The sequence below is a fragment of the Microbulbifer sp. ALW1 genome (assembly GCF_009903625.1).
Taxonomy (GTDB): Bacteria; Pseudomonadota; Gammaproteobacteria; order Pseudomonadales; family Cellvibrionaceae; genus Microbulbifer.
The window spans coordinates 3,647,672-3,763,014 of sequence record NZ_CP047569.1 but is presented as its reverse complement, the minus strand read 5'-3'; the positions used below and the strand labels follow the sequence as shown (position 1 = coordinate 3,763,014).

The following is a 115,343-nucleotide window of genomic DNA, read 5'->3' as shown; positions in this document are numbered from 1 at the left end:
GCAATGCATACCGTTCTTTATTGGTTGCACCCTGGGCTCCGCTGCTATGACCCTGGGGCTAGCCAATCTCGACTGGAAACAGCTGCCGTTGGTGTTGCTGGCAGTGCTGATTTTCTACACCGTTTTCAAACCGAAAAAACTGCCGGAAATCCGACTGAAGCCGCGCAATTTTTTCTGGGTGGGCATCGCTACCGGTACATTGGGTATTGTCGCCGGTGCGGTAGATCCGCTGCTGGCCGCTTTCTTTGTGCGCAAGGATATGACGCCCAAAGAGATTGTGGCGAACAAATCCGTGATGCAGGCCTGGTGCCACGCACTCAAGGTGCCTGCGTTTATTTATCTGGGATTTGCCTTTTCCGATCATCTGGGGCTGATCCTGCTACTCACCATAGCTGCGGTAATTGGTACCCGCATCGGTATTGCACTATTGAACCGGATCAACAGCGAAGTTTTTTTCAACTTAATGCGCGCGGCACTCGTGATTGCCGGGGCGCGTATTGTTTACCAGTTGTTTGTAGCATAAGAATTTAGGTATATACGATGGCCGATTATCAGATTATTAACCCCTACAACGGCGAGCAGATCGAAGCCTACGACTTCCACACCAAAGAACAAGTAGAGCAGGCGATCCAAACCCTGGTGGCCGGCCGCCAAACCCAGCTGGCCACCCCCGCATTTGAGCGCTCGAATATCCTGATGAAACTTGCCCAGCTAATGCTGGAACGCAAGGAAGACCTGGCCCGTTTGATTTGTGAAGAAACCGGCAAAACCATCAGTGACAGCCGAATCGAAATCGACCGCGCCTACAACACCGCCCTGTCCAGCGCCATGGAAGCCCGTAATATCAACGGCGAAGCCCTCGACTCCGACGCCTTCCCGCCCATGCGCGAAAAAATCGGCGTGGTACTGTGGAAGCCGCTGGGCACCGTGCTGTGCATCACGCCGTTCAACTTCCCGATCAACATCGCAGTACACAAAATCGGCCCCGCCTTTGCCGCAGGCAACACCATCCTGTTCAAACCCGGCCCGCAGAACAAACGTTCCGCGGAGCTGCTGGTAGAACTCTGCTACGCCGCCGGCATGGACAAATCCGTACTGCAAATGCTGATCCCGGATATCGAAGCCACCAGCTACGCGGTGTCCCACCGGGAAATCCAGGCGATCAACTTCACCGGTGGCACCGCCGCCGCCAACGCCATCGCGAAGAACGCCGGCTACAAAAAAATGCTGTTCGAACTCGGCGGCAACGACCCGCTCATCGTCATGCCCGACGCCGACCTCGATGCGGCGGTAAACGCCACCATCAACCAACGCTTTGCCACTGCCGGTCAACGCTGCACCGCCGCCAAACGTTTGTTTGTCCACAGCGAAGTGTTCGATGCTTTCGCCGAAAAACTCGTCACCGCCACCGCCAACCTAAACGTCGGCGACCCCGCTCTTGACGACACCTTCGTCGGCCCCCTGATCCACACCGCCGCTGCCGATGAAGTGGCAGGACGCATCGAATCTGCCGTACAGCGCGGTGCAAATGTTTTGTTTGGTCACAAGCGCGAAGGCAATATCCTCTGGCCAACCATCCTCGACAACGTCGCCGACGACGCCGAACTGGTTGCGGAAGAAACCTTTGGTCCGGTTGTTCCGCTGCGCAAGTTCGATGACGAAGCAGAACTGGTTTCCTTGATCAATAGTTCACCCTTCGGCCTGCAAGCCGGCGTATTCACCCAAAACCTCGCCTTGGCAAAACGTCTATACAACCAACTGGACGTAGGCCTTCTCGCCGTCAACGACGGCCCGGGCTTCCGCGCTGAACATTTCCCCTTCGGCGGTGTAAAAGAAAGCGGCGTAGGCAGAGAAGGCGTGAGCTACGCCATCCGAGAAATGAGCTATCAAAAGACGCTGGTGATCTAACCACTACGAAGCCAGATGGTGAAATCGAAGTCAGAAGTGTGAATCGAAGGCCGGGCGCTGGGTAGTAGCTTTCAGGAGCGTCGGCGACATGGACGTCGCCGACGCAGCGTACAGGGACGTATTCACAGCGGTCCTGAAAGCTACTACCCAGTGACCGGGCGCCACTAGAAGTGCTACGAAGTACAACGGACCTTCAAGCCGCGAAAAACCCAATACGGGGCGCAGAACCACACCTCAAATTCCCAAAGACTTGTCCTTCCGGTCAAATTACCACTATACTCGGCCCCAACTTGTCGGAGTGCCTTTGGGCTGAGATCGCTGTTGCGAGATCCGTTGAACCTGATCGGGGTAACCCCCGCGTAGGGAACAAGATCTGAATTCGCTACTTTTCGTACGCATGTTTGAATCCAGATTTAAATTTGATTTTAAATCTGCGCGTCCGAAACCCGCTCTCCCATCTGCCCCCCGGCATCCACTCACGGATACCATCCATGGAACGTCAGAAATGACGCAAGGGGTCAGCATGTCTCAAGTCGCCGAACCAAAAACCAACACTAATAAAACAAATAAGAAGAGCCGCGCCGAACAGCAGGAAAGTGCCAAAAAATTCCTCGATAACCTCACCGCCCAACAATTCCCCAACTCCCGCAAAGTCTATCTGCAAGGGGAGCACAAAGGCGTCAAGGTCGGCGTTCGCGAAATCTGCCTGGGCCAAAGCCTCGTCGGCGGCGACGAACAAAACCCCGTATTTGAGCCCAATGAACCGTTGCAGGTCTACGACACCGCCGGCCCATACTCCGACCCAGATTACAAACCCAACGTCCGTGAAGGCCTGCCGAAACTGCGCCAGCAATGGATCGAAGCCCGCGACGACACCGAAATACTCGACACCCGCCAGGCCGCCTACAGCCAGAAACGCATGGCCGACCAGGGCCTCGACCATATCCGCTTCGATAACCTGCCCGCACCGCGCAAAGCCAAGCCCGGCAAGAACGTCACCCAGATGCACTACGCGCGCCAGGGCATCATCACCCCGGAGATGGAATTTATCGCCATCCGCGAAAACATGGGTCGCGCGAAAATCGCTGAGGAGCTGACGACAACGGACTATCAGAAAGCTCGCGAAGGCATCTACATTCCGCCACAAATCACCCCGGAATTCGTCCGCCGCGAAGTCGCCGAAGGCCGTGCCATTATCCCCGCGAACATCAATCACACAGAACTGGAACCGATGATCATCGGCCGCAACTTCCTGTGTAAAGTGAACTCCAACATCGGCAACTCCGCGATCACCTCCTCTATCGAAGAAGAAGTGGAAAAACTCGTCTGGTCCATCAAATGGGGCGGCGACACCGTAATGGATCTTTCCACCGGCCAGAACATCCACGAAACCCGCGAATGGATCCTGCGTAACTCACCGGTCCCCATCGGCACCGTACCGATCTACCAGGCCCTGGAAAAAGTCGACGGCATTGCCGAAGACCTCAACTGGGACGTATTCCGCGATACCTTGATTGAACAGGCAGAGCAGGGCGTCGACTACTTCACCATCCACGCCGGCGTATTGCTGCGCTACGTACCTCTCACCGCCAAACGCGTCACCGGCATCGTCTCGCGCGGTGGCTCCATCATGGCCAAATGGTGCCTCGCCCACCACAAAGAAAACTTCCTCTACACCCACTTCGAGGATATTTGTGAAATCCTGAAAGCCTACGACGTCAGCTTCTCATTGGGCGACGGCCTGCGCCCTGGCTGTATCGCCGACGCCAACGACGAAGCCCAGTTCGGCGAACTGCACACCCTCGGCGAACTCACCGAAATTGCCTGGAAACACGACGTCCAAACCATGATCGAAGGCCCCGGCCACGTGCCCATGCACAAGATCAAACAAAACATGGACGAACAGCTGGAGCACTGCCACGGCGCCCCCTTCTATACCCTCGGCCCCCTGACCACCGACATAGCTCCAGGCTACGACCACATTACCTCCGGCATCGGCGCCGCCATGATCGGCAGCATGGGCTGCGCCATGCTCTGCTACGTAACCCCCAAAGAGCACCTCGGCCTGCCCAACAAAGAAGACGTAAAAGAAGGCCTAATGGCCTACAAAATCGCCGCCCACGCCGCCGACCTCGCCAAAGGCCACCCCCGCGCCTACAAACGCGACGACGCCCTCTCCAAAGCCCGCTTCGAATTCCGCTGGGAAGACCAATTCAACCTCGGCCTCGACCCCGAACGCGCGCGCATGTACCACGATGAAACCCTGCCAAAAGAATCCGGCAAGGTCGCCCACTTCTGCTCCATGTGTGGCCCGAAATTCTGTTCAATGAAAATTACCCAAGACGTCCGTGACTACGCGGCAAAGCAGGAAGCAGAAGCCAGCAAGGGCATGGAAGAAATGTCCATAAAATTTATGGATATGGGCTCCGAGATCTACCACAAGGGTTGATTTCGGGCGATAGAAAGCACAGAGCTAAAAGCGAAGGCAGCGATGCGGGTAAGCCTTTGCCAGACCTTCTGCGAGAGGGACCTCGCAGAAGAGCCCCCATGGATGGGTTAAGGGGGGGCGCCTAGCCCGTGTCTGGCAAAGGCTTACCCGTAGCGCTGCCGCCCCTAAGCTATCCGACTGAGTACCACGGACCCCAAAGTGGCAGAGAAAAACTTAAATATCGCAGTGGCAGGCGCTGGACTGATGGGGCGCCTTCTGTCCTGGCGTTTGTCTGAAAAAGGCCACCAGATAACCTTGTTCGACTCCGGTAGTTTGGAAAGCCCAGCGGGCGCCTGCCACACCGCCGCCGGCATGATCTCGCCACTCTCCGAACTGTTCCACTGCCCACTCCCCATCTATCAACTCGGCATGCAAAGCCTGCAATACTGGCCAGATTGGGCAAAACAGCTGGAACAGGCGACTGGCACTAAAGTCGATTATCGCGAAAAAGGCAGCATCCTCATCGCCCACCCACAAGACCGCAGCGAACTCCTGCAATTCCAACAGGAGCTCAACGCCAAACTGGGCTCGGATAACCGCGACCAACTGCAATGGCTAGACAACAACGCCCTGCGAGACCTAGAGCCTGAACTCGACCGCTTCGACCAGGGCCTGTACCTCGCCTCCGAAGCCGACATCGACAACCGCAAACTACTGCCGGCGCTGCTCAAAGCGCTCAAGCAAAGCGAAATCGAAATCCGCGAAAACACCCCGGTAGATTGCGCCCCCGAAACAATCCAGACCGAAAACGGCAACGAATACTTCGACTTGGTCATCGACACCCGCGGCCTCGGTGCAAAAAATCAGATCAATGGCCTGCGCGGCGTCCGCGGCGAAGTCATGGTCGTAGAAACCCCGGAAGTGCAATTAAACCGCCCCGTGCGCCTGCTGCATCCCAGATACCAACTCTACGCCGTACCCAGAGCCAACAATCAGACAGTCATCGGCGCCACCGAAATCGAAAGCGAAGACAGGAGCCCCATATCCCTGCGCTCCACCATGGAACTCTCCAGCGCACTCTATTCGATTCACCCCGCATTCGCCGAAGCCCGTGTCATTGAAACCCGCGTCAATTGCCGTCCCGCCACCATGGATAACTTACCGGTAGTGGAAAGTGAGCCGGGTCTTATCCGAATCAATGGCCTTTTCCGCCACGGCTACCTGCTAGCCCCCGCGCTGGTAGCCCAGGCCGAAAGCGAAATTTTCAAATTCATCCAAACGACAGAACAGGTGACCTGATGCAATTACTGGTCAACGGTGAACAACGCAATTTTGAAAGTGAAACATCATTGTCGGAATTGTTGCTACAACTGGGCTACAGCGGCGAGACATTCGCTGTTGCCTTAAACGGCAACTTCGTGCCCCGTGCCACCTACGAGCAAACATTGCTGAATGCGGGTGATAGCCTGGATATCGTCGCCCCGGTAGTCGGAGGCTGAAAGGAGAGAGCACATGGCCGATAAACTGAAACTCTACAGCAAGGTATTCGATAGCCGTTTACTGGTAGGCACCGCACTCTATCCGTCACCGGCGATCATGCGCGAATCCGTCGCCGCCTCCGGATCGGAAATCATTACCCTCTCCCTGCGCCGCCAGAGCCCAGCGCAGCAGCAGGGAAAAATGATCTGGGACTATATTCAGGATTCCGGTTGCCAGTTGTTGCCCAACACCGCCGGCTGCAAAACCCCGAAAGAAGTCATCGCCCTGGCAGAAATGAGCCGAGAAATTTTCGGTACTGACTGGCTCAAGCTGGAAGTGATCGGCGATGACTACAACTTGCAACCGGATCCTTTCGGGCTGATCGAGGCCGCGCGGGAGCTGATCAATCGGGGCTTCAAGGTATTACCCTATTGCACCGACGATCTGGTGGTATGCCGCAAATTACTGGATGTAGGTTGCCAAGTACTGATGCCCTGGGGTTCTCCCATCGGCACTGGTCGCGGCCTGATGAACAAATACAATTTGCAGACGCTACGTGAGCGGCTGCCGGATACGCCGCTGATTATCGATGCGGGTATCGGCGCGCCGTCCCAGGCGTGTGAAGCCATGGAAATGGGCTTCGATGCGGTACTGCTCAACACCGCCATCGCCAAAGCCCAGAACCCGGTACTGATGGCGGAGTCCTTCAAGCTTGCTGTACAGTCTGGCCGCGCCGCACGCAATGCGGGGCTGATGCTCAAGCGCCAGACCGCCAGCCCCAGTACTCCGACACTGGATATGCCGTTCTGGCAGCAGACTCTCAGCGCCGAACATATCGAGAAAAATGGCGAGGGGGAGAAAGTCGAGGGGGAAAAAGGCGAGGGGGAAAAAGGCGAGGGCGAGAAGGTATGAACGATACAGAACACCAGCGCCCAATTGTCTGGACCATCGCCGGCAGTGATTCCGGTGGCGGTGCGGGTATTCAGGCGGACCTGCTCACCATGCACGATCTCGGCGTCCACGGGTGCAGTGCCATCACTGCGAATACCGCCCAGAACACCCTTGGTGTGCCAGCGATCAATGCGGTATCCGATGAGGTGCTGCAATCGCAGCTGGACGCGCTGCTCGCCGATCTCAAACCCGCCGCCATCAAGATCGGCCTGCTGGCAAATGCCGGACAGGTTCGTCTGGTGGCCGAGTTCCTGCGCGCGTTGAAACCCCGTGGTGAGACAATCCCGGTGATCTACGACCCGGTCGCCGTCGCCACCAGCGGCGCACAGTTGACCGAAGACAGCACTGGCGCTGCCGTACTGAGCGAGCTGCTGCCCCTGTGCGACCTGATCACACCCAACAGTATTGAGTTGGAATGGCTGGCCGGAACTGGTGCTGACAGCGCAGAAGCCATTCTCAAGGCCGCACACAAGGTGCGAGGCAATCGACACGTGGCTCTGCTGGTGACCGGTGGCCACTTTGAACTTGAACCGGGTACTACGGCAGACCTGTTGTGCTCCGGATCCGGTGAGGGCACCAGCAACGACTGGCTGATCGGCAAAAAGATCGACACCCGCAATGCCCACGGCACCGGCTGCACCCTGTCTTCCGCAATCGCGGCGTTATTGGCGCTGGGCTACCCACTGAAAGACGCCTGTGTGGTGGCCAATGCCTATGTGCGCCGCGGACTGCGGTTGGGCAACAGCGAACACATTGGTGCGGGTGCGGGCCCTGTGGGGCACTGTGGCTGGCCCACAGAGTTGCAGGACTTTCCGGAGGTGCTGGTTGCCGGCAGCGAGCGTGCAAAGTCCTTCGGAACGTATAGTGAAACGGCGGCAGCGAATTTTGCCGCCGAATTCGCGCAGCCAGACTCCAACAAGCTCGGGGTCTACCCGGTGGTGGAAACCGTGGAGTGGATCGAGAAGCTGGCGGAGGAGGGGGTGCGTACCCTGCAACTGCGCATCAAGCACCCGGGCAACGACCTGAAAGCGCAGATTGAGCAGGCCGTTGCTATCGGCCGCCGTTACGACCTGCGCCTATTTATCAACGACCACTGGCAGCTCGCCATCGAGTGCGGTGCCTACGGGGTACACCTCGGGCAGGAAGACTTGCAAACCGCCGACCTGAAGGCGATCCAGCAGGCGGGACTCGAGCTCGGTATCAGTACACATGGCTTTTTTGAACTGCTGTACGCCCACCAATATCGTCCCAGCTACCTGGCCATCGGCGCCATCTACGCCACCAATACCAAGGATATGAGCGGCCAGTTACAGGGGCCGCAGAAGCTTGCCCGAATGGCGGCACTGTTGCCGGATTATCCGCTGGTCGCCATTGGTGGCATCAATCTTGAGCGGGCGCCGGCGGTGGCCGCCAGCGGGGTGGGCAGTATTGCGGTAGTTACTGCCATTACCCGGGCCCCCGACTATCGCGAGGCTGTGGCACAATTGCGAGCAGTGATTGAATAGCCGAAAACGTACCGAGAGAAGCCGAGCCGTGTTGAGTCGTAAACAGCTACAGCGTTACAGCCGCCAGATCATGTTGCCGCAGATTGGAGAGGCGGGGCAGGAGAAGCTGGGTGCTGCGCGGGTACTGATTGTCGGCCTTGGTGGTTTGGGTAGCCCGGCGGCACTGTATCTGGCCGCTGCCGGCATTGGCGAGCTGCATCTGGTAGACGGTGACACGGTGGAAATCTCTAACCTGCAGCGTCAGGTGCTCTACAGGACCAATCACCGGGATAAGGACAAAGCTCAGGTGGCGGCACAGCAGCTGACCGCTGCCAATCCGGAGATCCGCATTCTCGCCCACTGCCGGATGGCCGACGAAGGTTGGCTCACGGATTTGCTATCCAAGCAGTCATTCGACCTGGTACTGGACTGCACCGACAATCTCAATATCCGTCACACGATCAATCGCGTCTGTCGTACCCAAAAGGTACCAGTAGTAATGGCTTCGGTACGCGGTTTCTCCGGACAGCTGGTGAGCTTTGATTTTCGAGCAGAAGATAGCCCCTGTTACGCCTGCCTGTTCCCACCGGCAGCCGAGCAGAGCGATTTGCCAGAGGCGGAGAACTGTTCCACCGTAGGTGTGATTGGTCCCGCGCTGGGCATGATGGGCAGCGCCCAGGCGCTTGAAGCGATCAAGCTGATCGCGGGCTTGCCGGTGAGCAGTCTGAACAAACTACAGCTGTTCGAGGCTGGAAGCCTCGAGTGGCGAGCCCTGGCCCTGGCTAGTAACAGCACTTGTCCCGTATGCGGATAACCAGTACAACGGGACTTAACGAATAAACAAGTAAATAAAAAGAGGGCGTATCTTGTCTGCACACACTTTTTCCCACGCGGTCGCCGCGTTTGCATTTAGCGCACTGCTTTTCGGCTGCAGCGAAAAATCTTCCGAAGTGACGGCGCCCGAAGCGCCTGCGCAGGATGTCGCCGTTCAGGAAATGACGGATCAGAAAGTGGAGACGCAACCAGTCACTGAAGTGGATGCTGTGCATATTTCACCGAAACTACTGGAGACCTACCAGCAAACCTGTGGCGGTTGTCACGAGAAAGGTCTGGTGGGGGCGCCGGCTACGGGTGATGTCGGAGCCTGGAAGCCGCGCCTGGCCAAAGGCATGGATACTATGGTCAAGCACGCCCGCGACGGCTTCAATGCGATGCCACCGGCCGGGCTCTGCTTCCATTGCTCCGATGAGGACTACGTGGCGCTGATCACCTATATGTCCACCGCCAAGTAGCCTTGTAGGACGCGGCCTGAAGCGCACATCTGCTGCGCCTTACCTCTAGGAAAGGGGGCCACCCTGTCCGTCGAGGCAAGACACAACAGCTGTACGCTTCAGGCCACGCCAAGAGTTCAACATTCTTTCTGCACTTACTTGGGAATGACTGAGCAAGTCCGTTATCAGCGGGCTGCAATCTCTACCGCGTTCAGTAACTGCGCATACTGGCCGGTGATGACGTTCATATTCCGCAACATGATGTCGGTAGTTCCGGTCACTACGTGAATTTGCCGGGCTTCCGACATTTGCATTTCCCCATCAAAACCGCGGCTAGCGTAGCTCAGGTGTCCTTGCGTTTTCAGCAGGTTGCGGGTGATCTCCGGCGTATTAAGGGGGCTTTCCATAAGAAAGCCCAGCATCTGCTCGAACTCAGCCAGGTCTTCGTACAAAAGCCGGGTGCCATCGTTTCCGGCCACGCCCCAGAATTGCGCCACATAATTTTTGGCGATACGTTGTGACAACATACGCTGACGACCGGAGACGTTTACCAGTTCCGCGCTGCTGTGCTTGGCAAGTGCCTGCAGGCGCATGACGTAAGTGTGGGCAGCGGGAAGCAGGCTATTGCTGAGTTTGAACAGCTCTGCCGCAGTAAATTTATTCACCGGCTGGCGCGCAATCGCAGAAAATGCCTGCCACTCTTCCTGTACCAGAGACAAGGTACTGCGGACTGGCGCTGCCGCTTCGAACGCTGCCAGTTGCTTCAGGTTGCGTTCAAACTCATTCATCGACCGCTCGAATACTTGCTGGTGCTTTTCGGTACCGGGTTGGATTCCCCGCAAAATATAGGACTGGGTAATCCTCTGGGACAGCATTCTCTGGCGTCCGGCGATGTTGATGGCATCTCCCATACTGAAATCTTGCACTTCGCTATTCGCGAGGGCATCACCCCAGATCAGCAGGAAAATCAGGCAGAAGGCGTATCTCATTTTCACGTCCCTGAATTGAGTGGGTTGGGAAAAGGTGGAGGTTTGTTGGTAATTGCTTACCCGTGAGAAAAGACAGGACAAAGAAAAAACCCCGGCCTTGCGGCCGGGTAAGACTCAACGAGTGTGGTTGGGTTACTTTGATCTCGGGTTACTTGGGTCTCAGGTTACTTTGATCTGTGACGGAAAAATTCAGAATTGTGCTTGCGCTGTCAGCCACAGTTTGTCGGTATCAGCGCTAAAGTCGTCGGCTGTATAAGCACTGTATTTCATGCTGAGGTTTACCCCGGCCAATTTTCCGGCCACCAGAAAGCCCGCCTCACTGCCAAGCTTGTCCATACCGGATACACCACTGTCGTCGGAGCTCAGCTGGTGGTAGTTGAGCGCGAGTTTTACGCCAGACAGGCTGGTGCCCACCGAAAGGTAGACATCCTCGATTCCGCCAGAGATGTTGCCGGTACCGCCACCCAGGAACTTGTCAGACCAGCCTTGAAATTTATGCAGAGTTGCCAGTGGGGTGATGAACTGTCCATCGGCGCCGTCTGCACCGAGTAATTCGTAGCCCGCAGCTAGAGTAATGCCCCCTACCTTGTAGCTACCTTCAGCCAGCAGGTAGTCCGCGTCATAGCTCGCTGGATTGTTCGCCGCAGCGGATTGCATCGCATATTCCAGGGTGTAACCGAGGTTGGCCTGGCTGCCTGCGAAGCGCACACCGTAGGTGTCGGTAGAGAAGGCGGCGGCATCTTCGTTGTCGATCAGGTAGGCGTAACCGCTGAGAGTGCCCACGGAAAGGCCCGCGTATTTGCCGTTGAGCAGATAGGTATCATTGGTGTGATCGCCAACCGGACTGTCCTCACCAAAAATGCGATTGACGTTACTGACGCGGGCCAGGAACAGGGTGGTATCGGCGAGGCTGGTATTGGTAACGCTGAAGGCATCGTAGGTCTGTTCGTTCTGGCGGAAGCCGACACCGCCGACGAAACGCTGGTTGTCCAGCAGGATACGCTGGCGTCCGTATTTGAAGGTGGTGGCACCGCTGGCATAAGCGAGGTAGGCCTGGTTGACTTCGGTACCTTCCGGGTCACCGACGCCGCCCTCAAATTCGGTGATGTGGGTAACATCGTCCATTTCGATCAGGGTGCTGAAGCCTTCGTAGGCCGCAGAGGTGAAGGTCAGACGGGTCTGCAGGCTGGTGAGATCCACGTCGCTGCCATCTACGTCGACAAATTCAGAGCGGGCACGGAAGCCGAGCGTTACATCGCCCTGTGACAACGCATCGGCAATACTGGTGACTTCCGGCGCTTGCTGCTCGGCCATTTCCTGTGCGAAGGCCGGTGCCACCGCCATGGCTCCAACGGCGAGGGACAGCAGATTTTTGCGAACTGAAGACTGGAAAAATTGTTTTTGGCTTTTCATAGGGTTTTCCTGTTAAGGAGATTAAAAACAAGTTAATAATTTTCCCCTTTTGCCCGAAATACGCGATTTCTGGTAAAAGGAGGGCCTGCCGACACGGAAACTGGTGTCGGGAGGTACAACTAAAGAAGTACAACTAAAATCGAAAAGTAATACGCTAAACGGTCAGGCCGCGTCTTCCACCGCTTCTTTCTGTACGTGGTGTTCCTTGGATTTTGGGACTGCCGTTTTAGATTTCGCGGATTTTTTCAATGGCACGTCGGGTTTGCTGTGGCGTTCATGCAGGAACTTCAGAACCTTGGCTCGATACTGGTTGTAAAGTGGATCATCCGCAAGCTCGAGGCGGTGGCGAGGGCGCTCCAGGTCGACATCCAGAATTTCGCCGATAGTGGCTGCAGGGCCATTGGTCATCATCACGATGCGATCTGACAGCAGTACGGCTTCATCCACGTCGTGGGTGATCATAATGACGGTGTTGTTCAGCTCCGCCTGAATCTCCATCAGGGAGTCCTGCATATGAGCGCGGGTCAGTGCGTCCAGTGCACCGAAGGGTTCGTCCATCAGTAGTACTTTGGGTTGCATGGCGAGTGCCCGGGCGATACCCACACGCTGTTTCATGCCACCGGAAATTTCGTCCGGGCGTTTATGCATGGCATGGCTCATGTGTACCAGGTCGAGATTGTGCTCGATCCACTCGCGCATTTCCGCTTTGGATTTACTGCGGCCAAAAACCTGTTTGACCGCCAGCTCCACATTTTCATAAGCACTCAGCCAGGGCAGCAGGGAGTGATTCTGGAATACTACCGCACGTTCCGGGCCCGGTTCGGTGACTTCCTTGCCGCTCAGGATAACGCCGCCGCGGGTGGCCTGGTAGAGACCGGCAACTACATTCAGCACGGTGGATTTACCACAGCCGGAGTGGCCGATCAGGGAGACAAATTCGCCCTGGGTAATTTTCAGGTCCACGTCCCGCAGGGCGGTAAACGGACCCTTTGGGGTAGGGAATTCCATATCGATATGGCTGATGTCGAGAAGTACGCTCATTGGTTCTTTCTCCGTATCTTGTTCCGTTTCTTTGCTTATTTCGTTGTTTGTTTCTTGCCGTGTGCTTTATTGGTGTACCGATTTATCCCAGGAAACCAGTTTCTGCAGGGCGAGCATGCCGCGATCGAGCAGGAAGCCGATAAGGCCGATCACCAGTACGGCGGCCATAATGCGGGCCAGAGAGTTGGAACTGCCATTCTGGAACTCATCCCACACGAATTTTCCGAGTCCGGGGTTTTGCGCCAACATCTCTGCGGCAATCAGGACCATCCAGGCCACACCCAGAGACAGGCGCATGCCGGTAAAAATCATCGGTACGGAAGCCGGCAATACGATTTTCTGAACATGGCGCAGGGCCGGCAGGCGCAGTACCTTGCTCACGTTCACCAGGTCTTTGTCGATACCGGCAACACCGACTGCGGTGTTAATCACCATGGGCCACAGGCAACACAGGGTGACGGTGATCAGCGAGTTCAGGAACGACTTGGCAACCATCGGGTCTGGCGAGGTGTAGAGCGCGGAGACCACCATGGTGACCAGGGGCAACCAGGCCAGCGGTGACACCGGCTTGAATACCTGAATGATCGGGTTGATCGCATTGTTTAGGGTTTTACTGAGGCCGATAGCGATACCCAGGGGAATGGCAATGGCTACCGCCAGCAGGAAGCCACTCATCACGGTCACCAGGCTGGTCACGATCTGGTCGAGGAAGGTTTCTTTGCCGGTGTAAGCGCGGATCTTCGGCTCGTAGCTGGGGTCTTTTGCCAGGCGCTCCGCATTGCGCTTTTCCTGGCGCTGGTAAAACGCCTGTTCTTTCTCCCGCGACCGCTGATGCTCAGCGTACAGGGAGTTGAACTGCTCCATCACTGCGGCAGGGCCAGGGAATTTACCGAGGGATGTATCGATATTCTGTGCGGTAATGGACCACAACAGCAGGAAAGCGAGGATGCCGGCCAGTGGCAGGGCGACCAGTCGAATAGCGCCACTGACAAGGGTTCCGTTGAAGACGTCGCTCAGTTGCGGCAGTTTGAAGCGCGGTAATTTTTCGGCATTCACAGTGGTGGTATTCATTCCTGTTACCTCTGCACACGGGTTGAGTATGTTCGACGAGCGTATTGTTTTTTTGTGGAGGCGCTGACCGCGATTCCTGGTCAGCGCCTTGCTCGTATGGGATTAAGGGTTTTGATTTACAGTTTCTGTCCGGACTTCAGGCCAATGGAAAATTTCTCGATGTAAGCATTGGGTTCCTGGCCGTTATAAACGATACCGTCGATGAAATGGGTTTGCGGGCTGCGGAAGCCGTCTTCAGTGGCGAAGTCCGGGAACTGTTCAGCCGAGGCCAATTTTTCGTCAATCAGGGATTTGGCGGCTGCGGCATAGATATCCGGGCGATAAACCTTGGCTGCCAGTTCCTTGTACCACTCATCCGGCTTGTCTTCGGAGATCTGGCCCCAGCGACGCATCTGGGTGAGGTACCAGATGGCATCGGAGTAGTAGGGGTAGGTGGCGTTGTAGCGGAAGAAGACGTTGAAGTCGGGTACATCACGCTTGTCGCCTTTTTCATACTCGAAGGTTCCGGTCATGCTGTTGGCAATCACGTCGTAGTCGGCACCCACGTAGTTTGACTGGGACAGGATTTTCACCGCTTCCGGGCGGTTCGCGTTGTTGTTCTCATCCAGCCACATGGCGGCGCGGATCAGGGCGCGGGTGATACGCACGGTGGTGTTAGGGTACTTCTCTGAGAATTCCTTGGTGATGCCGAACACTTTTTCCGGGTTGTCTTTCCAGATTTCGTAGTCAGTCACTACCGGAACGCCGATATCTTTAAATACCGCCTGCTGGTTCCAGGGTTCACCCACGCAATAGCCGTAGATGGTGCCGGCTTCCAGGGTCGCCGGCATCTGCGGCGGTGGGGTTACCGAGAGGAGGGCATCCGCGTCGATCTGGCCGGAAGTATCGCCCTTGTGCGGGGCGTAGTAACCGGGGTGTATGCCGCCAGCGGCAAGCCAGTAGCGCAACTCGTAGTTGTGCGTGGATACCGGGAATACCATACCCATATTGAACGGCTTGCCATCGGCCTTGTATTTTTCCACCACCGGTTTCAGAGCATCGGCCTTGATGGGATGGACGGGCTTACCATCCGCCTGTTTCGGAATGTTGGGTTTCATCTGTTCCCAGATGGCATTGGAAACCGTGATGCCGTTTCCGTTGAGGTCCATGGAGAAGGGGGTAATGATGTCCGCTTTGGTGCCGAACCCCATGGTCGCTGCAATTGGCTGGCCGGCCAGCATGTGTGCACCGTCGAGGCGACCGTCGATAACGCCGTCCAGCAGCACTTTCCAGTTCGCCTGTGCCTCGATGGTGACGTACAGACCTTCGTCTTCAAAAAAGCCTTTTTCATAGGCGATGGCGATGGGGGCCATATCTGTAAGCTTGATAAAACCAAACGTCAGTTCTTCTTTTTCCGGGTAACCGAGTTCTTCTGCGGTTGCTGGTGCCATACCGGTAAGAAAACCGATTGAAATGGTGAGTGATGCGGCAATTGCTTTTATCGGGCCTTTATTGAAAAGCGTGCGTGTGAAGAGGTTTTTCCTGGTCATGACGTTAGTTCTCCAAGTTTTCAGATGTGTATAAAAAATTCGGGCGAAAAAAAAGGCGCTCACCGGTCGCTTGCCATTCGGGGCAAGATCGGTGAGCGCCTCTGCTCAAGGGCAAACGCCTGGGCGTTGCCTAACTGTTTTTATCTGGGCTTTGCAAAATGGAGCGGCCCAGTTGGTCAACGGAAATGAGGTGCCGGTGTCAGCGGGTCACTTCTGGGGCGGAATTTACTACGTGTTTTCTTTCCGCGTTTAGCAGCTGCATTGCAGAGTCTGTGCCAACTTTTTCTAGTTCGACTGAAGATAAGCGGTTGATGGAGGGTTGGTAACGGGGGTTGTTGGTTCGCCGGAGTGGCCCTGAGTTGCCTGTAAGTCTTTGTAACATATGTGAATTTCTTCACGGCCCAGGAAGCTCTCATCGAGATTGGTGGCGCTCGCTGGAGGGAGATACGTTATTTTTTTGCGTGTTGAATAGTGTGCCAGTTGTGTTCGACAAGAGAAGTGTGTTGCTGATAACCGCTGGCTTTTTCAGTGCAGGAGTCTCATGAAACGGAAAAATTGGTGCGGGTGTGAACACTCGTGGGGGACATTCATGGTGCATTGATAGTGCAGTGATAGTGCAGTGATAGTGCAGTGATGGGGCTGAAATAGTGCACGGCCAAAATGTGCGGAACAAAAAAAGGCCGGACGCAAGCGCCCGGCCTTAACCGAAAATCGGTTACGAAAGTTGATCAGAAGCTGTAGTTCAGCGATGCGCCGACCAGCCAGGCTTCGAGGTTGGTGGTGCCACCGTCGAAGTAGGTACCCAAGGCCACGTCGTTGGTCAGTGGCAGTGCCTGGAATTCCTGGATCACCTCATCGTCGCCCCACAGGTAGGCCAGGCCAGCATCCACACTCAATTGATTGTTGAATTTGAAGGTACCGCCAAAAGTAACCCACTGGCGATCCGCGTCAGGAATGGAAAGGGTGCGCCAGGTTACCGGCAATCCAGCGCCACCGCCCAATCCAAAGGATGCCGTTTCTTCGACCGCATCTTGGTAGAGGCCGTTACGAGCTGCGCCATTGTCAAACGCATAGCCCACACGCCAGGTCACCTCATCACAGGGGTAGTACTCCAGGCCCAGGCTGTAGCGCCAGCCGCTCTTGAAGTTCTCTTCCTTGATGTCCAGCGGGTTGTAGCCGGGGAAGGGCTCGCCGTTAACACGCTGATCCGGGAAGAAGGCCTCCAGGCGCTCAAAGTCATCCCAGTCCGTCCACATGGCGCCCAGTGCTATGCCCCAGTTGTCATTGAAGCGGTGGTAGAAACCAATTTCTGCCGTGTCGGGCAGGTCAAGGGTCAAATTGGCGGGCTCGTTGTCGAAGGGCAACCCGGTATTCACGGAGGTCAGGAGGTCGGAATTCACGTCGGCCTCAATTTCGGGGTCCAGCTCCGACTGGTAGGAAATACCAATACGGGTTCGACCATCAACACTGCGCCACAGCGCACCGATGCTCCAGCCATAGTCCCAGTCGTCGCCATCCGCGTCGAGAATACGCGCGTTGGAGACCGAGGTGCCCAGCAACTGTTCCGCCAGTGGATCCAGTACAAAGTTGTTCGGCACTTTGCTCTTGAGGGTGGCGTCGGCGTAGAGAATGTTGGCCGACACACCCACGCTGAACTGGTTGTTCCAGTCAAAGGCAACGGACGGCGCGATATTGACACTGAGCAATTCGGTTTTGTCGGCGATGTGGGTGACCGGCCAGGAGGATCTGAAATCGGTTTCCAGACCGTAGTCGGTATTCATCGCCAGGCCGAAGGACCAGCAGTCGTCAAAGGGAACCGCCAGGTAGGCGTTGGGTACCCAAGCGCTGCTCGCGTAGTCATTCGCTTCTGCGAAAACGGACGCCGCCAGCTGAGGGCCTGCTGGCGTAAGCAGGTAGTAGTCAGTGAAACCTGCGGCATCGATTTCCGGGTTTACGTAGGTGACACCACCTGAAAGCGAGATGCTGCTGAACAAGGCGGAGCCAGCGGGGTTACGCGCCAGAATTGCGGCGTTGTCACCGATTGTATTTTCAGCGGCAAAGGCTCGGCCGAGGCCGGAGCTGCTGGATTCCTGAAGGGCGAAGCCCGCAGCCAGCGCGCCACTGGAAAAAGTGCCGCCAGCTGCGGTGCAGATTGCTGCGGCCAGTGCGGCCTTGCGCAGAGTTTTGATAGTCATGAGGTCCCACTCTATTGCTGAAATGATGCCTGCGGGTCAAAACTGCGCCCGCTTTAGGCCGAGAATCTTTTCCAGAAACATTTGCTTCTGGCAAACAAATTCCTAGTAGAAGGAGTCTAGCAGTGCGAATTTCACGCACGGGGAGAAAGCGACGACTTTATAAAGACGCACAGCGGAAAAATCTACGGTTTGACGTAAATTTTTTGGAGAATGTGATTAATTTTTTAAAGTTATTTTTTTACGCTGACGGCATTTCCGTTAATGGATAATTTGGTCAGGGTGATTTGGTAGCTTTTGCCATTATCTTCCTGCTGCATCAGCTTTATTAGAGCGTAGTTCCATTCGGGGGCAAACCAGATGTTGGTGACGCGCTCGGCATCCTGGCCACGGACCCGCTGTACCTTGACGGTATCGATCAAGCCCATTGGCGTTTGCAATGTTTCCTTGCCGGTAATTTCGAATTCGTATTCCCGGATTTTTTTGCCGTCGGCAACCTGGTATTTCAATGGCGTTTTGCCGTTAGCGACATCGATGGCCAACTGCAGTTGATAGCTTATTTTGTCCTGAATATTGGCTGGCGCATTTTCGATGCTATGGGCCTTGTCATACACGTTCACCACACGGCGGGCACCGTCTTCAAAGCTGAGTGCGGTGTGGCGGTCTTTTCCCAGTCCGGATTTTTGATAGTCGTAATGCTGTGGGATCAGGCGCAGGTCTTGTTGCGCAAACCGTGAATACTCTTCGATCTTGGCAAACATGGAGTGTGCGGAAAAATCCAGGCGCCAACTCGAGGGAGATCCGCTCAGGGTGCGTTCAGCGGTGACGCCAAAACCACTGAATTTGGCTTCGTAGGTGGCGGAGAAAGGTGTGAGAACGACGGGCGCTTGAGACGAAGCGGTTTGCTCAGCCTGGGCCAAAGCAGACACGCCGAGGGCAATCGCAATAAAGAAAGAGGAGAAGTGTTTGCTGAGAAAAGCGTATTGAGACAAGGTCTCACCTCCGGCCTGAAATTCTAGTTCCATGATTCAGGCCGAAAGTGTAGACGGCCTGTCAGTCGAGGCGTTTACCACCGCGGGGTAGTAGTTCGCCATCCAGTTCCGCGCGGTCGCCGACCATCTGCAGTCGCCCTTCGGCAAACCAGCGGGCAACCAGCGGATACATTTTATGTTCCTGCACCTGAACACGCTGTGCAAGCGTCTCGGCGGTATCGCCGGATTCTACCGGCACGGCGGCCTGTAGAATGGGGGGGCCCCCATCCAGCTCTTCGGTTACAAAATGTACAGTGGCGCCGTGTTCGCTGTCGCCGGCGTCCAGTGCACGCTGGTGGGTGTGCAATCCCTGGTACTTGGGCAACAGCGACGGGTGAATGTTCAACATCCGGCCGCTGTAATGGCGTACGAAGTCCGGGGTGAGGATACGCATAAAGCCGGCGAGGATCACCAGATCCGGCTGATAGGCGTCGATCACCTTGATCATCGCCTGGTCGAAACTGTCGCGGTCACTGAAGTCTTTGTGGCTCAAAACTTCGGTGGCGACGCCGGCATTCTGTGCCCGAACCAGACCGTAAGCGTCGGCTTTGTTGCTGACGACCGCGGCTACGGTGTAACCGCAGTCGTCGCCGGCATCCAGGAAGGCTTGCAGGTTGCTGCCGCTGCCAGAGATGAGGACAACGGCGCGGCAACCCTTAGCAGCAGAATTGCCAGAGGAGTCGCCGGATTGGGGGTTGTTCGAAGAATTCGTCATGGACGGCTTACAGTCCCGCCAGTTCTACGGCTTCGCCACCGTTGGCGGCTTCGATGCTGCCCACGATGAAGGCGTCTTCGCCCATGTCCTTGAGCGCAGCGACGGCCTTGTCGGCATCCGCCGCGGGCACACAGATCACCATGCCCACACCGCAGTTGAAGGTGCGGTACATTTCGCGGCCCTCGATGTTGCCGGCTTCCTGGAGCCAGCGGAATACCGGGGGCAGTTCCCAGCTCTTGGTGTCGATCACGGCGCGGGCATTGTCCGGCAGTACCCGCGGCAGGTTTTCCAGCAGGCCGCCGCCGGTAATGTGGCTCATGGCGTTGACCTGTACGGTCTTCATCAGGGCCAGCAGGTTCTTCACATAGATGCGGGTCGGGGCCATCAGCGCGTCGGCCAGGGTTTTGCCTTCCATGTCTTTCTGCAGGTCGGCACCGCTGATTTCCAGTACCTTGCGGATCAGCGAGTAGCCGTTGGAGTGGGGGCCAGAGGAAGCCAGGCCAATCAGCTTGTCGCCGGTCTGTACCTTGCTGCCATCGATGATCTCGGATTTTTCGACCACGCCAACGCAGAAGCCGGCCAGGTCGTAATCGTCGCCTTCATACATGCCGGGCATTTCTGCGGTCTCACCGCCCACCAGCGCAGCACCCGCCAGCTCACAGCCCTTGCCGATTCCGCTCACCACGTCCGCGGCGATGTCCACATTGAGCTTGCCGGTCGCGTAGTAGTCGAGGAAGAACAGCGGCTCGGCGCCAGCGACAATCAGGTCGTTCACGCACATGGCAACCAGGTCGATACCGATGGAATCGTGGATGCCCAGGTCCATGGCCAGGCGCAACTTGGTGCCGACGCCGTCGGTACCACTGACCAATACCGGCTCTTTATAACCGCTGGGCAGCTGGCACAGGGCTCCAAAACCGCCCAATCCGCCCATGACTTCCGGGCGCTGGGTGCGCTTGGCGACATGTTTGATACGCTCAACCAGGGCATTACCTGCATCGATATCGACGCCGGCATCTTTATAACTGAGGGAGGGGCTGGCGGAAGGAGTGTTAGGCTTGGAGTCGCTCATGGTTCAACCTGTTAAGGGCCTGTTTGGCAATTTGGAAGGGCGCGTATTCTAGTGGAAAAATGCCCGATTGTGCGAACTGAAGGCTGGGAGAAACAGCCGACACTGATACAATAGCCGCTAATTGACGTCCGGGGGCCCAACTCCGGCGCTTGAGCGCACCGCGGAATGCTGCCAGAGACCCGCGCAACCCGGTGCAAAAACATAAAGAGGTAAGGGGCAAAGAGCTAATGCCATTGACGATGAATTCCCGCGTGGTGCTCTGTTTCTCGCTGCTACTGGCAGCACTGATGCTGGCGATACCGGCTTCGGCCCGGGTAATGCCGGACCTGTACGAAGTGCGAGAGGCGGTACCGAGCCGCGGCGCCACCGATCGTACAGCGGCGACCAGCCGTGGCCTGGAGCGCGTTTTTATACGGGTGACCGGCGATCAGCAGATCGCCAGCAATCCCAAGCTGGCCCCGGTTTTGGGGCAGGCCAATAAATATGTACAGGGTTACCGCTACGACAGCGACAACAACCAGCTGTACGTGCACCTGACCTATGACCCCAAGGCGGTCAATGATCTGGTGCACCAGCTGCAGTTGCCGCTGTGGCCCAACAACCGCCCCGGCACCCTGGTGTGGATGGCGGTGGACACCCTGCAGGGGGGCCGTGACACCCTGCGCCAGGAAGATTACCCGGAGCTGTTCGGTCTGATGGACGGCCTGGCGCTGGAGCGCGGCTTGCCTCTTGACTTTCCGGTCATGGACTTGAACGACCAGCGCAACATGCCGCTCGGCAGTCTCTGGGCGCAGGACGAAGGGGCGGCCGAACGCGCTGGTGTGCGCTATCGTCCGGACGCCACCTTGATGGGGCGCCTGTTGCAGACCTCTGGCCAGCGCTGGCAGGCCAATTGGCTGTTGATTCACGGCGGTCGCAGTTACGCGTTTGATGCCAGTGGCGAATCCCTAGAGGAAGTGGCTCTGCGCGGGGTCAATGAAGCGACCAATATGCTGGCCGAGCGCTATGCAGTGCGCACCGGCGATACTGGTGTCGCCAGTGCCGTGTTGGTGGAAATCTCCGGCATTCGCAACTTCGCGGCCTATTCGCAAGCGACCAATTATTTACAGGGGCTGGCCCAGGTGAGCAGTGCGGATGTCCTTGCGGTGAATGGCGACCGTCTAACCTTGTCGCTGACCACCAGCACCCAGCTGGAGTCCCTGCGGGATGTGCTGGCACTGAACCGCAATCTTCAACTGGCAGGTGACGATGGACCGGTGGATCTATCCGGGTACCGCGCACCACTGGGCAGTGCCCAGAACCCGTTGCGCTACAACTGGCACTGATCCGTGAGCGGTAGTAGTCATACCGGTGGCGTTCCACAGCAGCTCTCGCTGGGGGTATCCCTGCGGGACGACGCCACTTTCGCCAATTTCTTTCAGTCACCGGACGCGGTCAACCGCCAGGTGGCCGGCATGCTGCAGGCCTTTGCCAGTGGTGACAATGCCGAGCAGGCCATTTACCTGTGGGGCGAGTCTGGTAGTGGGGTGACCCATTTATTGCAGTCCGTGTGTCAGGTGGCCGAGACTGCCGGGCGCAGTTTTCAGTATCTGCCATTGGCGGATCTGATTGAGGCGGACCCCCAGGTCATTCTCGAGGGGCTCGAATTTCTGGATCTGGTGTGCATCGATGACCTGCACCTGATCGAAGGGCGCGCAAATTGGCAGACCGCCTTGTTCCACCTGTACAACCGTCTGCGGGACAGTGGTCGTCAGCTGTTACTGGGTTCTCGCAAGTCTCCCCGGGGACTGGAACTGGGTCTGGCGGACCTGCAATCTCGTTTGCAGTGGGGCCTGACATTTCAGCTGCATCCCCTGAGCGATACCGACAAACTGGCGGCCTTGCGCCAGCGCAGCCGCCTGCGTGGGTTTGACTTGCCGGAAGATGTCGCTCATTACATCCTGCATAGGGCGCCGCGGGATACCCGTGCACTTTTCGCTTTGCTCGAGCAGCTGGACCGGGCCTCGTTGCAGGCCCAGCGCAAAATCACCATTCCCTTTGTCAAACAGGTTCTGAACATCTAGAACCGTTTCTCCCGATACGCGGGCCGCTGGCGGCTCGCGGATTCCGGGTGTATCCGTACGGCCTTCCTGGCATTTACTTCTACACTGTATTCGATAGCGTGAATTTAGCCGCCGGTACTCCTGAATGGTCGCCGGCTCGCTACGGAGGAGTGTTAGATGTCCCCATTGATCAAATCCTTTGCCGCCAGTGCCTTTATCGGGTGTCTGGCAATGTCTGCCAGTGCGGAGACCGTGGTCAGTATTCTCAAGCTCGACAGCAGTGGTGTTGGTTCCATGCTGGGTACGGTCACCATCCGTGAAACACCTTACGGTCTGGTGTTCGCGCCAGACCTGAAAGGACTGCCGAGGGGGCTACACGGCTTCCACTTGCACGAAAATGGCAGCTGTGAGTCGGCAATGAAGGAGGGTAAATCGGTTCCGGGGTTGGCGGCGGGCAGCCATTACGACCCCCAAAAAACGGGCAAGCACGGCACTCCCTGGGGGGATGGCCACCTGGGGGACCTGCCGGCGCTCTATGTGGACAACGATGGCAAGGCCTATGAACCCGTATTAGCGCCTCGCCTGAAGATCTCTGACCTCAAGGGCCGGGCGCTGATGGTACACGCCGGTGGTGACAACTTTTCCGACCAGCCCAAGCCCCTCGGCGGGGGCGGTGCACGCATTGCCTGTGGCGTAATTCAGTAACGGTCGGCAACGGCGGGGCCCTGTGGCTCACTGATACTCGGTTTGGCTCGAGCGTGCACTGTACTGGCGACTGCCACAGTCGCTGCTGACAGCAGTGCCGTCCATCGGCTGGTAAAGGCCGTCAAAGCAGCGTGGCAAGGGCCACCGGGGTTTGCGGATGTTCAGGCCCTGCTGCGGGCCACACGATTCGGCGGCGCCCGGAATACACCAGTCTGCGGGTACCTCTCGGGGTGCCCGGTTTTGCGTGTGCCGGAACTCTGATACCGCGTGATACACCAAACGCCGCGCCCGGTTCAGGCTACCCAGCGGTTGCCAGTCGCCCACCCCATGCCAGGGGTTCATCGACAGGTTTTCACAGAACTGCCGCTGTGTATCACCGGTGATCGTCTGCGGGGGTATATGGATACGGGCTACGGGAATGAACGGGGATTCGCTTTCTTCCCAGATCACCGTGGCGTCATCCAGTGGCATGTTTCCGGTTTCCACCCTCGGTTGCACCAGAAAATCGAAGCAGGCAGAACCGGACTCCAGTGTGCTTGCCATTTGCCGGGTGAGAAAATCGTCCGCGCTTTTATCGGCGACGCTCGTGTAGCTTGCGCCGGCGCAGGGGCGGCTGGAAAACTTCAGTGCGGTTTCGCCCAGTTGATAGGGCAGCATGGAAAAGTACTGGGCGGCAAAGGGAGTTTCGATTTTGGAAGAGATGGTCTGCTGTGCCCGCAGCATCTCTTTTAAATGCAGTCGCGGTGGCCAGAGGTTGATGAACCAGCCGGTTTTATCGAGCTTGGCCAGGTGCTGCATATTCTCGGCGTAATCGTAGATATTCCGATTAAAAAACGCCGGGGTATTGGTCATGATGAAATCCTGGGTGCCGGTGCTACGCAGTTCCGCCGCAATGGGTTGCCCCTGCGCGTCTGCGGCATCGATACCCAGCACCTTGACCGCCATGCCGCGGGCATCCGGCTCTTTGTCCGGCTGGACCAGCATGTCGCCATTGGAAAACCGGATCCAGGCTTTGTAATCCTGTCCCGGCTTGCTGAAAATTCCGTAGCGGAAGTGTTCAGGAATATCCCCGTTTATCTCGAAGGTCGCACGCACACAGCCCGTCGCTTTGGCGTGGGCATCCCGGCGGTACAGGTTGCCGTAGCGTTTGCTGTTTTCGGCATGTGCGATCCGGGATATTTCCCTGGCGGAGTGAATGGCGGATTGAATGGCTGCGCGCTCTTCAGCGGAAATTTCCATTCCCAGGTCGTCAAAAGACGCCTGCGGTTGGCCGGTGGCGTGCGCAAGGCTGGCGAAAAACCAGGGGAGTAAGCAAGCCGGGAGAAAGTAACTCCGAAGGCGCTTCAGGTTAAAGGTACGGTTAAACACGTGCGTATCTCCTTATCGCTGCCCGGAAGGCTGCGTGCCACGCTGGGCCAGCTGTCCGTGGGGATGGCGAAAGTCCTGGCAGGCCTGCTCGCCAATGGCGCTCGCCGGCGGTTTGGAATACTGCGCCCAGTTTTGCGGATCGCCATTCAGCGCCTCGGAAAAGTCCGGGTTACCCATCACCTTGAGGTATTCGATCAACGCCATGCGCTCGCTTTCCTTAAAGCGCCTGCCGATGCGCCCCGGCATCTCGACATCCGTAAACAGGTGGCCGCGGTTGCTGTTGCCGGTCTGCGTTGTATCAAACGCGAAGTTGCCCTGGCGCATATCGGTGACATAACCCAGCTTTTGCGGGTTGTATTCCCGATGGCCCACGCCAAATTTGACCGGCCGCGCTTCCAGTGGCGACAGCAGGTCGTAAATCGTCGGTACCGAACCGTTGTGCAGGAAGGGTGGGGTGGCCCAGACCCCGTGCAGTGGGCGGGCTTTGTAGGCCAGTTTGTTGACGATGCGGAAGGGCACATTGAGCCCGTCGTAATCGGCAATGCCGTTGTTGTCGCTGGAGATACCGCTGTTGTCATAGAGAACCGGTACCAGCTTGTTCATTAGCAGCTGCAGGCCATCCCCGGCGTTTACGCGCCGGTCGATATCATCGTCGGGGTTGTTCGGGTTTTTCGCGACCAGTGGGCCCGGATCAAAGGTGTGGTTGACGAAGTTCTCCGCCGCTTTAGGGTCGGTACCGATCACCTCGATATCAATCCAGGGCAGGGCCCAGAGCGTTTCTCGCCAGTCTTCCCGCAGCGGTTGGTTTTGTTCGTCGTAGGAAATCTGTCCGGACATATCCCACTGCCAGTTCACGTCCCGTTGATGATTCGGGTTGTCACCGGGGCCGCCCGCCACCTTCCAGGTGTAGGGCTTGGAAATATGTGGGCCATGGCAGTGGGCACACTGGTCGGCAAATAGGTTTTTACCTTGTTGTGCTTTGGCGATATCGATTTCACCCAGAATCTCCTGGGGCCATTTGGGTGGGCGCAGTTTGCGTAGCGTGGTTTCAATACACTGCATGCCGTCGATATTGATGGTGGATCGGCCGAACTCGCCTTCCGGCAGTAGTTCACCCTGGTCGTCCACCAGTTTGACCGGCGCCATTACCCCGAGGCTTTCACCGACGTTGCGCGCCATCGCCTGATTGGTGAATCCGGTATATTGCACCCAGTCGAAGCGCCAGATATCCCAAAGAAACGGATAACTTACCGGCGCATCGGCGACTTTATAGTTCTCTTCAATACCCAGGTTGTAGCCGAAAACGACATTGCCGATACGCCCTACCGCGTCGGTGCGGCCGCGCCCCTCGGTGGTGGGGAAGTTATCGGGGTTGCCCGGACCCTTGGCGAATTCAAAAAAGCGCTCGCTGAATGCGTTGAAGTCCTGCTTCAGTTGTTCGCGTTTGTCGCGATCTTCACCGGCCACTGCATCGGCAAAGCGCGCCCACTTGAAGGGATTGAACTTCATCTCGAATGTCGCGGCGCCCAGTGAGTGAATAAACTCACCGGGGTTACCCGTGGACATGCCGTGAATTGCCTGGCCGCCATCGACCCGCAGGGCCACACCCTTGTAGTGCAATTCGCCGGTGTGGCAGAGGGCGCAGCCGAGGTCGATGCGGGTGGAGTTGTCGTCCGGGTTCAGATGGCTGCCCATGCCCACCGGATACACACCGGATTCACCGGCGGAATTGGCTTGCTGCGGCTCCACAATAAACCCCCAGCCGCGCATATTGTCTGCGCTGGCTAGCTTTTTCTCTGAAAAGGGCAGTTCGAGGGCTTCCAGCCACTTGTAGTGCAGCCCCTGCAACTCCGTTCCCTGCGGAGTGGAGTAGAACAGCTGCCGATCCTCCTTGCTCCACCCTTGATCCAGGTAGCGAACCTCGGTGATATTTTCGCTGGTGATATTAGGAGTGAAAAACTGGTGCGCGAATGAGCAGCCGGCAAGTGTACCCCCTGTGATTACCGCGGTCGCCAGTATACGTAGGGCACTGCGCGGAAAGCTGCGGGAAATTGGAGAGATTGCCCGGCCTTCGCAAAGGGGGCGACGGTGCTTGAGGGGAAATTCCATTTAGATGACTTTTGTGTTTGTTGTTATGCCGTTGTAGTTGCGACGTCCTGTCAGCGAACTTCAGCCGTGTAGTCGCAGCCGCTATTTAGTGGTCTTCAAGAGTTAGCTATTGTAGCGTGACGCGGTGCTCAAAAAAAAGCCGGGCCAACGTAACTGGCCCGGCTTTTCACATTTACTTCAGTGTGATGTATCAATGCGGTATTGAATAACGCGTGGATCAGAGATCGAAGCCAATGCCGAAGCCACCGCCTGCTTCGTTGCCGCTGAAGGCGCCGCCGAAGCTGAAGCGACCGTTTTCACCGATCGGACGACCATATCCGATAGATACCGCACTTTCGCCATTGAGCCAGCCGGCCCCTACGGCAATACGGCCTTTGCACTCGCGCCAATCGCGCCAGTTCTTGCAGTCTGCACCGCCTGCATTAATGGCAGACTGTTGCATGGCAATACCCATGGCTCCGATACGATCGACCCGATCATTCACCACATTCAGGCGCTTATCGAATCCGTCCATGCGGCTATTCAGCTGCTGTAGGTTCTCGAAATTGAAACCAGCCAGTTCGTTGATTTTTTTGTCGGTGTAAGTGTTTGCCTGGTTTACCGCACTGCGCGTGCCACTGGCCACTTGTCGATCGGTATAAGTGTTCGCATTCGACAGTGTTTGCTGGCTGACCTGATTGGTGTACTGTCGGGCACTCCGCAGAGCTTGAGATGCGCGCTGAGCAGCATCGCGGTTAGCCTGCTGCAGTGTGTTGCTCGTTTGTTGATCTGTGTAGCTGTTCGCGTTAATCAGAGTCTGGTCTGATCTGCGAGCAGCGCGCTGCTCAACTTGATTGATCGCGCTGTTGACAGAGTTATCGGTGTAAGTGTTGGCTTTCTGCAAAGTATCTGTATCACCATCGGTAATCTTCTGCATCAGGTTGTTATTCAGGTTGCTTACCGAGTTGTCGGTATAGGTATTTGCCTGCTGCAATGTCTGCTGATTACCATCATCGATTTTCTGCATCAAGTTGGTGTTGAGGTTGCTGACTTCGGTATCGGTGTAGTTGTTGGCGTTGGTCAGCGTCTGCTGGTCGCCGTCAATGATCTGCTGAGACAGGTTCTGATTCAGGTTGTTGATCTCGGTGTCTGTGTAGTTGTTGGCGTTGGTCAGTGTCTGCTGGTCGCCGTCAATGATCTGCTGAGACAGGTTCTGATTCAGGTTGTTGATCTCGGTGTCTGTGTAGTTGTTGGCGTTGGTCAGCGTCTGCTGGTCGCCGTCAATGATCTGCTGAGACAGGTTCTGATTCAGGGTGTTGATCTCGGTGTCTGTGTAGTTGTTGGCGTTGGTCAGCGTCTGCTGGTCGCCGTCAATGATCTGCTGAGACAGGTTCTGATTCAGGGTGTTGATCTCGGTGTCTGTGTAGTTGTTGGCGTTGGTCAGCGTCTGCTGGTCGCCATCAGTGATCTGCTGTGACAGGTTCTGATTCAGGGTGTTGATCTCGGTATCTGTGTAGTTGTTGGCGTTGGTGAGCGTCTGCTGGTCGCCATCAGTGATCTGCTGTGACAGGTTCTGATTCAGAGTGTTGATCTCGGTATCTGTGTAGTTGTTGGCGTTGGTTAGTGTCTGCTGGTCGCCATCGGTGATTTGTTGGGACAGGTTCTGATTCAGGGTGTTGACCTCGGAATCGGTATATTGATTGGCTTGATTCAGGGTGTCTGTAAGACCGTTTTCCAGCTGGTTTACATTGACGCCATCAGTACCATTTTGGCCTTCGGCCACATTGGTGATTCGGCGTTCGGCACCGGCGCTGCCCACCGATACAGTGTTCGGCTCATTGGCAACGGAGGCATTACCCAAGGCTACGGAATTGGTTTCATTTGCCTGGGCATTTTGGCCCAGCGCGGTAGCGGAAGTGCCGGAAGCCGATGCGCCCTGACCCAATGCCGTCGCCCCCGGGCCAGTAGCGGTGGAAGCCTGTCCGACTGCGGTTGACGAGCCGGCCGTAGCGCTGGCACCAGAACCAAAAGCCGCAGAGTTCGGACCGCTGCTTAAGGCGCCGCCACCTACCGCGACCGCACTTATCCCAGCAGATGAGGCGCCCCGTCCGAAAGCTGCGCTGTTGGCTCCGGCACTGGAGGCTCCTTGACCCACTGCAGTGCTGCTGTTACCGCCACTGACAGTGCCCTGGCCAACGGCAAGGCTATCGTCACCCGCAGACTGAGCCTGCTGTCCAACCGCCGTACTGTTGGTCCCGGTTGCGCCGGAGCCTACGCCTAGCGCAGTAGAGGAGGCGGCAGTTGCCTGACTTTCGGCTCCGAATGCTGCAGACTCAATACCCGTTGCCGCGGATGAGCCCCCGACTGCGGTGGAGTTGGCTGTGGACGCATTTGCGCCGATTCCCATTGCAGTTGCGGCACCGCCGGTGGCGGAGGCGTTGCGACCAGCAGCGGTCGCTCCCGCACCATTAGCCGTTGCACCACTGCCAAATGCGGAAGAATTCTCTTGTAATGCTCTCGAGCTAGCGCCGACTGTGGTTGCGTTTGCAGCGCTGGCTTCGGAGAGGTACCCGATAGCCGTACCATTGGTTCCCGATACATTAGATAAGCTGCCAATCGCGGTGCCTTGCGCTGCAGTAACACCGCTTCCTGCGCCTACGGCAGTACCTTCAAAGGCACTGCTATTGACCACTGCGGTGCTGCCGAGCGCTGTGGAAAAATCCGCATTCGCAGTAGCGCCATGACCTTGCGCTGTAGAGGAGAGACCTGTTGCTGAAGAGCGTGCGCCTATGGCTGTGCTTTCGGAGCCTGACGCGTCAGATTGTGTTCCTATTGCGATGCTCTCTGAACCTGATGCTACGGAATCACTTCCGATGGATATGGCAGTTGTGCCTGAAGAGTCTGCTCTTATTCCGACCGCGACTGAAGATGCTCCTGATGCAGAAGTGCCGGCACCTAGGGCGGTTGACCCTTCATTATTCGCGGTGGCACTTTCCCCCAGGGCTGTGGATTCCGGTTGGCTTGCAGTGGCACTATTCCCCACTGCGGTGGAGGCATTACCTGCGGCTTGCGCATCCGTGCCGCAAGCGACTGAGTTTGCGCCAGCGGCGGTCGCACCATCTGCAGTTCCGGTGGTGTTGTCCTGACAGACAAATTGCGCATTGGCGCTATTCCCCAGTGTCGCAGTAGCCACAAAAACAAGTACGGCGTTGGAAACCGCTTTGGCCAATGATTTTTTGGTGAATAAATTTTTGCGAGCGGAATAGTGCGAGGCCATGTTGTCTTCCCTGACTGTTTACGATAACGACAACCACTTCAGGTTGGATGTTATTTAGTCAAGTAGCCAGGGGGAGAATCTGCAAATAATGCGATCGGGTCTCAGTCTATTCGACTGAGTTTTCGACATGGAGGCGGGTAATTTGTGGTGGGGCGTGAATCTGACGATGTGACGATTGAGAAACGATAGGCCAAAGCTAACACACATTTCGGTTTGTAGAGGAAACTATTTTTTAGCGGCAAAATAAAAAAAGGCGCCGCTGTTAATTAAAGCGGCGCCTTTCGGAAAGATCCTAGGTCAGGAAGTTAACTACTCTTTTTTCCCTCTACCCACTGACTCACCAGCTCCTCCAAGACATCCAGCGGCACCGCACCATTCGCCAGCACCACGTCGTGGAATTCACGGATATCAAACTTGTCCCCAAGTTCTTTTTTCGCATTTTCCCGCAGTTCGACAATTTTCATCATGCCGATCTTGTAGGCGGTAGCCTGGCCGGGCATGACGATATAGCGTTCAATGGCCTTGACCACATCACCCTTGGGGTTGGGGCTGTTGGTTGCCAGCCAGTCGATGGTCTCTTCGCGGGTCCACTTTTTGCTGTGCATCCCGGTGTCGACCACCAGGCGGCAGGCGCGCCAGAGTTCCATGGCCAGGCGACCGAAGTCGGAGTAGGGGTCTTTGTAGAATCCGATTTCCTTCGGCACCAGCTCGGAGTAGAGGCCCCAGCCCTCGGTGTAGGCGGTGTAGCCGCCGAACTTGCGGAAGGAGGGTACGTTTTCCAGCTCCTGCATGATGGAGAGCTGCATATGGTGGCCGGGGATGCCCTCATGGTAGGCCAGCGCCTCCATCTGATAGGTGGGCATGCTGCTCATTTTGTACAGGTTGGCGTAGTAGATGCCGGGGCGGGAGCCGTCCGGTGCCGGGCGCTGGTAGAAGGCTTTACCGGCAGATTTCTCGCGGAAGGGTTCTACCGCCTTAACGACCAGGTCCGCCTTGGGCTTGGTGATAAACAGCTCGTCCAATCGACCCTTCATGGTGTCGATCATCGCGGTTGCTTCTTTCAGGTAGCGCTGTTTACCTTCCTCGGTCTCGGGGTAGTAGAACTGCTTGTCGGTACGCATGAACTCGAAGAATTCCTGCAGGCTGCCTTCGAACTTCACCTGTTTCATGATTGCGCGCATCTCGTCATGGATACGCTTCACTTCTGACAGACCCACTTCGTGAATCTCGTCGGCCGTCATGTCGGTGGTGGTGTAGACGTTCAGGCGATGCTGGTAGTACTTGTCACCGTCGGGGAATTTCCAGGCGCCGTCGTCGGTGGTGGCCTGTTTTTCCAGCTCCGCCAGATACACATTGAGGTTTTCGTAGGCCGGTTTCACGCTTTCCAGCATTGCGGTTTTGGCTTTCTCGATCAGCGCGACTTTTTCCTCGTCACTGATATTGAGTTTGTCTACCTTGCCCTTGAAGTCCGCGTACAGGGTGCTGTCTTTGCCGTCGTCGTATGGCGCACCGGTAATCAGGTTTTTACCGTCGCTGATGACATAGGGGAAAACGAACTTGGGGATGATGATGCCGGCTTCGGCGCGGGCCTTCAGGTTTTCGATGACCTGATCAAAATGGGCTGGCAGCCCGTTGAGGCGGGAAATATAGGCCTCGGCATCGGATACATCTTCAACACGGTGCTGGTTGATCAGCAGCGAGGCAACGCCGGTGTGTGCGGCGTACATCTGGTTCACCGGGTAGGTGTGCAGGCGCCACTGGTAGCCTTCGATATCCTGCTCCAGATTGCGGATTGCCAGTTCCAGTGACAGGCGTGTTGCGTCATCCAGTTGCGCCGGGTCAATCTTTTTCAGGGCTTCCAGCTGACGCTTGTGGATTTCATGGGTTTCCTTGGCGAACTCCGGGGAGAGGTTGTCCCACTTGCCGTAATCCTCTTTCATCCCCAGGAATGTTTTGAATTCCGGGCTGCGACTGACGTGCGTCTGGAACTGCTCTTCGAACAACTGGTTCGTTTTTTCGATGACTTCGGCATTTCCTTCGGATGAGGCATCAGCGGTAGTGTCTACGCCCTGAGGGGAGGCCTGGGTGGCTTCTGCGCCCGCAGGGGACTGCTGTTCGGTATCGTTTTTGGGGGTGGCCTGTTCGCGGTCGCAACCTGCCAAGGCCAGCGCGCTTATGGCGGCCGCCAGCAGAGTCATCTTGAGCTTCATGGTGTTATCTCAATGTCAGTGAATGGTTGGTGAAAGGGAGGTTATCGGTGCAGTGTTGTAACCAGAAGTGGCAGAGGTTGCAAATTTTAACGACGGCCTGGTCATTTTATCGGCGGATTGGATTTATCGCGGGCACAAAAAAACGGGCCGCTTGGGCCCGCTTTTCGCATCACTGGACCAGGTCCGTAATCAGGCAAAATTCTGATTTACGAATTCCCAGTTCAGCAGTGCCCAGAACGCTTCCATGTACTTCGGACGCGCATTGCGGTAGTCGATGTAGTAAGCGTGTTCCCAAACGTCGCAAGTCAGCAGCGGAGTAACGCTGCTGTCGGTCAGCGGAGTTTCGGCATTGGAGGTGTTAACGATGGCTACAGTGCCGTCGGATTTTTTCACCAGCCAGGTCCAGCCAGAGCCGAAGTTGTTGACGGCGCTGTTGGTGAACTCTTCCTTGAACTTGTCGAAGGAACCAAAAGCGGCGTTGATGGCCTCGGCTACTGCACCGGTAGCAGCGCCGCCGCCGTTGGGGCTCAGGCAGTTCCAGTAAAAGGTGTGGTTCCAGATTTGAGCGGCGTTGTTGAATACGCCACCGGAGGAGGACTTGATGACGTCTTCCAGAGACTTGTCTGCATCCGGAGTGCCTTCCAGCAGGCCGTTCAGCTTGTCTACGTAGGTTTTGTGGTGCTTGCCGTAGTGGAATTCCAGGGTTTCCTGGGAGATGTGCGGCTGCAGCGCGTCCATAGCATAGGGAAGTTCGGGGAGAACGTGTGCCATGTTGTATTCCTTCCTTTGTCTGAGACCTGTACCGACCCAAGAGTGGTAGCAGGTCAGTTATTGGTGGCAGGCATTCTACACCCGCTTGATGTCATTATTAAGCCATTGGACAGGCCAAAAAGGTTTCAATTGCCGCTAAGTTCAGGGCTATCTGCGAATGATTATTGATGACGGAGCAGTCTGTGCTTTCTATTGTCCTATTCTGATAACTGGAACCGCTTACTTTTTCGTCAGTTTTTGGTATAACTGCCGCAGATTTCTACCAATGACGGTCATATGGCCGTACAGCAACGCAGGACTACAGCATGCAACGCAGAGAGCCCACACTCGATGGCAGCAGCCCATCCGCTATGGACCCTCAGATTCCTAACGGCCCGATAAGTGGTAAGCGCTACGCTGCGCCCCAGGCGCCGGTTTCTGCCCCGGAACCCACCAGTTCTGGTGGTGGTTCTTCCTTCCTGGCCATTGTCGCCCTGATGCTGGCACTTGCCGGTCTGGGCGCCGCAGGCTTCCTGTACCAGCAGTGGCAACTGACCCGGACGGTGCTGGTTGATGCAGAGGCCCGTATCGTGCAGCTGGAGAAGCGCTTTGAAATGTCTGGCGAAGAGTCGGCGGCCTCGGTCGAAGTGCTCAATGCCAAAGTGAAGGAGAACGCCTCGGAGATTCGCAAGCTGTGGGGTGTTTCCTTCGATACCAACCGCAAGAATATCGCCGCTAACAAGGCTGCCGCAGACGCTGCGAAGAAAGACGTCGCTGCACTGTCCAAAAAGGTCAGTGGCTTTGAGAGCAGCCTGAAGAAAGTGGCCGCCCTCGAGTCGGATATAGCCAAGTTGAAAGAATCCACGGCGAGCGCTTCACGGGATACCAAAGACAAGGTAGCCAGCCTGGAGCGCCAGCTGTCTTCTGTGCGTGCGGACCTGACGGCACGCGTGGGTGCCAACGAAGAAGCGGTACAGTCGATCGACAGCTACCGTCGCACCGTAAACAAGGACCTGGTGCAACTGCGCGATGCCATCCGCAGCCTGCAGTCCAGCTCCACCACCGCTTCCGCGCCCTGATCTGGTGCGCAAGTAGGGAAATATGAAGGTTAGCGGCAACTGGCTTTGTCGCTAACCATTCTCATTTTCACTTGCCCCTTGTTTTTTCAAAATTCGCGCCTCTCCTCACTTCGTCCAATCCAACACCCGCCGACATTTCGTGTAAAATCGCCGCCTTCGAGACGAGACGACAACACCGGAGCCGGCAATGACCATTATCCGCCAGGACGACCTGATCGACAGCGTGGCCGACGCGCTGCAGTTCATCTCTTATTACCATCCCCAGGATTTCATCCAGGCCCTCAACAAGGCCTATGAAAAAGAAGCCAACCCGGCGGCGAAAGACGCCATGGCCCAGATCCTGATCAACTCCCGCATGTGCGCCCAGGGCCATCGCCCCATCTGTCAGGATACCGGCATTGTGACCGTGAAACTGAAAGTGGGCATGAACGTGCAGTGGGACGCGGAAATGAGCGTGACCGACATGGTCAACGAAGGTGTTCGCCGCGCCTACAACAACCCGGATAACGTACTGCGTGCGTCCATTCTGGCGGACCCCGACGGCGCCCGTAAAAACACCGGCGACAACACCCCGGCGGTCATTCACTACGAAATCGTTCCCGGCGACAATGTCGACGTCTATGTCGCAGCCAAGGGCGGCGGTAGTGAGGCCAAAAGCAAATTTGCCATGCTCAACCCCTCCGACTCCGTCGTAGATTGGGTACTGGACATGGTGCCGAAAATGGGCGCTGGCTGGTGCCCGCCCGGCATGCTGGGTATCGGTGTTGGCGGCACTGCCGAGAAGGCCATGCTGCTGGCGAAAGAGTCCTTGCTGGACCCCATCGACATTCAGGACCTGCAGGAACGCGGCGCTTCCAACCGAGCCGAAGAACTGCGCCTGGAACTGTTCGACAAGGTCAACAAACTGGGCATCGGCGCCCAGGGCCTGGGTGGCCTCACCACCGTGCTGGACGTGAAGGTGAAAGACTTCCCGACCCACGCCGCCAACAAGGCCGTAGCGATCATCCCGAACTGTGCAGCTACCCGTCACACCCACTTCACCCTCGACGGTTCCGGCGCTGCGCGTCAGACTCCGCCGAAACTGGAAGACTGGCCGGAAATCACCCGTGAAGCGGGCGGCAATACCCGCCGCGTGAACCTGGACGAAGTCACCGCGGAAGACGTACTGAGCTGGCAGCCCGGCGATACTCTGCTGCTGAACGGCAAGATGCTTACTGGCCGCGATGCCGCGCACAAGAAAATGGTCGACATCCTGGCCAAGGGCGAGAAACTGCCAGTGGACCTGACCGGTCGCTTCATCTACTACGTGGGCCCGGTTGATCCCGTGCGTGAAGAAGTGGTTGGCCCTGCGGGCCCCACCACCGCTACCCGCATGGACAAGTTCACCCGCACCATGCTGGAAGAAACCGGCCTGCTGGGCATGATCGGTAAGGCAGAACGCGGCCCGACTGCGATCGAAGCCATCCGTGACAATAAAGCCGTCTACCTGATGGCGGTTGGCGGTGCCGCTTACCTGGTGGCGCAGGCCATCAAAGATGCCAAGGTCATCGCCTTCCCGGAACTGGGGATGGAAGCCATCTACGAATTCGACGTGGAAGACATGCCGGTGACGGTGGCGGTAGACAGCAACGGCGAATCGGTGCACAACACCGGCCCGGTGATCTGGAAGCACAAGATTGAAGAGGGCGCGGTGTAAAAAGCGCGCTTTATTCACATGAAGCCTAAAAGCCGGTTCCAGTTTTGGAACCGGCTTTTTTGTATCTGTACTTTGTTCAGCGAGTCCGATTATCGAGTTTTTAGACGTCGGGACGATGTGCGATGTATTTCAGATCAGTAGCTGAAGTATTGGAGAAAACGTATCTGAATGAAATTAAAGGAGTTTTTGTAAATTATGGTACAGCCATACCAAGGGATATATAGCTCGCCTGCCATATATTTATGGTACTCAAAGATCGTATAGTGAGGTAACCTGCTGAATTAACTAGGTTTTCCGTCAAACATAAACATTGGTGTCAACTTGGATATGTGGCAGCGTGATATATGACCTGGGCTTTTGAATAAACTGTTATGAGTCTAGACATGGAAGATAAAATCTACGTATTTCATGGAAGTGGGGCACAATTCTGTAGCGCAGTTTTTAACTGTCGTGATAAAGCCGAAGAGTGGATAGCGAAAAATACATTAAGCGGAATGCTTACGGCTTACCCATTGAATCAAGGGGTTTATGATTGGGCTTTAGCTAAAGAGTACTTTACGCCAAAGAAGGACTATCATAAAGAATCTAAATTCATTGGTAGCTTTACGTCGGCAAGCCAAGAGCATTATCACTACGAAAATGGCGAGAACTCATAACAAGTGACTATGGTTCTCCGTCAAGTGATTAAGCCATTTTTTCATCCCAATGAGTGTTGTTCTTAACCATGGTATTGAGGATTGTGAGTTGCTTGCGCATACACGCGACGATAGCGACTTTCTTTGGTTTCCCAGCGGCAACCATACGCTCGTACATTGGTTTCAGCTTTGGGTGACATTGGATCGCAGACATCATCGAAATAAATAGAACCGTTCTAACACGGTGACGCCCGCCCCGAATGAACCGCTTCCCCTGAAAGCGCCCGCTGTCGCGGTTCATCGGTGCGATACCAACAAGCGCAGCTATTTCCTTACGATTAAGTTTTCCAAGTTCAGGAAGCTCGGTCATGAGCGTGTAAGCCAGGACGTTGCCTACACCTTTCGCACTTAGCAGCAAATCTCGCTTTTCCTTCCACTCCGTTACGCTGCTGATTAACTTGTCGAGTTGCTTGTCGATTTTAAGTAGTTCGCTCTTGATCGCGGTAAGGATTTTTCGGATAGGATCGTGGACTGACTTCGGCATTCTCTTGAGACGATTCTTCTGCATAGTACTCATCTCAAGACACTGGCTACGGACGGCAAGTAAGTCACTGATTTCTCGCAGCTTTTCCGGCTTTATTACTGTTAGCGCTGGTTTCATGGCCTCGCCAAAATGGGCAATATCCATGGCATCTAGCTTGTCGGTTTTAGCGATCCGTCCTGATGACTTTGCAAAGTTCCGAATTTGTGAAGGGTTGCAGACAACGATGGGCAGCCCTCGCTTATCGGCAGCGCACACAAAATCCATTTCCAGTCGTCCAGTAGATTCAATCAATACTCTAGTGGGTTTGAGTGCCAGTATTTTATCTACAGCTTGTTTAATACCGTCTCTATCGTTATTGACGCTAAAGAATTGGCCAGTGGGTCTCACATAGATATCGAGTTGGTTGCTGCTGGTATCGATACCGACATTGATCTCTTTATATTCCATAAGATAAGCTATCTCCGCCTTGCTATTCGGGCTCGAGGCCCACATGACTATTCGAGTTATGCCTAGTGAGTGTTTGTCACGTTCATACTTGTTATCGGTCTTTATGAACCGGCCGGGCAGCGAACTGTGATAAACAAGGCCTTCGGTGGCCGCCGAAGGTGGGTCTCAATTTACCCGTTAGCGAGAAGAGCGTACAACGCCGAAATGAGACAAGAACAACCATACAAGGCCGGGCAATTTACTCCGGGCCTGCGGCCCTCCGTGGGACAGCTTACCTTGTGCACCTTTTGCGCGGGTCGCTATGCTCCCATTTTTGCGCAAAAGGTGCACAAGGTAAGCTGCCCCTGCCGGCAGCGTTAGCGCTACGAGACTATGAGTAAGATTTTTTTCAGTTTTTTGTTTTTCTCGTTTTTAGCAATTGCCGAGGATAGCATCTGCTATGGAACCACCTCCAATGGAAGACTAGAGAATGGGGTTCAACTGCCTACATCAGGAGAAAATTTTGAGGGATATAGCTTAGTTGCGAGATTAGCTGGGAGAACTTATGTTCACTCCCAAGTAAGTGAAATAATTTTAGCTGCATACAAAAGCCTTGAAGATACAAATCCTGAGAAAGTATTCAAATATGCTGAGATGGGATTTGAAGAAGGCGGGCAATTTAAGCCGCACAAAACTCACAGAAACGGTCTGTCTGCAGATTTTATGGTTCCAGTAACTGATAAATCTGGGACTTCAGTCCACTTACCGACTAGTCCAGTTAACAAATTTGGCTACGACATCGAGTTTGACAATTTCGGTGTTTACGAAGATTTCACGATAGATTATGAGGCAATGGCCGCTCATATAGTTGCGCTACACAAAGAGTCGGTAACTCGAGGTTTTAATTTGTGGCGTGTAATTTTTGATCCCAAGTTACAGCCTAAACTTCTCGAAACAACACACGGTGAATATCTGTCTAGGAATATTCAGTTTTCAAAAAAGCGTTCATGGGTCCGGCATGACGAGCATTACCACGTTGATTTCGCAATTCCGTGCAAGTGACGGCGCTAACAATGCAATGCAGCCGGCGTCTTACTTTATGCACTTTCTGCACGGTCGCTGCGCTCCCATTTTCGTGCAAAAAGCACACAAAGTAATCCGCGGCTGATTGCGGCGTTATGCAATATGAATTCAGATAGATTTGCTCCACACTTTCTGCTAGCAATTATTCTTTCCATATTTGGCTCTCTGTCATACTGTGCGTTTGAGCCAAGTAGAACGACATTCACATATATCCAGGCAAATGTATTTAATCATGTCGGTGGGCGTGGCAAGGCTTCTGCGGACCCACATTTCCAAGTTGAATTGCCAAATGGTATAAAAACTAGTGTGCGAGATTGGGGTTTCCTCCCAGAGAGCTTTAGAGGCCCGATTGTTCTTGAAGTAAGAGAGGGTAACGTGAGTGGAAGGCCAATTTATCGCATTGATGAAGATCGCACTTCGGCCATGCATAACAATCACGGGCAGTGAAGCTCCGGCCCTTCGGGCCTCCGCGGGACGGCTTACCTTATGCACGTTTTGCGCGGGTCGCTTCGCTCCCATTTTCGCGCAAAAAGTGCATAAGGTAAGCCGCCCCTGCCGTGGGCGTTATGTGAAAATCGAGAAATGGAGTTCTAAATGAAAAGAGTATTTTTGGCTGTAATTCTATTATTGATTTCTAGTCGACTCTATGCAGCTGATACAGGAAAAGATCTGAAAGCTTTCGCGCACAACTATTTTGAAAAAATGGTTGCCACACAATCTCCCGATGCCACCAAAGAAGATCTTGAAAACTATCTTAAGCTGCTAACCGATGATATAGGTCACACCCATTTACCTTGGGAAACAGATGGCACTCGTAAGCCTGGGGGTAAAGAGTCCATGCGTAAGGGTATGACCTTCTATCTGGGTGCTCATACGGAATATAGTGCTGAACTTCTTGAAGTTTTTATATTTAATGACTCGGCAATTGCCCTAAGGTACAAGGATCACGCAAAAGGTATCCATCCTCAAAGCAATCAAAAAGTCGAGTATAGTCAAACCATGATGGAAATCTTGGAAATGGATCAGGGCAAGGTCGCAGTAATCCGGAAGTACCACGAGTAAGTCCCACATAACAATCAGCGGCTGAGCGACAGCCAACGCTGGGCGTTACGTTTCGGTAGTAAATAATTATGTTGGGTATTCTAAAATACATTGGATTTTTGATCTTGGCCTTTATTGGTGTGGGGCAAACCTACATCTATCGGCGTATTCAAGGTAAATGGAAGTCCTTCCCTGTAGTGCGCGGAGAAATCATAGAATCTAAACTCGCAAATTTTACAAATACAGAAGGACAGCGAGTTTACGAGGCAAATATAAAATTTGAGTATGATTTTGAAGGCCAAAAGTACTGTTCAGATACTCCGCTTCTACGGTCTCCACAATTGTTCAAAGATCATAATTTTGAGCACGAGCTTCTTCAAAAATACAAGGTAGGTGATCGCGTTAATGTTAAGGTTTTACCTAGATCGCCAAAAGTAGCGTTCATTGAGATTGAGCCTTTCAGTAGGCTTTCTGCAATCGCTATTCCGATACTTGCAGTACTGTATCTTGCTTTTGTATTTGGGTACGGTTGGTTCATGGCTGAGGTCATGGGGCATGATTCTGACCTGGGAGACCGGGTGTTTGAGCAGATCCAAAAAACGTAACAAAGCGCTGCAGACCGACGGCTAACTTTGCGCACTTTTTGCACGGTCGCTTCGCTCCTATTGTCGCGCAAAAAGCGCCCAAAGTTAGCCGCGGCTGAGCGCGGCGTTATGTGTAAGTAAGAGCAAGAGTAGAGCATGGAAATTTTTCTATCCGTTTTCATTGTGCTGCTTCTACTTTGCGTAGCTTTATCTCCTAGCCTTGTAATTTGGCTATGTGCATATTTGTGGTTGCCGGATGCTTATAAGCTCCCACCGTATAGAATGACGGTCGCTTGTTTTATTCTGGCTTTAGTTACAGCTTTTTTAATGAACGTTGAACTCGAAGGTGGAGCTGGCTCTGGCGTAGTGGTAATTCTCGCGCTTAGTGTTATTTGGTCAGCCATTTTGGTTCCCATCGGTGCTCTAGCCAAGTATCTTAAAACACGCTATGCGTAGTGCCGCACATAACAAGTGACTATGGTTCTCCGTCAAGTGATTAAGCCATTTTTTCATCCCAATGAGTGTTGTTCTTAACCATGGTATTGAGGATTGTGAGTTGCTTGCGCATACACGCGACGATAGCGACTTTCTTTGGTTTCCCAGCGGCAACCATACGCTCGTACATTGGTTTCAGCTTTGGGTGACATTGGATCGCAGACATCATCGAAACAAATAGAACCGTTCTAACACGGTGACGCCCGCCCCGAATGAACCGCTTCCCCTGAAAGCGCCCGCTGTCGCGGTTCATCGGTGCGATACCAACAAGCGCAGCTATTTCCTTACGATTAAGTTTTCCAAGTTCAGGAAGCTCGCTCATGAGTGTGTAAGCCAGGACGTTGCCTACACCTTTCGCACTTAGCAGCAAATCTCGCTTTTCCTTCCACTCCGTTACGCTGCTGATTAACTTGTCGAGTTGCTTGTCGATTTTAAGTAGTTCGCTCTTGATCGCGGTAAGGATTTTTCGGATAGGATCGTGGACTGACTTCGGCATTCTCTTGAGGCGATTCTTCTGCATAGTACTCATCTCAAGACGCTGGCTACGGACGGCAAGTAAGTCACTGATTTCTCGCAGCTTTTCCGGCTTTATTACTGTTAGCGCTGGTTTCATGGCCTCGCCAAAATGGGCAATATCCATGGCATCTAGCTTGTCGGTTTTAGCGATCCGTCCTGATGACTTTGCAAAGTTCCGAATTTGTGAAGGGTTGCAGACAACGATGGGCAGCCCTCGCTTATCGGCAGCGCACACAAAATCCATTTCCAGTCGTCCAGTAGATTCAATCAATACTCTAGTGGGTTTGAGTGCCAGTATTTTATCTACAGCTTGTTTAATACCGTCTCTATCGTTATTGACGCTAAAGAATTGGCCAGGGGGTCTCACATAGATATCGAGTTGGTTGCTGCTGGTATCGATACCGACATTGATCTCTTTATATTCCATAAGATAAGCTATCTCCGCCTTGCTATTCGGGCTCGAGGCCCACATGACTATTCGAGTTATGCCTAGTGAGTGTTTGTCACGTTCATACTTGTTATCGGTCTTTATGAACCGGCCGGGCAGCGAACTGTGATAAACAAGGCCTTCGGTGGCCGCCGAAGGTGGGTCTCAATTTACCCGTTAGCGAGAAGAGCGTACAACGCCGAAATGAGACAAGAACAACCATACAAGGCCGGGCAATTTGCTCCGGGCCTGCGGCCCTCCGCGGGACAGCTTACCTTGTGCACATTTTGCACGGGTCGCTTCGCTCCCATTTTCGCGCAAAGTGCGCACAAGGTAAGCTGCCCCTGCCGGCGGCGTTAGGTGATCGAGTGAAACTTACAATTAAAGCATTGACACCGTTCTTATATTTTTTGGTTTTGTGTATCTCGATGGTTCTATCAATCCTTCTTATAGGTCCTGGAGCTTATATTTGGGGTGGTTACACTCTATTCGGAAATGGAGATGTTACTCTGGCTGTTAATGGCTTGATTGTAGGCTTCGTGTTGTTTGCACTTACTGGTAAGTTGTTGAAGTCTCAATGGATAGATCTAGCGGTGCCGGTTTAGGGGCACCTGTGGCGCTGTGGTGCACTGTACGGAATTAGCCTGATAACTATTGTGGGAATTTATAAATTCACTTTTCCTGTTTATAGAAACCCAGGGATAGGCGGGGCCTGGATAGTTGCTGCTTGCTTTTCATCTATAGCGGGTATAATCGCAGATAAAGTGGTTGTTCGCGGATCTCCACTTCGGAGCAGTGAACCCACCTAACAATTTGCTGCAGCTGACGTCTTACTTTATGCACATTTGGTGCGGTCGCTGCCCTCCCAATTTCGCACAAAATGTGCATAAAGTAAGCCGCCGCTGAGCAAGGCGTTAAAAACCTATGAACCACCTGAGATGTCCAGACTGTAATACCGTCATCGTAAAACCAGGAACTAAATTACGAATTGCGTTTCTGGGCGGTTCAGTTTTGTGCCGCAAATGCGGTGCTCGCCTTGTAGCTGGTGGAAGGTTCATAGGGACAATTATTGGTGCGGCTGCAGGTAGCATATTTTTATATGTAGTAATCTACGCACTCGCCTTAAAGTCATGGTTTCCGGTATGGGTTACAATATTTTTGACATGGTTTATGGCGGGTACAGCAACTTATTTCGTCCGGCTTAGGCGTACTGGCACAAAGCGGTTTCAGATTTAGCCCCCGGTTTTTAACAAAGCGAGGCAGTTCGTTCGGAACCTAACCCGCTTTTGCACACACCTCCATCTAACTGACGTGGAGGTGTCAAATGGCACGCAGAAAGCACTACAACCGCTACGACGATGATTTCAAAGCGACAGCAGTCTCTCTAACCGAAATTCCTGGTGTTCTAGCCAAGCACGTGGCTGAAGCCCTCGATATCCATGAAGTGATGCTTTATCGTTGGCGCATGGAGATGCGACGGGGGCAGATCATGGCCAAGAAGAAAAATATACAGATAGATCCTGAGGTTAAATCAGAGCTGAAACGTCTCAGGAAGCTTGAGCGGGAGCATAACCTGCTCCAGGAAGAGCATGCCCTTTTAAAAAAAGCCATCCAGTTCTCTTTGCAACAAAAAGGGAGATCTTCGAGTTCATAGATCTAAACCGCGAGAAGCACAGTATTGCAATGATGTGCCGGATCTATGACGTGACCCGTGATGGTTACAACTCTTGGCGCCGCCGTGGTGTATGTGAGCGCCGGCAAGAAGATAGTGAGCTGTTTGTACATATAAGATCGATTTTTAACCGACATGATGGCTGCTACGGTAGTCCAAAAATTACCCAAGAGCTGAAAAAGAAGGGTATAAACGTTGGTCAAAAACGTGTGGCTAGAATCATGCGAAATCACGGTCTCAAGGCCGTAAAATCAAGGATCTACACGGCTAGGCCCGGTACTTACAGGCATATTTATGGAATCCAGTGCAAGATAGAAGGCATCGAGCTGACGCGCCCGAACCAGCTATGGGTGGGTGATGTTACTTATATAAAGCTCAGAGATGGTAGCTGGCAGTATCTGTCGGTAGTCATGGATCGCTACAGTAGGAAGGTTGTCTCCTGGTCCCTGAGTGATAGGAGGGATGCGTCGCTGACACTGTCCAGCATTAATAGGGCGGTGCGAAACCGTGGACATCACCCTGAGCTAATCTTTCACTCTGACCGTGGTAGCGAGTACTTGTCGGGTCAATATCGTGAGCGACTGCGGCGGTATGGGATCAGTCAAAGCATGAATCGAGTAAAGAACATGAATGACAACGCATTCATTGAGTCGTTCTTTCACCAATTTAAAATAGAGCGTATTAAGCGCCAAGTCTTCGATTCTGAAAAACAGCTAAGATCGACGGTGACCGAATATATGCGCTACTACAACAGTCAGAGGTCGCATTCGTCTATTGGGTATGTTTCACCTCAAGAATTCGAGTGTAAAATCAATTGCTAACAACTAGGTGTGTGCAAAAGCGGGTTAAGTCCCTTCCGGCCCTGCGGGCCTCCACCGGACAGCTTACTTTGCGCACTTTATGCGCGGGTCGCTTCGCTCCCAGTTTCGCGCATAAAGTGTGCAAAGTAAGCTGCCGCTGCTCGCGGCGTTAAGTGCTCTATGGAGTCTGGTAGTTAATATTGAAGGTAGAATCAAAAATTGTTGAGGCTGTGGCTACTTTGCCTGCAATCGTTGTGGTTGCTTTATCTCTAAGTGCATTCTTGGAGGCTTCAGCGATTGTGTACTTGATCATCGTCTTTCTGGTTTTTGGAGTCATGGGAGCTGCGTACCATAAATTTGTTGTAACTCGCTATAAAAACGGTGGTGTGGCAGGAGTCCTCCTACTTGAGTGGCTACTAGGGCAAGTCGTAGTTGGCTCTCTATTATTTGCTTCGTTATGGTACTTTGGAGCTGGCACTTAACAAGCAGCGGCAGAGCGACAGCCAACGCTACGCACCTTTTGTGTTACTCGCTGGCGCTCAAACATTAACACAAAATGCGCTCCGCGCTGGCTGCGCCTGCGCTGGGCGTTAGTGTTCGAGAATAATGAAGATAATCGTAATTTTATTAACAGTATTTCTTTCTGCTTGTGTGGTTGTAACAGAAACAACTACAGAAGATGGCTTTATGATCGCCTACGGAAAGCTTCAGATCGACATACGTCAGCCAAGTCTGCCTGAGGAAGAAATTAACGTTTCATTTGAAGATAAAGATGGCAATGAGCTACCGGAGATTGCTCAAGTCCGCAGATCAAACGGCAAAGTTGTCGTAACTATTGACCAAAACTGGGGCAGAGAATACGGAAGTACAAGTGAGTGCTTATTGTATGGTGGAGATAGATTCTGCCGGAAACAATCGGATCTCTTAAAATTTGAAGAGTACATTGTCGTGCGGAGCAATGGTTCGCCTAGTAAAAAGTACCTTATTTCCGATCTGAAAAACTGCAATCTATCTGGTCTCGTTTGTGAAAACCTAGGTGCTGATGGTTGGGTGGTTACAATGGATATTGCGGTGGTACAACACTAACAATCACAGGCAGTACGTTAAGTTCCCACCATATTTTGAGTTAATTGTTAAATAAATGACAGCAAAGAAAAAAATCTCAAAAATTGACCTGGGAATTGGGGTGGCTGCAATAGCATACGCTACGTATGGTGTGAATGCGGGAGAAATAGTACTTCCTTTTAAATTTGGCTCCCCTGGCTCTGGTTACCAATCATTGTCTGAAAATGCGCGGGAATTTTGGTTGTTAATTGTATCTATCATACTGATCGGATTATGGTCTGGTTTTTGTTCTTTCAAAGAGTACTACCCAAGCTCGATACAGGACTTTATAGGTGTGGTGGTGGACGGAAAATGGTCAATGGATCGATTGTTGCATATAGCCGTATTGTTTATTTGGGGCCTTATTTTGTCATTGTATCTATCTTCGGTTCTGGTGGGCGCTTAAAAAGTAGGCATTCTCCTCAAGTCTTCGGCCCTTGGCAGGTCAGTTTACTTTATGCAACTTTCGTGCGGTCGCTTGTAGTTTTTCAGTTGTAAGGAGAAAGGGTATGCAAAATCTGAAGTTTTTCATTGGCATCTTATCTCTCGTGGCGACGATTGCCGGTTGTTCCAATTCCAGTTCTTTGGCAAGTGCACAGGCGCCGACCGAGCCTTTCCCTGAGAGAAAGAGCCCTGAGTGGTGTCAGAATAATTACTCGTCTGCATCGGTAAGCGCTCGTGAGCGACAGACGAATGCCAAGCATTGCGAAGACGCAAGTCGTAGAGCGTACATGGACGCACAGCGCGAGTTAGATGCTAAGAGCTAGTTTTCGGGAATCGCTTGCAGTCAGCGAGTCCGGATTTTGGGCGTGCTTTTATTCGCGACATCAAGCAAAAGGAATGCCGCGGATAAATAGCTCGGTACGATGGATCAGCTCTTACCCGCAATTTTCGCCAGCATTAATTCCCGAATGACCGGAACCGGCGCATTGCCGTAGCTCAAAAATTCTTCGTGAAACTGCTTGAGATTAAATTTGTCTCCGAGTTTTTCTTTGATTTCATCCCGCAGGGCCATGATGTCCATATAGCCTGCGAAATAGCTGGTCAGCTGCACCTGGCTCAGTGTAGCGCGACGCCATTTTCCTGCGGCTTCTGTTTTCTGCTGGAAGCCTTGTTTCATCAGTAAGTCCATAGCCTGTGGCTCGGTCATGCCTTTCACCTGAATGGAATAGTCCAGGATCGTGTTGACCACAGTGCGCAGGTTCCACTTGTAATACATCATCCAGAGCTCGGGGGAGAAATCGCCGTAGCCGGCCTCCAGCATCATACGTTCTGTATAAACCGCCCAGCCCTCAATCATGGCGCCGTTGCCGAGAATGTTTTTGATTAGACTGGGGGACTGGTTGGCGTAGACCAGTTGGGTGTAATGGCCGGGGATGGCTTCATGAATATTCAGAATCTGCATTAAATAGCTGTTGTATTCTCGCAGAAAGCTGTCGGCACGGTCGTCCGGTAGCTCATCCACTGGCATAACGTTGTAGTAAGTATTCGCGTTTTTGTCGTAAGGGCCGGGCGCATTGATGGAGGCAACGGCAAATCCGCGCATGTAGGGCGGGGTGGTTCGCACGACTAGTGGCTTTTCCGGATCCAGTGAAAGCAGATCTTTTTCGTTGACGAAGGCCACCAGTTCCGGGATTTGCTCTTCTACGGCGGCTTTGAAGGTTTCTTTGGTGGCGTGGTGTTCGGACAGTTTTTCCAATACCTGGGATATTTTTTCAAGAATGTCTTTGGGGCGCTTTTCATCCGGGAAGTATTTGGGCCAAAGTTTATCGGCCAGTTCATCCATTTCTAATTGCAGGCGGTCTTTTTCCCGCATGGCGCGGTCATAGAGCTCCCGGCCATTCATGCCGATCTGGATGTCATAGCGGAATTTTTCTTCATACAGCTTTTCACCGATTCGAAAATCGTGAAAGCTGTCTGCCTTTTCCATTTTCGCGTGCAGGGTTTGCAGGTAGGTGATGTAGTCGTCGATCGCAGCGCGACTGCTTTTCAGTCTCGATAGGAATAGTTCCTTTTCATTGTCGGACAAACTGCTTTCCTGCAGCGTTTTCTCCAGTTCCGGTCCGAACACCGATTGGGCGCCCTCGTTCTGCTGAATCGCCAGTATCAGCTGTGGCGAGGCAGGATTCTTCAGGGATTTAGAGGCAGCGCTGTAGTAAGCGGGGATAGACTGCATGCGATTACTGAAGCTGCGCAGGCGGTCTTCTAGTGGTGCGTATTCCGTGTTGAGTATCAGGGCGAATCCGTGGGACACGTTGTAATTGGCCGGGTCCCACTCGTGCGATTTGAATTCGTTGATTTTCCAGATGGTTTCATTCAGAAAATTGTTGATCAACGCCAGGTCGGACCGGGCATTACTATCGAGCTTCTCTGGATTGATACGTGAGAACTGGTTGAGGTAGTCCCGAGCGAAGCTGACGACCCGGCGGCGGTAATTGGTGTCCGGGGCTTCCAGTATTTCTGCGACCTGATAGTAACCGTTGCTGATCGCCCACGAGGGGAAAAGATGCCACATGCGCTCGACCATCTGATTGCTCAGGCCCTGGAACGTTTTCTGTTCAGCGGTCACTTTTCCAGCTGTGCCGGCTGGAGCCTTTGGTGCTGCTGCACTATCGGTGGTATTTGCGCCAGCCGTGGCGGGAGAGGAAGACAGGCTATTGATGCCGGCGTCTTGGGCAGGGGAGTCGCCGGGTTCCGGGTTTTTCTCGCCGCAGGCGCTCAGGGCTATCGACGCTACCAGCACGGTCAGCAGTTGCTTCATTTTCACTCTCAAATTTGTAAGGGGATATGGCCAAAAACTAGCACAGTCGACTTATAGTTATCGCTTGATCCGGCAATTATTTTGTGTGATCCACGTCGCCTTGTTTCACATCCGGGTGGCCGCTAAAGTGGCAAAACCGGAATTTGTGGCCGAGTGCCACGATTCAATCCACTGAAATCTGTATGTTAGAGGAGTCAGGTATGACAGAACTCGCAGCTCAGGCCTGTGAAGCCTGCAGGGCCGATGCACCACTGGTTTCCGATGAGGAACTGGCGGCGCTGATCCGGGAAATCCCCGACTGGACCCCGGAGGTCCGTGATGGCGTCATGCAGCTTGAGCGGGTCTTCAAGTTCCGCAATTTCAAGCAGGCGCTGGCGTTTACCAATCGCGTGGGTGAAATCGCGGAAGAAGTGGGGCATCACCCGGCGCTGCTCACTGAGTGGGGCAAGGTGACAGTCACCTGGTGGAGTCACGAGGCGGGCGGCCTGCACAAGAACGACTTCATTATGGCTGCGCGTACCGACAAGCAGGTAGACGCAGAATAAGCTGACAACTTCTGGCGTTGTACTCCCAGATTTCGTCAAAACGCACGCCGTACCCTTGCGGTTTAATGGATGCGGTGTAGCGCTTGTTCAGAAGTCGCTTGTTTGTGGGGCGCTTGCTTTTGGGAGTAAGTACCTGGCAGTCGGTGTGAGATGTTGAATGCCAAGAGGTCATTGGCGGTTCAGCTCACACGCAGAGTTTTCGACCCCCAGAGTTATCAAGCCCCCAGAGTTATCTGGTAAGTAGTCTAGAAGGATCAAAATGCTGAAGATGAAATCTGCCTGCGAACGTTGCAGCGCAAAGCTCGGCCTTTCCGATCAAGCCTTTATCTGCTCTTACGAGTGCACCTTCTGTCCAAGCTGTGTAGAAGAGCTGCGTTCTATCTGCCCGAACTGCCAGGGCAACCTGGTTCTGCGACCCATGCGTCGTACGTCACCCACAGAGGTCGCCAGAACGGGCTTTAAAGCCAAGCTGGAAACGATCCTGTAGGCCATTTTTCCGTCACTTATTTCTGCGCCCAGAGCAGAAACTCCCTGTTGCCGTCGCCACCTTTGATGGGGCTTTCGATGTAGTCCCTGATGGTCAGCCCCAGTTGCGCACAGAGCGCACAAATTTTTTCCTGAACCCCTTGGTAAAGCGCAGGGTCACGTACCAGTCCGCCCTTGCCGATACCTTCTGGTCCCACTTCAAACTGTGGCTTTACCAGGCTCAGTAAATGACCGCCACTTTTCAGCAGGGGAGGGAGCTGGGGGAGTATCAGTGCCTGGGATATAAACGAAACATCCATGACAATGGCGTCAAAGCCGTGATCGGCGAAGGGCGAAATCTGTTCTGCGGTCAGGTGGCGGGCGTTAATGCCTTCAAACAAATGCATGCGCGGGTCCAGGCGCAGGGGCTTGGCCAGCTGGTCGTGGCCCACGTCGATTCCCACAACTTGCTCCGCGCCGCGCTGCAGAAGACAGTCGCTAAATCCGCCAGTAGAGCAGCCTACATCCAGTGCGTTCCACCCCGCAGGACTCAGCCCTGTGTGATCGAGAATGCCCGCCAATTTCAGGCCGGCGCGGGAAACATACTGGTCTTCCGGTAGTGGCTCGACCTTGAGCTGGGTATCTTCACTGAGCGACTGGCTGGCCTTGGTTGCCGGCCGCCAGCTGTGGCCGTCACGCAGCAGCACCCGGCCGGCATCCACCAGTTTGCGGGCGTGGGTGCGGGAACTTGCCAGTTGTTGCTGGACTAATAACAGGTCGAGACGGGTCATGGTTGGCACTATAGTTTACGGTCGAGGGTTTGACGGTCGTGGAGGTGGGAATGCCTGCCATGCTAACCTCTGGCCTCCAAACAGGGAAGATTCCGCGACCGGCGTTGCAAATCTTCCCCCCGGGGGTCGGGAATTGGAAAATTTCATAGCCGAAGTGAATAACAGGAGTTGGGGTTAGATGGCAAAAAATGTGCTGAGCAAGTTCAGGATACGCAAGGGCAAGGTATTTGAAGCCCCGCTGGAAAACGCGTTTGGCCGTCTGGTTACGCCCTTTGAAGAATTCATACACCGCCAGAGCAGCAGTGGCCTGCTGCTGATGGCGTGCGCCGTGCTGGCGATGATCATTGCCAACTCCCCCTGGCAGGAGTGGTACAAGCACCTGCTGCACCTGCCGGTCAGTTACAACTTTGGCGACTGGTCGTTGTCGATGACCTTTCACCACTGGATCAACGATGGCCTGATGGCCATCTTCTTCCTGTTGGTGGGACTTGAGCTCAAGCGAGAGTTCTTGGTGGGGGAGCTGTCGGAGCTGAAACACGCGGTTTTACCGGTGATGGCCGCCATTGGCGGTATGGTGGTGCCGGCGTTTATTTTCTTTTTGCTGAATGGCGGCACGCCGTCAGAGCGTGGCTGGGGTATTCCCATGGCCACGGATATTGCCTTCGCCGTGGGTTGTATCGCCATCCTGGGGAATCGGGTACCGCGAGCGGTAGTGACTTTTCTGGTGGCGCTGGCGATCGTGGACGACCTCGGAGCGATTATCGTGATCGCGGTGTGGTATACCGAGAGCGTCAATACGACGGCCCTGATTGCCGCCTGCGCCTTGGTAGGTGTGCTCTGGCTGCTCAAGGTTGCTGGTGTGCGCCGGGCGGCTGGTTATATCTTTGTGGGGATCCTGCTCTGGTACGCGCTCTACGTCACTGGCGTCCATGCCACGCTGGCGGGGGTGATTACCGCCATGGCTATTCCCGCGCGGCCGAAATACGATCCCGTTGCGTTCAGTACCTTTGTGAAAGACATCATCCGCAGCTTCGACCGCTGTTTCCGCCCCGGCGACAAGATCATCGCCAACGATGCCCTGCGGGCGCGGGTGACCGCGTTGGACAATGGTATTCACCTGGTGCAGTCGCCGCTGCAGCGGATGGAGACACGGCTGCACACGCCGGTGGCATTTATCGTGGTGCCGATATTTGCTCTGGCCAATGCCGGGCTGCCCATCGACAGCTTTACCAGTACTGAGGCCGTGTTCAACCCGTTAACCCTGGGTGTGATCTGTGGTCTGGTGTTTGGCAAGCTGATCGGTATTGTGGGGGCGACCTGGATTGGCTGGAAGATGGGCTGGGGCGAACTGCCCAAGTCGGCAACCTTTCACCACATCATCGGTGTGGCTTTTCTGGGTGGTATCGGCTTCACCATGTCGATCTTTATTGCCGAGCTGGCCTTTGAAGGTGAGCTGGAGATGTTGATTCAGGCCAAGGCCGGTGTGCTCTTGGCCTCGATTATTGCCGGTATTTCAGGGTTTATGATTCTGCGGCGGGCGCCGATTGAGGAGTCGCTCCAGACGGACAAGGGCGAGGCGGAGCACTGACTCACATGGCTGGCAATTGCTTTCAACCGGGCAGTGCCAGCCAGCCGATCACCAGCAGTGAGACCCACGCGAGCAGGGCGCAGCCGAGTTGCCAGTTGCGCGGGGTCTTGCTGAGTATTCCGGAACCGTAAACGACTCCGACACAGAGCCCCAGCAGTAACAGGCTGGTCAGGCTGTGGCTCGGTGCCTGGCCGCTTTTGTACAGCAGTGGCGGCCAGAAAGTGATCAGCAGACTGACCAGTAATGCCGCAATAAATGTGGCGATTCTCAGCGCTTTCATGGATGGTGGAGCGGCGGGGTTTTCCGTGGGACTCCATTCCTCATTTTTGAAGTTATTCGGATTCAAATTCTGTCTCGCGGCGGTCCATATCTTCGGTCACCTCCAGCCACAGGGCGTTCACCACGGCAAACGAGCAGGCCAGCATAACCCCCAGTATCCACGCGAAATACCACATGTGATTCTCTCCTCGATGCGCTTGTCGCGCGATTTCTTCTAAGTAGCTGCCAGTAGCTGCGTTCAATAACTGCTGTGAGAGTTGTCTTCGATATATTCCCTGGTGACCCGCCCGAACATCTTGCGGTAGCACCAGATGTTGTAGAGCAGAATGATGGGTATAAAGATGACCGCGGCCGCAAACATCAGCCCCAGAGTGAGTTCACTGGAGGTGGCATCCCACATGGTGAGGCTCACATTGGGATCGCGGGAAGAGGGCATGACAAAGGGAAACAGGGCAATACCGGCGGTGAGGATGATGCAGGTAATACTCAGGGCGCTGGCAACAAACGCCAGCGGACTTTCACTTCGGGAGCAAAGCCAGGTGGCGGCGGCCATCAGAACACCCAGCACGGGAATCATCCAAAGCAGCGGGAACGCCTGATAGTTGGCTTGCCAGCCGCTATTTCCGTAAGCCACGGTTTTCATCAACGGATTGATTTTATCCCCCAGGGGTTTGCTGTCGACGATGTGCATACCGTCGATACCGAGCAGCAGCCAGATACCGGCCAGCAGGAACAGCACGATCACCGCGAGGGCGCAAAGCTGGGTCACTCTCTGGGCTCGGGTGTGCAACAGGCCGCGGGTTTTCATCTGCAGCCAGGTGCCGCCGTGCATCGCCAGCATAGCCACCGACAACAGACCGCAAATCAGTGCAAAGGGCGTCAGCAATGCCCAGAAGGAACCGTGATAACTGGGGCGCAGCAGGCTATCCAGTTCAAATGGCAAACCCAGCATCAAGTTGCCGAAAGCGACGCCAAAAATCAGTGGTGGTACCAGGCCGCCAATGGTCAGCCCCCAGTCCCACATGTTGCGCCAGCGCGGGTCGTCGACCTTGGAGCGGTAATCAAAGCCTACTGGGCGAAAGAAGAGCGCGCACAAAGTAATGATCAGCGCGGTATAGAGCCCTGAAAACGCGGCCGCATACACCATTGGCCAAGCGGCGAAAATGGCGCCGCCAGCGGTGACAAACCACACTTGGTTGCCTTCCCAGTGCGGGCCTACGGTATTGATCATGACACGCCGGTCCATGTCGGTTTTGCCGATCACCCGCAGTAGCATGCCCACACCCATGTCGAATCCGTCGGTGACTGCGAAGCCGATCAGCAATACCCCGATCAGTGCCCACCAGATGAGTTTCAGCGTCTCGTAATCCATGGCGAATCCCCTTGCTGCGTCAGGCCTGTAGCGGCGGCTTTTTTGCCGGTGTTTCAAAGTGGTATTTGCCGGTGCCAAGGCTCGAAGGGCCGAGCCGGGTAAAGCGCAGCATCAGGTAGATCTCCACCACGGCCAGGGCCGTGTAGAACGCAATGATTGCCGTGAGGCTGCCGATCACTTCACCACGGCTGATGGACGATGCCGACATATAGGTAGGCAACACCTCGGCGATGGACCAGGGTTGGCGCCCGTATTCCGCTACTATCCAGCCGCACTCGGCGGCAATCCAGGGCAGCGGCAGTGACCAGAGGCAGGCGTAGAGCACTGCACGGCTGCCGGCGCTGCGGTGGCGGGCGGATTGAATAAAGGCGGCGATAAACACGAACAGCATGACAAACCCGGCCCCCACCATAATGCGGAAGGTCCAGAACATCGGTGCCACTCTGGGAATCGAATGCTCGGCGGCCTGCTGGATTTGCTCGTCGGTGGCGTCGGTAATATTTTCTGTATAACGCTTTAACAGCAGGCCATAGCCGAGGTCGTACTGCAGGTCGGCAAAGGCATTTCTGGTTTCCTGGCTCGTGTCTCCGCCGCGTAATTGCTCGAGCAGGGCATAGGCCTGCATGCCGCGGCGAATCCGTTTTTCATTTTCTGGAATGATGCGGTCGAAACCGACCACTTCCTCACTGAGGGAGCGGGTGGCGATCAGGCCCAGCGCCCAGGGAATTTTGATTTCCCAGTGGTTTTTCTTTTCCTCTTGGTCCGGAAGGGCAAACAGGGTGAAAGACGCCGGCGGCGTCTGGGTTTCCCATTCGGCCTCTACCGCGGCGAGTTTGACCTTCTGTACATCCCCCACGGTATAGCCGCTTTCGTCACCCAGCACGATCACGGACAGGATGGATGCCAGCCCGAAGCTCGCCGCCACCGCAAAGGAGCGGCGGGCGAAGGGAATGTCCCGTTTTCTCAGTAGATAGTAAGAAGACACGCTGAGCACAAACATGGCGCCAGTGACATAACCCGCGGCCACTGTATGCACAAACTTCACCTGTGCCACAGGGTTGAACAGCACATCGCTGAAGCTCGCCAGTTCCATACGCATGGATTCGAAATTGAACTCCGCGCCGATGGGGTGCTGCATCCAGCCATTGGCGATCAGAATCCACAGCGCCGACAGATTGGAGCCGATGGCCACCAGCCAGGTGCAGATCAGGTGTTGCACCTTGGTTAATCGATCCCAGCCAAAAAAGAACAGGCCGATAAAGGTGGATTCCAGGAAAAAGGCCATCAGTCCTTCAATGGCCAGCGGAACCCCGAAAATATCCCCCACATAGTGGGAGTAATAACTCCAGTTGGTCCCGAACTGGAATTCCATGGTCAGCCCGGTGGTGACGCCCAGCGCAAAATTGATGCCGAACAGCTTGCCCCAGAACTTGGTCATGTCCCGGTAGATGGTTTTACCCGTCAGGACATAGCAGGACTCCATGATGGCCAGCAGGAAGGACAGCCCGAGGGTGAGGGGCACAAAGAGAAAGTGGTACAGGGCCGTGAGGGCAAACTGCAGCCGGGATAAGTCGACAACGGCTTCATCGATCACTTAACGCTCCTTGTCATGGCGATCCGTGTTTTGGCCTTGGGTATTGCTGTTGCTTGTTTTGGTCGTCGTTTCGATTACCGGTACTGTGGACTCTGCCGACTCTTCAATCGATCGGGGGAAAAAGTGCGCCGGGACGGGGGCCGCCTGCTCGGGATCCGGACTGAAGTAATGGATTTTGATCAAGGTGATCAGAGCAAGCTTGATGATCAGAACCGCGCCGAGTTCGATCACCAGGCGACGGTCGGAGAGCGTCATGGTGTACCCGCCAGATTAACCATTAATTAACCATTAAAAGAGGCGCCGCGGCGTAATAGTAGCAGTGGCGCCCAGTGGCAATGGGGACGGGCCGCGATTTGGCGCGATAGTGGCGGTCTTTGCGGCGCTTTTGCTGTGTTAATATCGGCGTTTACGCGTTTTTGGTAAGGCCGGTATTTGCGATGGTTTACCGGTTTCTGGTCGTTGAGCGCTCCGCCGATAGCGGCGGCGCTATAGGTAGCTATAGGTAGAAGGAGGGCGAGTCTTGCCTGAATGCAGTCTCAGAGCCAATTCCCCGGGGCATTGCCCGGCAGAGCCGCCGGTACTGCAGCAGTCCCCTTTTTGCTGGAGACTCGTGCTTCAGTGGAGCACCTTGCCGGTGATTGCCCTGCTGCTGGTTCTGCTCCTGCTGCCGCCTGTGGCGAGCGCCGGGAAGCGCTTTCCGGTGGATGATTCGTTCAACGTAAATTCGGCCTTTGCAAAGGCGCATAAGCAGTATCCGGCGATTGAGATTGCCCGGGTAGAGCCGGCAGCAGGCACTCAGGTACGGCGCAACCTGGTATACCGGCGGATTGAATCCGATGAGCGGGCCCTGCACCTGGATCTGTTTCTGCCTTCGGTGGGGGCGGCCTTGCAGCCGGCGGTATTGCTGGTTCACGGCGGTGGCTGGCGCTCGGGCAATCGCACCTTGCAGGAGCCCATGGCGATCTACTTGGCAAATCGGGGCTTCGTTACCGCCACGGTGGAGTACCGGCTTTCTCTGGAGGCCCAATATCCGGCTGGCATGCAGGATCTGAAGTCTGCCCTCGGCTGGCTGCGTCTCAACGCTGACAAGTACGGCATTGATCCCGCGCGCATTGCGGTGCTCGGGGCTTCGTCCGGGGCGCAGATGGCGACCCTGGTGGGGGTGACGCCGGGGATGGAGGCCTTCGCCACCGTACCGAGCCGGGGCCGTGATTCCGTACAGGCGATCGTCAACCTGGATGGCGTTGTCAGCTTCATTACGCCCATGGCGTTGAAATTCGAAAATGATCCGCGCAAAAACCCGTCCGCGGCTGGCGCCTGGTTTGGCGGGCGCTTTGAAGAGGTGCCGGATCTGTGGCGGCAGGCATCGCCGCTGGAATACGCCGGCGCGGGCTCGCCACCAACGCTGTTTATCAACAGCAGTCATCCGCGCTTTCACGCCGGTCGGGACCAGTACATCGCGCGGCTTGCTGTGCACGATATCCCCAGCGAAGTGGTGACGCACGACGACTCGCCGCACCCGTTCTGGTTGTTCCAGCCCTGGTTCAATCCCACGGCCGAGCGGGTCGCGGATTTTCTGCAGCGTCAGCTCAAATAACAGTCGCAGGCAGTGGTTTTTGCTGGCTATACTCGCGCCGAAACCGCCGGCGGTTCGGCGTGGAGAAATGCACAGCTATGCAACAGTCTGAACAGTTTATCGATTTGCTCAAACTGCTGGTGCGCAGCCCCAGTGTGGTGGGCGCCGAGCACTCTTTTTTCCGGGTATTACAGCGGGAGCTGGAGGAGCGCGGGGCGCACGTCACCTGGTACGAGGGGCTTCTGGTTGCCCAGGGGCAGCGCCCGCACAGTGCCAAATTCTCCGCGCATATCGATCGCCACGGCCTGATCTGCACCGGCCCCAATGAATTCCAGTACGCCGCCTTTGTGTCCGGGCGCCGTTCGGACCTGCTGGGCAACTCCGTATCTGAAAAGCTGATGACGAAAATCGTCGACCGCTTTCAGGGCGTGTCGGTGACCGCCTATGAGCCCTGGTCCGGTTCCTACTTTGGTTCCGGCACCATCCGCCGCGCTTATGTGTGTGGTTACCGCAACAACCTGATTTTTGAAGTGGCGGGGCTGGAACATGTGGTTGCGGGTACCCCGGTGGCCTTTACCGATCGCCTTAAAATTGCCGACGGCATCCTGAGCGCCCAACTGGATAACGTGCTGACCGCCGCGCACCTGGTGCATCTCTACGCCCTCGGCTTCCAGGGCACTGCATTTTTTACCGCTCAGGAAGAGTCCGGCAGTAGCTGGCGCTACCTGCTGGAATGGTTCCGGCGCTTTAACGGCGGTACTGAAAAACTGATCGTGGTGGATACCAGTCCCTATCCGGATCGGGACAGTGCAGACGAGCAGCAGGTGGTTCTTCGCCGGCGGGACGCCAACGCGACTTTCCACACAGAGACCACCGAGCGCCTGGCGGCCCTGTGCGAATCGCAGGGCATCAGTTACAGCTACAAAGACACTTATATCGAGGCGCAAAACCGAATGGCGGTGGCCGAGGGGCAGGAGCCGCAATCCCTCGGCAGTACCGAATTGGGGCGGATCGTTTCCGCCTCTGCCGGGTTTGTGCAGGGCACCACTTTGCAGATTCCCACCACCGGCTACCACACCATGCAGGAGTCGGCGTCCATTGCGGCCAACAGTGCCTTCAGCGATCTGCTGGTGGCTATTGCCGCGGACGGCTAGTGGCCTGATTGCTACTCAGAACTCGTCACTGATCTGGTAGCGGTTACAGCGGTTGTTGCAGTAGGGTTTGTCGGAACGCAAAACGCCAGTTTCCGGGTGCACCGTAAGCTGGCGTTTTTTATTGCCGTGGTAGGCGACCACATTCCAGTAGCCGTTGCGGAAGTAGATGTTGCTAAACGAGTGAAAGCCCAGTTTTTGCAGGCGTGTGCGAACCATACCAGCGCTGAGGGCGATTTCCGACGGGGTGCCGCCGTCCAGGTCGGGGCCGTACAGGTGAGGGGGGATTTGCCGCTGCCCCGAGGGGCTCGAAAACTGGAAGTCGTTGGCCGTAAAGGGCCCCGGTTGCTGGGCCAGTGCACTGCTCGCGGCGAGTGCGGCGACAAGTGCCAGTAGCTGGCGCTTTCTGTGATTCCCGGGTTTCTGAATGCCGGGTATCAGACTCCTGCTGGCAAACCGCATGGTATTCCCCAAATTGCCTTTATCAGGCCATTGATAGGGTGGGGTTACCCGGATTCCAAATGGGGTTAGTGCTGATAATTGCCGCTATGGGCAATGGGACAAGGTGAGCCCCTGGTACGTTGACCTGCAGGTGGCTGAATCGACGGTCACGGCTTGGCTGCTAAAATGGCGCGCTATTTATCATTATAAGTGTGAATGGCGCCACCTCATGAACGTAATTTCGATCTGCCGCCGCCTTGGAGCGGTCTTCGTCAATGTCGGTATCGGCATCAGTGTCAGCACTGTGGCACTGGCCGCTGACCCCCTCAATGTCACCGGTGACAAGTTCCGACAGTTGGAAGAGCTGCTGCCTACCCCGAATACCTACCGCGCCGCGTCCGGTGCCCCGGGCCACGCCTACTGGCAGCAGCAGGCAGACTACGACATCAAAGTCTCCCTGGACGATGACAAGCAGCGCATCACCGCGTCCGAGACCATCACTTACCAGAACAACTCCCCGGATACCCTGCGCTACCTGTGGCTGCAGCTGGACCAGAACCGCTTCAAGCCGAATTCTTCCGGCAACCTGGCGGCACCGGTAGATGTGGAGTCTATTGCCCCGGATACCATTCCTTTCGGCAGCTTCCGTCGCGAAGTGGTTTCCGCAGAATTTGATGGTGGCTACCAGATCACCAAAGTTGCGGATGCCAAGGGCCGCGACCTGCGCCACACCATCGTCGATACCGGAATGCGCATCGACCTGCCGCAACCGCTGAAGTCTGGCGACAGTGTGTCTTTCCGGGTGGACTGGGAATACAACATCATCGAGCAGAAGGCCCTGGGTGGCCGTTCCGGCTACGAGTTCTTCGAGCGCGATGGCAACTACCTGTATGAGATTGCGCAGTGGTTCCCGCGCATGGCCGCCTACAACGATGTCAGCGGCTGGCAGAACAAGCAGTTCCTCGGTCGCGGAGAGTTTGCGCTGGAGTTTGGCGACTACCGCGTGGCCATCGAGGTCCCCGCAGACCATATTGTTGCCTCCACCGGTGTACTGCAGAATCCGGGCGATGTACTGACCCGCCAGCAGCGTGCGCGCCTGGAAAAAGCGCGTACCGCGAAGAAGCCGGTGATGATCGTCACCAAAGAAGAAGCGCTGGAAAACGAAAAAGATCGCGCCAGCGGCCGCAAGACCTGGGTGTTTGAAGCGGAAAATGTGCGTGACTTCGCCTGGGCTTCCTCGCGTAAGTTCCTGTGGGATGCCCAGGGTTACAAGAAGGGCGGCACCGACACCATGGCGATGTCCTTCTACCCGGAAGAAGGCACGCCCCTGTGGGACAAGTATTCCACCGAGTCCATCATCCACACCATGGATGTGTACAACCGCTACAGCTTCGATTACCCCTATCCGACCTCCATTTCCGTAAACGGCCCTGTGGGCGGTATGGAATACCCGATGATCACCTTCAACGGTCCGCGTCCGGAGATCGATGAAGAGGATCGCGAGAAGCGCACCTATTCCCGCCGCACCAAATACGGCCTGATCTCCGTCATCATTCACGAGGTAGGCCACAACTACTACCCGATGATTGTGAACTCCGATGAGCGCCAGTGGACCTGGATGGACGAAGGCCTGAACACCTACGTACAGTTCCTGGCGGAGCAGGAGTGGGAAGAAAAATATCCTTCCCGTCGCGGCGATGCGCGCAAGATTGTGGATTACATGAAGAGCGAGAACCAGGTTCCGATCATGACCAATTCGGAATCCATTCTGCAGTTCGGCAATAACGCCTACGGCAAGCCTGCTACTGCGCTGAATATCCTGCGCGAATCTATCATGGGCCGTGAGCTGTTCGATTTCGCCTTCCGCGAATACGCCCAGCGCTGGAAGTTCAAACGCCCGATGCCGGCGGATTTCTTCCGCACCATGGAAGATGCGTCCGGCATGGATCTGGACTGGTTCTGGCGCGGCTGGTTCTACACCACTGACCACGTGGATATCAGCCTGGACGGGGTGAAGCACTACAACGTAGGCACCAAGAACCCGGAAATCGAAAATCCGTGGAAACGTGACCAGTTCGAGCGGGAGCCGGAAACGGTTACCAAGCGTAAAAACCGTGCGAATAACCTGACCCGTATCGTGGACGGCAAGCCGGAACTGTCGGATTTCTATAACGAGCACGACGAGTTCGATGTATCCAATGCTGACCGCAACAAGTACCAGGGTATGGTCGAAGGTCTCAAGGATTGGGAAAAAGACCTGCTGAAGGTGGAGAGCAACGTTTACGTGCTGGACTTCAGCAATATCGGTGGCCTGGTGATGCCGCTGATCCTGAAGCTGGACTATGAGGACGGCAGCAGCGAAACCCTGCGTATCCCGGCAGAAATCTGGACGCGCAATGCCCAGAAGACGTCCAAAATGCTGGTGCGCGGCAAAGACAAAGTATTGAAGTCCGTGGTGCTGGATCCCAACTGGGAAACGGCCGATACCGATGTGGAAAACAACTATTTCCCGCGCCGTATCATCAAGTCCCGCCTGGAGCTGTTCAAGGATGAAGAAGCCCGCAACCTGATGAAGGACTGGGAAGTCGAGCTTAAGGAAGACTGATTTCCGTCGATCGACCATTCGGGGTGGCCGTTCCGGTCACCCCATACTCTCCTTAAACTCATAATCCATCGCACAGGCCGTGTCCTTTCCGCACCTGTGTAATTTTGAGGTATCAATCATGCAATACGGAAATAGCCGCTTGTTGCACTTTGGCTTTTGGGTGTTGTCGCTGTTACTGCTGACGGCCAACGCCGAGGCCCACCGTTACCATTTCGGGATAACCGAGCTTTCGGTCAATGAGCGCACCCAATCCCTGGAAATCTCTCACCGCTTTTTCGTGGCGGATATCGAGCGCGCCCTGTCCCTCAGCGCCAGTAAGGAAATGACGGATGCCCAGAAGCAGATGGAAGCCTACGTGAATGACCGCTTCCAGCTGGGGACCGCCGACGGCGCGCGCCTGAAACCCAAGTGGGTGGGTATGGAGTCCGATGTGCACGATGTGTGGGTGTACCAGGAAATTCCCCTGGCGGAAGTGCAGGGGAAAACATTGAAACTGTCGCAATCCATGCTGATGGAAATCGAACGGGATCAGGTCAATACGGTAAACGTGACCCGCGATGGCAAAACGGAAAGCTATACGTTGAAGCCGGGTTCCAGCCAGGTTACGTTCGAGTTGTAGCAAACGTTCAGGCCGGGACTGGAGCTTTGGGTGGGGCTAGCCGCAGTTGCAGCAACGCCGGGTTTTATCGGTCTTGCCGATACCCGGGTTGAAGGTGTTGGTGGGGTCCAGCCGCTCAAAAAAATCCCGCTGGGCATCCGGCGCCTGATACAGGTGCCCCACATTGTGTTCTGCCGGGTAGCAGGCGCCACGCTGGTCCAGTAGCGCCAGCATGGCCTGTTTGACCGCCTTCGGGTCTGCGTCTTTCTTCAGGACGTAATCCTGGTGGAACACATGGCAGAGGAAGTGGCCGTAGTAGAGCCGCTGTTCCAGCTGATCGGCAATGTTCGCAGGCAGTTGCTCCTGCCAGTCCAAATCATTGCGTCGCAGGGCGATGTCCAGCGGCAGTAACTCCCCCACGGTTTTTTCGTGAATCGACTGATAGCGCATGGCGGCACCGGCAGAGACAAAGCGGTGCAGCATGGCCTTGCGCGCCTCCTCCTCATTGCAATTGAAAAAGGCGCCCAGATTTTGACTCCCGGCAAAGAAATTCTGCAGCCACTGTTGCGTACTTTCGATACCCGGATCCGCCACTTTCAGAATCAGGTGATGCTCGTATTGGTCGCGATACGCCAGCATGCGCTCTGGCAGGTGCTGGGGTAGCAAGCGGCTGAGCTTCTGCAACAGACGGTCGCTGAAAAAGCGCGGCAGGAAACGGCGCTTTTCCAGCCAGGCATCCATACGCCCCTTGATGTTGAAAAACTGCGGCATTCTTCCGGTGCCGAGTTTCTCGATGATATAGAAGCTGTCTTTGCCGTAAGTCGCCGCCAGGTCAAACATATCCCGGTGCAGGTATTCGCCGAGTACTGGTAGCTGTGGTAATTCACTGAGTAACCCGCGACGCAGGCGGGCGAAGACCGCCGGGCTGTTACTGCCGATATAAAACGTCTGGGTACGTTCGGGAACCGGAAATGTATCCAGCCGCACGGCGAACACCGCCAGCTTGCCGGCGCAGCCGCTGGCTTCAAACAATCGCCGCGGGTCGGCATTGAAGCGCGCGGGGGTGTCTGCATCAATATTGCGGATGCGTTCAATGTACTCCCCGTCCGACGCCATGCGCGGCTTCGGGTTTGTTTCAGAGTAGGGCGGCACTGTGTCGGGCGTTACTGCAGTAGAAAAAGTGCCGCGTTCGAGGTTAGTGAGTATTTCCTGCGGGGAATTTCCCAATGCAATCCCGAGATTGTTAATGAGTTGCAGTTGCCCGGATTTGTCCACCTGCGCATAGACGGCCAGTTCGGTGTAAGCCGGTCCGCGCTGGCACAGGGCGCCGCCAGAATTGTTTGCAATACCGCCAACAATGGAAGCGCCGATACAGGAAGAGCCGATTTCCGAATGGGGGGCGCGTTTAAGAGGTACGAGGCGTTTTTCCAGACCGTGCAGCGTGGCGCCGGGAAGGGCGACAATCTGCTCACCTCTGTGGTTGCCTTCGCCCAGCAGGTGGATGGCGTTCATCTGCAGTGTATTGATGATCACCAGGTCGCGGTCGTAGTCGGAACCGCTGGGGGTGGAGCCTTCGGTCAAGCCGGTGTTGGCGGCTTGCATGATGATGATTGCACCGACATCCACGCAGGCCTGCAATACCTGCCACAGGTCAAACAAATGCCGCGGAAATACCACAGCCAGTGCCGGCCCCTCACCGGAGCGGAAACCTTTGCGGTAGTGCTCGTTGCGTTGCGGGTCGGTGACGACTGCGTCGCTACCGATCAGCTGCTCCAGGGTCTGGAGCAGCGCGCGGCTTTCAGTTTTGATCTGGGTGGATTGCGTCATGCATCGTATTGTTGTCGGTCAGTCATTGTCGATTTTTGATTCAAGGATTTCCCCGCTATTCGGGTCTACCTCCAGCTCCCACTTTTTGCCTTCTTTATAGGCTTCAATCTCCCAGCGCCCCTTGTCCAGGGAGGCGTCGACGATTGGGGTAAAGCCCTGTTGCTCCAGTTTGGTCAGTAGCACCGAGAGTGCCATCGCACCGGGTGGCGGCAATTCATCTTTGGCGCTGGCCTGTCCAGCACCCACCATGGCGAAGCTGCTGAGGGTGACGGCGAGCAGTGAATTTTTGACGTTCTTCATGCTATTCACTCTTGTATTCAATGAAACAAAACGCAACTGATGTTGGCGTTAGTCGCTACTCCCCAGGCGCTGTTGCATCATAAAGCACCATTCGTCGCTGCCGCCGTCGGGGCCGTGGGCGCCGTCGCCACCGGTGAGCTTGTCAGCGGCGATAAACCATTCCTGGCTTCCCACGGAAGGCATGCCATCCGGATACTGCTCGGCGATTGCTTCTCTATAGCGGGTCATCAGCTGGCCATTCACCCACTCGAACCATTCCGCATTACAAATTAACTGACCTTCGCTGTTCGGGTTTTCACCGCTCAGGTTCTCGCTCGTCTCGGGGGATGTTGCCGGAGGGGCGGTGGACTCGTCCACGATGACTTCCTCGCGTACCTCGGTTTCGGTTTGCGGGGTTTTGTTCGTGGAGTGGTCCGGGTCATGGGTGTCGGATTGTCGGCTGCAGCCGGTCGACAGAAGAGAGGACAGGAGAGTGGACAGGACAGCGGCGATCAAAAGGGGACGAACCATAAATACTCCAGGTGATGTTTTGCTGCTGGCGCGAAATTGATTGGGCCAATGAAAATAAGCATAGGAGGAATTGCGCGACTTGCACGCTCTCTGTAGCGGGGTGGGCGGGCGCAATCGGGTAAGTGATACCAGAGCGAGGTATGGCTGTCGCGCCGGCGTCACAGGATTGCGTGCTGGGTCGCAATTGCAATTTGCTGTGGAGGGGAAGTGAATACGTCGTTTGTTTATTAGGTGATATTGTATTATAAAACTGCTCGCTGGCTCCGAGGCCGTCTGTAGGCCCGGTGTCGAGCAGGTACACAACAATAAAAAATACGCCATTTCCGGGATGATATTCATCGTGGTTCCCACCTGGCTCCCCTGTGGCCAAGCGTCGATTCCCGACGTGCAGTCTGGTCCAAATAATAAATAGCGACGAGGCTTATATGTCTTTAAAACAACTGTGGCGAGCATGCTCGCTTATGGTCGTATTCGGCCTGGGTATCAGTACCAGTGCCAACGCGATGATCGAAAACGGTACCTATTCCATTGTTTCCAAACACAGTGGCAAGCTGGTTGAAGTGGGAAATGGCGACACCGCCAATGGTGCCAACATCAACCAGTGGCCGGGCAACGGCCATGCCACCCAGCAATGGGTGATTACCCATATCAGCGGTGACGATTACTCGGTGATCAATGCCCACAGCGGCCTGGCGATGGAGGTGTACAACTTTGATACCAGCGACGGTGCCAATATCGCCCAGTGGGCCTACTGGGGCGGAAACACCCAGACCTGGACCATCATTGACCGGGGCAACGGGTATTTTTCGCTGATCAACAAGCACTCCGGCAAGGCACTGGATTTGCTCAACTGGGATACCAGTGATGGCGCCAATATTGGTCAGTGGTCCTGGTGGGGAGGCGATGCCCAGCTGTGGTCCCTGAACCTGCTCAAATCCAGCCAACCTGAGTCCATCAATTACGCCAGCCCCAGTTTCGGCAATATTGCGGTGCACGATCCATCGGTGATCCGTGCCAATAATCAGTACTACGTATTTGGCTCGCACCTGAGTGCTGCGCGCTCCAGTTATCTCACCAGTTGGGAGCGGGTGGCCGATGGGGTGTTTGCGAATAACCCGCTGTTCAATGATGTGACCTCTGAGCTTTCCGAGGCCCTGAGCTGGGCGCAGACCAGCACCCTGTGGGCACCGGATGTGATTCAGATGAACGGTGAGTACCTGATGTTCTACAACGCCTGCCGCGGCGATTCTCCCCGGTCTGCCATGGGCATTGCGGCGTCTTCCAGTATCGAGGGGCCTTACAGCGATCGCGGTATTTTCCTGAAGTCGGGTATGTGGGGCGAGGCCAGCGAGGACGGCGCCGTTTACGATGCGACGGTGCATCCCAATGTGGTGGACCCGGTGGTGTTTCGCAGTGCCGACAATCGTTTGTGGATGACCTACGGCTCTTATTCCGGCGGCATTTTTATCATGGAGCTCAATCCTGCGACTGGTTTTCCCTATGCCGGGCAGGGTTATGGCAAGCATCTGATGGGTGGTAATCACGCCCGTATTGAGGCGGCCTATACCCTGTATGCCCCGGACACCGGTTACTACTACATGTTTGTAAGCTACGGCGGCCTGGCGGCGGACGGCGGTTACAACATCCGGGTTGCCCGCGCGACCAGACCTGACGGCCCCTACTACGACGCTAGTGGTACCGATATGGCCAGCGTCAAAGGTGCCGCGGGGAGCATATTTGACGATGCCAGTATTGCGCCGCACGGGGTCAAGTTGATGGGTAATTACCTGTTTGCCAACAGTAATAACCAGCTGGGGTACGTATCCCCGGGGCACAACTCTGCCTATCGCAAGGAGGACACGGGGCAGTACTTTATCTTCTTCCACACCCGCTTCCCCAACCGTGGTGAAGAGCACGAGGTGCGGGTGCACGAGTTCTTTATCAATGATGCGGGCTGGCCGGTGGTGGCGCCGCTGCGCTATGCGGAAAAGGTCGATGGCAGCAATTCGGGCCGCACCCGGGAACAGCTTGAGGCGGTATACGCGAGCGAAATACCCGGCAGCTATCAGCTGGTCAATCACGGCAAGGACATTACCGCCAGTATCAAAGGGTCCAGCAATATCCAGTTGAACGCTGGTGGCAGCATCAGCGGTGCCCAGTCTGGCAGCTGGATTTACAACGAAGTGACCCGAGCCGTCACCCTGACCCTGAACGGCGTCAGCTATCAGGGGGTGGTGTCCAGGCAGTGGAACCAGGTGCGGTACCGCTATGAGGTCACTTTCTCTGCCCTGTCCGGGGATGGCACGGCGGTATGGGGGATCAATTCCGACTGAATTTCTGTGGGAGTTAAACGTAAAACAGGCGGCCAAGGCCGCCTGTTTTCGTAGGTAGGGTAGGTAGAGTAGCTGTACTGATCAGAGCGCCGGGGCAGCTCCGCTGGCCTCGGCCAGGGGCGCATCCGCCAGGGATTCACCATCGTCATTGGCGGCGGCGGCTGCGAGGCGCTGCTCCTCGATCCGGCTGGTCCAGGTCAGGAGCGCCTGATAGTGGCGGATATTCTGCACGTAAGTGACCGGTTCCCAGCCGCGGGCATAGCCGTGCTTCAGGTGTTTGTAGTGCTGGCGCTTGGCCAGCAGCGGCAGGTTGTCGCGCACGTCGGACCAGCGATCGGCGTTTCCACCCAGCTTCTGGGTCAGCACCCGCGCGTCTTCAAGGTGACCGTAGCCGATGTTGTAGGCGGCCAGCGCCATCCAGGTGCGGTCCGGTTCGCGGATACGCTCGGGGATTTTGTCGCGTACCTGCACAAAGTAGCGCGCGCCGCCGTCGATACTTTCGATGGGGTCCAGGCGGTTGACGCCCATCTCCCGCGCGGTAGCCCGGGTCAGCATCATCAGGCCGCGCACCCCGGTAGGGGATTTGGCGCGAGGGTTCCAGTGGGACTCCTGGTAGCTCAGGGCCGCCAGCAGCTCCCAGTCCAGTTCATACTTGTCGGCGGCCTTCTGCAGCTCTTCGCGCCAGTTTGGCAGGCGATCCCGGGTCAGCTGGGCAAAGGTCTGGGCGCCGCCCACATTCATCTTGCTCACATGGCCGAAATACAGCTCCCGCAGCTCGGCGACCAGGCCGCTGGTATTGGCGCGCAGCATGAAATTGCGCGCTGCGCGGTAGAGGCTGTCGTCGTCGCCCCGGGGAAAGGCCCAGGAGACCGGCTGGAACTGGGTCAGGTTGAAGGCGATGTGGGTATTGGGGTAGAGGCCGCGGTGCACCGCATAGGCATTGGAGTCTACGATCGCGTAGTGGTATTTGCCCTCGTGCACCATTTCCACCAGTTCCATGGCGTCCACATCGGATATCTCTTCCCAGGTCAGGTCCGGGTAGCGGTGCGAGAGTTTACGCAACTGTTCCGCGTGGGCACTGCCGGCAATCACCGCGATATTTTTATCCGCCAGATCGGCAACACTGCGCGGACGAGACTCGCCCAGGCGGTAGATGACCTGCTGGCGAATTTCAAAATAGGAGGGGGCAAAGCGTACCTGGGCGCGGCGCTCCGGGGTAACCGTCAGACCCGCGGCGGCCAAGTGGGCGCCGGATTCGGGGTTTTCGAGTTCCCGGAACAGGTGGCTCAGGTCATGGACGTCGCGGATTTCCAGCTTTACGCCCAGTTCCTTGGCAAAGGCCTTGAGCATGCCGTATTCAAAACCGGTGTAATTACCGTTGGCGTCTTCGAAGTAGGTCGTTGGGCCATTCTGCGAAAGTACCACCAGCTTACCGGATACTTTGACCTGCTCCAGCAGGCTAGGCGCCTTGCTGGCCACCAACAGAGAAGCACAACAGGCCAGCGCCGCACCTTTCAGCAGGCGGCGGCTGTATCGCAACAGTCGGCTTTTCATGATCATAAGTTGGTCCCTCGAGTCCGTTCTTTGCTTTATTGTCATTGCCCCAGCGAAGAGGAAGTTCGGCTGCAGGCGTTGTTTCCCGTGGGTTGCGGCTCCATTGCCACCCCCGGCTAAAGCTGCGCTGTCTATTATTTACGCAGGCTTGGGTCAAAAGCGCGGCAATTTTACCTTAAACCCCGTTGCTCTGACTAATTTCTTGTTACTGTCGTCTGATACTTTGTGAACGGTCGGCTTGTTTTGACCAGTTAAGTGTAGTAGATCGCGCCTGTTTTGCTTCGGGCCCAGGGCATTCTCCACCTTGTCTCTGGAGTGTCTAAGGGGTAATCCGCGACACTGAAATAGTCCCTAGAGGTGGTCAGTGGGAGCGCCTTCATCTTTACTGCACTAATGGCAGTGTTGGAGCGGCGGTGCTTCAGGTACAATGCGCGCGCTCACGATACCCTTCAGTCCCTGTGCGGTACTCTCTAGACCTTTTTCTAGACCTTGCATTGATCGGCCATAGCCCGAATGCTGCCGCCCCACAGGTGCTCAAATCCAGAGAAGAGGCCTACTCCCGCGATGCTAGTTCTGCGTGGTGCTCCTGCACTGTCGAAATTTCGCCATCAAAAACTCCTTACTCAACTTCGCGCGCTGCAGCCTGCCATTGCTGACGTGTACGCCGAATTCGTGCACTTTGCCGACAGTGAAAAACTCGGCAAAAAAGATCAGGTGCTGCTGGAGCGCCTGCTGCAGTACGGCCCCACCGAGGAGAAGCACCAGCCGGAAGGCGCGCTGCTGCTGGTAGTGCCCCGTCCGGGCACCATTTCACCCTGGTCCTCCAAGGCCACGGATATTGCGCACAACGCGGGCCTGACCCAGATCCACCGCCTGGAGCGGGGTCTTGCCTACTACATTACCGGTGTCAAATTAACCGAGGCTGAATGGGGCGAGCTGGCGGCTGCATTGCACGACCGCATGGTGGAGAGCGTTTACGGTACGCTCGAACAGGCGGAACAACTGTTCCAAGTGGAAGATGCACGCCCCATGGGCAGTGTGGACATCCTGGAAGGCGGTCGCGAGGCGCTGGAAGGCGCCAATGTCAGCCTGGGCCTGGCCCTGGCCGACGACGAAATCGATTACCTGATGACCAGCTTTGAAGAGCTGGAGCGCAACCCCACCGACGTGGAGTTGATGATGTTCGCCCAGGCGAACTCCGAGCACTGCCGTCACAAGATCTTCAATGCCAGCTGGACTATCGACGGCGAAGAGATGCCGCACTCCCTGTTCGGCATGATCAAGAACACCTACCGCCTGGGTGGCGAGGACGTGCTGTCTGCCTACGCGGATAACGCCGCGGTGGTGGTCGGTCACGAGGCTGGGCGCTTCTATCCCGATCCGGAAACCAAAGAGTACGGATTCAGCCAGGAAGCCATCCATCTATTAATGAAGGTGGAAACCCACAACCATCCGACTGCCATTGCGCCATTCTCCGGTGCTGGCACCGGTGCCGGCGGTGAAATCCGTGACGAGGGCGCTGTGGGCCGTGGCTCCAAGCCCAAAGTGGGCCTGACCGGCTTTACCGTGTCTAACCTGCAGATCCCGGGCTACCTGCAGCCCTGGGAAGTGAACTACGGCAAGCCAGAGCGCATTGTGACCGCGCTGGACATCATGATCGAAGGTCCCATCGGTGGTGCCGCCTTCAACAACGAATTTGGTCGCCCCAACATCTGTGGTTACTTCCGTACCTTCGAGGAAGACTTCAATGGCGAGCGCCGCGGCTACCACAAGCCGATCATGCTGGCCGGTGGCTACGGCAACATCCGCGAAGAGCATGTCGACAAGCCTGAATTCCAGCCCGGTGCCAAGCTGATTGTGCTGGGTGGCCCGGCGATGCTGATCGGCCTGGGTGGTGGTGCCGCTTCCAGTATGGCCAGCGGCTCCAGCTCGGAAGATCTGGACTTTGCCTCGGTACAGCGCCAGAACCCGGAAATCGAGCGCCGTTGTCAGGAGGTCATCGACCAGTGCTGGCAGCTGGGTGCCAAGAACCCGATCGCCTTCATTCACGATGTGGGCGCCGGCGGCCTGTCCAATGCCTTCCCGGAGCTGGTAAAAGACGGCGGCACCGGTGGCAACTTCGAGCTGCGCAATGTGCCTTCTGACGAGCCGGGCATGAGCCCGCTGGAAATCTGGTGTAACGAATCCCAGGAACGCTACGTTCTGGCCGTGATGCCGGGCGACCTGGAGCGCTTCCAGCAGATCTGCGAGCGCGAGCGCGCGCCTTTCGCTGTTGTGGGTGAGGCCACCAGCGAGAAACACCTGACCCTGAATGACAAGCAACTGGATGCCAAGCCGGTAGACCTGCCGATGTCCGTGCTGTTCGGCAAGCCGCCGAAAATGCACCGCGAGGCGAGCAAGGTAGAGGTAGCGACCACGGCGTTCGATACCAGCAACATCGACCTGAACGAAGCCGCCGAGCGCGTACTGCGCCTGCCCACCGTGGCCAGCAAGAACTTCCTGATTACGATCGGCGACCGTACCGTAACTGGCCAGGTGAGCCGAGATCAGATGGTTGGCCCCTGGCAGGTGCCGGTAGCAGACTGCGCCGTGACCACCGTGGCCTACGACAGCACCAAGGGCGAAGCCATGTCCATGGGTGAGCGCACCCCGGTAGCGCTGCTGGATGCCCCCGCGTCCGGTCGCTTGGCGGTGGGTGAAGCCATCACCAACATCGCCTGTACCCCGATCAAGCAGCTGTCCGACATCAAACTTTCCGCCAACTGGATGTGCGCCGCCGGCCACCCGGGCGAGGAAGAAAAACTGTACCGCACCGTGGAAGCGGTCGGTATGGAGCTGTGCCCGGACCTGAATATCACCATCCCGGTCGGCAAAGACTCCATGTCCATGCGTACCGCCTGGAACGACGGTGGTGCAGACAAGGCCGTTACCGCGCCTATGTCGCTGGTAATTTCTGCCTTCTCGCCGGTATCGGATGTGCGCAAAGTGGTGACCCCGCAACTGCGCCGCACCAAGAAAGGCGAGAGCGAGTTGATCCTGGTGGACCTTGGTGCGGGTAAAAACCGCCTCGGCGCCTCCTGCCTGGCGCAGGTATACAACGAGCTGGGCGACAAGCCCGCTGACCTGGATGACGCCAAACGCTTAAAAGCCTTCTTCGAAGTCATGCAGCAGTTGCTGGAAGAAGAAAAAGTCATTGCCTACCACGACCGCGCCGACGGCGGCCTGTTCGCCACCCTGGCGGAAATGAGCTTTGCCGGCCGTGTGGGTGTCGATGTGGAAGTCTTCGACCTGGGTGACGATCCTATTGCCGCGCTGTTTAACGAAGAGCTGGGTGCGGTACTGCAGGTACCGGCGTCGGAAGCGGAAATGCTGGTGATGCGTTTTGCGGCGGTGGGTGTTCCCGCCCACCAGATCGGTGAACTGAACGACAAAGAGCAGCTGCGCATTACCCGTAACGGCAAGCAGATCTTCAACCGCAAGCGCGCTGAGCTGCAGCAGATCTGGTCTGAGACCAGCTACCGCATCCAGTCCCTGCGCGATAACGCCGACTGTGCCAAGCAGGAGTTCGATGCCATTGCCAAGACGGCACAGCAGGACCCGGGCCTGTCGGTAAGCCTGAGCTACGACATCAACGAGGACATCGCGGCACCTTATATCAAGAAAGGTGTGCGTCCGAAGATTGCCATCCTGCGGGAGCAGGGCGTCAACAGCCAGGTGGAAATGGCACATTCCTTCCACCGCGCCGGCTTCAACGCCGTCGACGTGCACATGAGCGATATCCTCAGTGGCCGTGTCGAACTGGACCAGTTCAAGGGTCTGGTGGGTTGTGGTGGCTTCTCTTACGGTGACGTGCTGGGTGCCGGTGAAGGTTGGGCCAAAACCATCCTGTTCAACGACCGCGCTCGCGATCAGTTTGAAGGCTTCTTCAACCGCAAGGACACCTTCGGTCTCGGCGTGTGCAACGGCTGTCAGATGTTCTCCGTGATCAAGGAATTGATCCCGGGTGCCGATCACTGGCCGCGCTTTGTGCGCAACCTGTCCGAGCAGTACGAAGCGCGCTTTGCGTTAGTGGGCGTGGAAGAATCCCCGTCGGTACTGTTCAAGGGCATGGCCGGTTCCTACATGCCGGTGGCGGTGGCCCACGGTGAAGGCCGTGTGGAATTTGCAGACCAGAAAGCGCTGGAGGCCTGTGAAAAATCCGGCACTATCGCCATGCGTTTCCTGAACAACAACCAGCAGATTACCGAAACCTACCCGGCCAACCCCAACGGCTCGGTCAACGGTATTACCTCTCTGTGTTCCGAAGACGGTCGCGTCACCATCATGATGCCGCACCCGGAGCGCGTCGCCCGTGCGGTCAGCAACAGCTGGCACCCGGACGACTGGCAGGAGGATTCCGGCTGGATGCGCCTGTTCCGCAACGCGCGGGTATTTGTCGACTGATCACAGATCCATGTCGGCATAAAACAAAAAAAAACCGCTCTGATGAGCGGTTTTTTTGTATCTGCAGAAATGTTTGCCAGATTTCAGTTTGTGCGTGCGATCAATCGTCTTTATTCAATGACGAAAGGATGGTCGCAATATCGCGACGATTCAGCTTGCCGGTGGGTGGCATAAACCCGGAGTCGCTGGTCAGTTTTTGCTCCAGCAGCGTCGCGCCGTCTTTTTTCTGCAGCCAACCGTCAATCCGGTTGAGCAGTTCTCCAGGGTTCCCCTGCAGCTCCAGGTGACAACCGGTGCAATTGTTCAGCAGCAGCTGCCGTGTCGCCCCGTCGAAATGTATTCCGTCGATCTGTGCAAGCTGCTGTTGTTGGCTGACTCCCGTATAGGCTTCCCCGCGGGAGAGGCGCAATAGCGCCGCGTTTTTGTCATCGACGATCAGCAGCGAGCCGTCTTTCAGTTGCAGCAAGCCGACGGGCGCGCCTTCCGGTCGCAATCCATCGACCTTATTCCATCGGCCAATCACTTCCTGGTGCTGCGCATCGGCACTGGAGCCGCCGCGGGGGGCCATGGTGTGTTGGGTGAATACCTGCGCGGGGGCGATGGGATCGCGATTGAACGTAACCCGCTCCGTCAGTTGCGGCAGCCCGTCGGAGGAAGTCGCGTAGCTGACCAGTCTGTTACCCACCACCCGATAGCCGTGCCAGCTGACCAGTAATTGATTTTTTAACGAGGGCAGTAAATCACCGTCGTAATACAGCATATCCAGGGGGGCCACGTGGGGAGGCATCAGGCTGTAGGGCTCGACGTAGTCCGGGCGATCACAGTGCGCGCTGTCTTTACCGACGCTCAACCGCCGGTTGAAACAGTAAGGCCAGCCGTAGAAACCGCCAGGCTGGATTACATTGATTTCTTCATAGGGCTCCTCGGCGTCTTTAAAGTCTGTGCTGTTTTCTCCCTGCAGTACGGTACCGCTGGGGTGTACCACCAGGGCCATGGAATTGCGTAGGCCAGTGGCATACAGCGTGAAGTCACCGGCCCACTGGTTGCGCTCTGCCTGATAGCGATAGCGGCGAAGACCTGTGGTGTTGAGTTCGCTACAGGTTTGTTGTTCGGAACTCAGGCCGCAGTCATCGGTTTTCGAGCCCGCGTTTACCAGAAGGTCGCCGCCGGGCAGGAAGACAAAACTGGTCAGTGGGTGCAGGTGGTCGCCGGCGGTGTAGGGCAGGCCATCGATTACCGTTTCCCGCTGGATCACTTGGTCACCCTGAAGCTGGAAGCGGGTAATTTGATTGGCTTCACCCACGTAAATCAGTCCGTCAGGGCCGAGCTTGATGTCGTGGGGCAGGTTCATTCCGGTAATGAGTTTGCGCGTGTGTTTCCGCTGTCTATAACCGTCTTCTTTGTATTCAAGCAGCCAGAGGATGCCTTTACCCCCGCCCCAGCCGCCCATGTCAGTAACCAGAATTTGGTTACCTTCGGGGAGCTCCAGAGCTTTGCGGGGCTTGATAAAGGCATCTCCGGAGTCGGTGCCTGCCAGTAGCCCGAGGCAGGTGCCCGGCATGGTGCCGACGGGGAGTTGAGGCAACCCATCGCACGTCTGGCCTAGCGGTTGATAGCCGGTGGCGAATGCGGCCGTAGCCGTGAGGGGAAGTGCCAGGATGCTCAGTAAGATGGCGCCCAGGCGAATTGCCTGGCTGCTGGCGAAAAATCGGGGCGTGTTCATACGGCGGGCTACTCAATCATTCTTGTCGAACTATCAGGGGGGCAGAACTTAAACCATCTTCCGTTGGCTGTTAAGTAGCAAACTGGTATCGCATCACAGCTCGGTAGTACTATCTCGCGCAATTCGAAAAGTCATATTCAAACAGGGACGTCTGATGGAAGCAGAATATCAATACCGGAAGCGGCGGGTTCCACTGGATCGAAGCAGTGAATTTCGCTGGGGGGAAGGAAAAATCAGTGGATACCTGTCAGTAACACTCGGAGTTTTGAGCTTGCTGGCGGTGCTGGCTTACCGCTATCCGGCTTATCTCACTACGATTGAATTGCGCCAGGTTTACGATGCGGCCTTTCTTCAGCAGGTCCTCAAGTACGGCATGTACTTTTCCCTGTTTTTCGGCTTGCTGACCTTGTTCCTTAACCGTCACAAACGGCTGGGCCTCGCTGGCATCGCGCTGACGTCGCTGGGTTTTGTGTTTGGTGGCTACGATATTCCTGTGGGGCCGGTGGAACCGGTGCGTCTGTCACTGGGGATTGACTGGCTGATCCTTGCCTTTCTTGGTTCGGTTGCTGTGTTCATGACGCTGGAGAAGCTGTTCCCCAAATACCGTAACCAGGTGATTTTGCGGGACGAGTGGGGGCTGGACCTTTTTTATTTCTGTTTCAATCACCTGATGATTTCCGCCATCCTGATTTATGGCAACTACCATGCCAGTCATTTCCACTGGGCGGTGAGTGAGAGTGTGCAACAAGCGGTGCAGTCTGTGCCGGTATTGCTGCAGGTCTGTTTGATCATCATCTGCGCCGATTTTGTACTTTACTGGGAACATCGTCTGTATCACGAGGTACGCGTGCTCTGGCCGGTGCACGCGGTGCACCACTCGGTAGAGAGCATGGACTGGTTGGCCGGATCACGAGGGCATTTTATCCAGGTCTTTTCCGAGCGTGCGATGGTAATGGTACCTCTGTACCTGTTGGGCGCAGGCCAGGCGGCACTGGATATCTACGTTGCCTTTGCAGCACTGCAGGCGATTTTGATTCACAGTAACCTGCGGTTTTCCTTCGGTCCCCTGAAATACATTTTCGTCACGCCGCAATTCCACCACTGGCACCACAGCTCGGAAAAGCCCGCCATCGATACCAATTATTCCGCGCATACGGTGTTGTTTGATCGTCTTTTTAATACCTACCACATGCCTGAGCAGCACTGGCCTGCAGAGTATGGGACCACCGTGCGCCTGCCCCGCAGTTATCTCGGACAGCTGTTGTATCCGGTGCGGGCGTTGTTCAAGTCTCGCGGATCTGATGGTTGAGGCAAGTTCCTTGAATGGGGCTCAATGACGCCAGAATCGTCTACGCTCAAAGGAGTGCCGCCGCCGAGGCCGGTAATATCCTTCTTTGTATACGAGCTTTGTAGACGAGGCGAAGCATGAACAGAAAACCCACGGAAACGCATTCCAGCCAGTCACCGGATACTTCCCGACGAGGCCTGTTAAAAGCCGCGCTCGGCGCTGGCGCAGTGGGCATGGCTGCCGGTGTCGGGCTTACGGGCTTTTCCGGAGTGAGCTACGCCGCGGCGCTGAGTAAAGAGGCGCGCGATGCCATGAGCCCAGACGACGTGATTCAAATGCTGAAGCAGGGCAACGAACGCTTTCGCAATGGCAAAATGCAGCAGCACGATTATCTGGCCCAGAAGCGCGCCAGTGCCACCGGGCAATATCCGGCAGCGGCCATTCTCAGCTGTATCGACTCGCGGACGCCGGCTGAAATACTGCTGGATATGGGGCTGGGTGAATCCTTCAATACCCGGGTGGCCGGCAATATCTGTAATGACGATGTGGTTGGCAGCCTCGAGTTTGCCTGCGCGGCGGCTGGTGCCAAGGTGATTCTGGTGATGGGGCATACCGCCTGTGGCGCAGTGAAAGGCGCCATTGATGGTGTAAAAATGGGCAAGCTCACCCAGTTGCTGGATGAAATCAAACCAGCGGTAAAGGCCACCGCCTATGACGGTGACCGTAGCAGCAAGAATGACGAGTTTGTCGACCTGGTCGCGGCCAGCAATGTACGCCGGGCGATGAATGAAATCCGCGATGAGAGCGAAATCCTCTCTGCGCTGGAGAAAGAGGGCAAGCTCAAGATTGTCGGCGCCATGTATCACCTCAATGGCGGCCGCCTGGAAATGCTCGATTGACCGCCGTTAGCGGCTCATAACCCCGTCAATGACCTGGCCGGATAGCGGGTAGGGGAGAAAATCTCCTGCCAGCCGGCGCCTTTCATATTCTTTGCTACACTTACAACGATAATGGCAAAAAATTTTCTCGCATGGCGCAGATTCCGCAACTACTTGCTGAGTATATTAGCCTGCTCCCTCCCAAGCGTAGTGAGCGTATTCAGGCGTTGCACAACGATTTTGCCAGTCAGAAGAATTACATCTCCCTATACACCTGCTACACCTGCGCACGCGAACCTATCCAAGCCTATTTGAACCTGCACCCGAAAACCCGGTGCGGCACCGGCTGCCTGATTTTCCACGACAGAATTTATAAAGGAAGGAGTGAGTAATGGCTTACAACGAAGAGCTGGCGAAGAAAGTGCGCTACCTGCTGAAAGAGAGCGATGGCCTGAGTGAAAAGCAGATGTTCGGTGGCCTGGCCTTTATGCTCAACGGCAATATGGCCTGTGGTGTGGTGGGCGAAGAACTGATGGTCCGGGTGGGGCCAGACAACTACCAGGATGCACTGGGTGAGCGCTACACACGTCCAATGGATTACACCGGCAGACCCCTCAAAGGCATGGTCTATGTCGAAGAAGATGCGATTGTCGAAGACCTGAATGGTTGGGTAAATAAAGGCGTGGAATTTGCCGGTTCGTTACCGCCGAAATAGCGCCGGCCTGAAGCCGGCACTGTCATTTTATTGAGGCATCCATAGCGTATCGGTGGAGCCTCACAGTCCCTCGTTTAATTGCTGCGGGTTGTCCAGTTTCGACGGTGGCGCTATGCCGTCAATTTCAATCGTGAGATGGAAAACCCTGGGGCAGCGCTGTTTCAATTCGGTTTCCAGCTCATCAATCAGCTCTTCGGTTGCCTCCAGTGTCGCCTGCACAATTGCGCGGGTCTCCGCATATTCCAGTACGGCCCCGGTGCGCCGGTGTTCCGGCACTCGCTCCAGGAGCTGGCGCTCGTGATTGCTAATCCGCTCCCGCATATCCCGCATCAATACTTCTTCCCGCAGTTCAACTTCCGCCACGACCACGGTGTGGGTGTCGTCGACGATCACCGAACGCAGGTCGTGATAGCGCTCTACCTCGCGATGATGTTTGACGATGTCATGGAAGGCGCGCTCGGCGTCCTTATCGCGAATATTGGTGAGGTAGCGCATATTGATCTTTCCGAGAAAGATCGCGGTAAACCCGAGCATCAGGGCAATCAATACAGAGAAGCCGATATCCCACATAGGGTTGCCGGTAGACTGGGTCATGCCGATACCGGTGGCGGCAAGAATCACCCCGGTCACTGCGATGGAATCCTCCAGCAGTACGGCAATTAGTGTCGGGTCATCGGCATCGGCGAGGTAGCGGAAGGGGTTGCGCTTACCTTCCGCACGCATGCGCGAGAGAAATTCTTTCCCTGCCACCATTAACACATAACCTTCCAGCAGGAAGGCGATGACCAGCACCACCGCTGAAATCCAGATAGGCGCAATTTCCATGCCGAACACGGATATGGCTTCGGGGCGTTGGATGTGTCCCAGATTGTGCCAGGCGTGCCAGGCATGGGCGAGACCGAGGCCACAGCCGATGGAAAAAAGGCCGATGGCGCTCCACAGGTTCCACAGGTATTTCTTCTGGCCGTGCCCGAAGGCGTACTGCGTATCGGCGGGCTGGCTGCCGCGTTTGAGGCCGATCAACAGGAACACCTGGTTGAGGGTGTCCATCAGGCTGTGTACCGCTTCGTTCATCATTGCCGCGGAATGAGTGGCCATTGCGGCAATTCCTTTCAAGACGGTGATGATTGCGTTGACACAAATGGCGTATAGAACGGCTTTCTTTGAACCCTGAGCCATGGTTTCCCCTTAATGCTGGCTGAGTGGTGATCACTGATGTTCGAAAACAGTGCCCAAATTATCGTATTTCGCGGTCTCTTGGCGACAGCTGATTATAGAAGCCCTGAAACTTTATCCTATTTTCAAAAGGAGAGCCTTCGCCGCCAATTAACCGTTGGGGGAATATTCGGTGCCTATACTTCCTTCAGCCGGATTCCGGAAGGCCTTCAATAAATTTAATGTTCTTCAGAGGTAATAATGAAAACATTGTGCCAGTGTGTAGCCGCCCTCTATCTGTGCGTGGCGGCACTGGTCGTCAGTGCCGCGGAAAAGCCCAATATACTCATTATCTGGGGTGATGATATTGGTATGTGGAATGTCAGCGCCTACCACCGCGGAATGATGGGAGGCTCGACCCCTAATATCGATCGCATTGCCAAAGACGGCATGATTTTCATGGATCACTATGCCCATGCGTCCTGCACCGCAGGGCGGGCGTCGTTTATTACCGGTCGGTATCCCATGCGGATCGGTCTCAGTACCGTTGGTCTGCCTGGCGCCGAACAGGGCATCAAAGCTGAGACACCGACGATGGCGGAGCTGCTCAAGCCACACGGTTATGTCACTGGCCAATTCGGAAAAAACCACCTGGGTGACCGGGATGAGCACCTGCCAACGGCGCACGGGTTTGATGAATTCTTTGGCATTCTCTATCACCTGAATGCGGGTGAATATCCCGAGCAATACGATTACCCGAAAGACCCGGCAATACAAAAGCAGTACGGGCTGAAAATGCGTGGGGTTGTGCACGCCAAGGCACAGTCCGATGGCAAGCAGCAAATCGAGGACATGGGCGCCTGGGGTCAGGAGCGCCAGCGCAATCTCGACTGGGAAGTGCTCGAACAATCCAAGCGTTTTATTACCGAGTCGGTCAAAGCCGGAAAGCCATTTTTTGTGAGGCACAACACAACGCGCATGCACTACCGGACGAATCTGAACAAGAAGTATCAGGGAAAAAGCGGCTACGGCATCTACGCCGACGGCATGATGGAACTGGATGATATCGTCGGCGAGTTGCTGGATTTGCTGGACGAGCTTGGCGTGGCAGACAACACCCTGGTGATGTTCTCCACTGACAACGGCGCCGCGTCGAATTCCTGGCCGGATGGTGGCAATCAGCCGTTCCACGGAGAAAAAGGTGTCGGTGGCTGGGAAGGCGGCTTTCGTGTTCCCATGCTCGTGAGCTGGAAAGGGCACATCCCCGCCGGTGTTTCCGCCGGTGAATTTATGGCGATGGAAGACTGGGTTCCCACCATCCTGTCCATTGTTGGCGAGAGCAACATCAAAGAAAAGTTGCTGTCAGGCGCCAAGGTTGGCGACAAAAACTTCAAGGTGCATCTCGATGGCTACGACCAGACCGACATACTGTTGAAACAAGGAAAAACGAAGCGTAAGGAATTCTTCTACTTCACCGAAACTACCTTTCATGGTATGCGGCATGGCGACTGGAAGTTTCTGTTTATCGATCAGGAAGAGTGGTTCCGTGCCAGCCAGATACCCTTAACCACGCCCTATATTATCAACCTGAAACTCGACCCGTTTGAACGTTTCATCGATGCGCGCGGCTACGACGAGTGGGCGGAAAACCGCAGCTGGACATCGGGGCCAGCCGCTGGGGAGATTCAGAAATTTGTCAAAAGTTTCCAGGAGTTTCCGCCGGTGCAGGAGAGTATGTCGGTGCAGGTCGACGAGGTCAGTAAGCTGATCAATTCACTGGCGCATCAGCAGCGTTAGCGTGTGATCGCTGGACACCCATTTACAGCGTAATTTTCTGCCCCGTTACTGGCATCAGTTCGAGGCAAAGTTATTTAAAGATTCTTTTGCTAGGGAAGCTAAAAAATGAACAAGCACGGTTTGTCTTTATCCGTATTGGTGGCGGTCATTGCACTGTCGGCGTGTGGCGGAGATCGCGAAGACCAGGCCGCGAATGACGCTTCGGGCGGGAAAGGTGGGACCCTGGTGGACGAGGAACTGGGTACCGCGGATGGCCCCGTGTCGGACACGACAGGCAAGGCGCCTATGCCCGAAGCGGCGCCGTCGTCCCGGACTTCGCGGCCGACCAATACGTCTTACCCGACCGAGGCGTATTTTGGCGATACTCATGTACACACCGGCTGGTCTGCCGATGCGGGAATGGATGGTGCCATTCTCTCACCGGAAGATGCCTATCGGTTTGCCCTGGGCGAAGAAGTGAAATCCAATACTGGCCTCCCGACCAGGCTCAGTCGGCCTTATGACTGGTTCATGATTACCGACCATTCCGATGGTATGGGCGTAATCAATGAGCTCATAGCCGGTAATCCGGAAATGATGGCGGACCCGACGCTGAAGCGCTGGAACGAGGCTCTCAATTCCGGCGATGAAAAAAAGGCGGCGGACGCCAAGAGTGAGCTGATTGTGCTGCAATCGGAAGGCAAGTTACCGAAGGAAGTGATGGACCCCAAGTGGATGAAGTCGGCCTGGGAGAAAACCGTTGATGCCGCCGAGAAGTACAATAAGCCCGGTGAGTTCACCACATTTATCGCCTACGAATGGACGGTGAATGCGGATGGTGGCGACAACTTGCACCGCAACGTGATCTTCCGTGACGATGCCAGTAAAACCCGCAGTTTACTCCCTCTGACCACCTTCGAAACCCAGGACCCGGAAAAGCTCTGGGCCTGGATGAAAGCCTACGAAGACAAGACCGGTGGCCGGGTGCTGGCCATTCCCCACAACGGCAATATGTCCAATGGCCGTATGTTTGAGGAGAAGCGTTTCGATGGCTCGCCCATGACCAAAGAGTGGGCGGAAATGCGCGCGCGCTACGAGCCACTGTATGAAGTCACCCAGATCAAGGGGCAGAGTGAATCCCATCCCAGCCTGTCACCGGAAGACGAGTTTTCCGACTGGGATCTGTGGGACCGCGGCAATCTGATTTTAAAACCCAAACCACCGGGCTCGTTCAAATATGAATACTGGCGCCCGGCCCTCAAGGCCGGTATGCGGCTTGAAGATAAACTCGGAACCAACCCCTTCCAGTACGGTGCCAATGCCGGCACAGATACCCACACGGGTTTGTCCACACCGGACGACGACAATTTCTTTGGCAAGTTCAAAACCCTTGAGCCCAGCAACAAGACCCGTTGGGACTTCCCCCTGTTAAGTGGGCCGACCGACGTCTACATGGGCTGGGAAATGGCGGCTTCCGGCAGTATGGGGGTCTGGGCGGCTGAAAATACCCGTGAAGCCATCTGGGACGCCATGATGCGCAAGGAGACGTTTGCCACCACTGGCCCACGTATGACCCTGCGCTTTTTCGGTGGTTTCGATTTCAGCCCGGAAGATGCCGAAGCGGATATGGTCAAACGCGGTTATGAAAAAGGCGTCCCAATGGGGGGCAAACTGAAAGGCGATAAGGGTACCAAGCGAATCAAATTCCTCGTTGCCGCCATGAAAGACCCGCAAGGCGCAAACCTGGATCGTATTCAAATTATCAAAGGCTGGGTGGATGGCAGTGGAAACACCCACGAAAAAGTCTACAACGTGAAGTGGTCGGGCAATCGCAAGCTGGACAGCCAGGGTCATATCCAGCATGTGGGTACTACGGTAGACAAGAAAACCGCTAAGTACACCGATGATATCGGCGATGCGCAGTTAATCGGTTACTTCGAAGACAAAGAGTTCAATCCCGCGCATAAAGCTGTGTATTACGTGCGGGTACTACAGATTCCCACGCCCCGCTGGACCCTGTACGACAAGGTGAGAAACAAGATTGAGATGGATAAAAAGGTGCCTATGGTTCAGCAAGAGCGCGCCTTCTCCAGCCCTATTTGGTATACCCCTTGATTCACGTTGCCCGAAAAAATATTAGTTAAATGAGGTGTTACTGTGCGATACAGCATCTGCGTTCTGGCGGTGCTTTTACTAGGCGCTTGTAGCAATAAATCTGATCCCAAAAAAGTGGAAGAATCAATCGGGCTGGATGCTACGGCAGAGGTTGAAAGCGTCGAAACCGCTGAAACGAATGATACGCCGATACCGACAGACGCCACGACGACTCCGGTAAACAAGGCAGGGGGCAGCAGCGAGGTGCCCACTAATCCACTGCGTGACGCCTACTTCGGCGAGCTTCACATCCATACGGCTTATTCATTGGATGCCTATATCTTCGGCAATGCCCTGAATGACCCTTTTATGGCTTATCGCTTTGCCAAGGGGGAGACGATAAAGCTGCCCACCGGTGTGGAGAAGAAGATCATTTCGCCCCTGGACTTTGTCGCCATTACCGATCATGCGGAGGCGTTGGGTGAATACGAAATCTGCACCAACCCGGAAATGAAAGGTTACGACACGGAAACCTGTAAGGGGATGCGTGCGAACGAGATCAAATATTTCGAGGAAATATTCGCAGGTATCTCAAAGTCGCCGGCCAAGCGTCTTGCGGATCTGTGCGGCGAAGATGGCAAAACCTGCGTGGACGCGGTGACCGGCCCCTGGGGCCGCATTCAGCAGGCGGCGGCTGAAAACTACGAACCGGGCAAGTTCACATCCCTGGTCGCGTTCGAATTTTCCGCCAACGCGCCGGAGGGCGGTGGCGGCATGATGCACCGCAATGTCATTTTCCGCAGTGCCAAGGTACCGAAAACGGTGTTTTCTGCGTTTGAGGGTACCGGAGAAGAGCTGCATAAATGGCTGGAAACCAATTGCACTGGAGAATGCCAGGTGCTGACCATTCCCCACAACCCGAACTTTTACTGGGGGCGCCTCTACTGGGGAAAAAATAGTGACGGCTCCGAGTGGACTCAGGACATTGTCGAGCGTCGTGAACGCATGGATCGTCTGGTAGAGGTTATGCAGGTGAAGGGCAACTCCGAGTGCCAGACCGGGATCATGACCACGGACGAGGCCTGTAACTTTGAAATGGTGTTCCCAAAATGTGAGGGCGAAAACACTGCCGGCTGCACCAACGACTACGGATTAGTGCGCAATGGCCTGATATTTGGTCTGCGTCACCAGGCGAAGATGGGAGTAAATCCGTTCAAGCAGGGCATCATCGCCTCCACCGACAACCACAACGGTACCCCCAGTGATACCACCGAGAGTGATTTCGAGGGGCATTACGCCAATAACGACGGCGCTCCAGAAGTACGCCTGGGACTCAAGCCGAACCCTACAGCACTCGCGATGGGCCTGAAGGCCGAGGACGACCCTACCAAGCTATACAACCCGGGCGGGATTGCGGGCGTCTGGGCCGAAAGCAATACACGCGAGGGCATCTGGGACGCGCTATACCGTAAGGAAACCTTCGGTACCAGTGGTACCCGTACCAAGATCCGGATGTTCGCCGGTTACGGTTTTCCCGCTGACATGGCTACGAAAAACAATTGGGTAGAAATTGGTTACCAGAGTGGTGTGCCCCAGGGCGGCGATCTGGGTGAAGCTCCGGAAGGCAAGGCGCCGACGCTGATGTTGTGGGCGCAACGGGACCCCAACAGTGCTCCATTGGCTCGTTTGCAAATCATCAAGGGCTGGCGCACAGCGGACGACAAGCTGGAAGAAATGACCTATGACGTCGCTTGCTCTGACGGCGCAAAGCCGGATCCCAAAACGCATCAGTGCCCCGACAACGGCGCCACCGTTAATCTGGAAGACTGCTCCATCAGCTCCGACAAAGGTGACGCGCAACTGGCGGCCACCTGGACGGATCCTGACTTTGACCCGGCAGAACATGCCTTTTACTACGCCCGCGTGCTGGAAAATCCGGTGTGCCGTTGGAGTATGTACGACGCGAAAAAGGCCGGCGTTGAGCATCCCGAGGAATTACCCAAGACCATTCGCCAGCGCGCCTGGTCATCGCCGATCTGGTATACGCCGTAAGCTTGTTTGGATGGTTGTATAGCCTGGTATTGTTCAGATTCCCTGAATGAGCCAGAAAAAATCCAAGGAAGGATAACTGTGATGAAATTTTTTTCTGCCGCTTTGTCGGTACTGGCGTTGTCCCTCGCAGTAGCCGGTTGCTCTCGAGATGCCGCGCCACCGGCGTCAGATACGCAGGCGCCGAAAAGCGCGATCAGCGAGGATGCAAAACCGATTGCCGTTGTTGACGATAAATCAGCGAGCAGCTCGGTGGCGTCCGACAGCGCTTCCTGGCCGGACCGGAAAAATCTGCCCAATGACCTGTCACCGTTTGAAGGCAAGATCGGCAAGACCTACAAGGAATCCGAATCCAGCTGGCAACAGGTTCCCACCGCACCTAAGGGCGCGCCCAATGTGATCGTCATTCTTCTGGATGACGTCGGCTTTGGCCAAACGTCCACCTTCGGTGGGCTGATCCCCACACCCAATCTGGATGAGCTGGCCGCACAGGGGCTGCGCTATAACCGCTTCCATACCACGGCGATCTGCGGCCCGTCGCGCGCGGCGCTGTTGACCGGGCGCAACCATCACCAGTCGGGCAGTGGTTTCCTGATGGAGTGGGCAACGGGCTTTCCCAGCTATTCGGCCTATATTCCGAAAAGCACCGCCACTATTGCTGAAATCTTGAAAGATAACGGCTACAGCACCTGGTGGTATGGCAAGAACCACAATACCCCGGACTGGGAAGCGACGGTATCCGGCCCCTTCGATCGCTGGCCGACGGGGCTCGGCTTTGATTATTTCTATGGATTCAACGCTGGTGAAACGCACCAGTATTATCCGGTGCTGTTTGAGAACACCGTGCCGGTGGAGCCGGATAAGTCCCCGGAAGAGGGCTACCACTTCATGACCGACATGACCGACCGCGCCATCGCCCGCATGAAGTTTGCCAAGTCCGTTGCCCCGGATAAACCCTTCTTTATGTACTTCGCCCCGGGGGCCATGCACGCACCCCACCATGTCACCGCAGAGTGGCGTGAAAAGTTCAAGGGCAAGTTCGACATGGGCTGGGATAAATACCGTGAGGAGGTGTTCGAGCAGCAAAAGAAAATGGGCATTATTCCCGCCGATACCAAACTGACGGAGCGGCCGGAGTGGGTGCCCGCGTGGGATAGCCTGAGTAATGACCAGAAGAAAGCCTACAACGCGCTGTTTGAAAACTTTGCCGGTTACTTTGCCTTTACCGACCACGAAGTAGGGCGTCTTATTGATGCGGTGGATGAATTACCCGATGCCGACAACACGCTGGTGATCTACATCGTTGGTGACAATGGCGCATCCGCAGAGGGTGGGCCCGACGGCACCATGAATGAAATTAAAAACCTGAACGGCTTGCCGACGACCCTGGACGAAATCCTGGAAAATCTCGACAAGCTGGGCGGGCCGGAATCGGAACCCCATTACCCGGTCGGCTGGGCCTGGGCGGGCAATACGCCGTTCCAGTGGGTTAAGCAGGTTGCCTCACATCTGGGTGGTACCCGCAACCCGATGGTGATCCGCTGGCCCGCCAAGATCAAACACGATGACCAACCGCGGGTCGCCTTTCTGCATCTTGTAGACGTGGTACCCACCATTCTGGAAGCCGCCAATGTACCCATGCCGGATACGGTCAACGGTATCGAGCAGAAGCCGCTGGTGGGCAAGTCGTTCCTCGCCAGTTTCAGTGACCCGCAATTTAGCGGGCGTGGCGAGCAATACTTCGAGGTATTCAGCAACCGCTCCATGTATGCCGATGGCTGGAAGGCAAACGCGCAGCATACGCTGCCCTGGCGCCAGGATCTGGCCCCGGGCAATTGGGAGAAAGACGAGTGGGAACTCTATAACCTTAACGAGGATTTCTCCGAGGCCAATAACCTCGCCGCGGAGAATCCTGACAAGCTCGCCGAACTGAAGCAAAAGTTTGATCAGGCTGCACAGGACAACGAGGTGTATCCGATGGACGACCGCGGTGCGGGCCGGCTGGGTATGCCCAAGCCACCGGTGCCGGGTGCCATTCCCGATTCAAAAATCTACACCTATTACCCGGGCGCTGTCCGTATTCCCGAAGTGGCCGGCCCTTCCATGAAGAACGCTTCCTGGACCCTGACCGCGAATGTGAAATCCGAGGGTGCCAAGACCGAAGGGGTGATCCTGGCCGTAGGTGGCGTGGCCGCCGGGCTAGTGTTGTATCTGGATAGCGGCGTACCGGTATTTGATTACAACTTTTTTGAAAAGCACACCACTTTGAAAGGTGACAAAGCCGTTTCCGGTGACGCGACTATTGAGGTGGACTTCGATTACCAGGGCGAAAAGCCCGGTGGCGCGGCGAAACTGGCGCTCAAGGTCAACGGCGAGACGGTCGCCACCGGAGAAGTACCCGAGACCGTTGCCGGACGTTTTGGTATCGATACCTTCGGTATTGGCGAAGATACCGGACAGCCGGTAACCCATGAATATGAGCCGCCAAATGCGTTTACCGGTGAGATTCAAAAGGTCGTGGTGGAAATGAAGTAGCGGAATAGTTCGGAAGATTTGAAAAACACTAAGAGGTCATCATGCGTTTCCAATTTGCAGGGTTCCTGGTACTTCTGGCTTTGACCGGATGCAGCGAGGATGATTCACAGATTGCAGTAAGTCTGCCGGTCGTAGCACAGGCGGTTGCCGATCCCCAACAGGATCAGACACCGCCTCCCGTCGTCACACAATCAAATCCTGATGATATGAGTCAGCAGGCGCCGAGTCAGACAGCGCCAAACCAATCGGTGCCAACCACCACACGCACGAATTCCACCAGTGGCAAGCCCAATATTCTGCTGATCGTTTCTGACGATACCGGCTACGGTGATCTTGGCCCCTATGGTGGTGGAGAGGGGCGCGGAATGCCGACCCCAAATATTGACCGCATGGCAGCTGAAGGCATGACCTTCTTTTCGTTTTATGCGCAACCCAGCTGCACACCCGGCCGCGCAGCCATTCAGACGGGTCGTATTCCCAATCGCAGCGGGATGACGACAGTGGCATTCCAGGGGCAGGGTGGCGGTCTCCCCAAGGCGGAATGGACCTTGGCGTCTGTGTTGAAAACTGCGGGTTACAAAACGTATTTCACCGGTAAGTGGCACCTGGGAGAATCTGATTATGCCCTGCCCAATGCCCAGGGTTACGATGTGATGAAGCATGCGTTCCTGTATCACGCGAATGCCTACACCTATGCTGACCCCACCTGGTTCCCGGACATGGATCCGAAACTGAGGGCGATGTTCAAACAGGTTACCAAGGGATCTCTTTCCGGTAATGCGGGAGAAACCGCCAGGGAAGACTGGAAAGTAAATGGCCAGTACGACAATACGCCGGGTAAAGGTGTGGTTGGGTTGCCGTTCGTTGACAGCTATGTAGAGAAATCCGGTCTCGAGTTCCTGGAAGATGCGGCGAAAGACCCGGGCACGCCGTTCTTTATCAATATCAACTTCATGAAGAACCACCAGCCGAATATGCCGGCACCGGAGTTCAAGCACACATCCATGTCCAAGTCCAAGTACGCCGATGCGGTGGTGGAGCTGGATACCCGTATCGGCCATGTCATGGACAAGCTTCGGGAGCTGGGACTGGATAAAAATACCCTGGTGTTTTACACCGTGGACAACGGTGCTTGGCAGGATGTTTTCCCGGATGCGGGTTATACGCCATTTCGCGGCACCAAAGGTACGGTGCGTGAGGGCGGCAACCGCGTACCGGCGATCGCGGTCTGGCCGGGGAAAATCAAGGCCAACGTGCGAAACCATGATATTGCCGGCGGTCTCGACCTGATGGCTACCTTCGCCTCGGTCGCGGATGTACAGCTGCCGAGCCAGGACCGCGAGGGTCAGCCCATTATTTTTGACAGTGTTGATATGACGCCGTTACTGACTGGAAGCGGCAAGAGCGCGCGCACATCCTGGTTCTACTTTACCGAGGACGAGCTGTCACCCGGTGCCGCGCGCGTGGGCAATTACAAGGCGGTGTTCAATCTGCGTGGTGACGATGGAGCACATACCGGTGGCATGGCGGTAGACACTAACCTGGGCTGGAAAGGCGAATCCAAGTATGTTGCCACTGTGCCTCAGGTGTTTGATTTGTGGCAGGATCCCCAGGAGCGGTACGACCTGTTTATGAATAACTTTACCGAACGCACCTGGACCATGGTGACGATCAGTAAAGAGGTCGAAGACCTCGTCAAGACCTACGTCAAATACCCACCACGTAAACTCCAGAGTGAAACATACACCGGGCCAATCACGATCAGTGGTTACCAGCGCTTTAAGTGGGTGCGGGAGCAGCTTGAGAAGGAGGGTGTCAAGATTCCATTGCCCACCGGGAACTGACTCGGGGAATCGGTTGAATGAAAAAGCCCGCACAGTTGTGCGGGCTTTTTTTCTGCGGGATTATCCGCTAGTTACTATGCGCAGCGCCTGATCTCAGCTGCTCCTCAATCTTCTTGAGGTTAAAGGAGCCGGGTGTCTGGCTGGGTGGATACTCTTCCATGGTTTTCAGGAATTTCGCGGCCATCTGCTGCAAGGGTACCAGCACAAACGCCCGTTCCAGTAACCAGTCGTAGTAGGTGTTGGCATTGTGCTGGGCGCGCTCGAAGGGATCGCGGCGCAGGTTGAAAATCAGCGGCACTCGCAGTTCGGTGAAGGGCTCCATCCACACGCCGAATGCCTTGCCGCGGTTTTCCAGGAAGACCGCTTTCCAGGCATCGTAACGCATGGCCACAATCTGGCCGTCGTCGTTCACATAAATGAACTCGTGACGGGGAGACTCTTCCGTTTTACCGGTGAGATAGTCCAGCTGGTTGTAGCCATCGATATAGTTTTTGTAGGTGCGGCCGATCAGCTTGGTACCTTTCAACAATTGATTCTTGATATCCGGGTTACCACCGGCAGCGGCAAAGGTGGGCAGCCAGTCCTCGTGAGAGACGATGCCGTTCAGCACTTTCCCGGCAGGGAATTTACCCGGCCAGCGCACAAACGCGGGTACCCGGTAGGCGCCTTCCCAGTTGGAGTTTTTCTCGCTGCGGAAGATGGTGGTGCCGGCATCGGGCCAGGTGTTGAAGTGCGGGCCGTTGTCGGTGGAATAGAACACAATGGTGTTGTCGGCAATTTTCAACTCATCCAGCAGATCGAGCAGTTTGCCGACGTGCATATCGTGTTCGACCATGCCGTCCTGGTACTCGTTGCCGGTAGGACCAGACAGGCCTTTATGTTCTTCCTTCACGTGGGTGCGGAAATGCATACGGGTGGCATTCCACCAGACGAAAAAGGGTTTTCCGGCATTGGCCTGTTGCTTGATAAAGTCCATGGCCGCGGCCAGAGTCTCTTCATCGATGGTTTCCATGCGCTTCTTGGTCAGCGGGCCGGTATCCTCGATCTTGCCATCGGCGGTGGCCTTTACCACACCCCGTGGGCCAAACTTCTTGCGAAACTCCGGATCTTTCGGGTAGTCACGATTTTCCGGTTCTTCTTCCGCATTTAGGTGATACAGGTTACCGAAAAATACGTCGAAGCCGTGATTGGTGGGCAAATGTTCGTCGCGGTCACCAAAGTGGTTTTTGCCAAACTGGCCGGTGGCGTAGCCGAGACTTTTCATCACCGCAGCGATGGTAACGTCGGATTTTTGCCAGCCTTCTTTAGCACCTGGAAGTCCTACCTTGGTCATGCCGGTACGCACCGGCACATTGCCGCCCATAAAAGCGGCGCGCCCGGCCGTACAGGACTGCTGGCCGTAGTAGTCGGTAAAGCCGAGGCCCTCTTTGGCAATCCGATCAATATTGGGGGTTTTATATCCCATCATGCCTTTGCTGTTGGCGCTGATATTCCACACCCCGATATCATCGCCCCAGATCACCAGGATATTGGGCTTTTCCTGTGCCTGTGCCGCACCATGGAAGACCGTCAGCAGGGCGGCGGCGGTGAGCGAAATTGGCACTTTGAGTAAACGGCGTATTGAAAGTCGTTTCATAAAATCCTCCGGGATTTTCCGATGGCGACGCTGTTGCGTGGGTTTGGTGTAGGGATGAAGTTCAGGGCGGTGATTCATGGGGCTCTGGTTTATTGAGCGTTAAAGGGAAAAACCACTTTCCAGTCTTTCTGCATATCGATTACCGTCCAGCCTTTTTTACCGGCGTCATCGAGTCCTTTGTTCAGTTGTCCGATGTGGGAATCGCGATCATAGGCCCACTCCCGCTTGCCATCGGTATGGTGCAGGATGATGCCGAAACGTGGGCCGTCACCGGCAGTGGTCCACTCCAGCATTTGATAGTCTCCGTCGGAGTTGCCCGAGGCAAAAATGGGCCGCTGGCCGATGTACTGGTGAATGCCTACCGGCTTGCCCTCCTTGTCATCCACCAGATTGATTTCCGGCAGTTTGATGATGACGGGCTTGCCGTCGCGCACTTCGTATTTGGCTTTCAGACTGGAGCCGACCACCTGATCCGGTGGAATTCCATAGGCCTGTTCCGCAAACACCCGCATAAAATCCACCCCACCGCCGGAGACGATGAACGTTTTAAATCCTTTTGCACGCAGGTAGTCGAGCAGCTCCAGCATGGGCTGGTAGATCATTTCGTTGTAGGGGCGATTGGTCTTGGGGTGGCGTGCGGTTTTGAGCCAGCTGGCCACGTTCGTTTGAAACCCTTCCGCGGTCATATTGGCATGGGTGGCGGCGAGGATTTTCATCAGCCCCTCCTTGCCGCTGGCCATGACCTTTTTGGTGTCGCCTTTGAGAATGGAGGCAAACGGTTCCTCGGTTTTCCACTCCGGATGCTGGGGTGCCATTTTTTTGACTTGATCCAGGGCATAGATCAATTGGAAATAAACCGGTTGCTCAGCCCAAAGATTGCCATCGTTATCGAAGGTGGCAATGCGCTGGTTTTCCGGCACAAAGTCCGGCGATCCGGCCTTTGTGACCTTTTCCACGAACCCTAGGATCGCTTCTTTGGTCGGCCCGTCGTTCCAGGAAGGTAATGGATCCGCGGCGCGCGCCGAAGCAGTGGCTATCAGACAAATAAAGACCAGGCTCGCGGCGAGCCAGTGCGTTATCCGGACATGCATCTGCATAGATGTTCCTCTTTACTGCTCGAGGATGTGGCGTATATAACGCCGCCTTCATTTACCTTAGACGGATTTTCCCGCCTCAGCTGTAAAGAAGTGTGTAAAGACGTATGTAAAGAAGTGTGTAACGGCAGATGAAAACGCTGACGCGTTGGTTCTGTCACGGATTCAGCGGGGGGAGCGGTATGCGCTGGATGCGGGCGGCATCGGGGCGCAGTGACTCGATGGCCTGGGTCAGCTGATGCCAGGCGGCGGCACAGGAAACACTGGCCGGGGTATCACCGTATTGCATGGCACCCAGTGTCAGCAGGGCCGGCTGCAAGGACTGCGCCGCCGCTGGTGCCCGCTGGCGAAACTCGTGAGCGGCTTGTAAAACTGCAGCGTAATCCTGTGCATTGCAGGCAGTGTATAGACGCTGCCAGGCGGCTAACCCACTGGCTTCCGCACGTCGGGTGCGCTCGGTCTGGTACTCGTGAATTCTGGGCATGGCCCATCGCCACAGCAGCCACATCAACAGGGCTGCGCCAGTGAGGATGAGAAGTTTTTCCCACAGGCTGGTGCCCGCGAGTGCGCTGGGGCCGCGGGCATGGACTTTTATGGCGTCCACGCTGCTGGTTTTGATCTGGCCATCGTCCAGGTCATACCACTGCAGGGTGATGGCGGGCAGGGTGCCACGCACGCCGCTTTCCGCCACATAGGTCATGCGTTCGCTGCGGATGCCCGTAGTCTCGTCGGTGCGGGAATCGGTTTTGTCTTCGGCTTTGTGGGCATCGGCGTAGGCGGCGAGCCCCTCTGGTGCGTGGCTATCCAGCAACTGCGGGATAAACATCACCGTGGAGCCTTCAATGGTAGCGGTGACGCTACGGGAAAAGGCATCGCCTGCACGCAGCTGTTCCGGTTCACCGTCGATCTCCTGAGCGAGTGTCAGGTCCCGGGCGGCGATAAACGGGCTCAGTCCCTCCGCACCTTTTGGCGTGGTGACCGCAATGGGGGGCGGCGCCAGTTTGAGTGCACTGTGTAAATCGCCGTCGCCTTCGGGATTTTTGTAGGTCACCTTGATTTCCCCAGCGGGGAGGCGGTAGGTACCCGGTGCCAGGGGGACGATCAGGTATTCGCGGGTTACACCCGACCAGGTGTCGCCGTCGATGACCCGACTGACCGCGAGGGATGAGCGCCCCGGAAGGGTGACCGAGAGATTGGGCTGGTCGAACTCCGGAAAATCCGGTGGCTGGGTCAGCCAGGTGGGCACCAGGATAGTGACGAACAGGGAGATCGACTGACCGGGAACCGCCTTCTCTTCCGACAATTTATAGTCTATCTGCGGCGACTCTGCGGCTGTGGCCAGAGTGCTGCCAATCAGCCAGAACAGCAGCCAGATCAGCAGCCAGAACTGTAACGAGTAGGCGCATCGCTTCATGGGCGATTCTCCTCCGCATTTTGATTATTGTTACCGGTGTTGTTTTTGGTAGCGGTATCGATGTTGCTGCCGGTATTACTGTTGCCACCGGCGGCCTCGGCCGCAAAGCGCTGCTTCAGATATTCACTGGTGCCGGTGTCGAGGGTGGACATCCACTGGTCTGCACTGACCGGCTTGTCTTTTGTTGCCTTTTCCTGTTCCTGGAATTCTTGCTCCGGGGGCTCGAAGTCAGATTCCTCGCCATCGTCGGCCGCCTGTAATTCTTCTTCCTCCTCGCCGCGGGCATCTTTCATGTAAGCGATGATTTTCTTGGTCAGCGCCAGGTTCTCTTGTGCACCGGGAAATTCCGGGTCGAGTTGCAACACCTGCTCAAAAGCCGCGACGGCGCCTTCGTACTGACCGGTTTTGGCCATCGCCATGCCGCGGGTAAAGGTGGCTTCCGGGGTGTTCACCTCGGCGAGTTGATTGGCGGCATCTTCAAATTGCCCGGCCTGATAGAGCGCGTATCCCTTGCGGTACTGATCCTGAAAGCTGGCCGCGGCGCGGCGATAATTTTGCCGGAAGCTGAACCACTGACCCTGTTGATCCGGTGTCAGTAGCAGGCCGAGCAAGCTGTGGCTGTTCGGCGTATCGGGAAGGGCGTCCGCGGTAACCGCATTCTGGGCAAGGCTGTTTCCGGGGTAGCCCTGTATAAACAGGAAAAATAGAACGAGTCCGGAACCGGTGGAAACCGCCCTTTGCGATAGGGCCCAACCGCGGCGGAACCACAACAGTGCCAGTAAAGCGGCGGGCCAGGCCAACCACCAGCCGCGGTCCTCCCACTGCAGGTTTTTGTCGGAAGCCAGTGCCTGGCGGAAAGCGTTGTCGAAATAGCGGTTGAGTGCACGCAGGTCGCTCTTGTCCGGGGTCACCCGCTCCACTCTCGCATTGCGCACCTTGGCAACAGCGCCGCCGCTTTCGTTGCCCGGTGCAACCAGCAGAAAACCGAGGCCATTCTTTTCCGTGCGCTGGGACATGGTGTTGGCATCGTCCTCGCTCAGGTTGTCCAGCAGAAACAGGATGCCGCCGGGTGTTTCATCCTTGGCCAGTATCTGCTCCGCTAGTTTCAGTGCCGCGGTGGCGTTGTCTCCGGGGATCGGCATCACTTCGGGACTGAGTCCTTCGAGGTAGGGACGCAGCAGCGCCTGGTCTTCCGTCAAAGGCACCACGCGGTGGGCGCTGCCCGCGTAGGCGACGAGGGCGGTGGGCGCGCCGTCGCGGGTTTCCTGCAAGTCGAGTATTTTCTGTTTGGCGCGGGCAAGGCGTTCAGGCGGTACGTCTTTTTCCGTCATGCTGTCGCTGACTTTCAGCACCACCACCAGCGGTGTGGTTTTTGCCATCAACGGATCCGGCAGGAGTGTCCAGCTGGGGCCGGCGGTGCCCAGGGTCAGCAGTGCGAGCAGCAGGGCGATAAGGTCCACAGGTTTGAAATGGCGTTGTGTGTGCTCGCCCACGGTGAGTGCCCGTGCCAGGTGCGGGGCGATTTGAGCGCTGGTTTCGGCGTCACTGCGGCGGTCGCGGCGAAAATGCCACCACAGCAGCACGGTTGGCAGCAGCAACAGCAACCACACCGGTCGCAGGAAGTGAAATTGCGCGAAAGCGTCGAGCAGGCCACTCATGAGGCCGCCTCAGTTTGGATTGAGCTACGGAAGGCTCTGCTGCGAATTAGTTGACTGGCAAGTGCCAGCAGACCCAGTAGCAGCGCAATGCCCATGGGCCAGTAGGCCAGGGAGTGGTGGGGACGGTAGGTTTCGCTGTCGACCATTTTCGGCGCCAGCTTGTCGATCTGGGCATAGACGGCGGCCAGGGCTTTTTCGTCATTGGCGAAATAGAATTCGCCGCCGGTGCGTTTGGCAATGGCCGTTAAGGTGTCCACATCCACGCGATTTTCTTTTTCTGCACTGTCGGGATCGCCCACACCGATGGTGAGAATTTTTACCTGGCGTTGGGCGGCTATGGCGGCGGCATTTACCGGACTCATGGTGCTGGCGGTGTCGCTGCCGTCACTCAATAAAATCAGCAGGCGCTGTTCCACTTCGCTGCTTTCAAACTGGCGGATGGCGAGGCCGATGGCGTCGCCCAGCGCGGTGTGTGGGCCGGCCATACCCACATCGGTCTGCTGCAGCAGTTCCAGCAGGGTATCCAGGTCGGTGGTCAGCGGGGCCTGCACAAACGCCTTGGTGCCGAAGACGATCAGCGCGACACGTTCACCTTCACGCCTTTCCAGGAATGGTTTGAGTACACGTTTAACCCCGGCGAGGCGCTCCATTGTTTCACCGTTGCTGGCGACAAAATCCACCTGCTCCATGGAGCCGGAAATATCCACTGCGACAATCAGGTCCCGCGCCGGCTTCTGTAGTGTCACCGCATCGCCCTCGTATTCCGGCCGCGCCAGGGCGGTGACGATCAAGGCCCAGATCAATGCGCCCAACAGCCACTGCCAGCGACTGCGGTCGAGCACTACCGCGCCGGAACCGGGTTTGATGCCGATGGCCTCTACCAGTTGCTGAAAGAAGGGGACTCGCAAAGCGCGCACCTGTTCGCGGTGGGCCGGTGCGAGTTTCCAAACCAGCAGTGGCAGCGGCAGCAATAAAAACGCCCAGGGCGCGGCAAAATCGATCACGGTGCGGCCTCGACAGTTTTTCGTGGCGAGCCCAGGCGGTGCCTGCTGGGCGCTACAACCTTGTGCTGGCGAATCCAGTCCTGAACGGCCTGGCTCAGCGCAGCGGTTTGCTCTGTGGTGGTTGTCCGGTATGGACTCTGTAATAGGGCGTGGCCCAGGTCGCCGTCGAATGCATTGCCAGGGTAGTGTGCGTTAAGAAACTGAAGCCAGTCGTCACCGATAAGTGCCGCAACTTTTACACGCGGATAGGCAGCGAGCGCCGTGCGGCGGAGTATTTCTGCGATCAGTGCGGCATCACTCTCGGCCTGGTGCAGTTCGGCGAGGGCCGCGCGGCGATAGGCGTTGGCGCGGTAGCTCTGTATGCACCGCCAGATAAACCACAACAGCAGCAGTACCACTAGCGCGCAGAGTCCTTTTGCCAGTGGCGTTGCCGGCAACATGGAAATGGCGGGTGGCTCCGGCGGCGGCACCAGCTGCGCGATCATGTCCGGCAGGGTTTCTTCGTCTGCAGCAGGGTTTGTGTTTTGCGGTTGCGGATCGGGGTTCCGTATGGGGGTAGGTTTCGTTTCTTGCATTGGCATTCAACCTTCGCCCGGTTGTTTCGGGGCTTGGCCCGCGGCCTGTTTCGCCGGGTGGGGAATCAATCCCAGCAGACGCTGCAACTGCGGAAGTGTCTCTTCCCCGGTAGACAGTTGCGCGACCGGCAGGCCGTAGCGCAGGTGCCAGTCGTTGATGACTTGCCGGCGCTGGCGGTTGAATTGATCCATGGCTACCTGGGTGTCGGCGCTGCGGGTATCCAGGGTGGCCTGCAAATCGCCATCGGAAATCGCACTCACCAGAGACTTGGGTACCGCCTCGCCAGTAGGGTCAACCACCGGTACCAGAATCACATCGTTGTGCTTTGCGATACCGCTCAGCAGCCGTTCGGTGGCCGGGCCGACCACGTCGAAATCGCTGATCAGCAGTACCAGGTGATCGCGCCGGGCGATATTGGCCACTGCCTGCAAGACGCTGTCCAGTGAGGTGGAGTCGGCGGGTCGGGCATCGGCGTGCAGTTGTTGATTGGCCTGTGCAAGTTCGTTGAGAAAGCGGGTGAGGGCGCGGCGGTTGCGTTTGGGGCGCTGGGTGTAGAGCCCTTCGTCGCGTACCACGATACCGCCCACGCGATCGTCCTGGTTCAGAATGGCAAAGGCTGCGAGGGCTGCGGCCTCGGCGGCAGTGACCGATTTCATCGCGTGGCGCGTGCCGAAGAACATGGACATGCGCTGATCCACCACAATCAAGGCGGGGCGATCGCGCTCTTCACTGTAGACGCGCACGTGGGGCTCGCCGGTGCGCGCGGTTACTTTCCAGTCGATGGAGCGCACGTCGTCCGAGGGCCAGTATTCCCGCAACTCCTCAAAATTCAGTCCGCGCCCGCGCAGCCGCGAGGCGTGGCGCCCGGCAAGCACGCTGCGGGCGGGTTGACGGGGCAGTAGGTTCAGGGTTTGCGCGGGGCCTTCCAGTGCCTGCAGGTGTGCCAGGTCCACATGAATACGTGGATCTTTGACAGTTTGTGCTGCAGCGACGGTGGTGACGCCGGCCCGGCTGCGATTGCGATTTCGAATCTGGAAGTTGAACATGGACAGGCTGCCTCTTTAGGCATTAAGGCAGAGCGACGAGTTTCAGCAGTTCGTCGATCACCCGGTCGGCACTGATGCCTTCTCCCTGGGCTTCAAAACTCAGTCCCAGACGGTGGCGCAGGCAGTCGTGAATCACCGCGTGAATATCCTGCGGGTCTACATAATCGCGCCCCTCCAGCCAGGCGTTGGTACGTCCGGCTTTATCCAGCGCGATGGAGCCCCGTGGGCTGGCGCCGATTTCAATCCAGCGTGCCAATTCTTCCGACAACTTGGCCGGGTGACGACTGGCTTCAATCAGGTCGGCGATATAGCGCGCCATGGAATCGGAGACATGAATGGCGGCAATTTCACGGCGGGCGTCGAACACCGCTTGTTGTGAGATCACCTCTGTCGTTTGCTGTGGGTCCGATGAGAGGGATTCCGTATTGGCGAGATTGGCGGCCGTAATCTCTTCACTGCGCACCAGCTCGATCACTTCCACCTCATCTTCCACTGGCGGATAGGTGATCAGCACATGCATCAGAAAGCGGTCCATCTGCGCTTCTGGCAGCGGGTAGGTGCCTTCCTGCTCGATGGGATTCTGGGTGGCCATCACCATAAATAGCGGCGGCATCTTGTGGGTTTTTCCGGCTACGGTGACCTGGCGCTCTTCCATCGCCTCCAGCAGCGCCGATTGCACCTTGGCGGGTGCGCGGTTGATCTCATCGGCGAGCACGATGTTGGCGAAAATAGGACCCGGGTGAAAGCGGAACTCCGACTTCTGTTCATCGCGGTAGAGCATATCGGTGCCGGTGACATCGGCGGGCAGCAGGTCCGGGGTGAACTGAATACGACTGAAATCTGCCTCCAAGTTTTTCGCCAGCGCCTTGATGGCGCGGGTTTTTGCGAGCCCGGGCAGGCCCTCTACCAGCAGGTTACCGTTTGCCAGCAAGCCAATGATCAGGCGCCGAATCACATCCCGTTGGCCGACGATGGCGCGGCCCATGCCTTGTTCCAGTGCTGCAATCTGTTCCCGTGCGGACATGGCGCTTCCTTTTCTGCCATCGATTCAAAGTTCCTCATTAACGCTAGCAGACGGAAGGCTGAGGAAGCGGGCGCAAGAAGCTATACTCGGTGCCAATAAAACCCATAATCCGGAGACAAGATGCGCACCTCGATCATCCTTCTGCTAGTGGCATTGCTGATCAGTGCCTGTGACAAAAATGCAGAGGTAGAGGATGTCGCGCGTAAGAATCCCACTGTTGCCGCGCCTGCGACGCCTGCCACCAAAGCAGCGCGGGATACTGCGGCAGCATCGAGCCAGTCGAAACGCTCAAAAACGGGGAAATCTCCACATGCGGATGGCAGTGCCGACTATGTCGGGGCAGTGGCCTGTGCTGGCTGCCACCAGCAGGCCTTCGACGACTGGCAGAAATCCCACCACGACCTGGCGATGAAAACCCCGGATTCGGAAACCGTGGTGGGGAATTTCGATAACGCGACATTCGATTACTTCGGCACTGAGTCCAGCTTTTATCAGCGCGACGGCAAATACTTTGTACGTACAGACAATGCCGAAGGTGCGCTGCAGGAGTTCCCCATTGCCTACACCTTCGGCGTCTACCCGTTGCAGCAGTACCTGATTGAACTCCCCGGCGGGCGGCTGCAGGCGTTGAGTCTTTCCTGGGACTCCCGCACAAAAGAAGAGGGCGGCCAGCGCTGGTTCCACCTTTACCCGGACGAAGAAATCAAATCCGGCGATCCGCTCCATTGGACCGGCATCAACCAGAACTGGAATTTCCAGTGCGCAGACTGCCACTCGACTAACCTGCACAAAAACTACGATCAGGCATCACAGACCTTCGCTACCCAGTGGTCGGAGATCAATGTGGGTTGTGAATCCTGCCACGGACCGGGCAAGAAGCACTTGGAATGGGCTGCTCGTTCGGAAGAGCAGCGGGCAACGGATGCGGACCTGGGCTTTGATCTTCGCTACGACGGCCGTCGCCAGGCGCGCTGGGCCATGGATACCAAAACCGGTATTGCCCACATTGCCAATGACGTGGAAACCCAGACGGAAATCCCCGTGTGTGCCCAGTGTCACTCGCGCCGCGGCACCCAGCATCCCGGCGTGAAACCCGATGACGATTACCTGGATTTCTTCCAACCGGCATTGTTGAGCGACGGCCTTTACCACGCCGATGGCCAGATCGATGAAGAAGTATATGTGTGGGGATCCTTCCTGCAGAGCAAGATGCACGCCGCCGGAGTGACCTGCAGCAACTGCCATAACCCCCACAGCCTGGCGTTGCGCGCGCAAGGCAACGATGTCTGTGCCCAGTGCCATTTGCCGGCAAAATTCGATACCGCAGACCACCACTTCCACCCCGTTGGCAGCGAAGGGGCGCAGTGCGTGAACTGTCATATGACCGACAAGGTGTATATGCAGGTGGATGCGCGCCGCGACCACAGCTTCCGGGTACCGCGACCGGATCTTTCGGAAAGCATCGGTTCGCCCAATGCCTGTACCGGTTGTCACACCGATCAGTCCAATGCCTGGGCCGCCGGGGTGCTCGAGAAAAAATTTGGTCAGCCCGACCCGCATTATGGCGAGGCCCTGTTCGCGGGGCGCATCGGTGCGCCGGATGCGGAAAGCCAGTTGCTGAAACTGGTGATGGATGACAAACAGCCGCAAATCGTGCGCGCCACGGCCATTTCCCTTTTGCCGCGCTACCTGTCGCAGACCAGCGCGCAGGTGTTGCAGGTAATTGCCCAGGGCGATGATGCGCTGCAACATCTCGCACTGGCTCAATCCCTGGATCAGATACCACAGCAGGTGCGTCCGGCACTGGCCATTCCGTTGCTGTACGAAGACGAACGGGTCACTGCCTCCCTCGCCGCCAGCGCCATGGCGGGCGCACCACTGGTGCAGTATCCGGAAGAAGTGCGCAAGCGTTATGAGCAGGGACTGGCAGACGCCGTGGCAACGGCGGAGTTCAACAGCGATCGTCCGGAAAGCCTGGTGAACCTGGCGTCGCTACGCGGGCGGGAAGGGGATCTCAATGCGGCAGAGCGGCTGTTGAAGCAGGCGGTGGCACTTGCGCCTTACTACACCCCAGCGGTGATCAACCTCGCGGATCTTTATCGTGCAAATGGCCGCGAGGCGGATAGTGAGGGGCTGTTGCGCAATGCGATGGAAAATTCCTACGACAAGGCACCGATTCAACATACCCTGGGGCTGAACCTGGTTCGGCAGAAAAAGATGTCGGAAGCTGTGGAAATGTTGCGGGTCTCGGCCCACGCCAGCTCGGCAACACCGCGCTACGTGTATGTGTACGGCATAGCACTGAATTCTCAGGGCAGGCCTAAAGAGGCGATTAAGGAACTGGAACAGGGGTTGGAGCGATTCCCCGGCGACCGACAGATCTTGTCGGCCCTGGCGTCCATTCATCACGAACAGGGCAATGAAGCCGCGGCGCAAAAATATCAGCAGCAGCTGCAATAGCCGGCGGAATAGGTAAAACAAAAAGCGCGGCCGAAAGTGGCTGCGCTTTTTTTTAGAGGGTGGAAAGGGCGATTAGTGGTTTTCCTGAGTTTCCATCGCGGCTTCAATCGCTTTGTTGATATTCAGCGATGCGGACTTATGTCGTGGTGGAAATTTTTTAAAGGTGGCCAGGTGCTCGTTCAGGATCTGGATCGCTGGCTGGAACACCCAGCTTTTACGCATGATCTGATGGAAACCGGTGACACCGTCGTAGTGCTCCAGCGGATCTTTGCGCAGGTTGAACAGCTTGGGCATGGTGTGAAAAACCAGATCGCCGTAATAGAGGCCATCGGGCTTGGTCGCGAAGTGCATCTTCCAGGGACCCACGCGCAGTGCGGTTAGCTGTGATTCGTAGTAATAAAAGATCTTGTTACGCGCGGATTCCTTGCTCTTGCCGGTCCAGTAATCGAGGTTGTTCTCACCATCGATATACACCTTGTCCGATTTCATCAGCTTGCCACGCAGATCCGGTTCGCCGAGCGCCGCGGCAATCGTCGGGAACACATCCTCGTGAGAGGAAATGCCGTTTAGTGCGAGACCGGGCGGAATGTGTCCGGGCCAGCGCACCAGGAAAGGTACCCGCACACCGCCTTCCCAGGTCGTCATTTTCTCCCCGCGGAACCCGGTGGTGCCGGCGTCGGGCCAGGAACTTTGCTCGGGGCCGTTGTCGGTGGTGTAGATGACAATGGTGTTGTCAGCGACTCCCAGCTCATCCAGCTTATCCAGCAACTTGCCGATTTGCGCGTCGTGCTCAATCAGGCCACTACCGAAGAGGTCGTCTTCAGAGCTGATCTGGGTTGCCAGGTGACGACTTTCCGGCTTCAAGTGGGTATAGACGTGCATGCGACTGGTGTTGTGCCAGATGAAAAATGGCTTACCCGCCTTTTGTGCCTTCTCCATAAAGTTCAGGCTGCGCTCGAGGACTTCCTCGTCGAAGGTTTCCATACGCTTGCGGGTTAGCGGGCCGGTATCCGTGATTTTCCCGTCGGCATAGGACTCGATTACCCCACGCGGGCCAAATTTCTTTTTGAATTCCGCGTCTTTCGGATAATCCTCCTGCTCCGGTTCCTCGGACACGTTCAGGTGGTAGAGGTTGCCGTAAAACTCATCGAAGCCATGTTTGGTGGGCAGGTGCTGATCCAGGTCACCCAGGTGGTTTTTGCCATATTGGGCTGTCATATAACCCTGTGCCTTCAGGAACTCCGCCATGGTGGGATCTTTTTCATCGATACCCAGGGGGTTGCCCGGCTGGCCTACGGTGGCCAGGCCGGAGCGCACCGGCAACTGCCCGAGGAAGAATGCGGCGCGGCCGGCGGTACAGCTCGGCTGTGCGTAGTGATCGGTAAATAGCGCGCCTTCGTTGGCAATGCGATCGATATTGGGGGTGGGGTAGGTCATGCCGTGGGAATAAGCGCTCAATGAGATCGAGGCCACGTCATCCACCATGATGGCGAGAATGTTGGGTTTCTCTGCTGCCTGTGTCGCCGGTGCTACCAGCCCGGCCAGCAGAGCGAAACAGGCAAACTGCTTGCGTAAAATTCCCAAAATAATACTCCTGAATTTAATGCGGAACTGCAGCTGTAGGACTGCTAGTTAGCTTAGATCAGGAGGTGTTAGGGCGCGTAATACAGGTTGTCTAAAAATGCGAAATTTATGTATTTATAATTCAAATTTTAAATAAAAAGCGGAAGCTTATTTCTGGAAGTTTTTCTTTCAAGACTATCGCCGGCCCTCGGCCATGGATGGCGGTATGCCAAACCAGCGGCGGAAGCTTCGGCTGAATACGGCGAGATCCGCGTAACCGAGATTCAACGCGATACTGGTGAGTGGCATGCTGCTTTTGAACACTGCAGTTTTGGCAACTTCCTTGCGGGTTTCTTCCAGGAGTGATCGAAAACTTGTTTGTGAGGATTCGAGCGCCCGTTGCAGTTTTTTCGGATGCATTCCCAAGCAGAGTGCAACATTGGTTTTGCTGCAGTCTCCGGTAGGTAGCAAGCCGAGGATGGCGTGTTTTACCAGCGGGGTCAGGTCGCTGTTGGGGTCCGTTTTTAGCTGTTCGAATTGGCTGAAAATAATTTCATTAACCAGTCCTTCTAGTGTGCGCGGCTTCTTGGCCAGTGTTTCGCGGTCGATAAAAAAACCATCGTGTTCGGCATTGAATTCTACCGGACAGGCAAAGGCTTGCTGGTAAAAGTCTTTCCCTTTCTCTGGTGGCGGATGCCGGAACAAAACCCGGCTGGAATGCCACTGGTGGCCCGCCATATCCCGTATCAGCTGGTAAACCAGCGCGATGCTGAGCGCCATCAATTGCGGAAAGCGACCGTGCTGGGCAACCAGGATATCCAGCTTGAGCGCGGTCTCTGCCCGCTCAGTGGGATTCAGGGTGAGGATGGCCCCCTGGGCGTGCAGGTGGGTGTGTTTGCTGCCTACAGCGAGTGCGCTGGTCACGCTGTCCTGGCGGGACATGTAGGCGCCAAATAACCCCAGCACGCGCAAGCCCTGGCTCATGCCCAGGCGCAGGCCGAAGGTTTCGGTACCGGTTTCCCGTGCGGTTAGCTCCAGCAATTGTCCGAGCTTCTCATAGGGGATCAGGTTGTCGGGGTCGCGCAGTTGGCTGGTGGGCAAGCCGATGGCTCGCTGCAGTTGTACCGGGTTGGCGCCCAACTTCCTTGCCAGTTCATCATATCCATTGAGGGACCCGGCTCTGACGAATTCAGTCATGCTCGTGGCTCACATCGCTTCATTATTCATTATTAGATATATGGACCTGCGGTCTGTCGCCGCTTTTGCCAATCGTGGCACAACTCTGGTGCCGCGATGAGTGAGCTTATCGCCACTGTCCCGTTTTGCAAAGTGTTTGTCCCAAAAAATCAAACCGAATAATTCGGGCTCAATTACTCTCCTAGTCGTTCCTGTAGCACTAAGGGCATGCCGGCAGCAGATCGGTTACTCCCGGCACATATAAAAATAACGCTAAACGAGGACGCCTAGCGATGATCGAGTCACAACTCAAAACCAAGCGTACAATTCTCAGCAGTCTGATTTTCACCCTGATCAACATGCCCGCACTGGCACAAACCACTGCGGAAAGTGACCGCCAGGATAACAATGGTCGCGTTCTGGAAAACGTGACGGTAACCGCACAGAAACGCGAGCAGTCCCTGCAGGACGTGCCGCTATCGGTTTCCGCCATGTCCGGCGAGACGATTCAGGAAGCGGGCATCGAACGCTTCGAAGATTTTTCCGCATACATCCCCAACATGTCGGTTACCAAGAGCTCCATTTCCGACAAGATCAATATCCGCGGTATGCAGTCCGGTGAGCAGGCCGGCTTTGAGCAGTCCGTGGGTACGTTTGTAAACGGCATTTACCGCGGCCGTGCGGCGCAGTCCCGTTTCGCGTTTGTGGATGTGGAGCGTGTGGAAGTACTGCGCGGTCCGCAGAGTATTCTGTTTGGAAAAAACACCGTTGCCGGTGCGCTGAATATCACCAGCGCGCGCCCCACCGAAGACTTCACCGCGAAACTGAGCGCGAGTTATACCCCCGAGTTCGAACAGAGCGAACTGGAAGGCATGGTGTCTGGTGAGCTGGCCGACGGTGTCCGCGGTCGACTGGTGTTGCTGTCCCGGGAGATGGATAAAGGCTGGGTGCACAACGAGTTTTACGATACCAACGATCCGCGCAGTGACGAGCTGATGGGCCGTGCTACCCTGGAGTGGGATGTTTCCGACAGCACCGTTATTACCGCAATTGCTGAAAGTGCGGACTTCGATATGGGCGCTTTCCCGCACGCTACCAAAGTTGCTGGACCGCTGGCGGCACTGGGTGCCATCGAGGGTACCGATGTCACCAGCATGGGTAACACTAACCCGGTACTGAATTTTGGCGCCACCCAGAAAATGTCGGGTAGTCACAACGAATTCACGGTAATGAGTGAAACCGAGCTGGATACCGGCACCCTCAATATCGTTGCCGGTCACTCGGCCTACGATTACGAGCGCTACCTGGATGCGGACTATTCGCCGCTGGATGGCCTGCGTTTTGACGATACCGAGGACTTTTCCCAGAGCAGCCTGGAAGTGCGTTTCAGTGGCAGCGCCGGTGACAACTTCGAATACATGACGGGCCTCTACTGGCAGCAGCAGGACATGACTGTCGACGGTCTGTCCCTGTTCAATATCCCGGTGCTGCAGCAGGTGCTACTGGGCGGCTGTGCCGCTGGCGTGGGCGCCATGGGCGGCGACCTGGGTTCACTCTATGTCGGCGGTGATGCGGTTGCCACCGGTGCCGGTGTGATCGGGCTTGGCGGTCCGGCCGGACTGGTAAATGCCTGTGGCACCGCGGCGGCATTTGACGGCATACCAGATGGCGTGGGCCGTTATGCCCAACTGCAACAGCAGACCGATACTCTGGGTGCTTTTGCCCAGGGCACCTGGCATATCACCGACAGTTTCCGCACGACCCTCGGCCTGCGTTACACCAGTGAAGAGAAGTCTGCAGACAAGGCCACTTATGCGGTGGACTTCGCCGAACGCAATACCACCCCAACCGAACAGGCCTGGGTAACCGCGGTGTCCAGTGCGGTGGGTGAATTCACCACCCACAGCTTCAACTCGAATGACCCGGGTATGACGCGCAAGGAAAACAGCCCCACCTGGTCTGTGAACCTGCAGTACGACCTGAATGACAGTGTTATGGCGTACACCACGGTCTCCACTGGCTTCAAGGCGGGCGGTTTCAACTCCTTCTACATGCGTAGCCCGACCCGCGGCAACGGCGCCTTCTCTGAAGACGTGAGCTTTGAAGAAGAGAAGGCTACCTCCTTTGAAGTCGGTCTTAAGTCGACCCTGCTCGGTGGTGCGGCGGAGCTGAATGTTGCCGCATTCCAGACCCGCTTCGAGGACCTGCAGGCGGCAATCTTCAGCGGTAACACCACCTTCGAGGTGCAGAATGCGGCGGAAGCCACTTCCCAGGGAATCGAGGTGGATGGCCGCTGGATGGTGACTGATAACCTGACTCTGTCCGGTGCGCTGGGCCTGCTGGATTTCTCCTACGACAAATTCCCCAACCAGGCGTGTACCAGTGCGCAGTTCCTGTCGGAGCGCGAGGCGCTGTACCAGGCGGCAGGTGCCGCGGGTGATATCGCCGGCCAACTGGGCGCGGCGCTGGGTTACAACAACGCGCTGTGTGCTGCTGCGGGTACCAATGACCTGTCCGGTCGCCCGGCGGCGAATGCCCCGGACACCACAGCCTCCCTCTCGGCCAGTCACTACCTGCCGCTGGGTAACTACGAGCTGAATTCGAATTTTGCGGTCAACTACTACAGCGATACCTATCGCTCGGACGACCTGGATCCGATCAGCCTGGAGCAGGGCAAGGCGTTTGTGAATGCCGGTCTGATCTTTATGCCGGTGGATGGTAGCTGGCAGGTCGCCCTGACCGGGAAAAACCTCACCGACCGCGATTACTTCAATTACATCAACGACGTGCCGCTGTTCGCCGGAGCGCATAACTACATGCCACTGGCCGGTCGCTCCTGGAACGTCAAGTTCAGCTACACCCTGGGTGATTAATTGCATGCTGGCGACGGCGCCCCTGCGCGCCGTCGCTGCGCTTTGACATCATCAACCATAAAAATAAATTCGAGAAAACATTATGCCAACCATGGAATCCGTGGTGCTGCGCAACGGCGCCATTCAGCTGGAAACCGTCGACATTCCACAACCGGGACCGGGGCAGGTGCTGGTGAAATCCCTCGCCTGTGGAATCTGCGGCTCCGACCTGCACCTGACTCGTCACAGCGACGAAGTATTCGACCTCTACAAAAAAATGGGCTTGATGCCGGCGGAACTCGAAGTTAATCCGGACATCATGCTCGGGCATGAATTCAGTGCAGAGGTCGTGGCCTATGGGCCGGAAACCCAAGGTTCCCTGGCGGTGGGCTCCAAGGTCACCAGCGTGCCCATTCTGATGTCCCAGAACGGCGCGGGTATTGGAGTAACCCCCGGTGTGAACGGTGCATATTCCGAATATTTCCTGCTCGACGAAGCGCTGATGCTGCCACTGCCGGAAGGGGTTTCCCCGCAGGCGGCGGCAATCACCGAGCCACTCGCGGTCGGCCTGCACTCGGTCAATCGCTCGGACATTGGCGAAAACGAGGTGGCGCTTGTTGCCGGCTGCGGCCCCATCGGGCTTGCGGTCATCGCCGCACTGCGTCTGCGCGGTGTGCGACACATCGTTGCTTCCGACCCGCAGGCCTCCAGTCGCGAAATGGCGCTGGAATTCGGTGCCACTGAGGTGATCGATCCGACCAGTGAGGACGAAGTTGCGAAAGCCGCTGCACTGGCCGGTGACAACCAGGTAGTGATTTTTGAATGTGTGGGAATCCACACGCTGCTGGATGGGTTTATTCGCCGTGCACCGCCTAAGGCCCGCCTCGTAGTGACCGGTGTCCACACCGCGGAAACACCGGTGAACTTCGCCTTTGCACTGGTGAAGGAAATGGATATCCGCTTTACCTACTACTACACACCGGATGAGTTTGCCGAGTGTCTCAACCGTATCGCCAAGGGCCAGGTCAATTGGAAGGCACTGTGGACCGGCACCGTGGGTATCGATGGTGTGCCCGGTGCTTTCAAGACTCTGATGCAACCCAACTCCCACATCAAGGTCATTGTTGAACCTTGGCGTGCGGGCGAACTTGTGTATGCAGAGTAACTCGAGGTAATTCCGATGAAAAATGTATTTGTAACCGGTGCCGGCGGCTTTATTGGCCGCCACCTGGTGGCGCAGTTACTCGAGCAAGGCTGCAATGTGATCGCACTGATGTTGCCCGGCGAGCCTGTACCACAATCCTGGGGCGATCGCGTGCGCACCGTCACCGGGGATGTACGAAAGCTCGATGCGGTCAGCGAAGAAATTGGTGCGGTGGACACCATCTTTCACCTGGCGGCGGTAGTGAGCGATTGGGGCTCGCGTCAGGAGCACGTAGACATCACCGTGCGCGGTACCGAGCAGGCGATTTTACTGGCACTCAAGTGGGATGCCCGCTTTGTGGTCACTACCAGTATCGCCGCATTTGCCAGTGCCATGGGCAGTGGCAGGTTGGACGAATCCACACCTCGCGGTGTACCGTCCTCCAGCTACGAATTTGCCAAACAACAGCAGGAAGATGTGACGCTGCAAGCGGTACGCGAGCTCGGTCTGAATGCGGTGATTATCCGCCCGGCCAATGTGTATGGCGTTGGCAGTGTGTGGGTCAATCGTTTCCATGAATTCCTGTCCGAGAAAAAACCGGCACTGATGGGCAGTGGCGAGTGGGACGCGGGTCTGGTGCATGTACGCAACCTGGTCAACGCAATGACCCTTGCCGGCAGTAAAGACGGCATCGAGAGCGGGGAAATTTTTGTGATTTCCGACGGCCAGGGCGTGACCTGGAAGCAATATCTCGACGCGCTGTCGCAAACACTGTCATTGCCGCAACCAAAAAGTATTCCCAATGGCGTTGCGCGGGTGCTGGCCCCGGTTCTGGAATTTTTTGGCAATCTATTCGGGTTAAAGAAGGCTCCTCCGGTAACGCGCCTGGCCTACCGCCTGACCGGTGTGGAAAGCATTTTTGACGCGAGCAAAGCGCAAAAGCTCCTGGGGTATCAGCCAACTGTCACCCTGGACGAAGCCATGCAGGAAATTCGTCAGGCTTACTCCCAAGCATAAAACCGAAGCTCACTCAGAGCATAAAAGGAAAATATTATGGTACTTCCACTGCCTATTCATCCGCAGGACTCCCTGCTTACCCTGGACACTAGCAAGCTTCCTCTAATTCGTAATGTATTGCCGGGCGTGCATGTCTATCCCTGTTTCCTGGATGCCGAGAATGGCGTCTGGGTATTGCGTGTGTTGTTTGAGGCGGGTGTCACCTTGCCCAAGCACTTCCATACTGGTGCCGTACACCTGTATACCATGACTGGCAGCTGGCATTACGTGGAATATCCGGATCAGCCGCAAACCGCAGGCAGCTACCTGTACGAGCCGGGCGGTTCCATTCACCAGCTGCACGTTCCGGAAAGCAACACGGAAGTGACTGACACCTTCATGATGGTGACCGGTGCCAATATCAATTTTGACGAAAACGACGAGTTCATGAATGTTATGGACGCTGGTTGGATTGAAATGATGATTCGCGAAGCTGCAAAAGCTCAGGGTGTAGTGCCGCGTTATATCAAGCCGACGGTGGGTGCCGGCTACTCCGACGAGTAATCGCCTTGCTTTGAAAGTAAGCGTCCTTACGCAACTTTCCTTGCTGTTGTGTATTGCGGTCTTTCCCGGTGGAAAGGCCGCTTTTTTCACGCTTCATTTGCGCAGTCAAATGGCAAACCCGCTAAAAAAATAACGAGATAAACAGATGCGATTTATTTCTGGTGTCTGCCTACTGGTGCTTGGCCTGGCTGGCTGTGGTGAACCGGTGGCGAATAACAACAGCGAACTTTCCGGGGGCAAAGGAGAAACCGAACAGGCGATAACTGGTGAAGAATCCGCGCTGTCGGTTAGTAACCCGGGTGACGCACACGAGGCCGCTATCGCTAAACAGGTTTACTTTGGAAATTTTCACGTTCACACCAGTTATTCCTTCGATGCCCTGACCAATGGCGCCAATACCACACCGGCTGACGCCTACCGCTGGGCTAAGGGCGAAGCCATTCCCGCAGCGGCGGCTGCCGGGGTGATGCAGATCAAGCGCCCGCTGGATTTTTACGCGGTTTCCGACCACTCGGAATACCTTGGCGTATTCAAAAAAATGCAGGATCCGGATAACCCCGCGAGCAAACTGCCGATCGCCAGTGAAATTACTTCCAAGGATAAGAAGGTAGCGTTCGATGCCTACGCACGGGTGTTGGACACCATGTCCCCGGGCAAGGCCGATCCGGCACTGGCTGATCCCTCCATCATGAAGCCGATCTGGCGGGAAGTGGTGGATACTGCAGATGAATACTATGAGCCGGGAAAATTCACTACCTTTCCCGCGTTTGAATGGACCTCCACACCGGACATGCGCAACCTGCATCGGGTAGTGGTATTCGAATCTTCCAAAGGGGTACCGGAGCTGCCATTCAGTACCAATGAATCCGAAGACCCGCAGGACCTTTGGAAATACATGGACCGCGCCCGCGCCAACGGCGCCACGTTGCTGGCAATCAGCCACAACGGCAACGCCAGTGACGGCCTGATGTTCCCCACCGTAACCGCGGACGGTGAGCCGCTGTCGGCAGAATACATTGAGGCGCGCCTCGCCAATGAGCCGCTGTACGAGGTGAGCCAGATCAAGGGTTCCTCGGAAACCCATCCGCTGCTGTCGCCGAACGACGAGTTTGCCGGCTTTGAACTGTGGGACTACCTGCTGTCCGCAAGTACCGCGGCGGTGCCGGAGCACAAGAAAGGCGGCTACGCACGGCAAGCTTATCTCGATGGATTGTCGATGGCCGCAGACGGGCGTGGCAACCCCTACAAATTCGGTTTGATCGGCGATTCCGATACCCACAATGCAGCGGCCTCGGTGGAGGAAGACAACCACACCGGCAAATTCGCTTTTGAAGCAACACCCGAGAAACGCCTCGACGGCCCGCTTCCCGGTGACGACATCAACAATCGCCGTGTACGCGAGTTCAGCTCCGGTGGTCTCGCGGCCGTGTGGGCACCTGAAAATACTCGCGAGGCAATCTACGCGGCGTTGATGCGCAAGGAAACCTATGCAACCTCCGGCACCCGCATGAAACTGCGTTTCTTCGGCGGCTGGGATTTTAGCGATGACACCCTCAGCAAAGCAGACTGGTTGCAACAGGCTTACGACGCGGGCGTGCCCATGGGTGGCGATTTGCCCAGTGCAGGCGGCGGTAAAAAGCCGGTATTCCTGATCAGCGCCATGAAAGACAGTGCCGGTGCAAACCTGGATCGTATTCAGGTGGTGAAAGGCTGGGTCGAAGATGGCGAACAGCGCGAAGCGATTTTTGATGTGGCCCTGTCCGATGGCCGCGTTGCCGATTCAGACGGCAAGGTGGCACCGGTGGGTAATACTGTCGACCCGTCTACAGCTACCTACACCAACGAGATCGGAGACGCTCAGCTGTCGGTGGTATGGCGAGACGATAATTTTCAGCCTCAGCAGCACGCCTTCTACTACGTGCGCGTGCTGGAAATCCCAACGCCGCGCTGGTCCACCTATGATGCCAAGGCACTGGGGCGTAAACCCCGCGAAGACCTTCCGGTATCGATTCAGGAGCGCGCCTGGAGTTCGCCCATCTGGTACACGCCGCAAGCGCGGTAATTTATCGAATGGGTTGTTGACGGTTATCGAGTGGTTGATATGAATTTGAAAAAAGTCCCATTGCTGCGCGACCCCCTGCTGCACTTCGCTTTGATTGGCGGCTTGCTGTTCGCCATTGATGGCCTGTTTGGCGGTGACGCAGACGCGGAAGAGATCGTGATTACGCCAAGCCGGATCGAGCACCTTGCGGCAGTGTTTGAGCGAAGCTGGCAGCGCCCACCGAGCGATGAGGAGATACAGAAGCTGGTGGACAACCTCGTGCGCGAGGAAGTGCTTTACCGCGAGGCCCTGAAACTCGGCCTGGAAGCCGACGATACGGTAATTCGTCGGCGCCTGCGGCTGAAAATGGAATTCCTCGCGCGGGATCTGGTGAACGCGGTGGAGCCAGAAACAGAAGTACTGCAGCAGTTCTATCGGGACAATGGGGATCGCTACCAGCTTCCGGCGCGGCTGAGCTTCCGTCAGATTTATTTTAATGTTGATCGACGGGCTGAACCTGAGCAGGATGCGGAGATGGCCCTTGCCGCGCTGGCCGATGGAGAAAAATGGGCGACCGCTGGTGACAGTCACTTGTTGCCGCGACAGTTCACTCAGGCCTCATTGGAAGAAGTGAATAAACAACTGGGTACTGGATTCGCTGAAGCGGTGCTTGACCAGCCTCGGGGACAGTGGGTGGGGCCCGTGCATTCAGAATACGGCATGCATCTCGTATTCGTTGAGGAATACACCGCGCAGGCCAGCGCGGATTTTGCCAGTGTCCGGTCGCAGGTGCTGCGTGACTGGCAGGCACAAGCCCACGGCGATGCACTGGAGAGTCAGTATCGCCAATTGCGCCAAGGCTATCGTGTACGTATGGATGTTGATCCCGGTGTGCGGCAGCTTGCCAGCGCTGAACCCGCAGATGAGGTGGCTGCGCGATGAAAGCGAAGCTGTCGCAGCTGCTGTTTTTACTGGCGGTTCTGGCGAGTGTCGTGCTGGCCAATAACAGTTTGGCCCACGAATTACGGCCGGCCTATCTGCAGGTGACACAGCAGGCGCCGCAGGTATTCGATGTGGTGTGGCGGGTGCCCGCGCGCGGTCAGATGAAGCTGTCTCTGGATGTAAAGTTTCAGGGTGATGTTGTTGTTGGCAATCGCAGTATCGGTGGTTTGGCCAACGGTATGTATAGCGAGCGCTGGCAAATTGAGAGCCCTGCTGGATTGACTGGCGCCACGCTGGTGGTGGCCGGGCTCGAGCAGACAATGACCGATGTGTTGATGCGCGTGACGTGGCTCGATGGGCGTGAGCAGGTTATGCGACTGGTGCCGGAAAATCCCCGTTACCAGTTTTCCGCAAATGCGGGCGAAGCTGCGGACGGCTGGTTCGCGACCTATTTTGTGTTGGGAGTGGAGCACATTCTGCTGGGGATCGACCACCTGCTGTTCGTACTGGTGTTGTTATTGCTGGTGAGTGGTTGGCGCTCCCTGGCAGTCACCATTTCCGCATTTACTCTTGCTCACAGTGTGACTCTCGCGCTGTCGGTACTGGGCGTGGTGTCGGTGCCACAGGCGCCGGTGGAAGCGGTGATTGCCCTGAGTATTGTTTTTGTTGCCAGCGAGATACGGCTCAAGCAACGGGGGCGCTCGACGCTGGCGATCCGCTACCCCTGGGCAGTGGCGCTGGGATTTGGAATGCTACACGGCCTGGGTTTCGCCGGAGCACTCGCAGATATCGGTGTGCCGCAGCAGGCAATTGCCGGTTCGCTACTGGCGTTCAATCTGGGTGTGGAAGCCGGTCAGGTGCTGTTTATTGGCCTGGTGGCGGCACTAGTTTGGCTGGTACGCCAGTTGTTTGAATACGCCCGGGTACCGGCATCGAGAATGTTGGCTACCGGGGCTACTGCAACGCTGGTGCTGGTCTATGTTATTGGCGGAACCGCAAGTTGGTGGCTGTTTGATCGCACGGCAGCACTGTTTACATAACGAGCCGGGGAGACTCGCCAGTTATAGGTCGCTGGCCTTGGCTTGGCGCTGGGTTTTCCACTTACTGGGTGACATCCCTGTCCAGCGTTTGAAGTTGCGGCTGAATATCGCTACATCTGCATAACCCAGGTTGAGTGCCAGGTCGGTGATGCTGAGGTGGCTGTGTTGCAGGTTGCGTTTGGCGACCTCCATACGTGTCTGCTGTAGTAATTCGCGGAAGCTGGTGCCGTCTTGCTGCAGTTTTTTTTGTAATACCCGCGGGTGCAGGTTCAGGCTGGAGGCGACCCGCTCGATACTGCATTCTCCGCTCGGCAGCAGGTTGCCAATGATATGGCAGACCTGGGCCTGCAGATTGCCGGGGTATAACGACTGCAACAAGCGGATACGTTGCTGGAAATGTTCCCGCAGCAACTGTTCATCGTAATGGGGTTTTCGCGACAGCCAGCTGTGTGGAAAGCTGACGCCGGCAAAATTGCTGCCATAGGAAATATGGTCGCGATACGCGGCTGGTGCGCTGATTGTCGATGAATCTGCGGCAGTGGGGGCTGGTTGTGGCAGGTGCAACTTTAGATTGCCGCCGGAAGTCCCGACCATCTGCAGTACCAGATTGAACGCCTGCCCGGCACTTAGCTGCATGAGCTGGGCAAGGCCGCTGGCATTGGAAAAGTCGAACGTCAGTTGTAACTCCAGCGTATCACCGCGAGGAACCTGCTGTAGGTGCACGCCGTAGGCATGCAGGCTGATGTGGTGTTTGGAGTAGGTCAGGGCGTCCGCCAGGGTGGATTGTTGCCGAATAGAAAGGCCTATTTCACCCAGGGCCAGCACACTTTGCTCGGCAGCCAGGCTCAGGCAGAAGAGCGGCGCGGAGCAGATACGGGCGGTGGTATCCAGCAGGTCGGCGAGGCGGGTATAGGAAACATAGGTGTTGGGGTCGCGGAGCTGGGCGCTGCTGAAACCGAATTGTTGCAGCAGGGCCGTAGGATTCTGACCATACTGTGTGACCAGCTGTTCATAACCTTCGATGGCACCGCTGCGGATCAGGAACATGGGGGTATTCGACTTTTGTCTAGGTTTTGTGTTCGTAAATAGTCAAATTGCACTCGCAAAAAGTCAAGTTGGGGTTGTGCCATCTTCCCTAGACTGGGCAGATTCCCTCGCGCCTGGATTCAGGTCTGTGGAGGGCTGGGGGAAAACACAATAACAAATACCTACTCAATTACTGGAGATGCGCGATGAGTGACACAAAGACCCCGATTCTTGAGATGCTGGCGGCAATGCAAACCGGCGGCGTAGTATCCCGTGACCATGCCCGTGAAGCGATCCTGATTCAGGAAGCCGACCTGCCGTGGGTTGCCCTGCCGGACGGTTCCCTGCTGCAGGTGCTGCACGTAGACCTGAACCAGAACCTCTGGGTAATCAAAAACAAATTCAAACCCGGCTTCTGTGTTGACACGCATTATCACACGGGCCCGGTATTCGCCGTGACCACCGCTGGCGAATGGTTCTATAAAGAGTACCCGGACAAGGTGAACAAGGCGGGTTCCTACCTGTTCGAGCCAGCGCACTCCGTACACACCCTGACCGTATCTGAAGATTGCACTGAAGATGCCGAAGTCTGGTTCGCGGTCTTCGGCAGTAACGTCAACATCGACGATGACGGCAATGTCACCAGCGTGCTCGATGCCAAAATGGTCATGACCGTCTATCGCGCGCTGTGCGAAGCCGAAGGCAAAACCTGCGAAAACATGATCGTGGTTGGCGAGTAAGCCTCTCTTACATCTGAAAAGAGCCTGGAGAGGTCTTTATGAGCCAGTTGAACTCGGCCTTCGTGACTGGTGCTGGCGGCTTTATCGGCCGCCACCTGGTGCGCCAGCTATTAACGGAAAAAGTAAACGTTGTCGCCTTGATGGTGCCCGGGGAACCTGTGCCCGAAGAGTGGGCAGCCTGGGGTGACCAGCTGCGTATGGTCATTGGCGATGTGCGCACACTGACCAGCCTGGCGGAAGAAATCGGTCCGGTGGATGCGATTTTTCACCTTGCGGCGATTGTCGGAGACTGGGGTGCGCTTCAGTCCCACGTGGATATCACCGTACACGGTACCGAGCAGGCCATCGACCTGGCCCAGCGCTGGGATTCCCACTTTGTGGTAACCACCAGTGTCTGTGCCTATGCCAGTGCGCTGGCCAAGGGCAAGCTGGATGAGGAGAGCCCACTGGGCAAGCCCTGTTCCCCGTACGAATTCTGTAAGCAGGAACAGGAGCGGGTCACTCTGGATGCAGTGAAGCACAGCGGCCTCAAGGCGACGATCGTGCGTCCGGCCAATGTGTTTGGCGTCGGCAGCGGCCCCTGGGTGAACACCATGCTGGAGCTATTGCGCAGTGGCCAGCCCTGTCTGCTGGGCAAGGGTGACTGGGATGCTGGATTGGTCCACGTGGAAAACCTGGTGGCCATTTTGATCGGCGCTGCGCGCTCAGAATGTAAAAACGGTGACATTTTTATAGCCGCGGATGGATATGATGTGACCTGGCAGCAGTATTTGCAGCGCCTGGCCAATCTCGCCGGCGCGCCTGCGCCCAAATCTGTCCCCAATGGTCTTGCCCGTACCCTGGCTCCCGTGCTGGAGTTTGTCGGTCACCTGTTGCGACAGAAAGAGCGCCCCATGATTACGCGGCAGTCTTACCGCTTGATGGGCGGGCCGAACGAATTTTCCAATGAAAAAGCACGCCGTCTGCTGGGCTATACGCCCGTGGTCACCTTCGACCAGGCGATGGACGAGCTGCAAGCACACTTCAACAAGTCTGCCGCTGCGGCGACCGCTTAAAAGGTTTGAACAGTTATGAGTAATTGGAAACACGGCGCGCCCAAGGTGGCGTTTGTATCGGGTGGTGGCAGCGGTATCGGTTTGAACCTGACCCGTGCGCTGCTGGCGGACGGTGCTTCGGTGGCGATCTTCGACCTCAAGGTCGACGATGCGCTGCTGAATGAATTGCAGGGACTGTCACCGCAAAACGCACGGGTCGAGCGCTATCTGGTGGATATCACCGACCCGGAAGCGGTGGAAAAGGCAATGGATGAAGCCGCCAGCGCTTTGGGCGCTCCGGACTTTGCCATCAATTGTGCGGGGATCCTGCGCACCGCCGTATTTACGGAAATGTCCTACGCCATGTTTGATCAGAGCATGCGCGTTAATCTCTACGGCAGCCGCAA

General features: G+C 56.1%; 93 protein-coding genes, 1 pseudogene and 1 riboswitch (2 of these 95 running past the window's edge). Of the genes and pseudogenes, 52 read left to right on the top strand and 42 right to left on the bottom strand.

Going from position 1 to position 115,343, the window contains the following annotated elements; translation table 11 throughout:
* The 9 genes from GRX76_RS15570 to GRX76_RS15530 all read left to right on the top strand — a co-directional run.
* Nucleotides 1–523, top strand: partial view of a sulfite exporter TauE/SafE family protein gene (locus GRX76_RS15570; protein WP_160154148.1) — the 3' portion only. 251 nt of this gene lie to the left of the window's left edge; only the last 523 of its 774 coding nucleotides appear in the window; the start codon falls outside the window, past its left edge; the stop codon is at nt 521–523.
* A gap of 17 nt (nt 524–540) precedes the next feature.
* A complete protein-coding gene (locus GRX76_RS15565; protein WP_160154147.1) occupies nt 541–1,908 on the top strand; it encodes an aldehyde dehydrogenase family protein in 1,368 nt (455 codons plus the stop codon).
* Nucleotides 1,909–2,192: 284 nt separating this feature from the next.
* Nucleotides 2,193–2,291: riboswitch (TPP riboswitch) on the top strand.
* Between the two features lie 140 nt (nt 2,292–2,431).
* Nucleotides 2,432–4,357, top strand: coding sequence for a phosphomethylpyrimidine synthase ThiC (gene thiC, locus GRX76_RS15560; RefSeq protein ID WP_160154146.1), 1,926 nt, complete (start codon nt 2,432–2,434; stop codon nt 4,355–4,357).
* Between the two features lie 198 nt (nt 4,358–4,555).
* Nucleotides 4,556–5,635, top strand: a complete 1,080-nt coding sequence (thiO, locus tag GRX76_RS15555) for a glycine oxidase ThiO (protein ID WP_160154145.1) — start codon at nt 4,556–4,558, stop codon at nt 5,633–5,635.
* Nucleotides 5,635–5,835: a sulfur carrier protein ThiS gene (thiS, locus tag GRX76_RS15550; protein WP_160154144.1), complete on the top strand. Its 201-nt coding sequence runs from the start codon at nt 5,635–5,637 to the stop codon at nt 5,833–5,835. The genes thiO and thiS overlap by 1 nt, the downstream gene beginning before the upstream one ends.
* A gap of 13 nt (nt 5,836–5,848) precedes the next feature.
* Nucleotides 5,849–6,727 carry a thiazole synthase gene (locus tag GRX76_RS15545; RefSeq protein WP_236250405.1) on the top strand — a complete coding sequence of 293 codons (879 nt, stop codon included), beginning with the start codon at nt 5,849–5,851 and terminating at the stop codon, nt 6,725–6,727.
* Nucleotides 6,724–8,271, top strand: coding sequence for a thiamine phosphate synthase (gene thiE / locus GRX76_RS15540; protein ID WP_160154143.1), 1,548 nt, complete (start codon nt 6,724–6,726; stop codon nt 8,269–8,271). The genes GRX76_RS15545 and thiE overlap by 4 nt, the downstream gene beginning before the upstream one ends.
* Nucleotides 8,272–8,299: 28 nt before the next feature.
* Nucleotides 8,300–9,064 carry a HesA/MoeB/ThiF family protein gene (locus GRX76_RS15535; protein WP_160154142.1) on the top strand — a complete coding sequence of 255 codons (765 nt, stop codon included), beginning with the start codon at nt 8,300–8,302 and terminating at the stop codon, nt 9,062–9,064.
* A 52-nt stretch (nt 9,065–9,116) separates the two neighbouring features.
* Nucleotides 9,117–9,542 (top strand): cytochrome c5 family protein, encoded by a 426-nt coding sequence (locus tag GRX76_RS15530; protein ID WP_236250404.1) that lies wholly within the window; start codon nt 9,117–9,119, stop codon nt 9,540–9,542.
* 164 nt (nt 9,543–9,706) lie between these two features.
* Here the strand turns inward: GRX76_RS15530 and GRX76_RS15525 are convergent, their stop codons facing one another.
* The 9 genes from GRX76_RS15525 to purM form a co-directional block, all read right to left on the bottom strand.
* Nucleotides 9,707–10,510 carry a type IV pili methyl-accepting chemotaxis transducer N-terminal domain-containing protein gene (locus tag GRX76_RS15525; protein WP_160154141.1) on the bottom strand — a complete coding sequence of 268 codons (804 nt, stop codon included), beginning with the start codon at nt 10,508–10,510 and terminating at the stop codon, nt 9,707–9,709.
* 189 nt (nt 10,511–10,699) lie between these two features.
* Nucleotides 10,700–11,923, bottom strand: a complete 1,224-nt coding sequence (locus GRX76_RS15520; RefSeq protein ID WP_160154140.1) for an alginate export family protein — start codon at nt 11,921–11,923, stop codon at nt 10,700–10,702.
* Between the two features lie 162 nt (nt 11,924–12,085).
* Nucleotides 12,086–12,964: an ABC transporter ATP-binding protein gene (locus tag GRX76_RS15515; RefSeq protein ID WP_160154139.1), complete on the bottom strand. Its 879-nt coding sequence runs from the start codon at nt 12,962–12,964 to the stop codon at nt 12,086–12,088.
* A gap of 66 nt (nt 12,965–13,030) precedes the next feature.
* Nucleotides 13,031–14,035, bottom strand: a complete 1,005-nt coding sequence (locus tag GRX76_RS15510) for an ABC transporter permease (RefSeq protein ID WP_160154138.1) — start codon at nt 14,033–14,035, stop codon at nt 13,031–13,033.
* Between the two features lie 116 nt (nt 14,036–14,151).
* Nucleotides 14,152–15,465: a CmpA/NrtA family ABC transporter substrate-binding protein gene (locus GRX76_RS15505; protein WP_236250653.1), complete on the bottom strand. Its 1,314-nt coding sequence runs from the start codon at nt 15,463–15,465 to the stop codon at nt 14,152–14,154.
* A gap of 827 nt (nt 15,466–16,292) precedes the next feature.
* Nucleotides 16,293–17,759, bottom strand: a complete 1,467-nt coding sequence (locus GRX76_RS15500) for an OmpP1/FadL family transporter (protein WP_160154136.1) — start codon at nt 17,757–17,759, stop codon at nt 16,293–16,295.
* Nucleotides 17,760–17,989: 230 nt separating this feature from the next.
* Entirely contained in the window at nt 17,990–18,748 is a 759-nt protein-coding gene (locus GRX76_RS15495) for a DUF3108 domain-containing protein (RefSeq protein ID WP_236250403.1), read from the bottom strand.
* A gap of 61 nt (nt 18,749–18,809) precedes the next feature.
* Entirely contained in the window at nt 18,810–19,502 is a 693-nt protein-coding gene (gene purN / locus GRX76_RS15490; RefSeq protein ID WP_160154134.1) for a phosphoribosylglycinamide formyltransferase, read from the bottom strand.
* A 7-nt stretch (nt 19,503–19,509) separates the two neighbouring features.
* On the bottom strand, nt 19,510–20,574 hold the full coding sequence (gene purM, locus GRX76_RS15485; RefSeq protein ID WP_160154133.1) for a phosphoribosylformylglycinamidine cyclo-ligase: 1,065 nt from the start codon (nt 20,572–20,574) through the stop codon (nt 19,510–19,512).
* Between the two features lie 239 nt (nt 20,575–20,813).
* On the opposite strand from purM, the gene GRX76_RS15480 reads away from it, so the two are divergent.
* From GRX76_RS15480 to sodC, 3 genes are all read left to right on the top strand, one after another.
* A complete protein-coding gene (locus GRX76_RS15480) occupies nt 20,814–21,899 on the top strand; it encodes a DUF2066 domain-containing protein (protein WP_236250652.1) in 1,086 nt (361 codons plus the stop codon).
* A 3-nt stretch (nt 21,900–21,902) separates the two neighbouring features.
* Entirely contained in the window at nt 21,903–22,637 is a 735-nt protein-coding gene (gene hda / locus GRX76_RS15475) for a DnaA regulatory inactivator Hda (protein ID WP_160154132.1), read from the top strand.
* A 156-nt stretch (nt 22,638–22,793) separates the two neighbouring features.
* Nucleotides 22,794–23,321 carry a superoxide dismutase family protein gene (gene sodC, locus GRX76_RS15470; protein WP_160154131.1) on the top strand — a complete coding sequence of 176 codons (528 nt, stop codon included), beginning with the start codon at nt 22,794–22,796 and terminating at the stop codon, nt 23,319–23,321.
* A gap of 27 nt (nt 23,322–23,348) precedes the next feature.
* Here the strand turns inward: sodC and GRX76_RS15465 are convergent, their stop codons facing one another.
* The 6 genes and pseudogenes from GRX76_RS15465 to GRX76_RS15445 form a co-directional block, all read right to left on the bottom strand.
* Nucleotides 23,349–24,689 carry a catalase family protein gene (locus GRX76_RS15465; RefSeq protein WP_236250402.1) on the bottom strand — a complete coding sequence of 447 codons (1,341 nt, stop codon included), beginning with the start codon at nt 24,687–24,689 and terminating at the stop codon, nt 23,349–23,351.
* A gap of 12 nt (nt 24,690–24,701) precedes the next feature.
* Complete coding sequence (locus tag GRX76_RS15460; protein WP_236250401.1) at nt 24,702–26,798, bottom strand: di-heme-cytochrome C peroxidase; 2,097 nt, start codon at nt 26,796–26,798, stop codon at nt 24,702–24,704.
* 217 nt (nt 26,799–27,015) lie between these two features.
* Nucleotides 27,016–29,184, bottom strand: coding sequence for a YadA-like family protein (locus GRX76_RS15455; RefSeq protein WP_236250400.1), 2,169 nt, complete (start codon nt 29,182–29,184; stop codon nt 27,016–27,018).
* Nucleotides 29,185–29,220: 36 nt separating this feature from the next.
* Nucleotides 29,221–30,054: pseudogene (locus GRX76_RS19500) on the bottom strand (hypothetical protein); the annotation flags it as partial.
* Between the two features lie 305 nt (nt 30,055–30,359).
* Nucleotides 30,360–32,264: a DUF885 family protein gene (locus GRX76_RS15450; RefSeq protein ID WP_201276838.1), complete on the bottom strand. Its 1,905-nt coding sequence runs from the start codon at nt 32,262–32,264 to the stop codon at nt 30,360–30,362.
* Nucleotides 32,265–32,453: 189 nt separating this feature from the next.
* Nucleotides 32,454–33,035 (bottom strand): superoxide dismutase, encoded by a 582-nt coding sequence (locus GRX76_RS15445; RefSeq protein ID WP_160154129.1) that lies wholly within the window; start codon nt 33,033–33,035, stop codon nt 32,454–32,456.
* 305 nt (nt 33,036–33,340) lie between these two features.
* On the opposite strand from GRX76_RS15445, the gene GRX76_RS15440 reads away from it, so the two are divergent.
* The 3 genes from GRX76_RS15440 to GRX76_RS15430 all read left to right on the top strand — a co-directional run bounded on the left by GRX76_RS15440 (nt 33,341) and on the right by GRX76_RS15430 (nt 36,445).
* Nucleotides 33,341–34,093 carry a hypothetical protein gene (locus tag GRX76_RS15440; protein ID WP_160154128.1) on the top strand — a complete coding sequence of 251 codons (753 nt, stop codon included), beginning with the start codon at nt 33,341–33,343 and terminating at the stop codon, nt 34,091–34,093.
* 187 nt (nt 34,094–34,280) lie between these two features.
* Nucleotides 34,281–35,789: a fumarate hydratase gene (locus tag GRX76_RS15435; protein ID WP_160154127.1), complete on the top strand. Its 1,509-nt coding sequence runs from the start codon at nt 34,281–34,283 to the stop codon at nt 35,787–35,789.
* A 383-nt stretch (nt 35,790–36,172) separates the two neighbouring features.
* The gene (locus tag GRX76_RS15430; protein WP_160154126.1) at nt 36,173–36,445 is read left to right on the top strand and encodes a hypothetical protein; all 273 of its coding nucleotides are present in this window, start codon (nt 36,173–36,175) and stop codon (nt 36,443–36,445) included.
* 28 nt (nt 36,446–36,473) lie between these two features.
* Here GRX76_RS15430 and GRX76_RS15425 read toward each other — a convergent pair whose 3' ends face one another.
* Nucleotides 36,474–37,415, bottom strand: coding sequence for an IS110 family transposase (locus GRX76_RS15425; RefSeq protein WP_160154125.1), 942 nt, complete (start codon nt 37,413–37,415; stop codon nt 36,474–36,476).
* A gap of 372 nt (nt 37,416–37,787) precedes the next feature.
* Between GRX76_RS15425 and GRX76_RS15420 the strand changes: the two genes are divergently transcribed.
* From GRX76_RS15420 to GRX76_RS15405, 4 genes are all read left to right on the top strand, one after another.
* The gene (locus GRX76_RS15420; RefSeq protein ID WP_160154124.1) at nt 37,788–38,456 is read left to right on the top strand and encodes a penicillin-insensitive murein endopeptidase; all 669 of its coding nucleotides are present in this window, start codon (nt 37,788–37,790) and stop codon (nt 38,454–38,456) included.
* 615 nt (nt 38,457–39,071) lie between these two features.
* Complete coding sequence (locus tag GRX76_RS15415) at nt 39,072–39,539, top strand: nuclear transport factor 2 family protein (protein ID WP_160154123.1); 468 nt, start codon at nt 39,072–39,074, stop codon at nt 39,537–39,539.
* Between the two features lie 68 nt (nt 39,540–39,607).
* Nucleotides 39,608–40,123 (top strand): DUF3592 domain-containing protein, encoded by a 516-nt coding sequence (locus GRX76_RS15410; protein WP_160154122.1) that lies wholly within the window; start codon nt 39,608–39,610, stop codon nt 40,121–40,123.
* Between the two features lie 135 nt (nt 40,124–40,258).
* Entirely contained in the window at nt 40,259–40,558 is a 300-nt protein-coding gene (locus GRX76_RS15405; RefSeq protein WP_160154121.1) for a hypothetical protein, read from the top strand.
* A gap of 40 nt (nt 40,559–40,598) precedes the next feature.
* On the opposite strand, the gene GRX76_RS15400 is transcribed toward GRX76_RS15405, so the two are convergent.
* Nucleotides 40,599–41,540 (bottom strand): IS110 family transposase, encoded by a 942-nt coding sequence (locus GRX76_RS15400; protein ID WP_160154120.1) that lies wholly within the window; start codon nt 41,538–41,540, stop codon nt 40,599–40,601.
* A 1,324-nt stretch (nt 41,541–42,864) separates the two neighbouring features.
* Between GRX76_RS15400 and GRX76_RS15395 the strand changes: the two genes are divergently transcribed.
* From GRX76_RS15395 to GRX76_RS15375, 5 genes are all read left to right on the top strand, one after another.
* The gene (locus tag GRX76_RS15395; RefSeq protein WP_236250399.1) at nt 42,865–43,194 is read left to right on the top strand and encodes a transposase; all 330 of its coding nucleotides are present in this window, start codon (nt 42,865–42,867) and stop codon (nt 43,192–43,194) included.
* Nucleotides 43,179–44,033, top strand: coding sequence for an IS3 family transposase (locus GRX76_RS19495; RefSeq protein WP_160155002.1), 855 nt, complete (start codon nt 43,179–43,181; stop codon nt 44,031–44,033). The genes GRX76_RS15395 and GRX76_RS19495 overlap by 16 nt, the downstream gene beginning before the upstream one ends.
* Nucleotides 44,034–44,212: 179 nt before the next feature.
* A complete protein-coding gene (locus tag GRX76_RS15385) occupies nt 44,213–44,494 on the top strand; it encodes a hypothetical protein (RefSeq protein ID WP_160154119.1) in 282 nt (93 codons plus the stop codon).
* Nucleotides 44,495–44,618: 124 nt separating this feature from the next.
* The gene (locus tag GRX76_RS15380) at nt 44,619–45,098 is read left to right on the top strand and encodes a hypothetical protein (protein WP_160154118.1); all 480 of its coding nucleotides are present in this window, start codon (nt 44,619–44,621) and stop codon (nt 45,096–45,098) included.
* A 55-nt stretch (nt 45,099–45,153) separates the two neighbouring features.
* Nucleotides 45,154–45,522 (top strand): hypothetical protein, encoded by a 369-nt coding sequence (locus GRX76_RS15375; RefSeq protein WP_160154117.1) that lies wholly within the window; start codon nt 45,154–45,156, stop codon nt 45,520–45,522.
* Nucleotides 45,523–45,987: 465 nt separating this feature from the next.
* Here GRX76_RS15375 and GRX76_RS15370 read toward each other — a convergent pair whose 3' ends face one another.
* On the bottom strand, nt 45,988–47,877 hold the full coding sequence (locus GRX76_RS15370) for a DUF885 domain-containing protein (RefSeq protein ID WP_160154116.1): 1,890 nt from the start codon (nt 47,875–47,877) through the stop codon (nt 45,988–45,990).
* A 200-nt stretch (nt 47,878–48,077) separates the two neighbouring features.
* Here GRX76_RS15370 and GRX76_RS15365 point away from each other — a divergent pair, with 200 nt between their 5' ends.
* Nucleotides 48,078–48,422: a 4a-hydroxytetrahydrobiopterin dehydratase gene (locus tag GRX76_RS15365; protein WP_160154115.1), complete on the top strand. Its 345-nt coding sequence runs from the start codon at nt 48,078–48,080 to the stop codon at nt 48,420–48,422.
* Nucleotides 48,423–48,681: 259 nt separating this feature from the next.
* Nucleotides 48,682–48,909: a DUF1272 domain-containing protein gene (locus GRX76_RS15360; protein WP_160154114.1), complete on the top strand. Its 228-nt coding sequence runs from the start codon at nt 48,682–48,684 to the stop codon at nt 48,907–48,909.
* A gap of 16 nt (nt 48,910–48,925) precedes the next feature.
* On the opposite strand, the gene GRX76_RS15355 is transcribed toward GRX76_RS15360, so the two are convergent.
* Nucleotides 48,926–49,678, bottom strand: a complete 753-nt coding sequence (locus GRX76_RS15355) for a TlyA family RNA methyltransferase (RefSeq protein WP_160155001.1) — start codon at nt 49,676–49,678, stop codon at nt 48,926–48,928.
* 178 nt (nt 49,679–49,856) lie between these two features.
* On the opposite strand from GRX76_RS15355, the gene nhaA reads away from it, so the two are divergent.
* Nucleotides 49,857–51,266, top strand: a complete 1,410-nt coding sequence (gene nhaA / locus GRX76_RS15350) for a Na+/H+ antiporter NhaA (RefSeq protein ID WP_160154113.1) — start codon at nt 49,857–49,859, stop codon at nt 51,264–51,266.
* A gap of 22 nt (nt 51,267–51,288) precedes the next feature.
* On the opposite strand, the gene GRX76_RS15345 is transcribed toward nhaA, so the two are convergent.
* The 5 genes from GRX76_RS15345 to GRX76_RS15325 all read right to left on the bottom strand — a co-directional run bounded on the left by GRX76_RS15345 (nt 51,289) and on the right by GRX76_RS15325 (nt 54,766).
* On the bottom strand, nt 51,289–51,546 hold the full coding sequence (locus GRX76_RS15345; protein WP_160154112.1) for a cyd operon YbgE family protein: 258 nt from the start codon (nt 51,544–51,546) through the stop codon (nt 51,289–51,291).
* A 52-nt stretch (nt 51,547–51,598) separates the two neighbouring features.
* Entirely contained in the window at nt 51,599–51,721 is a 123-nt protein-coding gene (cydX, locus tag GRX76_RS15340; RefSeq protein WP_160154111.1) for a cytochrome bd-I oxidase subunit CydX, read from the bottom strand.
* A 62-nt stretch (nt 51,722–51,783) separates the two neighbouring features.
* The gene (gene cydB, locus GRX76_RS15335; protein ID WP_160154110.1) at nt 51,784–52,917 is read right to left on the bottom strand and encodes a cytochrome d ubiquinol oxidase subunit II; all 1,134 of its coding nucleotides are present in this window, start codon (nt 52,915–52,917) and stop codon (nt 51,784–51,786) included.
* A gap of 19 nt (nt 52,918–52,936) precedes the next feature.
* Nucleotides 52,937–54,511: a cytochrome ubiquinol oxidase subunit I gene (locus GRX76_RS15330; protein ID WP_160154109.1), complete on the bottom strand. Its 1,575-nt coding sequence runs from the start codon at nt 54,509–54,511 to the stop codon at nt 52,937–52,939.
* Nucleotides 54,512–54,766 (bottom strand): hypothetical protein, encoded by a 255-nt coding sequence (locus tag GRX76_RS15325; RefSeq protein WP_160154108.1) that lies wholly within the window; start codon nt 54,764–54,766, stop codon nt 54,512–54,514.
* Nucleotides 54,767–55,121: 355 nt separating this feature from the next.
* Here GRX76_RS15325 and GRX76_RS15320 point away from each other — a divergent pair, with 355 nt between their 5' ends.
* Nucleotides 55,122–56,108 carry an alpha/beta hydrolase gene (locus GRX76_RS15320; RefSeq protein WP_160154107.1) on the top strand — a complete coding sequence of 329 codons (987 nt, stop codon included), beginning with the start codon at nt 55,122–55,124 and terminating at the stop codon, nt 56,106–56,108.
* 77 nt (nt 56,109–56,185) lie between these two features.
* Entirely contained in the window at nt 56,186–57,241 is a 1,056-nt protein-coding gene (locus GRX76_RS15315; RefSeq protein WP_160154106.1) for a peptidase M42, read from the top strand.
* A 15-nt stretch (nt 57,242–57,256) separates the two neighbouring features.
* Here GRX76_RS15315 and GRX76_RS15310 read toward each other — a convergent pair whose 3' ends face one another.
* Entirely contained in the window at nt 57,257–57,700 is a 444-nt protein-coding gene (locus tag GRX76_RS15310; RefSeq protein WP_160154105.1) for a hypothetical protein, read from the bottom strand.
* Nucleotides 57,701–57,908: 208 nt separating this feature from the next.
* On the opposite strand from GRX76_RS15310, the gene GRX76_RS15305 reads away from it, so the two are divergent.
* Both GRX76_RS15305 and GRX76_RS15300 read left to right on the top strand, forming a co-directional pair.
* On the top strand, nt 57,909–60,284 hold the full coding sequence (locus GRX76_RS15305; RefSeq protein ID WP_160154104.1) for a M1 family metallopeptidase: 2,376 nt from the start codon (nt 57,909–57,911) through the stop codon (nt 60,282–60,284).
* Between the two features lie 118 nt (nt 60,285–60,402).
* Nucleotides 60,403–60,903: a DUF6702 family protein gene (locus GRX76_RS15300; RefSeq protein WP_201276837.1), complete on the top strand. Its 501-nt coding sequence runs from the start codon at nt 60,403–60,405 to the stop codon at nt 60,901–60,903.
* A gap of 36 nt (nt 60,904–60,939) precedes the next feature.
* Here the strand turns inward: GRX76_RS15300 and dld are convergent, their stop codons facing one another.
* From dld to GRX76_RS15285, 3 genes are read right to left on the bottom strand one after another with little or no spacing between them, the layout of a single operon-like run.
* Nucleotides 60,940–62,709 (bottom strand): D-lactate dehydrogenase, encoded by a 1,770-nt coding sequence (dld, locus tag GRX76_RS15295; RefSeq protein ID WP_160154103.1) that lies wholly within the window; start codon nt 62,707–62,709, stop codon nt 60,940–60,942.
* An 18-nt stretch (nt 62,710–62,727) separates the two neighbouring features.
* A complete protein-coding gene (locus tag GRX76_RS15290) occupies nt 62,728–63,009 on the bottom strand; it encodes a PepSY domain-containing protein (RefSeq protein ID WP_160154102.1) in 282 nt (93 codons plus the stop codon).
* A 48-nt stretch (nt 63,010–63,057) separates the two neighbouring features.
* On the bottom strand, nt 63,058–63,519 hold the full coding sequence (locus tag GRX76_RS15285) for a hypothetical protein (protein WP_160154101.1): 462 nt from the start codon (nt 63,517–63,519) through the stop codon (nt 63,058–63,060).
* A gap of 425 nt (nt 63,520–63,944) precedes the next feature.
* Between GRX76_RS15285 and GRX76_RS15280 the strand changes: the two genes are divergently transcribed.
* Nucleotides 63,945–65,852: an RICIN domain-containing protein gene (locus tag GRX76_RS15280; protein ID WP_236250398.1), complete on the top strand. Its 1,908-nt coding sequence runs from the start codon at nt 63,945–63,947 to the stop codon at nt 65,850–65,852.
* A gap of 81 nt (nt 65,853–65,933) precedes the next feature.
* Here the strand turns inward: GRX76_RS15280 and mltF are convergent, their stop codons facing one another.
* On the bottom strand, nt 65,934–67,412 hold the full coding sequence (mltF, locus tag GRX76_RS15275; RefSeq protein ID WP_160154100.1) for a membrane-bound lytic murein transglycosylase MltF: 1,479 nt from the start codon (nt 67,410–67,412) through the stop codon (nt 65,934–65,936).
* A 558-nt stretch (nt 67,413–67,970) separates the two neighbouring features.
* Between mltF and purL the strand changes: the two genes are divergently transcribed.
* The gene (gene purL, locus GRX76_RS15270) at nt 67,971–71,849 is read left to right on the top strand and encodes a phosphoribosylformylglycinamidine synthase (RefSeq protein ID WP_201276836.1); all 3,879 of its coding nucleotides are present in this window, start codon (nt 67,971–67,973) and stop codon (nt 71,847–71,849) included.
* 100 nt (nt 71,850–71,949) lie between these two features.
* Here purL and GRX76_RS15265 read toward each other — a convergent pair whose 3' ends face one another.
* A complete protein-coding gene (locus GRX76_RS15265) occupies nt 71,950–73,572 on the bottom strand; it encodes a sorbosone dehydrogenase family protein (protein WP_160154098.1) in 1,623 nt (540 codons plus the stop codon).
* Nucleotides 73,573–73,726: 154 nt separating this feature from the next.
* Between GRX76_RS15265 and GRX76_RS15260 the strand changes: the two genes are divergently transcribed.
* The 3 genes from GRX76_RS15260 to GRX76_RS15250 all read left to right on the top strand — a co-directional run bounded on the left by GRX76_RS15260 (nt 73,727) and on the right by GRX76_RS15250 (nt 76,453).
* The gene (locus tag GRX76_RS15260) at nt 73,727–74,881 is read left to right on the top strand and encodes a sterol desaturase family protein (protein WP_160154097.1); all 1,155 of its coding nucleotides are present in this window, start codon (nt 73,727–73,729) and stop codon (nt 74,879–74,881) included.
* Between the two features lie 116 nt (nt 74,882–74,997).
* Entirely contained in the window at nt 74,998–75,759 is a 762-nt protein-coding gene (locus tag GRX76_RS15255; protein ID WP_160154096.1) for a carbonic anhydrase family protein, read from the top strand.
* Nucleotides 75,760–76,129: 370 nt separating this feature from the next.
* Nucleotides 76,130–76,453, top strand: a complete 324-nt coding sequence (locus tag GRX76_RS15250; RefSeq protein WP_160154095.1) for a TfoX/Sxy family protein — start codon at nt 76,130–76,132, stop codon at nt 76,451–76,453.
* Between the two features lie 60 nt (nt 76,454–76,513).
* Here the strand turns inward: GRX76_RS15250 and GRX76_RS15245 are convergent, their stop codons facing one another.
* Entirely contained in the window at nt 76,514–77,632 is a 1,119-nt protein-coding gene (locus tag GRX76_RS15245; RefSeq protein WP_160154094.1) for a cation diffusion facilitator family transporter, read from the bottom strand.
* A 237-nt stretch (nt 77,633–77,869) separates the two neighbouring features.
* Here GRX76_RS15245 and GRX76_RS15240 point away from each other — a divergent pair, with 237 nt between their 5' ends.
* The 5 genes from GRX76_RS15240 to GRX76_RS15220 all read left to right on the top strand — a co-directional run bounded on the left by GRX76_RS15240 (nt 77,870) and on the right by GRX76_RS15220 (nt 87,906).
* Nucleotides 77,870–79,405: an arylsulfatase gene (locus tag GRX76_RS15240; RefSeq protein WP_160154093.1), complete on the top strand. Its 1,536-nt coding sequence runs from the start codon at nt 77,870–77,872 to the stop codon at nt 79,403–79,405.
* A gap of 105 nt (nt 79,406–79,510) precedes the next feature.
* Nucleotides 79,511–81,499 (top strand): DUF3604 domain-containing protein, encoded by a 1,989-nt coding sequence (locus tag GRX76_RS15235; protein ID WP_160154092.1) that lies wholly within the window; start codon nt 79,511–79,513, stop codon nt 81,497–81,499.
* 114 nt (nt 81,500–81,613) lie between these two features.
* On the top strand, nt 81,614–83,530 hold the full coding sequence (locus GRX76_RS15230) for a DUF3604 domain-containing protein (RefSeq protein WP_160154091.1): 1,917 nt from the start codon (nt 81,614–81,616) through the stop codon (nt 83,528–83,530).
* Between the two features lie 81 nt (nt 83,531–83,611).
* Nucleotides 83,612–86,062 carry an arylsulfatase gene (locus GRX76_RS15225; protein WP_160154090.1) on the top strand — a complete coding sequence of 817 codons (2,451 nt, stop codon included), beginning with the start codon at nt 83,612–83,614 and terminating at the stop codon, nt 86,060–86,062.
* Between the two features lie 248 nt (nt 86,063–86,310).
* Complete coding sequence (locus GRX76_RS15220; RefSeq protein WP_236250397.1) at nt 86,311–87,906, top strand: arylsulfatase; 1,596 nt, start codon at nt 86,311–86,313, stop codon at nt 87,904–87,906.
* A 67-nt stretch (nt 87,907–87,973) separates the two neighbouring features.
* Here GRX76_RS15220 and GRX76_RS15215 read toward each other — a convergent pair whose 3' ends face one another.
* The 8 genes from GRX76_RS15215 to GRX76_RS15180 form a co-directional block, all read right to left on the bottom strand.
* Entirely contained in the window at nt 87,974–89,542 is a 1,569-nt protein-coding gene (locus GRX76_RS15215; protein WP_160154089.1) for an arylsulfatase, read from the bottom strand.
* Between the two features lie 89 nt (nt 89,543–89,631).
* Nucleotides 89,632–90,639 (bottom strand): HAD family phosphatase, encoded by a 1,008-nt coding sequence (locus GRX76_RS15210; RefSeq protein WP_160154088.1) that lies wholly within the window; start codon nt 90,637–90,639, stop codon nt 89,632–89,634.
* Between the two features lie 154 nt (nt 90,640–90,793).
* Entirely contained in the window at nt 90,794–92,050 is a 1,257-nt protein-coding gene (locus tag GRX76_RS15205; RefSeq protein WP_160154087.1) for a BatD family protein, read from the bottom strand.
* Nucleotides 92,047–93,708: a VWA domain-containing protein gene (locus GRX76_RS15200; RefSeq protein WP_160154086.1), complete on the bottom strand. Its 1,662-nt coding sequence runs from the start codon at nt 93,706–93,708 to the stop codon at nt 92,047–92,049. Before GRX76_RS15200 ends, GRX76_RS15205 begins: the two co-directional genes overlap by 4 nt.
* Nucleotides 93,705–94,712, bottom strand: coding sequence for a VWA domain-containing protein (locus GRX76_RS15195; protein WP_160154085.1), 1,008 nt, complete (start codon nt 94,710–94,712; stop codon nt 93,705–93,707). The genes GRX76_RS15200 and GRX76_RS15195 overlap by 4 nt, the downstream gene beginning before the upstream one ends.
* On the bottom strand, nt 94,709–95,287 hold the full coding sequence (locus GRX76_RS15190) for a DUF4381 domain-containing protein (RefSeq protein ID WP_160154084.1): 579 nt from the start codon (nt 95,285–95,287) through the stop codon (nt 94,709–94,711). The genes GRX76_RS15195 and GRX76_RS15190 overlap by 4 nt, the downstream gene beginning before the upstream one ends.
* 6 nt (nt 95,288–95,293) lie before the next feature.
* Nucleotides 95,294–96,334 (bottom strand): DUF58 domain-containing protein, encoded by a 1,041-nt coding sequence (locus GRX76_RS15185; protein ID WP_160154083.1) that lies wholly within the window; start codon nt 96,332–96,334, stop codon nt 95,294–95,296.
* Between the two features lie 22 nt (nt 96,335–96,356).
* Nucleotides 96,357–97,358, bottom strand: a complete 1,002-nt coding sequence (locus tag GRX76_RS15180) for a MoxR family ATPase (protein ID WP_160154082.1) — start codon at nt 97,356–97,358, stop codon at nt 96,357–96,359.
* Between the two features lie 120 nt (nt 97,359–97,478).
* Here GRX76_RS15180 and GRX76_RS15175 point away from each other — a divergent pair, with 120 nt between their 5' ends.
* Nucleotides 97,479–99,818: a multiheme c-type cytochrome gene (locus GRX76_RS15175; RefSeq protein WP_160154081.1), complete on the top strand. Its 2,340-nt coding sequence runs from the start codon at nt 97,479–97,481 to the stop codon at nt 99,816–99,818.
* Nucleotides 99,819–99,890: 72 nt separating this feature from the next.
* On the opposite strand, the gene GRX76_RS15170 is transcribed toward GRX76_RS15175, so the two are convergent.
* A complete protein-coding gene (locus GRX76_RS15170) occupies nt 99,891–101,402 on the bottom strand; it encodes an arylsulfatase (RefSeq protein ID WP_236250396.1) in 1,512 nt (503 codons plus the stop codon).
* A 174-nt stretch (nt 101,403–101,576) separates the two neighbouring features.
* The gene (locus tag GRX76_RS15165) at nt 101,577–102,578 is read right to left on the bottom strand and encodes an AraC family transcriptional regulator (protein ID WP_160154080.1); all 1,002 of its coding nucleotides are present in this window, start codon (nt 102,576–102,578) and stop codon (nt 101,577–101,579) included.
* A 272-nt stretch (nt 102,579–102,850) separates the two neighbouring features.
* On the opposite strand from GRX76_RS15165, the gene GRX76_RS15160 reads away from it, so the two are divergent.
* The 7 genes from GRX76_RS15160 (at nt 102,851) to GRX76_RS15130 (ending at nt 112,136) form a co-directional block, all read left to right on the top strand.
* Nucleotides 102,851–105,430 (top strand): TonB-dependent receptor, encoded by a 2,580-nt coding sequence (locus GRX76_RS15160; RefSeq protein ID WP_160154079.1) that lies wholly within the window; start codon nt 102,851–102,853, stop codon nt 105,428–105,430.
* Nucleotides 105,431–105,512: 82 nt separating this feature from the next.
* Nucleotides 105,513–106,574, top strand: a complete 1,062-nt coding sequence (locus tag GRX76_RS15155; protein ID WP_160154078.1) for a zinc-binding dehydrogenase — start codon at nt 105,513–105,515, stop codon at nt 106,572–106,574.
* Nucleotides 106,575–106,589: 15 nt separating this feature from the next.
* The gene (locus GRX76_RS15150) at nt 106,590–107,570 is read left to right on the top strand and encodes an NAD(P)-dependent oxidoreductase (RefSeq protein WP_160154077.1); all 981 of its coding nucleotides are present in this window, start codon (nt 106,590–106,592) and stop codon (nt 107,568–107,570) included.
* A gap of 36 nt (nt 107,571–107,606) precedes the next feature.
* Nucleotides 107,607–108,113 carry a 2,4'-dihydroxyacetophenone dioxygenase family protein gene (locus GRX76_RS15145; RefSeq protein ID WP_160154076.1) on the top strand — a complete coding sequence of 169 codons (507 nt, stop codon included), beginning with the start codon at nt 107,607–107,609 and terminating at the stop codon, nt 108,111–108,113.
* A 145-nt stretch (nt 108,114–108,258) separates the two neighbouring features.
* The gene (locus GRX76_RS15140) at nt 108,259–110,175 is read left to right on the top strand and encodes a DUF3604 domain-containing protein (RefSeq protein ID WP_160154075.1); all 1,917 of its coding nucleotides are present in this window, start codon (nt 108,259–108,261) and stop codon (nt 110,173–110,175) included.
* 39 nt (nt 110,176–110,214) lie between these two features.
* On the top strand, nt 110,215–111,096 hold the full coding sequence (locus GRX76_RS15135; RefSeq protein ID WP_160154074.1) for a peptidyl-prolyl cis-trans isomerase: 882 nt from the start codon (nt 110,215–110,217) through the stop codon (nt 111,094–111,096).
* Nucleotides 111,093–112,136, top strand: coding sequence for a HupE/UreJ family protein (locus tag GRX76_RS15130; protein WP_160154073.1), 1,044 nt, complete (start codon nt 111,093–111,095; stop codon nt 112,134–112,136). Before GRX76_RS15135 ends, GRX76_RS15130 begins: the two co-directional genes overlap by 4 nt.
* A 21-nt stretch (nt 112,137–112,157) precedes the next feature.
* Here the strand turns inward: GRX76_RS15130 and GRX76_RS15125 are convergent, their stop codons facing one another.
* Nucleotides 112,158–113,183: an AraC family transcriptional regulator gene (locus GRX76_RS15125; RefSeq protein ID WP_160154072.1), complete on the bottom strand. Its 1,026-nt coding sequence runs from the start codon at nt 113,181–113,183 to the stop codon at nt 112,158–112,160.
* 185 nt (nt 113,184–113,368) lie between these two features.
* On the opposite strand from GRX76_RS15125, the gene GRX76_RS15120 reads away from it, so the two are divergent.
* The 3 genes in view from GRX76_RS15120 to GRX76_RS15110 are tightly spaced (at most 38 nt apart) and all read left to right on the top strand, a layout consistent with a single transcriptional unit that may run on beyond the window.
* The gene (locus GRX76_RS15120; protein WP_236250395.1) at nt 113,369–113,902 is read left to right on the top strand and encodes a 2,4'-dihydroxyacetophenone dioxygenase family protein; all 534 of its coding nucleotides are present in this window, start codon (nt 113,369–113,371) and stop codon (nt 113,900–113,902) included.
* A gap of 38 nt (nt 113,903–113,940) precedes the next feature.
* Nucleotides 113,941–114,957, top strand: a complete 1,017-nt coding sequence (locus tag GRX76_RS15115) for an NAD(P)-dependent oxidoreductase (RefSeq protein ID WP_160154071.1) — start codon at nt 113,941–113,943, stop codon at nt 114,955–114,957.
* A gap of 15 nt (nt 114,958–114,972) precedes the next feature.
* On the top strand, nt 114,973–115,343 hold the beginning of the coding sequence (locus GRX76_RS15110; RefSeq protein WP_160154070.1) for an SDR family NAD(P)-dependent oxidoreductase. Its footprint extends 463 nt past the window's final position; the window shows 371 of its 834 coding nt (coding positions 1–371); the start codon lies at nt 114,973–114,975; its stop codon lies off the right edge, out of view.

Bases quoted from the DNA above. Each gene is read 5' to 3' on its own strand.
- GRX76_RS15405 (WP_160154121.1), top strand. From the start codon at position 40,259: ATGGAAATTTTTCTATCCGTTTTCATTGTGCTGCTTCTACTTTGCGTA.
- GRX76_RS15435 (WP_160154127.1), top strand. From the start codon at position 34,281: ATGACCATTATCCGCCAGGACGACCTGATCGACAGCGTGGCCGACGCG.
- GRX76_RS15265 (WP_160154098.1), bottom strand. From the start codon at position 73,572: ATGAACACGCCCCGATTTTTCGCCAGCAGCCAGGCAATTCGCCTGGGC.
- GRX76_RS15215 (WP_160154089.1), bottom strand. From the start codon at position 89,542: ATGAAACGACTTTCAATACGCCGTTTACTCAAAGTGCCAATTTCGCTC.
- GRX76_RS15375 (WP_160154117.1), top strand. From the start codon at position 45,154: ATGACAGCAAAGAAAAAAATCTCAAAAATTGACCTGGGAATTGGGGTG.
- purM (WP_160154133.1), bottom strand. From the start codon at position 20,574: ATGAGCGACTCCAAGCCTAACACTCCTTCCGCCAGCCCCTCCCTCAGT.
- GRX76_RS15180 (WP_160154082.1), bottom strand. From the start codon at position 97,358: ATGTCCGCACGGGAACAGATTGCAGCACTGGAACAAGGCATGGGCCGC.
- GRX76_RS15115 (WP_160154071.1), top strand. From the start codon at position 113,941: ATGAGCCAGTTGAACTCGGCCTTCGTGACTGGTGCTGGCGGCTTTATC.
- GRX76_RS15355 (WP_160155001.1), bottom strand. From the start codon at position 49,678: ATGACCCGTCTCGACCTGTTATTAGTCCAGCAACAACTGGCAAGTTCC.
- GRX76_RS15420 (WP_160154124.1), top strand. From the start codon at position 37,788: ATGAGTAAGATTTTTTTCAGTTTTTTGTTTTTCTCGTTTTTAGCAATT.
- GRX76_RS15245 (WP_160154094.1), bottom strand. From the start codon at position 77,632: ATGGCTCAGGGTTCAAAGAAAGCCGTTCTATACGCCATTTGTGTCAAC.
- GRX76_RS15325 (WP_160154108.1), bottom strand. From the start codon at position 54,766: ATGACGCTCTCCGACCGTCGCCTGGTGATCGAACTCGGCGCGGTTCTG.
- GRX76_RS15255 (WP_160154096.1), top strand. From the start codon at position 74,998: ATGAACAGAAAACCCACGGAAACGCATTCCAGCCAGTCACCGGATACT.
- GRX76_RS15500 (WP_160154136.1), bottom strand. From the start codon at position 17,759: ATGACTATCAAAACTCTGCGCAAGGCCGCACTGGCCGCAGCAATCTGC.
- GRX76_RS15455 (WP_236250400.1), bottom strand. From the start codon at position 29,184: ATGGGAATCGGCGCAAATGCGTCCACAGCCAACTCCACCGCAGTCGGG.
- GRX76_RS15145 (WP_160154076.1), top strand. From the start codon at position 107,607: ATGGTACTTCCACTGCCTATTCATCCGCAGGACTCCCTGCTTACCCTG.
- thiC (WP_160154146.1), top strand. From the start codon at position 2,432: ATGTCTCAAGTCGCCGAACCAAAAACCAACACTAATAAAACAAATAAG.
- GRX76_RS15235 (WP_160154092.1), top strand. From the start codon at position 79,511: ATGAACAAGCACGGTTTGTCTTTATCCGTATTGGTGGCGGTCATTGCA.
- thiE (WP_160154143.1), top strand. From the start codon at position 6,724: ATGAACGATACAGAACACCAGCGCCCAATTGTCTGGACCATCGCCGGC.
- GRX76_RS15310 (WP_160154105.1), bottom strand. From the start codon at position 57,700: ATGCGGTTTGCCAGCAGGAGTCTGATACCCGGCATTCAGAAACCCGGG.
- GRX76_RS15370 (WP_160154116.1), bottom strand. From the start codon at position 47,877: ATGAAGCAACTGCTGACCGTGCTGGTAGCGTCGATAGCCCTGAGCGCC.
- GRX76_RS15135 (WP_160154074.1), top strand. From the start codon at position 110,215: ATGAATTTGAAAAAAGTCCCATTGCTGCGCGACCCCCTGCTGCACTTC.
- GRX76_RS15505 (WP_236250653.1), bottom strand. From the start codon at position 15,465: ATGGCACCAGCAACCGCAGAAGAACTCGGTTACCCGGAAAAAGAAGAA.
- GRX76_RS15410 (WP_160154122.1), top strand. From the start codon at position 39,608: ATGTTGGGTATTCTAAAATACATTGGATTTTTGATCTTGGCCTTTATT.
- GRX76_RS15425 (WP_160154125.1), bottom strand. From the start codon at position 37,415: ATGGAATATAAAGAGATCAATGTCGGTATCGATACCAGCAGCAACCAA.
- GRX76_RS15480 (WP_236250652.1), top strand. From the start codon at position 20,814: ATGAATTCCCGCGTGGTGCTCTGTTTCTCGCTGCTACTGGCAGCACTG.
- GRX76_RS15140 (WP_160154075.1), top strand. From the start codon at position 108,259: ATGCGATTTATTTCTGGTGTCTGCCTACTGGTGCTTGGCCTGGCTGGC.
- GRX76_RS15525 (WP_160154141.1), bottom strand. From the start codon at position 10,510: ATGAGATACGCCTTCTGCCTGATTTTCCTGCTGATCTGGGGTGATGCC.
- GRX76_RS15450 (WP_201276838.1), bottom strand. From the start codon at position 32,264: ATGAAGCTCAAGATGACTCTGCTGGCGGCCGCCATAAGCGCGCTGGCC.
- GRX76_RS15380 (WP_160154118.1), top strand. From the start codon at position 44,619: ATGAAGATAATCGTAATTTTATTAACAGTATTTCTTTCTGCTTGTGTG.
- GRX76_RS15205 (WP_160154087.1), bottom strand. From the start codon at position 92,050: ATGAAGCGATGCGCCTACTCGTTACAGTTCTGGCTGCTGATCTGGCTG.
- GRX76_RS15300 (WP_201276837.1), top strand. From the start codon at position 60,403: ATGCAATACGGAAATAGCCGCTTGTTGCACTTTGGCTTTTGGGTGTTG.
- nhaA (WP_160154113.1), top strand. From the start codon at position 49,857: ATGGCAAAAAATGTGCTGAGCAAGTTCAGGATACGCAAGGGCAAGGTA.
- GRX76_RS15210 (WP_160154088.1), bottom strand. From the start codon at position 90,639: ATGCAGATGCATGTCCGGATAACGCACTGGCTCGCCGCGAGCCTGGTC.
- GRX76_RS15315 (WP_160154106.1), top strand. From the start codon at position 56,186: ATGCAACAGTCTGAACAGTTTATCGATTTGCTCAAACTGCTGGTGCGC.
- GRX76_RS15565 (WP_160154147.1), top strand. From the start codon at position 541: ATGGCCGATTATCAGATTATTAACCCCTACAACGGCGAGCAGATCGAA.
- GRX76_RS15120 (WP_236250395.1), top strand. From the start codon at position 113,369: ATGAGTGACACAAAGACCCCGATTCTTGAGATGCTGGCGGCAATGCAA.
- GRX76_RS15175 (WP_160154081.1), top strand. From the start codon at position 97,479: ATGCGCACCTCGATCATCCTTCTGCTAGTGGCATTGCTGATCAGTGCC.
- GRX76_RS15130 (WP_160154073.1), top strand. From the start codon at position 111,093: ATGAAAGCGAAGCTGTCGCAGCTGCTGTTTTTACTGGCGGTTCTGGCG.
- GRX76_RS15280 (WP_236250398.1), top strand. From the start codon at position 63,945: ATGTCTTTAAAACAACTGTGGCGAGCATGCTCGCTTATGGTCGTATTC.
- GRX76_RS15155 (WP_160154078.1), top strand. From the start codon at position 105,513: ATGCCAACCATGGAATCCGTGGTGCTGCGCAACGGCGCCATTCAGCTG.
- GRX76_RS15260 (WP_160154097.1), top strand. From the start codon at position 73,727: ATGGAAGCAGAATATCAATACCGGAAGCGGCGGGTTCCACTGGATCGA.
- GRX76_RS15415 (WP_160154123.1), top strand. From the start codon at position 39,072: ATGAAAAGAGTATTTTTGGCTGTAATTCTATTATTGATTTCTAGTCGA.
- GRX76_RS15200 (WP_160154086.1), bottom strand. From the start codon at position 93,708: ATGAGTGGCCTGCTCGACGCTTTCGCGCAATTTCACTTCCTGCGACCG.
- GRX76_RS15160 (WP_160154079.1), top strand. From the start codon at position 102,851: ATGATCGAGTCACAACTCAAAACCAAGCGTACAATTCTCAGCAGTCTG.
- GRX76_RS15400 (WP_160154120.1), bottom strand. From the start codon at position 41,540: ATGGAATATAAAGAGATCAATGTCGGTATCGATACCAGCAGCAACCAA.
- mltF (WP_160154100.1), bottom strand. From the start codon at position 67,412: ATGATCATGAAAAGCCGACTGTTGCGATACAGCCGCCGCCTGCTGAAA.
- GRX76_RS15165 (WP_160154080.1), bottom strand. From the start codon at position 102,578: ATGACTGAATTCGTCAGAGCCGGGTCCCTCAATGGATATGATGAACTG.
- sodC (WP_160154131.1), top strand. From the start codon at position 22,794: ATGTCCCCATTGATCAAATCCTTTGCCGCCAGTGCCTTTATCGGGTGT.
- GRX76_RS15515 (WP_160154139.1), bottom strand. From the start codon at position 12,964: ATGAGCGTACTTCTCGACATCAGCCATATCGATATGGAATTCCCTACC.
- GRX76_RS15190 (WP_160154084.1), bottom strand. From the start codon at position 95,287: ATGCAAGAAACGAAACCTACCCCCATACGGAACCCCGATCCGCAACCG.
- GRX76_RS15345 (WP_160154112.1), bottom strand. From the start codon at position 51,546: ATGAAAGCGCTGAGAATCGCCACATTTATTGCGGCATTACTGGTCAGT.
- GRX76_RS15185 (WP_160154083.1), bottom strand. From the start codon at position 96,334: ATGTTCAACTTCCAGATTCGAAATCGCAATCGCAGCCGGGCCGGCGTC.
- GRX76_RS15545 (WP_236250405.1), top strand. From the start codon at position 5,849: ATGGCCGATAAACTGAAACTCTACAGCAAGGTATTCGATAGCCGTTTA.
- GRX76_RS15125 (WP_160154072.1), bottom strand. From the start codon at position 113,183: ATGTTCCTGATCCGCAGCGGTGCCATCGAAGGTTATGAACAGCTGGTC.
- cydB (WP_160154110.1), bottom strand. From the start codon at position 52,917: ATGGATTACGAGACGCTGAAACTCATCTGGTGGGCACTGATCGGGGTA.
- cydX (WP_160154111.1), bottom strand. From the start codon at position 51,721: ATGTGGTATTTCGCGTGGATACTGGGGGTTATGCTGGCCTGCTCGTTT.
- GRX76_RS15510 (WP_160154138.1), bottom strand. From the start codon at position 14,035: ATGAATACCACCACTGTGAATGCCGAAAAATTACCGCGCTTCAAACTG.
- GRX76_RS15250 (WP_160154095.1), top strand. From the start codon at position 76,130: ATGGCTTACAACGAAGAGCTGGCGAAGAAAGTGCGCTACCTGCTGAAA.
- GRX76_RS15150 (WP_160154077.1), top strand. From the start codon at position 106,590: ATGAAAAATGTATTTGTAACCGGTGCCGGCGGCTTTATTGGCCGCCAC.
- GRX76_RS15360 (WP_160154114.1), top strand. From the start codon at position 48,682: ATGCTGAAGATGAAATCTGCCTGCGAACGTTGCAGCGCAAAGCTCGGC.
- thiS (WP_160154144.1), top strand. From the start codon at position 5,635: ATGCAATTACTGGTCAACGGTGAACAACGCAATTTTGAAAGTGAAACA.
- GRX76_RS15290 (WP_160154102.1), bottom strand. From the start codon at position 63,009: ATGAAGAACGTCAAAAATTCACTGCTCGCCGTCACCCTCAGCAGCTTC.
- GRX76_RS15395 (WP_236250399.1), top strand. From the start codon at position 42,865: ATGGCACGCAGAAAGCACTACAACCGCTACGACGATGATTTCAAAGCG.
- GRX76_RS15285 (WP_160154101.1), bottom strand. From the start codon at position 63,519: ATGGTTCGTCCCCTTTTGATCGCCGCTGTCCTGTCCACTCTCCTGTCC.
- GRX76_RS15520 (WP_160154140.1), bottom strand. From the start codon at position 11,923: ATGAAAAGCCAAAAACAATTTTTCCAGTCTTCAGTTCGCAAAAATCTG.
- purL (WP_201276836.1), top strand. From the start codon at position 67,971: ATGCTAGTTCTGCGTGGTGCTCCTGCACTGTCGAAATTTCGCCATCAA.
- GRX76_RS15440 (WP_160154128.1), top strand. From the start codon at position 33,341: ATGCAACGCAGAGAGCCCACACTCGATGGCAGCAGCCCATCCGCTATG.
- purN (WP_160154134.1), bottom strand. From the start codon at position 19,502: ATGACGAATTCTTCGAACAACCCCCAATCCGGCGACTCCTCTGGCAAT.
- GRX76_RS15240 (WP_160154093.1), top strand. From the start codon at position 77,870: ATGAAAACATTGTGCCAGTGTGTAGCCGCCCTCTATCTGTGCGTGGCG.
- GRX76_RS15365 (WP_160154115.1), top strand. From the start codon at position 48,078: ATGACAGAACTCGCAGCTCAGGCCTGTGAAGCCTGCAGGGCCGATGCA.
- GRX76_RS15445 (WP_160154129.1), bottom strand. From the start codon at position 33,035: ATGGCACACGTTCTCCCCGAACTTCCCTATGCTATGGACGCGCTGCAG.
- GRX76_RS15460 (WP_236250401.1), bottom strand. From the start codon at position 26,798: ATGGAATTTCCCCTCAAGCACCGTCGCCCCCTTTGCGAAGGCCGGGCA.
- GRX76_RS15225 (WP_160154090.1), top strand. From the start codon at position 83,612: ATGAAATTTTTTTCTGCCGCTTTGTCGGTACTGGCGTTGTCCCTCGCA.
- dld (WP_160154103.1), bottom strand. From the start codon at position 62,709: ATGACGCAATCCACCCAGATCAAAACTGAAAGCCGCGCGCTGCTCCAG.
- GRX76_RS15305 (WP_160154104.1), top strand. From the start codon at position 57,909: ATGAACGTAATTTCGATCTGCCGCCGCCTTGGAGCGGTCTTCGTCAAT.
- GRX76_RS15430 (WP_160154126.1), top strand. From the start codon at position 36,173: ATGGAAGATAAAATCTACGTATTTCATGGAAGTGGGGCACAATTCTGT.